The sequence below is a fragment of the Thalassospira lucentensis genome, from assembly GCF_050516545.1.
GTDB lineage: Bacteria > Pseudomonadota > Alphaproteobacteria > Rhodospirillales > Thalassospiraceae > Thalassospira > Thalassospira lucentensis_C.
In genome coordinates this window covers 1,915,001-2,029,755 of sequence record NZ_CP191544.1, presented here as the reverse complement: position 1 = coordinate 2,029,755, position 114,755 = coordinate 1,915,001, and the positions used below count along the sequence as shown (strand labels likewise).

General features: G+C 51.7%; 103 protein-coding genes, 4 tRNA genes, 1 rRNA gene and 2 pseudogenes (1 of these 110 cut by a window edge). 65 read left to right on the top strand and 45 right to left on the bottom strand.

What is annotated here, in order from left to right; all coding sequences use genetic code 11:
* Positions 1–26: 26 nt before the first annotated feature.
* From ACQ0MK_RS09450 to ACQ0MK_RS09435, 4 genes are all read left to right on the top strand, one after another.
* A complete protein-coding gene (locus tag ACQ0MK_RS09450) occupies positions 27–632 on the top strand; it encodes a nucleoside deaminase (protein WP_430475792.1) in 606 nt (201 codons plus the stop codon).
* A gap of 73 nt (positions 633–705) precedes the next feature.
* Positions 706–2,193, top strand: coding sequence for a DNA-3-methyladenine glycosylase 2 family protein (locus tag ACQ0MK_RS09445; RefSeq protein WP_350160337.1), 1,488 nt, complete (start codon positions 706–708; stop codon positions 2,191–2,193).
* 2 nt (positions 2,194–2,195) lie between these two features.
* Entirely contained in the window at positions 2,196–2,717 is a 522-nt protein-coding gene (locus ACQ0MK_RS09440; RefSeq protein WP_430475791.1) for a methylated-DNA--[protein]-cysteine S-methyltransferase, read from the top strand.
* 66 nt (positions 2,718–2,783) lie between these two features.
* Positions 2,784–3,994 (top strand): IS3 family transposase gene (locus ACQ0MK_RS09435; RefSeq protein ID WP_430472884.1). Its coding sequence is split into 2 segments (ribosomal slippage): positions 2,784–3,123 and positions 3,123–3,994, totalling 1,212 coding nucleotides; the frame shifts between segments, so codons are not numbered across the junction.
* Between the two features lie 25 nt (positions 3,995–4,019).
* On the opposite strand, the gene ACQ0MK_RS09430 is transcribed toward ACQ0MK_RS09435, so the two are convergent.
* The 6 genes from ACQ0MK_RS09430 to ACQ0MK_RS09405 form a co-directional block, all read right to left on the bottom strand.
* Positions 4,020–4,550 carry a hypothetical protein gene (locus ACQ0MK_RS09430; RefSeq protein WP_430475790.1) on the bottom strand — a complete coding sequence of 177 codons (531 nt, stop codon included), beginning with the start codon at positions 4,548–4,550 and terminating at the stop codon, positions 4,020–4,022.
* 76 nt (positions 4,551–4,626) lie between these two features.
* Positions 4,627–5,649 carry an alcohol dehydrogenase AdhP gene (adhP, locus tag ACQ0MK_RS09425; RefSeq protein ID WP_430475789.1) on the bottom strand — a complete coding sequence of 341 codons (1,023 nt, stop codon included), beginning with the start codon at positions 5,647–5,649 and terminating at the stop codon, positions 4,627–4,629.
* A 137-nt stretch (positions 5,650–5,786) separates the two neighbouring features.
* A complete protein-coding gene (locus ACQ0MK_RS09420) occupies positions 5,787–6,611 on the bottom strand; it encodes a ferritin-like domain-containing protein (RefSeq protein WP_430475788.1) in 825 nt (274 codons plus the stop codon).
* A gap of 163 nt (positions 6,612–6,774) precedes the next feature.
* Complete coding sequence (locus tag ACQ0MK_RS09415) at positions 6,775–7,545, bottom strand: hypothetical protein (RefSeq protein WP_430475787.1); 771 nt, start codon at positions 7,543–7,545, stop codon at positions 6,775–6,777.
* A gap of 228 nt (positions 7,546–7,773) precedes the next feature.
* A complete protein-coding gene (gene bcp, locus ACQ0MK_RS09410; protein WP_430475786.1) occupies positions 7,774–8,238 on the bottom strand; it encodes a thioredoxin-dependent thiol peroxidase in 465 nt (154 codons plus the stop codon).
* A gap of 131 nt (positions 8,239–8,369) precedes the next feature.
* On the bottom strand, positions 8,370–11,345 hold the full coding sequence (locus tag ACQ0MK_RS09405; RefSeq protein ID WP_430475785.1) for a bifunctional [glutamine synthetase] adenylyltransferase/[glutamine synthetase]-adenylyl-L-tyrosine phosphorylase: 2,976 nt from the start codon (positions 11,343–11,345) through the stop codon (positions 8,370–8,372).
* A gap of 273 nt (positions 11,346–11,618) precedes the next feature.
* Here ACQ0MK_RS09405 and ACQ0MK_RS09400 point away from each other — a divergent pair, with 273 nt between their 5' ends.
* A complete protein-coding gene (locus ACQ0MK_RS09400) occupies positions 11,619–15,203 on the top strand; it encodes an AsmA-like C-terminal domain-containing protein (protein ID WP_430475784.1) in 3,585 nt (1,194 codons plus the stop codon).
* Positions 15,204–15,275: 72 nt separating this feature from the next.
* Here ACQ0MK_RS09400 and tyrS read toward each other — a convergent pair whose 3' ends face one another.
* Complete coding sequence (tyrS, locus tag ACQ0MK_RS09395; RefSeq protein ID WP_430475783.1) at positions 15,276–16,529, bottom strand: tyrosine--tRNA ligase; 1,254 nt, start codon at positions 16,527–16,529, stop codon at positions 15,276–15,278.
* A 188-nt stretch (positions 16,530–16,717) separates the two neighbouring features.
* Between tyrS and ACQ0MK_RS09390 the strand changes: the two genes are divergently transcribed.
* Complete coding sequence (locus tag ACQ0MK_RS09390; RefSeq protein ID WP_430475782.1) at positions 16,718–17,833, top strand: anhydro-N-acetylmuramic acid kinase; 1,116 nt, start codon at positions 16,718–16,720, stop codon at positions 17,831–17,833.
* 53 nt (positions 17,834–17,886) lie between these two features.
* Here ACQ0MK_RS09390 and ACQ0MK_RS09385 read toward each other — a convergent pair whose 3' ends face one another.
* Positions 17,887–18,525 carry an alpha/beta hydrolase gene (locus ACQ0MK_RS09385; protein ID WP_350040778.1) on the bottom strand — a complete coding sequence of 213 codons (639 nt, stop codon included), beginning with the start codon at positions 18,523–18,525 and terminating at the stop codon, positions 17,887–17,889.
* Positions 18,526–18,770: 245 nt separating this feature from the next.
* On the opposite strand from ACQ0MK_RS09385, the gene cysE reads away from it, so the two are divergent.
* The 13 genes from cysE to ACQ0MK_RS09320 all read left to right on the top strand — a co-directional run bounded on the left by cysE (position 18,771) and on the right by ACQ0MK_RS09320 (position 29,215).
* Entirely contained in the window at positions 18,771–19,508 is a 738-nt protein-coding gene (gene cysE, locus ACQ0MK_RS09380; protein WP_350162492.1) for a serine O-acetyltransferase, read from the top strand.
* Positions 19,509–19,598: 90 nt separating this feature from the next.
* Positions 19,599–20,081 (top strand): Rrf2 family transcriptional regulator, encoded by a 483-nt coding sequence (locus tag ACQ0MK_RS09375; protein WP_350040780.1) that lies wholly within the window; start codon positions 19,599–19,601, stop codon positions 20,079–20,081.
* A 49-nt stretch (positions 20,082–20,130) separates the two neighbouring features.
* Positions 20,131–21,258: a cysteine desulfurase family protein gene (locus ACQ0MK_RS09370; protein WP_430475781.1), complete on the top strand. Its 1,128-nt coding sequence runs from the start codon at positions 20,131–20,133 to the stop codon at positions 21,256–21,258.
* Between the two features lie 29 nt (positions 21,259–21,287).
* The gene (locus ACQ0MK_RS09365; protein ID WP_350040782.1) at positions 21,288–22,511 is read left to right on the top strand and encodes an IscS subfamily cysteine desulfurase; all 1,224 of its coding nucleotides are present in this window, start codon (positions 21,288–21,290) and stop codon (positions 22,509–22,511) included.
* Positions 22,512–22,588: 77 nt separating this feature from the next.
* Positions 22,589–22,987 carry a Fe-S cluster assembly scaffold IscU gene (gene iscU, locus ACQ0MK_RS09360; RefSeq protein WP_350040783.1) on the top strand — a complete coding sequence of 133 codons (399 nt, stop codon included), beginning with the start codon at positions 22,589–22,591 and terminating at the stop codon, positions 22,985–22,987.
* 44 nt (positions 22,988–23,031) lie between these two features.
* Positions 23,032–23,373: a HesB/IscA family protein gene (locus ACQ0MK_RS09355; protein ID WP_350040784.1), complete on the top strand. Its 342-nt coding sequence runs from the start codon at positions 23,032–23,034 to the stop codon at positions 23,371–23,373.
* A 145-nt stretch (positions 23,374–23,518) separates the two neighbouring features.
* The gene (gene hscB, locus ACQ0MK_RS09350) at positions 23,519–24,139 is read left to right on the top strand and encodes a Fe-S protein assembly co-chaperone HscB (protein WP_430475780.1); all 621 of its coding nucleotides are present in this window, start codon (positions 23,519–23,521) and stop codon (positions 24,137–24,139) included.
* A 43-nt stretch (positions 24,140–24,182) separates the two neighbouring features.
* Positions 24,183–26,081, top strand: coding sequence for a Fe-S protein assembly chaperone HscA (hscA, locus tag ACQ0MK_RS09345; protein WP_430475779.1), 1,899 nt, complete (start codon positions 24,183–24,185; stop codon positions 26,079–26,081).
* 146 nt (positions 26,082–26,227) lie between these two features.
* Positions 26,228–26,563 carry a ferredoxin family 2Fe-2S iron-sulfur cluster binding protein gene (locus ACQ0MK_RS09340; protein WP_350162496.1) on the top strand — a complete coding sequence of 112 codons (336 nt, stop codon included), beginning with the start codon at positions 26,228–26,230 and terminating at the stop codon, positions 26,561–26,563.
* A 59-nt stretch (positions 26,564–26,622) separates the two neighbouring features.
* Positions 26,623–26,820, top strand: coding sequence for a Fe-S cluster assembly protein IscX (gene iscX / locus ACQ0MK_RS09335; RefSeq protein ID WP_350040724.1), 198 nt, complete (start codon positions 26,623–26,625; stop codon positions 26,818–26,820).
* A gap of 129 nt (positions 26,821–26,949) precedes the next feature.
* Positions 26,950–27,654 carry a thiaminase II gene (gene tenA, locus ACQ0MK_RS09330; protein ID WP_430475778.1) on the top strand — a complete coding sequence of 235 codons (705 nt, stop codon included), beginning with the start codon at positions 26,950–26,952 and terminating at the stop codon, positions 27,652–27,654.
* A gap of 159 nt (positions 27,655–27,813) precedes the next feature.
* Positions 27,814–28,959 (top strand): tRNA 2-thiouridine(34) synthase MnmA, encoded by a 1,146-nt coding sequence (gene mnmA / locus ACQ0MK_RS09325; protein WP_350040726.1) that lies wholly within the window; start codon positions 27,814–27,816, stop codon positions 28,957–28,959.
* Between the two features lie 179 nt (positions 28,960–29,138).
* Positions 29,139–29,215: transfer RNA gene (locus ACQ0MK_RS09320), tRNA-Met, on the top strand.
* Positions 29,216–29,490: 275 nt separating this feature from the next.
* On the opposite strand, the gene ACQ0MK_RS09315 is transcribed toward ACQ0MK_RS09320, so the two are convergent.
* The 7 genes and pseudogenes from ACQ0MK_RS09315 to ACQ0MK_RS09285 all read right to left on the bottom strand — a co-directional run bounded on the left by ACQ0MK_RS09315 (position 29,491) and on the right by ACQ0MK_RS09285 (position 34,409).
* Positions 29,491–30,639: a hypothetical protein gene (locus ACQ0MK_RS09315; protein WP_430475777.1), complete on the bottom strand. Its 1,149-nt coding sequence runs from the start codon at positions 30,637–30,639 to the stop codon at positions 29,491–29,493.
* A 172-nt stretch (positions 30,640–30,811) separates the two neighbouring features.
* Positions 30,812–31,153, bottom strand: coding sequence for an EamA family transporter (locus ACQ0MK_RS09310; RefSeq protein WP_430475776.1), 342 nt, complete (start codon positions 31,151–31,153; stop codon positions 30,812–30,814).
* Between the two features lie 173 nt (positions 31,154–31,326).
* Positions 31,327–31,830 (bottom strand): SRPBCC family protein, encoded by a 504-nt coding sequence (locus tag ACQ0MK_RS09305; protein WP_430475775.1) that lies wholly within the window; start codon positions 31,828–31,830, stop codon positions 31,327–31,329.
* Entirely contained in the window at positions 31,820–32,164 is a 345-nt protein-coding gene (locus ACQ0MK_RS09300; RefSeq protein WP_350040733.1) for an ArsR/SmtB family transcription factor, read from the bottom strand. Before ACQ0MK_RS09300 ends, ACQ0MK_RS09305 begins: the two co-directional genes overlap by 11 nt.
* Positions 32,165–32,291: 127 nt before the next feature.
* A pseudogene (locus ACQ0MK_RS09295) lies at positions 32,292–32,702 on the bottom strand (EamA family transporter); the annotation flags it as partial.
* Between the two features lie 153 nt (positions 32,703–32,855).
* Positions 32,856–33,188 (bottom strand): annotated as a pseudogene (locus ACQ0MK_RS09290) (DMT family transporter); the annotation flags it as partial.
* A 324-nt stretch (positions 33,189–33,512) separates the two neighbouring features.
* On the bottom strand, positions 33,513–34,409 hold the full coding sequence (locus ACQ0MK_RS09285; RefSeq protein WP_430475774.1) for a DMT family transporter: 897 nt from the start codon (positions 34,407–34,409) through the stop codon (positions 33,513–33,515).
* Between the two features lie 250 nt (positions 34,410–34,659).
* Between ACQ0MK_RS09285 and ACQ0MK_RS09280 the strand changes: the two genes are divergently transcribed.
* Complete coding sequence (locus tag ACQ0MK_RS09280; protein ID WP_430475773.1) at positions 34,660–35,655, top strand: AraC family transcriptional regulator; 996 nt, start codon at positions 34,660–34,662, stop codon at positions 35,653–35,655.
* Here ACQ0MK_RS09280 and ACQ0MK_RS09275 read toward each other — a convergent pair.
* Positions 35,594–36,214, bottom strand: coding sequence for a TetR/AcrR family transcriptional regulator (locus ACQ0MK_RS09275; RefSeq protein ID WP_430475772.1), 621 nt, complete (start codon positions 36,212–36,214; stop codon positions 35,594–35,596). The two genes, ACQ0MK_RS09280 and ACQ0MK_RS09275, sit on opposite strands and share 62 nt — an antisense overlap.
* Positions 36,215–36,363: 149 nt before the next feature.
* On the opposite strand from ACQ0MK_RS09275, the gene ACQ0MK_RS09270 reads away from it, so the two are divergent.
* Positions 36,364–38,400 (top strand): FAD-dependent oxidoreductase, encoded by a 2,037-nt coding sequence (locus tag ACQ0MK_RS09270; RefSeq protein ID WP_430475771.1) that lies wholly within the window; start codon positions 36,364–36,366, stop codon positions 38,398–38,400.
* 38 nt (positions 38,401–38,438) lie between these two features.
* Here the strand turns inward: ACQ0MK_RS09270 and ACQ0MK_RS09265 are convergent, their stop codons facing one another.
* Positions 38,439–39,509, bottom strand: a complete 1,071-nt coding sequence (locus ACQ0MK_RS09265; protein WP_430475770.1) for an EAL domain-containing protein — start codon at positions 39,507–39,509, stop codon at positions 38,439–38,441.
* Between the two features lie 609 nt (positions 39,510–40,118).
* On the opposite strand from ACQ0MK_RS09265, the gene ACQ0MK_RS09260 reads away from it, so the two are divergent.
* The 4 genes from ACQ0MK_RS09260 to ACQ0MK_RS09245 all read left to right on the top strand — a co-directional run bounded on the left by ACQ0MK_RS09260 (position 40,119) and on the right by ACQ0MK_RS09245 (position 43,728).
* Entirely contained in the window at positions 40,119–41,099 is a 981-nt protein-coding gene (locus ACQ0MK_RS09260; protein ID WP_430475769.1) for a C4-dicarboxylate TRAP transporter substrate-binding protein, read from the top strand.
* Between the two features lie 86 nt (positions 41,100–41,185).
* Complete coding sequence (locus ACQ0MK_RS09255) at positions 41,186–41,638, top strand: TRAP transporter small permease (RefSeq protein ID WP_430475768.1); 453 nt, start codon at positions 41,186–41,188, stop codon at positions 41,636–41,638.
* Positions 41,638–42,918, top strand: a complete 1,281-nt coding sequence (locus tag ACQ0MK_RS09250) for a TRAP transporter large permease (RefSeq protein ID WP_430475767.1) — start codon at positions 41,638–41,640, stop codon at positions 42,916–42,918. The genes ACQ0MK_RS09255 and ACQ0MK_RS09250 overlap by 1 nt, the downstream gene beginning before the upstream one ends.
* A 93-nt stretch (positions 42,919–43,011) precedes the next feature.
* Entirely contained in the window at positions 43,012–43,728 is a 717-nt protein-coding gene (locus ACQ0MK_RS09245) for a GntR family transcriptional regulator (protein WP_350040743.1), read from the top strand.
* Between the two features lie 122 nt (positions 43,729–43,850).
* Here ACQ0MK_RS09245 and ACQ0MK_RS09240 read toward each other — a convergent pair whose 3' ends face one another.
* Entirely contained in the window at positions 43,851–44,690 is an 840-nt protein-coding gene (locus ACQ0MK_RS09240) for an NAD(P)H-binding protein (protein ID WP_430475766.1), read from the bottom strand.
* A 183-nt stretch (positions 44,691–44,873) separates the two neighbouring features.
* Between ACQ0MK_RS09240 and ACQ0MK_RS09235 the strand changes: the two genes are divergently transcribed.
* From ACQ0MK_RS09235 to ACQ0MK_RS09215, 5 genes are all read left to right on the top strand, one after another.
* Positions 44,874–45,479, top strand: coding sequence for a TetR family transcriptional regulator (locus ACQ0MK_RS09235; protein ID WP_430475765.1), 606 nt, complete (start codon positions 44,874–44,876; stop codon positions 45,477–45,479).
* A 126-nt stretch (positions 45,480–45,605) separates the two neighbouring features.
* On the top strand, positions 45,606–46,436 hold the full coding sequence (locus ACQ0MK_RS09230; protein ID WP_430475764.1) for a helix-turn-helix domain-containing protein: 831 nt from the start codon (positions 45,606–45,608) through the stop codon (positions 46,434–46,436).
* Positions 46,437–46,557: 121 nt separating this feature from the next.
* Positions 46,558–47,454 (top strand): aromatic amino acid exporter YddG, encoded by an 897-nt coding sequence (yddG, locus tag ACQ0MK_RS09225; RefSeq protein WP_430475763.1) that lies wholly within the window; start codon positions 46,558–46,560, stop codon positions 47,452–47,454.
* Positions 47,455–47,693: 239 nt separating this feature from the next.
* Entirely contained in the window at positions 47,694–49,469 is a 1,776-nt protein-coding gene (locus tag ACQ0MK_RS09220; protein ID WP_430475762.1) for a tetratricopeptide repeat-containing sulfotransferase family protein, read from the top strand.
* Between the two features lie 69 nt (positions 49,470–49,538).
* A complete protein-coding gene (locus ACQ0MK_RS09215) occupies positions 49,539–50,513 on the top strand; it encodes an adenosine deaminase (RefSeq protein WP_430475761.1) in 975 nt (324 codons plus the stop codon).
* Positions 50,514–50,587: 74 nt separating this feature from the next.
* Here the strand turns inward: ACQ0MK_RS09215 and ACQ0MK_RS09210 are convergent, their stop codons facing one another.
* The gene (locus tag ACQ0MK_RS09210) at positions 50,588–51,568 is read right to left on the bottom strand and encodes a phytanoyl-CoA dioxygenase family protein (RefSeq protein WP_430475760.1); all 981 of its coding nucleotides are present in this window, start codon (positions 51,566–51,568) and stop codon (positions 50,588–50,590) included.
* A 149-nt stretch (positions 51,569–51,717) separates the two neighbouring features.
* On the opposite strand from ACQ0MK_RS09210, the gene ACQ0MK_RS09205 reads away from it, so the two are divergent.
* On the top strand, positions 51,718–52,653 hold the full coding sequence (locus ACQ0MK_RS09205; protein ID WP_430475759.1) for a helix-turn-helix domain-containing protein: 936 nt from the start codon (positions 51,718–51,720) through the stop codon (positions 52,651–52,653).
* Here ACQ0MK_RS09205 and ACQ0MK_RS09200 read toward each other — a convergent pair.
* The 3 genes from ACQ0MK_RS09200 to ACQ0MK_RS09190 all read right to left on the bottom strand — a co-directional run bounded on the left by ACQ0MK_RS09200 (position 52,650) and on the right by ACQ0MK_RS09190 (position 55,495).
* Complete coding sequence (locus ACQ0MK_RS09200; RefSeq protein ID WP_430475758.1) at positions 52,650–53,597, bottom strand: alpha/beta fold hydrolase; 948 nt, start codon at positions 53,595–53,597, stop codon at positions 52,650–52,652. The two genes, ACQ0MK_RS09205 and ACQ0MK_RS09200, sit on opposite strands and share 4 nt — an antisense overlap.
* A gap of 27 nt (positions 53,598–53,624) precedes the next feature.
* A complete protein-coding gene (locus ACQ0MK_RS09195) occupies positions 53,625–54,932 on the bottom strand; it encodes an alpha/beta hydrolase (RefSeq protein WP_430475757.1) in 1,308 nt (435 codons plus the stop codon).
* Between the two features lie 158 nt (positions 54,933–55,090).
* Positions 55,091–55,495: an OsmC family protein gene (locus ACQ0MK_RS09190; protein ID WP_430475756.1), complete on the bottom strand. Its 405-nt coding sequence runs from the start codon at positions 55,493–55,495 to the stop codon at positions 55,091–55,093.
* A gap of 210 nt (positions 55,496–55,705) precedes the next feature.
* Here ACQ0MK_RS09190 and ACQ0MK_RS09185 point away from each other — a divergent pair, with 210 nt between their 5' ends.
* Both ACQ0MK_RS09185 and ACQ0MK_RS09180 read left to right on the top strand, forming a co-directional pair.
* Positions 55,706–56,047 (top strand): hypothetical protein, encoded by a 342-nt coding sequence (locus ACQ0MK_RS09185; protein ID WP_430475755.1) that lies wholly within the window; start codon positions 55,706–55,708, stop codon positions 56,045–56,047.
* Between the two features lie 52 nt (positions 56,048–56,099).
* The gene (locus tag ACQ0MK_RS09180) at positions 56,100–57,803 is read left to right on the top strand and encodes a diguanylate cyclase domain-containing protein (protein ID WP_430475754.1); all 1,704 of its coding nucleotides are present in this window, start codon (positions 56,100–56,102) and stop codon (positions 57,801–57,803) included.
* A gap of 25 nt (positions 57,804–57,828) precedes the next feature.
* Here ACQ0MK_RS09180 and ACQ0MK_RS09175 read toward each other — a convergent pair whose 3' ends face one another.
* Complete coding sequence (locus tag ACQ0MK_RS09175; RefSeq protein ID WP_430475753.1) at positions 57,829–59,601, bottom strand: tetratricopeptide repeat-containing sulfotransferase family protein; 1,773 nt, start codon at positions 59,599–59,601, stop codon at positions 57,829–57,831.
* A 1-nt stretch (position 59,602) separates the two neighbouring features.
* Here ACQ0MK_RS09175 and ACQ0MK_RS09170 point away from each other — a divergent pair, with 1 nt between their 5' ends.
* Positions 59,603–59,776 carry a hypothetical protein gene (locus ACQ0MK_RS09170; RefSeq protein ID WP_430475752.1) on the top strand — a complete coding sequence of 58 codons (174 nt, stop codon included), beginning with the start codon at positions 59,603–59,605 and terminating at the stop codon, positions 59,774–59,776.
* Between the two features lie 257 nt (positions 59,777–60,033).
* On the opposite strand, the gene glnA is transcribed toward ACQ0MK_RS09170, so the two are convergent.
* Both glnA and ACQ0MK_RS09160 read right to left on the bottom strand, forming a co-directional pair.
* The gene (gene glnA / locus ACQ0MK_RS09165; protein WP_430475751.1) at positions 60,034–61,443 is read right to left on the bottom strand and encodes a type I glutamate--ammonia ligase; all 1,410 of its coding nucleotides are present in this window, start codon (positions 61,441–61,443) and stop codon (positions 60,034–60,036) included.
* Positions 61,444–61,506: 63 nt separating this feature from the next.
* Positions 61,507–61,845, bottom strand: coding sequence for a P-II family nitrogen regulator (locus tag ACQ0MK_RS09160; protein ID WP_007091888.1), 339 nt, complete (start codon positions 61,843–61,845; stop codon positions 61,507–61,509).
* A gap of 515 nt (positions 61,846–62,360) precedes the next feature.
* Between ACQ0MK_RS09160 and ACQ0MK_RS09155 the strand changes: the two genes are divergently transcribed.
* Positions 62,361–63,533 carry an aminotransferase gene (locus tag ACQ0MK_RS09155; RefSeq protein ID WP_430475750.1) on the top strand — a complete coding sequence of 391 codons (1,173 nt, stop codon included), beginning with the start codon at positions 62,361–62,363 and terminating at the stop codon, positions 63,531–63,533.
* 87 nt (positions 63,534–63,620) lie between these two features.
* Here the strand turns inward: ACQ0MK_RS09155 and ACQ0MK_RS09150 are convergent, their stop codons facing one another.
* Positions 63,621–64,829 carry a DNA adenine methylase gene (locus ACQ0MK_RS09150; protein WP_430475749.1) on the bottom strand — a complete coding sequence of 403 codons (1,209 nt, stop codon included), beginning with the start codon at positions 64,827–64,829 and terminating at the stop codon, positions 63,621–63,623.
* A gap of 45 nt (positions 64,830–64,874) precedes the next feature.
* Between ACQ0MK_RS09150 and ACQ0MK_RS09145 the strand changes: the two genes are divergently transcribed.
* Together ACQ0MK_RS09145 and ACQ0MK_RS09140 are read left to right on the top strand one after the other, a co-directional pair.
* A complete protein-coding gene (locus ACQ0MK_RS09145; protein ID WP_430475748.1) occupies positions 64,875–65,183 on the top strand; it encodes a helix-turn-helix domain-containing protein in 309 nt (102 codons plus the stop codon).
* Positions 65,170–65,766, top strand: a complete 597-nt coding sequence (locus ACQ0MK_RS09140) for a BglII/BstYI family type II restriction endonuclease (protein WP_430475747.1) — start codon at positions 65,170–65,172, stop codon at positions 65,764–65,766. The genes ACQ0MK_RS09145 and ACQ0MK_RS09140 overlap by 14 nt, the downstream gene beginning before the upstream one ends.
* Before the next feature lie 126 nt (positions 65,767–65,892).
* Here ACQ0MK_RS09140 and ACQ0MK_RS09135 read toward each other — a convergent pair whose 3' ends face one another.
* Positions 65,893–66,894 (bottom strand): Gfo/Idh/MocA family protein, encoded by a 1,002-nt coding sequence (locus ACQ0MK_RS09135; RefSeq protein WP_430475746.1) that lies wholly within the window; start codon positions 66,892–66,894, stop codon positions 65,893–65,895.
* A 332-nt stretch (positions 66,895–67,226) separates the two neighbouring features.
* Here ACQ0MK_RS09135 and ACQ0MK_RS09130 point away from each other — a divergent pair.
* The 4 genes from ACQ0MK_RS09130 (at position 67,227) to pyrC (ending at position 70,524) form a co-directional block, all read left to right on the top strand.
* Positions 67,227–67,303, top strand: a tRNA-His gene (locus ACQ0MK_RS09130).
* 237 nt (positions 67,304–67,540) lie between these two features.
* Complete coding sequence (locus ACQ0MK_RS09125) at positions 67,541–68,551, top strand: serine hydrolase domain-containing protein (RefSeq protein ID WP_430475745.1); 1,011 nt, start codon at positions 67,541–67,543, stop codon at positions 68,549–68,551.
* A 390-nt stretch (positions 68,552–68,941) separates the two neighbouring features.
* Positions 68,942–69,343, top strand: coding sequence for a hypothetical protein (locus tag ACQ0MK_RS09120; RefSeq protein WP_430475744.1), 402 nt, complete (start codon positions 68,942–68,944; stop codon positions 69,341–69,343).
* Positions 69,344–69,480: 137 nt separating this feature from the next.
* Positions 69,481–70,524, top strand: a complete 1,044-nt coding sequence (gene pyrC, locus ACQ0MK_RS09115) for a dihydroorotase (RefSeq protein WP_430475743.1) — start codon at positions 69,481–69,483, stop codon at positions 70,522–70,524.
* Between the two features lie 185 nt (positions 70,525–70,709).
* On the opposite strand, the gene ACQ0MK_RS09110 is transcribed toward pyrC, so the two are convergent.
* Positions 70,710–71,600, bottom strand: coding sequence for a putative metalloprotease CJM1_0395 family protein (locus tag ACQ0MK_RS09110; RefSeq protein WP_430475742.1), 891 nt, complete (start codon positions 71,598–71,600; stop codon positions 70,710–70,712).
* Between the two features lie 136 nt (positions 71,601–71,736).
* Between ACQ0MK_RS09110 and ACQ0MK_RS09105 the strand changes: the two genes are divergently transcribed.
* Positions 71,737–72,573 (top strand): DUF547 domain-containing protein, encoded by an 837-nt coding sequence (locus tag ACQ0MK_RS09105; protein WP_430475741.1) that lies wholly within the window; start codon positions 71,737–71,739, stop codon positions 72,571–72,573.
* Positions 72,574–72,615: 42 nt separating this feature from the next.
* Here ACQ0MK_RS09105 and ACQ0MK_RS09100 read toward each other — a convergent pair whose 3' ends face one another.
* Both ACQ0MK_RS09100 and ACQ0MK_RS09095 read right to left on the bottom strand, forming a co-directional pair.
* Complete coding sequence (locus ACQ0MK_RS09100) at positions 72,616–73,059, bottom strand: GNAT family N-acetyltransferase (RefSeq protein ID WP_430475740.1); 444 nt, start codon at positions 73,057–73,059, stop codon at positions 72,616–72,618.
* 164 nt (positions 73,060–73,223) lie between these two features.
* Positions 73,224–73,409 carry a hypothetical protein gene (locus ACQ0MK_RS09095; protein WP_430475739.1) on the bottom strand — a complete coding sequence of 62 codons (186 nt, stop codon included), beginning with the start codon at positions 73,407–73,409 and terminating at the stop codon, positions 73,224–73,226.
* Positions 73,410–73,779: 370 nt separating this feature from the next.
* Between ACQ0MK_RS09095 and ACQ0MK_RS09090 the strand changes: the two genes are divergently transcribed.
* From ACQ0MK_RS09090 to ACQ0MK_RS09040, 11 genes are all read left to right on the top strand, one after another.
* Positions 73,780–74,754, top strand: coding sequence for a DMT family transporter (locus tag ACQ0MK_RS09090; RefSeq protein WP_430475738.1), 975 nt, complete (start codon positions 73,780–73,782; stop codon positions 74,752–74,754).
* A gap of 187 nt (positions 74,755–74,941) precedes the next feature.
* Positions 74,942–77,767, top strand: a complete 2,826-nt coding sequence (gyrA, locus tag ACQ0MK_RS09085) for a DNA gyrase subunit A (protein ID WP_430475737.1) — start codon at positions 74,942–74,944, stop codon at positions 77,765–77,767.
* An 11-nt stretch (positions 77,768–77,778) separates the two neighbouring features.
* Complete coding sequence (gene coaD / locus ACQ0MK_RS09080; protein ID WP_350040772.1) at positions 77,779–78,306, top strand: pantetheine-phosphate adenylyltransferase; 528 nt, start codon at positions 77,779–77,781, stop codon at positions 78,304–78,306.
* Between the two features lie 62 nt (positions 78,307–78,368).
* Complete coding sequence (locus tag ACQ0MK_RS09075; RefSeq protein WP_350040773.1) at positions 78,369–78,872, top strand: peptidylprolyl isomerase; 504 nt, start codon at positions 78,369–78,371, stop codon at positions 78,870–78,872.
* A gap of 152 nt (positions 78,873–79,024) precedes the next feature.
* Positions 79,025–79,100, top strand: a tRNA-Lys gene (locus ACQ0MK_RS09070).
* Positions 79,101–79,359: 259 nt separating this feature from the next.
* Positions 79,360–79,435, top strand: a tRNA-Lys gene (locus ACQ0MK_RS09065).
* 292 nt (positions 79,436–79,727) lie between these two features.
* On the top strand, positions 79,728–80,603 hold the full coding sequence (locus tag ACQ0MK_RS09060; protein WP_430475736.1) for a MotA/TolQ/ExbB proton channel family protein: 876 nt from the start codon (positions 79,728–79,730) through the stop codon (positions 80,601–80,603).
* 25 nt (positions 80,604–80,628) lie between these two features.
* Positions 80,629–81,018, top strand: a complete 390-nt coding sequence (locus tag ACQ0MK_RS09055) for an ExbD/TolR family protein (protein WP_430475735.1) — start codon at positions 80,629–80,631, stop codon at positions 81,016–81,018.
* On the top strand, positions 81,015–81,428 hold the full coding sequence (locus ACQ0MK_RS09050; RefSeq protein ID WP_430475734.1) for an ExbD/TolR family protein: 414 nt from the start codon (positions 81,015–81,017) through the stop codon (positions 81,426–81,428). Before ACQ0MK_RS09055 ends, ACQ0MK_RS09050 begins: the two co-directional genes overlap by 4 nt.
* Position 81,429: 1 nt before the next feature.
* Positions 81,430–82,395 (top strand): energy transducer TonB, encoded by a 966-nt coding sequence (locus tag ACQ0MK_RS09045; protein ID WP_430475733.1) that lies wholly within the window; start codon positions 81,430–81,432, stop codon positions 82,393–82,395.
* Between the two features lie 77 nt (positions 82,396–82,472).
* Positions 82,473–82,871 carry a DUF6979 family protein gene (locus tag ACQ0MK_RS09040; protein ID WP_430475732.1) on the top strand — a complete coding sequence of 133 codons (399 nt, stop codon included), beginning with the start codon at positions 82,473–82,475 and terminating at the stop codon, positions 82,869–82,871.
* Positions 82,872–82,941: 70 nt separating this feature from the next.
* Here ACQ0MK_RS09040 and ACQ0MK_RS09035 read toward each other — a convergent pair whose 3' ends face one another.
* The 3 genes from ACQ0MK_RS09035 to ACQ0MK_RS09025 form a co-directional block, all read right to left on the bottom strand.
* Positions 82,942–83,238 (bottom strand): DUF2218 domain-containing protein, encoded by a 297-nt coding sequence (locus ACQ0MK_RS09035; protein ID WP_430475731.1) that lies wholly within the window; start codon positions 83,236–83,238, stop codon positions 82,942–82,944.
* Between the two features lie 43 nt (positions 83,239–83,281).
* Complete coding sequence (locus ACQ0MK_RS09030; protein WP_430475730.1) at positions 83,282–84,427, bottom strand: ABC transporter substrate-binding protein; 1,146 nt, start codon at positions 84,425–84,427, stop codon at positions 83,282–83,284.
* Between the two features lie 98 nt (positions 84,428–84,525).
* Positions 84,526–86,541, bottom strand: coding sequence for a TonB-dependent receptor domain-containing protein (locus ACQ0MK_RS09025; RefSeq protein ID WP_430475729.1), 2,016 nt, complete (start codon positions 86,539–86,541; stop codon positions 84,526–84,528).
* Between the two features lie 333 nt (positions 86,542–86,874).
* Here ACQ0MK_RS09025 and ACQ0MK_RS09020 point away from each other — a divergent pair, with 333 nt between their 5' ends.
* The 4 genes from ACQ0MK_RS09020 to ACQ0MK_RS09005 all read left to right on the top strand — a co-directional run bounded on the left by ACQ0MK_RS09020 (position 86,875) and on the right by ACQ0MK_RS09005 (position 91,035).
* Complete coding sequence (locus ACQ0MK_RS09020; RefSeq protein WP_430475728.1) at positions 86,875–87,735, top strand: helix-turn-helix transcriptional regulator; 861 nt, start codon at positions 86,875–86,877, stop codon at positions 87,733–87,735.
* 171 nt (positions 87,736–87,906) lie between these two features.
* On the top strand, positions 87,907–88,410 hold the full coding sequence (locus ACQ0MK_RS09015) for a hypothetical protein (protein ID WP_430475727.1): 504 nt from the start codon (positions 87,907–87,909) through the stop codon (positions 88,408–88,410).
* A 146-nt stretch (positions 88,411–88,556) separates the two neighbouring features.
* Positions 88,557–89,648 carry a TRAP transporter substrate-binding protein gene (locus ACQ0MK_RS09010; protein WP_430475726.1) on the top strand — a complete coding sequence of 364 codons (1,092 nt, stop codon included), beginning with the start codon at positions 88,557–88,559 and terminating at the stop codon, positions 89,646–89,648.
* Positions 89,649–89,940: 292 nt separating this feature from the next.
* On the top strand, positions 89,941–91,035 hold the full coding sequence (locus ACQ0MK_RS09005; RefSeq protein ID WP_350047371.1) for a TRAP transporter substrate-binding protein: 1,095 nt from the start codon (positions 89,941–89,943) through the stop codon (positions 91,033–91,035).
* Positions 91,036–91,135: 100 nt separating this feature from the next.
* Here ACQ0MK_RS09005 and ACQ0MK_RS09000 read toward each other — a convergent pair whose 3' ends face one another.
* A complete protein-coding gene (locus ACQ0MK_RS09000; protein WP_430475725.1) occupies positions 91,136–91,795 on the bottom strand; it encodes a glutathione S-transferase family protein in 660 nt (219 codons plus the stop codon).
* Positions 91,796–91,903: 108 nt separating this feature from the next.
* Here ACQ0MK_RS09000 and ACQ0MK_RS08995 point away from each other — a divergent pair, with 108 nt between their 5' ends.
* Positions 91,904–92,431: a winged helix-turn-helix transcriptional regulator gene (locus tag ACQ0MK_RS08995; protein ID WP_430475724.1), complete on the top strand. Its 528-nt coding sequence runs from the start codon at positions 91,904–91,906 to the stop codon at positions 92,429–92,431.
* 54 nt (positions 92,432–92,485) lie between these two features.
* Here ACQ0MK_RS08995 and ACQ0MK_RS08990 read toward each other — a convergent pair whose 3' ends face one another.
* Complete coding sequence (locus ACQ0MK_RS08990) at positions 92,486–92,878, bottom strand: hypothetical protein (protein ID WP_430475723.1); 393 nt, start codon at positions 92,876–92,878, stop codon at positions 92,486–92,488.
* 163 nt (positions 92,879–93,041) lie between these two features.
* On the opposite strand from ACQ0MK_RS08990, the gene ACQ0MK_RS08985 reads away from it, so the two are divergent.
* Positions 93,042–97,010 (top strand): NahK/ErcS family hybrid sensor histidine kinase/response regulator, encoded by a 3,969-nt coding sequence (locus ACQ0MK_RS08985; protein WP_430475722.1) that lies wholly within the window; start codon positions 93,042–93,044, stop codon positions 97,008–97,010.
* Positions 97,011–97,038: 28 nt separating this feature from the next.
* Positions 97,039–97,959, top strand: a complete 921-nt coding sequence (locus tag ACQ0MK_RS08980) for a DUF2971 domain-containing protein (protein ID WP_430475721.1) — start codon at positions 97,039–97,041, stop codon at positions 97,957–97,959.
* Between the two features lie 43 nt (positions 97,960–98,002).
* On the opposite strand, the gene ACQ0MK_RS08975 is transcribed toward ACQ0MK_RS08980, so the two are convergent.
* From ACQ0MK_RS08975 to ACQ0MK_RS08950, 6 genes are all read right to left on the bottom strand, one after another.
* Entirely contained in the window at positions 98,003–98,383 is a 381-nt protein-coding gene (locus ACQ0MK_RS08975; RefSeq protein ID WP_430475720.1) for a helix-turn-helix domain-containing protein, read from the bottom strand.
* Between the two features lie 22 nt (positions 98,384–98,405).
* The gene (locus ACQ0MK_RS08970) at positions 98,406–98,708 is read right to left on the bottom strand and encodes a type II toxin-antitoxin system HigB family toxin (protein WP_350047365.1); all 303 of its coding nucleotides are present in this window, start codon (positions 98,706–98,708) and stop codon (positions 98,406–98,408) included.
* Positions 98,709–98,799: 91 nt separating this feature from the next.
* Positions 98,800–99,411, bottom strand: a complete 612-nt coding sequence (locus ACQ0MK_RS08965) for a LysE family translocator (RefSeq protein ID WP_430475719.1) — start codon at positions 99,409–99,411, stop codon at positions 98,800–98,802.
* Positions 99,412–99,492: 81 nt separating this feature from the next.
* Entirely contained in the window at positions 99,493–100,275 is a 783-nt protein-coding gene (locus ACQ0MK_RS08960) for an AraC family transcriptional regulator (RefSeq protein ID WP_430475718.1), read from the bottom strand.
* Positions 100,276–100,401: 126 nt separating this feature from the next.
* Positions 100,402–101,613 carry an AI-2E family transporter gene (locus ACQ0MK_RS08955; protein WP_430475717.1) on the bottom strand — a complete coding sequence of 404 codons (1,212 nt, stop codon included), beginning with the start codon at positions 101,611–101,613 and terminating at the stop codon, positions 100,402–100,404.
* A gap of 231 nt (positions 101,614–101,844) precedes the next feature.
* Positions 101,845–102,651, bottom strand: a complete 807-nt coding sequence (locus ACQ0MK_RS08950; RefSeq protein ID WP_430475716.1) for a YdhR family protein — start codon at positions 102,649–102,651, stop codon at positions 101,845–101,847.
* Between the two features lie 109 nt (positions 102,652–102,760).
* On the opposite strand from ACQ0MK_RS08950, the gene ACQ0MK_RS08945 reads away from it, so the two are divergent.
* Positions 102,761–103,339: a TetR/AcrR family transcriptional regulator gene (locus ACQ0MK_RS08945; protein ID WP_430475715.1), complete on the top strand. Its 579-nt coding sequence runs from the start codon at positions 102,761–102,763 to the stop codon at positions 103,337–103,339.
* Positions 103,340–103,512: 173 nt separating this feature from the next.
* On the opposite strand, the gene ACQ0MK_RS08940 is transcribed toward ACQ0MK_RS08945, so the two are convergent.
* Positions 103,513–104,280, bottom strand: a complete 768-nt coding sequence (locus ACQ0MK_RS08940; protein ID WP_430475714.1) for an outer membrane protein — start codon at positions 104,278–104,280, stop codon at positions 103,513–103,515.
* Positions 104,281–104,450: 170 nt separating this feature from the next.
* Positions 104,451–105,122, bottom strand: coding sequence for a response regulator (locus ACQ0MK_RS08935; RefSeq protein ID WP_430475713.1), 672 nt, complete (start codon positions 105,120–105,122; stop codon positions 104,451–104,453).
* 428 nt (positions 105,123–105,550) lie between these two features.
* On the opposite strand from ACQ0MK_RS08935, the gene pepN reads away from it, so the two are divergent.
* Positions 105,551–108,190 (top strand): aminopeptidase N, encoded by a 2,640-nt coding sequence (gene pepN, locus ACQ0MK_RS08930; RefSeq protein ID WP_430475712.1) that lies wholly within the window; start codon positions 105,551–105,553, stop codon positions 108,188–108,190.
* Positions 108,191–108,284: 94 nt separating this feature from the next.
* On the opposite strand, the gene ACQ0MK_RS08925 is transcribed toward pepN, so the two are convergent.
* A complete protein-coding gene (locus ACQ0MK_RS08925) occupies positions 108,285–110,585 on the bottom strand; it encodes a methyl-accepting chemotaxis protein (protein ID WP_430475711.1) in 2,301 nt (766 codons plus the stop codon).
* Between the two features lie 730 nt (positions 110,586–111,315).
* Between ACQ0MK_RS08925 and ACQ0MK_RS08920 the strand changes: the two genes are divergently transcribed.
* Positions 111,316–112,410 carry an SPOR domain-containing protein gene (locus tag ACQ0MK_RS08920; protein ID WP_430475710.1) on the top strand — a complete coding sequence of 365 codons (1,095 nt, stop codon included), beginning with the start codon at positions 111,316–111,318 and terminating at the stop codon, positions 112,408–112,410.
* A 290-nt stretch (positions 112,411–112,700) separates the two neighbouring features.
* Complete coding sequence (gene upp / locus ACQ0MK_RS08915) at positions 112,701–113,351, top strand: uracil phosphoribosyltransferase (protein WP_350043523.1); 651 nt, start codon at positions 112,701–112,703, stop codon at positions 113,349–113,351.
* Positions 113,352–113,437: 86 nt separating this feature from the next.
* On the opposite strand, the gene ACQ0MK_RS08910 is transcribed toward upp, so the two are convergent.
* Positions 113,438–113,881: a hypothetical protein gene (locus ACQ0MK_RS08910; protein ID WP_350047356.1), complete on the bottom strand. Its 444-nt coding sequence runs from the start codon at positions 113,879–113,881 to the stop codon at positions 113,438–113,440.
* A gap of 802 nt (positions 113,882–114,683) precedes the next feature.
* Here ACQ0MK_RS08910 and ACQ0MK_RS08905 point away from each other — a divergent pair.
* Positions 114,684–114,755: ribosomal RNA gene (locus tag ACQ0MK_RS08905) — 16S ribosomal RNA — on the top strand (it continues 1,428 nt past the right edge of the window).

The following is a 114,755-nucleotide window of genomic DNA, read 5'->3' as shown; positions in this document are numbered from 1 at the left end:
ACTTACCTTCATCAGGGGCCGCCAATATGTCAGAAGCAACTGCTAACCAGAAACTATTGGGCAAATTGTTCTCCGTTTTAGAAGACGATATTTTGCCCAAAACACGGGCTGGGGTTAAAGGTGGCAATAAGCTGTTTGGTGCCGCGATCTTGCGCAAGTCTGATCATTCGCTGGTGATTGCAGAAACCAATAACGAAACCGAAAATCCCCTGTGGCACGGCGAAGTGCATTGCTTAAAGCGGTTTTATGAAATTCCTGCTGATCAGCGCCCAGCAACGTCGGAATTGATTTTCCTGTCGACGCATGAGCCATGCTCGATGTGTCTGTCGGCGATCACCTGGGCCGGGTTTGATAATTTCTATTATTTCTTTTCCTATGAAGATTCGCGCGATGCCTTTGCCATACCCCATGATCTGAAAATCATGGGCGAGGTCTTCACCCTCAAGGACGGCGAATACAACAAATCCAACGCATTCTGGGATAGCCATTCCATGATGGCGATGGTTGGCGAGTTGCCAGAAGGCAATCAGTCGGCATTCCGGGACCGTGCGCGTGCAATATCAGATGAATATGACCGTCTGTCTGATCTGTATCAGGATGGAAAATCTGGCAATGACATTCCGCTGAACTAGGGCAGAAGCCCGCTTTGACGTCTGAGTCCGAATCTGGCGAGTTTTATTTAATCGTTCTGCTAAACTGCCGGACATGGAACAGCTTAATAACGACATATGCTATCAGGCCCTGAAAACCCGGGACCGTCGATTTGACGGGCGGTTTTATACTGCGGTTTTGACCACCGGGATTTTTTGTCGTCCGATATGCCCGGCCGTCACGCCCAAACGCGTGAATGTCGAATTTTATCCCAGCGCAGAATCTGCCATCGCCCACGGGTTTCGCCCGTGCCTGCGATGCCGCCCCGAAGCCGCACCGGGCAGTCCGGCAAGTGCAGGGGTTCATGCAACTGTTGCCCGTGCTGTGCGTTTGATTGATGAAGGCGCTCTTGAAGGTGGCTCCATTGCTGATCTGGCGGATCGGCTTGGGGTGGGCGACCGTCACCTGCGCCGGATATTCAAGGAACATACAGGTGTAACGCCGCAAGAACATGCCAAGGCACGGCGGTTGTTGCGCGCACGTCAGTTGATTGTCGATAGCAACCTGACCATGACAGAAATCGCCGATATCGCAGGGTTTGGCAGTTTACGGCGGTTCAATGATGCGATGAAACTTGCCTATGATCAGGCCCCGACGGCCTTCCGTCGGGGGATTAAACCCAAGATACAAAAGTCATCCAAACCCGATGACCCATTTGCCCCGCGCAACGATGATCTGATTTTACGTCTGCGCGCGCGTCAGCCGTTTGATGCCGAGTACCTTTTGGCATTCTTCCGGGCACGCGCCATTCCGGGGTTGGAGACCGTGCGCGACCGCATCTATGCCCGTGGTTTTCGGATCGGGGGCGGGGTTGGTCTGATGATATGTCATTTCAGTCCGGATCAAAGTGGGGTGGATGTGATCTTGCGCGGTCCTGCCCGTGAAGCTGTGCTTGAGATCGGTGGGCGGGTGCGTCGCCTGTTTGATCTGGACGCGGATGTTCCATCGATCACCGCACAGTTTGCCGATGATATCCTTCTGTCGCCCTTGGTTGAAAAACGCCCCGGCCTTCGTGTGCCGGGATGTTGGGACCGGTTTGAACTGGCAATGCGTGCTGTTCTTGGGCAACAGGTATCGGTTGCTGCGGCCCGAACATTGGCCGGACGGATTGTCGCAAAATTTGGCGAGGCCTTACCAAATGATCTGGTCTCAGAAACCGGCGTTACACACCTGTTTCCAGAACCCGAACGATTGGTGGGACAGGAATTGATGCCCATTGGCCTGACGACACGCCGGGCGCAGACATTAAGCGATGTGATTAACCTGTTTGCTCAGCCTGATTGCGATCAGAAAGCTGGTGAAGATCTGATTTCGGCCATGACCGCGATCAAGGGAATTGGGCCGTGGACGCTTAATTACTTTGGTCTGCGCGGGCTTGGCGACCCGGATGCCTTTCCTGCGGCTGATTTGGGCATCCTCAAGGCATCTGCCATGGGCGGCGGCCCGGATAAGGCCAAGGCACTTGATGATCACTCGGAACGTTGGCGACCATGGCGGGCTTATGCCGCGCAATATCTTTGGTCCGCCCTTGAAGGAGAATGATGATGACCCTGAAAATCAACGTTGTGCGCCATGCAAGTCCGATTGGGAAACTGTCACTTGCCACGATTGATCGAAAACTGGTGCATCTTGATTTCGAAGATAATGACGACCGCCTGAAAAACATTCAGACGCGACGTTTTAAAAAACTTGAATGGATGGAAGGGGGAGAAGTCCCAAAACCCATCACTGCGTGGCTTGATGGCTATTTCGCAGGTGACGTTATGTCACTTCCGATGATGGATATTAATATGATCGGAACCGATTTTCAGAAATCGGTTTGGGATGCATTGATCAAGATCCCCAATGGTAAAAGCGTTTCCTACGCCGGACTTGCCAATGATCTTGGTAATCCAAAGGCCGTGCGGGCGGTCGCACGCGCCAATGCACTTAACCCGGTTTCAATCATCGTACCGTGTCACCGTGTGATTGGATCAAACGGGACATTGACGGGGTATGCCGGTGGGCTTGAGCGCAAGAAATGGCTGCTTGATCACGAAGCAGCGATGCGGATAAAGGCAGCATAGTGCTTGCCGTCCTAATTCAAGTGAATGTCTCGTCCTGAAATACGTTGTCACCTATAGGAGATGACAATGTCGATGTCAGGCATAGAGCGCCGTAAGCGCACACAACGTGATTACAATATGGGCTTTAAGCTGGCTGTTGTAGAACAGGTCGAAAAGGGCGAAATGACCTACAAGCAGGCACAGATGCGGTATGGCATACAGGGCCGTAGTACTGTCCTGAAGTGGTTGCGCAAACATGGTAAGCTTGACTGGTCGACAACGAGGCACAAAGCCATGTCCCCATTGAAAGAAACGCCTGAACAGAAGATCAAGCGCCTTGAAAGGGAGCTTGAAGACGAACGGATCCGCGTCATGGTGATGGATGGCATGATCACCATCATGGATGAGGAATATGGAGCGGGTCTGCGAAAAAAGTACTTATCCGAACTGCGAGAACATTACAGGCGCAAGGGCAAGTCAGTCTGAGCCGGACCTGTCGATGTTTTGGTCTTTCAAGGCAGTCGGTTTACCAGTTGTTGCAACGCCGTTGCCGACGACAGGAACAGCTCGCACCACTTTATGATTGCGTCATGCGCTTGCGCCAGCATATGCCCCGGATTGGCGCACGTAAACTCTATCATTTGCTGCAGGATGACTTGCGTCGTCTTGGCATCAAGATGGGGCGTGACCGTTTGTTTGACTGGCTCAGAGAGCATCGTCTTCTGGTACAGCCACGAAAGAATTACACCAAAACCACCCACAGCAAACACTGGATGAGAAAGCATCCGAACCTGTTGGCAGGGCACAAGCCAAGCCGCCCTGAGCAAGTGTTTGTCAGCGACATCACCTATATCGAGAGTGATGAAGGTGTGCATTATCTGTCACTGGTGACAGACGCCTTCTCGCGCAAGATCATGGGGCATGTGCTGAGCCACAGCATGGCCGCTTCTGAGGTTGTCGGAGCCTTGAAGCAAGCAATCAAAAACCGGATCACCAAAGAGCCGCTGATCCACCATTCTGATCGGGGGCTCCAATATTGTTCAGGCTGTTATCAGGAGGTGTTGAGAAAACATCAAATTACACCGTCAATGACCGATGGCTATGATTGTTATCAGAATGCCTTGGCCGAGCGCATGAACGGTATTCTCAAACAGGAGTTCCTCTTACACCGGTGCAAAACTTTCGAGGATCTCCGTAAACTGGTCAAAGAGGCCGTTGATACTTACAATACCATCCGACCGCACATCTCTCTGGAAATGCAAACTCCAGAAAATGTGCATCAAAAAGCCAGCGGATGATCATCCGCTGGCTCAAGTAAAACCGTCAACGTATTTTAGGACGGCACAGAAAAACTTCTTGTTCAGCATAATTCTTGATGTGTTCGAGTACATCAGGTCCACCGATATGTTCATATTGGAAACGTTCGCCATTTCGGTTGGTCAGGTCAATTTCAATGCCACCAAAAGCATATTTTCGCTGAAAGCGCGTATTTCTAATTTCCCAAGTTGGCTGCGCGATGTCGTGAGCGAAGGCATTTCTTATTTGGTAGATTGCATGCACGCAAGCATCTGCATCGGTTGCAATGTCCTGCGGCAGTCTTAAACCTTGTTCTTCTCGCGCTCTATTGAGTGTTATTGCAGCTGCGCCGAAAGCAATTACGAGGTTATTCTCAAGGGCAACGATCAATTGGTCATCGCTGTCAAATATTTTTTGGGGAAGCACGAAAACCATATTCCCCTCTTGAAACGTTAGGTCTATGTCCAGTTCTTCTCGATTAATCTTTCCAGATAGCCCGTAGTTGTAAAGTTTCCAAGCAAAGGACAAGTTAGAGAAAGCGGTCGGAAGATACTGCATTGCGGTCTCCAAAGAACAAAGTGAGCACAATATTAGTTTGTGCTCACTTGGTGTTCCTTGTCTATGATTCTCGAAATCAGATCGACATCACAATACGACCGTCGATTTTGCCGTCGCGCATACGATCAAAGATCGAATTGATGTTTTCCATCGGTTCGGTCGTGTAATGCGAATGCACTTTGCCGTCGCCTGCAAATTCCAGTGATTCCTGCAAATCAGCACGGGTTCCAACAATGGATCCACGGATGGTTTTGCCACACAGAACCGTGTCAAAAATATCAAGTTCAAACGTTCCGGGTGGCAGGCCGACCAGTGACATGGTGCCACCACGGCCTAGCATGCCAACACCCTGTTTGAACGCCGCATTTGAAACTGCGGTGACCAGAACCCCGTTGGCACCGCCCATCTGTTTTTGGACTTCGGATACCACATCGGTTTCTTTGGCATTAAGCGTCCAGTCGGCACCAAGATTTTTTGCTAGATCAAGTTTTTCTTGTGCGATGTCAACAGCGATAACTTTCATGCCCATGGCCTTGGCATATTGAACAGCCATATGGCCCAGCCCGCCAATGCCGGAAATCACCACAGTTTCACCGGGTTTGCATTCGGTTTCTTTCAGGCCCTTATAAACCGTTACCCCGGCGCACAGAACAGGTGCCGCATTGCCAAATTCAAGCGCTTTGGGCAGGTGGCCGACATAGTTCGGGTCCGCCAGAACATATTCGGCAAAGCCACCATTAACCGAATAGCCGGTATTTATTTGTTCACCGCAAAGGGTTTCCCAACCGGTGATGCAATGATGACAGTGGCCGCATGCGGAATGTAACCATGGCACGCCAACACGATCGCCGACCTTGACCGATTTCACGCCTTCGCCAACTTCGGCAACAAAGCCGACACCTTCATGACCGGGAATAAAAGGTGGATTGGGTTTTACCGGCCAGTCGCCTTCGGCGGCATGAAGGTCCGTGTGACAAACGCCGGATGCCTCAATCTTGACAAGGATTTTACCCGGCGTGACTTTTGGCACGGTGACTTCTTCGATCGACAAAGGTTTGCCGAATTCCCGCACCAAAGCGGCTTTCATAGTGGCAGGCATGATCTGACCTCCTGAAGGAAGAACTAAGGCCCGCTTGGCTGGGGGCCTATCGAATTCACCTAAACAGGATAAGGAGATTTCAAGTTGAAAGCCTTGCTCTGAATCAATCTTAGGTCAGGGATTGCTCATTTTTGACCCTAGCTGTCAAAACCGACGTCTGGAAGCTCAAGCACATAGTCCTGATAATAATCCGGCGGCATTCCGGCTTCATAGCGCGCTTCATCATTGAAGGGCGGCTTTAGCGACCCGCGGAAATGCATGCGCAGCATATCATGCCATGTGGTGTAGTAGGGCAGTTCGCGCTGATCACAGATATATTCGTAATATTTACGACCGGCTGCGACATGGGCGATTTCATCATGGGCGATGATTTTTAGAATACGCGCACTTTCGGTATCGCCGTGTGACAAAAGCCGTTCAATGGTTGGCGGGGTGGCATCAAGGCCGCGGGCCTCAAACACCATTGGGACGACGGCAAGGCGCGGCAAAATGTCATATGCCGTATCCATCGACGTTTGCCACAAACCATCATGGGCAGGCAGATCCCCATAAGCGGCCCCCATTTCACCCAAGCGCTTATTGATCATTTTGAAATGACGGGCTTCGTCATCGGCAACTTGAACCCATGCGTCGTGGAAATGGCGCGGCATGTTTGCTTCGGGAAAGCGCACACATAAATCCCACGCCAGATCGATGGCGTTTAATTCGATATGAGCCAATGCATGCAAAAGCCCGATCCGCCCCTGAACGCTGCCTTTTTTGCGTTTTGGCATTTTGTTGGGGGCGAGAAGTTCCGGCTTTTCCGGACGCCCGGGACGGTCAGGCATATCGGTTGCGCCGACTTCCGTGATCTCGCCATTGCGCCAAAGTGCCGCCATTTCAGCCGTGACGTCGGCCTTTTCGGTGGCATCGGCGGTCAGAAGGGCGCGTTTGGCGGCTTCGGCGAGGGTGAGTCTGGTCATGATCGTCCGGCTGTGGTTGGGGTGCGAATGTAAGTGTCAACACGTTGTTGGCTTTGTCTGACATCTGCTTGGCATCGGGTCAATGGGCAAAGAAAAAGGCGGCCTTGCAATGATCTGCAATGCCGCCCTTTAGGACATTTGCTTGGTCAACGATATGGCGCGATTAGGTGATGTTGAAACGGGCCAATGCTTCTGCCAGATCTTCGCCAAATGCGTTGCCTTTGCGAATGATCGCGGTCCGGCATGGCAAGTCTTGCAGGGACGGATGGTTTGGCGCATCTGATGTCAAAACGGCGGTTGGAATGCCACGTGTCTTTGGCATGGCTTGCAATGCATTTGCCAAATCAACACCGCCCAATTCATCGATGGTTTTAGCAACAATGATGAAATCCGGGCGGGTACGTACCGCAAGTTCAATCGCCTCAAACGAGGTTTGCGTGACCGAACTTCTATAACCGCACGCGGCCAATTCACGTTCAAGAATGGTTGCCAAGGAGCGTTGCGGGATCACTAGCAATGCTTCGACATTGGCTTTTTTTAACCAGTTTGGATCAATGTCCGGTGCGCGTTTGGATGGTAGTTCACGGACGAACTCCGCGGTGTCTGTGCCACCGGCTGTCATGTCGCCACTCAAAAGGCTCTGAATTTTATCGACAAATGCCTGAATGTCGTCAATCGAACCTTCGTTCAGTTCCTTGCAGGTGGTGACATAATCGGCCAGTCGGTGGCTGGTCAGATTGATCAGCGGGGCGGCAACCGATTTTCCCTTATAGCGCAGATTGAAAACTTCGCGCTGGATCGCGGTCAAATGGGCCGGGTCGCTTTTGCCGCGTGCATTTTGCAGATGGACGTCAATTGAATTGATGATGTCATTTGCTTCGTCACGAAAGTCTGCAAGCATCTGATCGTCGAGATCGATAACATTCTTGTTCATTGGATTATCCGCTTTGCCGGCGTGCCGGTGTGTTTTCTCCCAATAGGTGGAAAACGGTTCCACCTAATACTCCCATATCCGGATTTTTATCCTGAGAAACAAGGTAAGGCAACACAATCAATCAGCGGGTGCGTGGCCAGAAAACTGATTTGAAAGGGTTTTCAAGGCACAAAAAAACAAGGCCCGGCAGGAGAATGCCGGGCCTTGTTCGGATAAAAGGGCAGGGTTTTAAAGTGCGCGGACAGCTTCAAGGACTTCGGCAACGTGGCCTTTGACCTTAACTTTGTGCCAGGCTTTCTGGATCACGCCGTTGCCGTCAATGACAAAGGTGCAGCGTTCAATCCCCATGAATTTCCGGCCATACATGCTTTTTTCTTTCCACACACCATAATCTTCGCAGGTGGTGCCATTCTCATCAGATGCGAGAATGAAATTCAGGTCATGTTTGGCCTTAAACTTGTCATGGCGCGCAGCACTGTCTTTTGAAATGCCGATAATCTGGGCGTCAACCGCGCTGAAATCTGGTTCTGCATCCCGGAATTCACAAGATTCGGTCGTGCAGCCAGGTGTCATGTCCTTGGGATAGAAATAGATCACCACCGGTTTGCCCGCCAGATCAGAAAGTTTCACATTACCATCACCATCGGTTGGCAGTTCGAAATCCGGGGCCTTGTCACCTACATCAAGCGTCATGTTCTATCCTTTGTTCGTTCGTTTTGATTTACTACCTAATCCATTGCCGATCCCGACAGAGGCCAAGGGTGCCTGCTCATGAAGATACAAACCCTTATAGGGATGGCAAGGGTGGGTGGATCATTTCGGGTTTATTGTGTTTCTTCTGGTGGCGTAACTTTTTGCGCCGGTTCGGCAATCTCCCGATCGTAGATTTCCTTAATCCGGGTTGCCGTGGTTTCTATCTTGTCCTGTAAACTTGCGAAATCGTCACATTTCCCGGCACTGGCCAACATTTTCTGCAAATCGGTACTCGCACTTTCCGGGGAAAACGGCCCTTCTGTCGTTAGGCGCAGCATGGCCTGCAATGCCAACCAGAACGACCCGGCATTGCCAAGAAACTCGGCTTCTTCGTTATCCAATATTCCTTTGGTGCCAAGGTTCTTAAAAACCTCGCGGGTGGTTGGCGACAGGATATCTGGATGCTTATGGGCGTGGCGCAGTTGCAGATATTGCGCAATGAACTCCAGATCAACCAATCCACCCCGGCGCATTTTGATGGCCCATGGGTGGTTGTCGCCTTTGCCGGCATCCATGCGATTGCGCATATCAAAAACTTCGCGAACCAACTGGTTCGGATCGCGTTCCTTGCACAAAATGGCATTGGTTGTTGCTATTACTTTTTCGCACAAGGCTGTGGGGCCATACACCGGACGTATCCGGGTTAGTGCCATATGCTCCCACGTCCATGCGTCGTTATTCTGGTAGGCTTCAAAACTTTTGAAATGGGTTGCCAGTGGGCCTTTTGCTCCGCTGGGGCGCAGGCGAAGGTCGGTTTCAAACAAAATACCCTCGGCCGTCGGGGCCGACAGAGCATTGATGTAACGCTGACTTAACCGAATGAAATAGTGACCGGGTGACAGCGGTCTTTGACCATCGGATTCATCTGCATGTTCTGCAACATCATAGATGAACACCATATCAAGATCAGACCCGGGGGAAAGTTCCTGACCGCCATGTTTGCCAAGGGCAAAGACAGCCAAACCGCCATCTTCGAACGTGCCATGTTTGTCTGCGAAATCTTCGGCAATGCGCGGGAACAGGGCCCGAATGGCAACGTCCGCGACATCGGCCAAGGCCCGACCAGCCTGATGAGGGGTATGGCGGTTCTGGATGGTTTGAACATCAATCTGGAATTTTTGGTCATTGGCCCAGCGCCGCGCGGTATCCAGCCAATCTTCAACCATGTCTTCACGGGCAAGGCGTGCATCCAGATCAGCCATCATGGCATCGGCATCGGGCAATTCTTCGTGGAACCCTGACATCAAAACAAAATCAAGAACGGCGGCGTTTCGCCCGATATATTTCGCCATTCGTGGGGCGGTACCGGCAATCTGGGCAAGCAGTTCAAGAAGTTCAGGGTGGGCCGTGAAAAGTGAGAAAACCTGAACCCCGGCCGGAAGACCTTTTAGAAACTCGTCAAAGGCACGAAACGCCATATCCGGGTTGGTGGTTTTACCCAATGCATCCAAAAGGGTCGGCATCAATTCGGTCAGGATTTCGCGCGCACGGCGTGAACGTGTGGCGCGGTAGCGGCCATGATGCCATCCCCGTACCGTAACCGAGACGTTTTCAGCATTCACAAACCCCATTTCACGCAAGTTCGCCAATGTGTCCGGGTCATCTTCGGTGCCGGTGAAGACAAGATTGCCTGCGCGTCCGGTAAGCGGGGTGTCATCTTCGAACAATTCGGCATAGTTGTTTTCGACATGGCGCAGATGAAGCAACAAATCGGCCTTGAACCCGTCCAGAGCGTCATAGCCAAGGAATGTCGCAAGGGCAGTCAGGCCTTCATTCGTATCTGGCAGGGTCTGGGTTTGTTGATCATTGATCATTTGCAAACGGTGTTCGACGGTGCGCAAAAATTCATAGGCGTGCAGCATTTCGTCGCGCACTTTTTCAGAAACCTGTCCGAAATCGGTCAAACCGCGCAATGTATCGCAGGTTGCCTTATCGCGAAGGGCAACTTCGCGACCACCCCAGATAAGCTGCTGCGTCTGGGCAAAAAACTCGATCTCGCGAATGCCGCCGCGGCCCAGTTTGATATTGTGGCCGGGAATGTGGATCTTACTGCCGCCCTTATGGGCATTGATCTGGCGTTTGATCGAATGAATGTCTTGAATGGCCAGAAAATCAAGATGTTTGCGCCAGACAAAAGGCCGCAGGATTTCTAAAAACTGATCGCCTGCAATCCGGTCACCACCAACGATGCGGGCCTTGATCATGGCCGCACGTTCCCAGTTTTGGCCAACAGTTTCGTAATATGTTTCCGCGGCCAGCATTGACAAAATGGGCGGCGTGGAGGATGGGTCTGGGCGCAGGCGCAAGTCTGTCCTGAACACATATCCATCACCTGTGCGTTCTTCCATAACGCGGGTGATGTCGCGCACCATACGGACCAGATCCTGTTGAATGCGGTCCGGATCAAGATAGGTGACGACTTCCTGATCATAAAGGAAGATCAGATCAATATCGGATGAATAGTTCAGCTCACCCGCACCCAGTTTGCCCATGCCAATCGAAAATATGCCAGATCCTTCCAACGGGTTTTCCGGATTGGGTAAGTCACATTTGCGAAGACGTGCCATGGCCGAAAGGCAATGGGCCATGGTGAAATCAAGGGTGAGTTCGGCGGTTTCACTGATGGCGGAGGTGATTTTATCAAGCGACCAAGCAAGGCAGATATCAGCAATCGCAATGACCAGTGCAGCCCGACGTTTTGCCCGACGCACGGTGGTCATGGTGGTTGGTTGATCAAGGTTGCGGGCATCGGCACTGATGCGAACCGGGTTCAGGGCATTGGCAAATGCCTGATCAAGGCCGTTATCAAACACATCACAGACCACATCAGGATCGCGAAGACAGAGATTGGTCAGATAGGGGCTGTTGCCAAAAAGAGCTTCCAGGACGGATTTGCTTTGGGCATTGGACGCAATATCGCCAATTTTCGATGCAATGCTTTCAAATGCCGGGCGGTCGCCCAAGGCATGCCAACGTTCCAGCGCATTTACAACATGTTCAAGAACATGCGGTTGGGGCAGTCCTTGCGAAATCCAGGAAAGAGACACTTTTTGCGTTCCTTGTATTGCGAAAAGGTAACGAACCGGGCTATGCACAGATCTGTACCTGATTGCATAATCTCTGTCAGGAGTTTGATGTCCTGATCAACAGAGTGACGTGTAACTGTTTAGCGTTTCTGTGATCAGACAAAAAGCGATTTGATTGATAACAGTCTGGTACATTTAATCATGCTTGTTGTCTGTAAATACTAGACAAGTACACCAGACTGCGCAGATTGTTCATAATGCGGCATATGACACCGACAAGACAGGGTATACAGAGTGCGCCTCGTTAAAACCTTTGCTGGATGGCTGGCGCTGATTTTATCAGCTGTCATTCTGTTTGTTGGCGTATTTGCAGCGGTCACGATTTGGCGGTTGTCGCAAGAACCCGTGTCTTTGCACCGCTTAACCCCCTACATCGTAGATCATTTGAATAAATCGATGGGCGAGAACAAGCTGTCTGTTGGCGATCTTGTTTTGCGCTGGCGCGGTTGGGCGGAAAAATTTGATGTTGGCCTGCGCGACGTTACCATCATTGGTGCCAATGACCGCGAATTGCTTCATATTCCCGAAGCCGATGTTGTGTTTTCCAGTAAGGCACTTTTTGAAGGCGTTCTTGCACTTCGCGAAATGAACCTGATCGGGCCACGTATCCGATTGGAGCGCAGTGCGGATGGCAAAATCGATATTGGCTATGTTGCCGATGAAGCAGCGCTTGATGCAGATGGTCTGTCGGGCATACTGGCATTTGACGAAGAAGATGACACGCCGCCTAATCCGGACGAACTGGTCTATGACAAGGGACGAGGTTCATCGGTAACCATCGAACTCCCGTCAAGCACTGTAGTTGAAACGGCGGTAGTTGCCGATGGCTCTGACGACATAACCCAACCTGATATCAACCAATCAACCGTTTCTGCGCCGTTGGAACAAAACGGCGCTGTTGAGCAATCGGGCAGTGATGTTTTACGCGATGTGATCGCCATCCTGTCTGGCGAACGAACCAATTTTCCTGCAGCAGCCTATTTCGAAAGCTTTGGGGTCGTGAATGCCGATCTGCAGGTGCGCGATGAAAAGCTTGGCGTTGTTTGGGCCGCACCGCAGGCCGATATCCTGCTGTCGAGAAAGCCCTTGGGCATTGGCGCAGAAGCATCCTTGCAGGTCAGTGCCGGGGCATTATCCACCCGCGTCGGTGTGACCGGTGATTACAGTATCCAGACCGGCGAGATCGACCTTGAAGCTGATGTGGGTGAGGTGGAGCTTTCTGATCTGGTCAGTATTTCCGATGTTTTTGAAAATCTTCGCGACGCCTATCTTCCTGTATCAGGGAAGCTTAAGGCAAAATATGACACGGACGGCGAACTGCTTTTTGCGTCGACCGACCTTGTCGTCGGAAGCGGGATCATATCGCTGCCATCTGAAATGCGTGCGACCTACCGTGTTCGGGACGGGAAGATTGTCACAAGTTATGTGCCGGGCCGGTTTAACCTTGATGACGTGGTCTTGAATGTTGGGGATGCCTCGGCAAAGCTGCAGGGCGTTGTGCTTGACCCATTCGGGAAATGGAGCGTCAATCTTGATGCCTTTGCAACGGATGTCCAAACCAACGATCTGAAGCATTTATGGCCTGAATCCCTTGGCGTTGATGCCCGCGACTGGGTTGTCACCAATCTGTCAGAAGGCATTGTGCATCAGGCCAGCATGCGTACGGAACTTCATCAGGATGAAGAAGACGGGATTGCTCTTGATGCGCTGGGTGGTCAAATGACCATGTCGGGCGTGACGGTGCATTATCTTGGCGAAATGCCCGAAGTTCTTGATGCAGCCGGTCGGGCGGAATTTGATGCTGACAGCTTTAAAATCTATGTTGATCGCGGCAATGCTGATGGTTTGACCGTCACCGATGCCAGCATTGAATTTACAAGATTGAACGATCCTGTTCCGGCTGCCGATATTGAAGTTGTCGCCCATGGCAGTGCGCGTAAGGCGCTTGAACTGATTGAAGCAGAACCGCTTGGCTTTGCGACACGTCTGGGCATTGATCCGGCCCAGATTAGCGGCGAGCAAGCAACGCGTGTGCGGCTTTCCTTCCCGTTATTGCGCGCGGTTCGTTTCGAAGATGTCGAAGTCGCTGCCGCATCACGGATTGAAAATGCCAGCATTGCCAACGCATTTCGCGACCTTGATGTAACGGCTGGCACGTTCGAATTACAGGTCAATACAAAGGGGCTGGATTTAAATGGTGTGGCCGCAATCGGCAAAGGGAAGACCAAGATAAATTGGGTTGAAAACTTTGATACCGACGCGGCAATCCGTAGCCACTATACCCTGTCTGGTGATCTTGATCTGGGCGTTCTTCCGACGGTGGAGCTTGATGCATCACCTTATTTGACCGGAATGGCCAAGGGTAAAGTCGATATCAAGGTGAAACCCGATCAGGTCGAACTTGTTGGCGATGTCGATCTTAAGGCGGTGACGATTGCACTTCCGTTTGATGGCGTTGATTATCAAAAGGAACCCGGTCCCGACGCAAAAGCCACGTTTGATCTAGCTGTTCAATATGATGGCGGTGGAACCCTTAAATCCATTTCCGCCAGTGCACCGGAACTTGCGGCAGAAGGCCGGGGAACTTGGCGCGGCGATAACCCGATGGCCGATAAATGGGTCTTTGAAATCGACACTGCGACGTTTCGTGACAACACCGATGTCAGCGGCACTGTTCGTTTGGCGGACGATGACAAGCTGACAGTTGATCTGCGCGGGTCACAATTCGATCTACGCCATTTTGTCGATAAGGACGCCTCGAAACAAACCGATCCGACGCAATCGGCATCTGATCAGACGGAAAACCTCAACCTGATGGTTACGTTGGCTTCTGACAGGTTCCTTTTGAAGGGGGATGAGCCGCTTCTGAGTGATGGCAAAATCACGTTCAGTCAGGACCGCGCCAATCAGGAAATCGAAATCACGGCTCGTCAGCTTATTGCCACCCCGTGGATTGTTTCTGACGATACAGTCGGAAACACGCAACCCAAACAAAAACAAAGCCCCAATAGCGGTGGCATTGGTCAAAGCGCAACACGTTCTGGCGGCACGACGGAAATCTTTTTGAATATTGAACAGATGGTGATGGCCAATGGCGAACTTCTGGGCGATGTCAAAGGATCGATCCATACAGTCGGGCAGGAATGGGATCGTCTTGTTTTGAATGGTTCGTTGGGTGATCGGGCCAATGTGTTTGCCCAGGTAACCCGCGAAGATTTCGTCACGCGCAAGGTCAAACTGACCAGCGAAGATGCCGGAAAATTCCTGCGTGCGGTTGATATGTATGAAAATCTTTTGGGCGGTGTTCTGACGGTCGAAGGAACAGTCGATGACGCTGATGTAGCCCAACCCTTTACCGGGACGGTGAATATTGATGACTTCCGCGTCGTCAATGCCCCGGTTGCAGCCCGGGTTCTTGGCGCTGCATCCTTAACAGGGCTTGGCGACGTTTTGCAGGGCAACGGGATATCATTTGACGAGCTCAATGGTGATTTCACCTATGCCAATGATGTGCTGTCGCTTTCGAAAATATCGGCAAACGGAACGGCAGTCGGAGTGACGGCGAATGGATCGATTGATCTGGCGAAATCCGAAATCCGACTGTCGGGATCAATTGTCCCGATTTACGCGCTGAACTCCGCACTTGGCGTTATTCCGATCCTTGGGGATCTTCTGGTCGGCGAGGAAGGTGGGGGTATCTTCGCCCCGACCTACACGGTTGAAGGCGATCTTGAAAACCCGGACATTTCCGTCAATCCGTTGTCGACATTTGTGCCGGGTGTGTTCCGCAATCTGATTACCGGGGCAGAACCGGGTTAAAGCAAGTAAACAAAAAGCCCCGCAGGCATCTGCTGCGGGGCTTTTGTATTTGGTTCTGTTGCTGAGTAATTATCAGACCGGCTTGATCAGAACGTGGCGCTTCTTGCCTGCCGAAACCTTGATCACGCCATCTGAATTAAGCGCATCTGCGGTGATATTGGCATTTTCATCGCTGACTTTTTCGTCATTGATTTTTGCACCACCACCCTTGATCAGGCGGCGTGCGTCGCCACCCGATTTCGCAAGGTCCGCACGACGGAACAAATCAAAGGCAGGAATACCCGCGTCAAGTTCGGCTCTGGCGACTTCAACTGTCGGAAGGTCGTCAGCCAGAACACCTTCTTCAAAGGTTTTGCGTGCGGTTTCAGCCGCTGTCAGGGCGGCTTCTTTCCCACGGCAAAGGGTGACAGCTTCAAGGGCGAGAACCTTTTTCGCCTCGTTGATGTCTGATCCTTCAAGCTTTTCGTATTCTGCGATCTGTTCGAGCGACATTTCGGTAAACAGACGCATGAATTTGATCACGTCGGCATCTTCGGTGTTGCGCCAGAACTGGTAGTAGTCATAGGACGACAGGCGTTCTTCGTTCAACCAAACAGCACCAGAGGCCGTTTTACCCATCTTCGCACCTGAGGCGGTGGTCATTAGTGGGGTGGTCAGGCCGAACAATGATTTCTCATCAACGCGACGTCCCAATTCAACACCATTAACAATGTTGCCCCACTGATCCGATCCGCCCATCTGCAGGGTGCAGGCGTAATTGCGGTTCAGTTCAACAAAGTCATAGGCCTGCAGGATCATGTAGTTGAATTCAAGGAAGCTCAGCGACTGTTCGCGTTCCAGCCGTAGCTTGACCGAATCAAATGCCAGCATCCGGTTGACCGAGAAATGGCGACCGAAATCACGCAGGAATTCAATATAGTTCAGTTTATCCAGCCAGTCGGCATTGTTGACCATGACCGCATCGGTCGGGCCATCGCCAAATGTCAGGAACTGCTGAAATACTTTTTTGATGCCGGCCATGTTGGCAGCAATGATTTCATCGGTCAAAACCGGGCGGGCATCGTCACGACCAGTCGGGTCGCCAACACGGGTGGTGCCGCCGCCCATCAGGACAATCGGTTTATGGCCGGTTTTCTGCAGCCAGCGCAGCATCATGATCGATACGAGGGATCCGACATGCAAGCTGTCTGCAGTGCAATCATAGCCCACATAGCACACCACCGTATTTTCCGTCGCATAGGTATCAAGACCTTCGAGGTCCGTACATTGGTGGATATAACCGCGGTCATTCATGACGCGGAGAAAATCAGACTTCAGTTCAGTCATGGTTTTTGCGCTATGTTGGTTGTGATAGAAAAATCGAGCCGCCAATAGGTGCGGAGGCGATGATCTAGCACAGAAAACATCCGCTGGGCAACGGATCGGGACGCAGTTCTGGTATCGTCGTAACGATTTCGCCAGAAATTCGATCTAAGCTGCATGCTACAATGACAAAATGCCACGCGGAGTATGAGATGACACAAGGCTGGATCAAGGCAATCGGCATGATGAGCGGCACATCACTTGATGGTGTCGATGCGGCCTTGATTGAAACCGATGGCGTTGACGTTCGCCGTCTTGATCACGCGGTTTTCGTGCCCTATGCCCCGGAATTACGCGAACGGATGCGGGCATGCTTTGGTAATCGCGGTGCGACCAACACCGAACATGTCGTGGCAGATGATCTGACACAGGTCCATGTTGATGCCGTTAACATGCTGCTTGAAAAATCCGGCACTTTGGCGGGCGAAATCGGTGTGATCGGTTTTCATGGTCAGACGGTGTTTCATGAACCGGCATCTGGCCTGACGCGCCAGATCGGAACGCCTGATATGTTGGCTTACAAAACAGGTATTCCGGTGGTGGCCGATTTCCGATTGGCCGATGTTGCGGCAGGCGGCGAAGGCGCGCCACTGGCCCCTGTCTATCATGCCGCGTTGATGAAAAGTGCCGGGGTTGAGCTACCGGTTGCGGTGCTTAACATCGGCGGGGTGTCGAATGTCACCTATATCGATGCCAATGACGAATTGCTTGCCTTTGATTGTGGTCCGGGTAATGCGCGACTTGATGACTGGATGTTGCGCCATACCGGAAACCCGGTGGATTTGAATGGTGCGACGGCGGCATCGGGCAATGGAGACCCGATGGTCGAAGTCAAATTTCTTGAAGACCCGTATTTTGACCGTGTTCCGCCAAAATCCCTTGATCGCGAAGATATGGCTGCGCGCATTGACGGGCTTGTAGGTGACGCAAAGCTGAATGTGTCTGACGGGGCGGCGACATTGGCCAATTGTAGCGTTGCGGCCATTGTTGCCGGTGTGAACCACCTTCCGGCCGCACCGCAAAGCTGGTTCGTTTGTGGTGGTGGCCGCCATAATGACTATGTCATGAAAACGCTAAATACCCGGTTGGGCGTGCCGGTGCGTTCCGTTGATGATCTTGAGTGGGACGGGGATGCGGTCGAAGCGGAATGTTTTGGTTACCTTGCTGTCCGCCATCTGCGTGAGCTACCACTTAGCTTTCCCGGAACGACTGGCGTGTCCGAGCCCTGTTGTGGTGGTAGGCTTTACATACCGAAAAAGGCCGCCTGAACAGGCGGCCTTCGTTCTTCGGTATCTCATAATCGCGTAGTCGTGGCAGGCGGTTACGCGCCGCGCTTATCGAGATATGAAGCAGTGTGTTTGATCACGTCATCTTGCTGTTTGGCAAAATAATGATCGGCATCAGTAATGGTGCACATGTCAACTTCAATGCCTTTCTGGGAATTGAGCTTGTCAGAAAGCTTGTTGACCGATGCAATCGGAATGTTGGTGTCCTGTGATCCGTGGATCAGGATGCCAGAAGACGGGCAGGGTGCCAGGAAGGTGAAGTCATATTCACTGGCCGGGGCTGCAATCGAAATAAACCCGTCAATTTCTGGACGGCGCATCAAAAGCTGCATGCCGATCCAGGATCCGAACGAATAACCGGCAACCCAGGTTGCACGCGCATTGGCGTTATAGGTCTGCATCCAGTCGAGCGCGGATGCGGCATCGGACAGTTCGCCGATTCCCTGATCGTAAACGCCCTGCGAGCGACCAACACCGCGGAAGTTGAAGCGCATGACCGAATATCCGCGACTCTTGAACATATTGAACAAGTTGAAGCACAACTTGTTGTTCATTGTGCCGCCCTGTTGCGGGTTCGGATGGAGGATCAGTGCGATGGGCGAATCGTCAGCGCCGTTATGGTGGTAGCGACCTTCAAGGCGGCCTTCGGGGCCGTTAAAAATGACCTCAGGCATGGATCAGACTGCTCCTGTCCACGAATGGAATGATGTGTGTACCAAAAATATCCGAGTGTTTTTGTAAGTTTTTTCGTGTTTGCGCATAAATTGCTTTGGGCAAATACTTGACCAAGTTACTCGGTTATCCTATATTCCGGCTAACCCGCTGGTGCCGTTTTCACCCGTTCTTACGTTGTGCGTAAGGCCGGGCTTGGGCGTGGCTGCCGGGAATCGAAGGTACTAATTACACAGTGGACCGCCCCATGTTCAAGCTAATTCGTCAGGAAATCGACGCGATGATTGCCCGCGACCCTGCGGCACGCTCCCGTTTGGAGATCGCGCTTTGTTATCCGGCGTTTCACGCAATCATGGGATATCGCGGCACGCACTGGCTTTGGGGGCGCGGTTTTCGTATTACGGCCCGCTTCCTGTCGCAGATCATGCGCTGGTTGACCGGCATTGAAATTCATCCCGGTGCCAAGATCGGCAAGCGGTTCTTTATCGACCATGGCATGGGTGTCGTGATTGGTGAAACCGCCGAGATTGGCGATGACGTCACCTTGTATCAGGGGGTAACCCTTGGCGGGACGTCGCCCAGTGTAAATAGCGAAGGTCAGCGCGGCCTTAAACGTCACCCCACTCTTGAAGACGGTGTGATTGTCGGGTCCGGCGCACAAATCCTTGGCCCGTTCACCGTGCGTAAAAACGCCCGTGTTGGCGGCAATGCGGTTGTGCTGTCCGAAGTGCCGGAAGGCGCTACTGTGGTTGGTATCCCGGCCAGAATCGTTCGCCGCGAGGCCGATGATCGTTTCTGTGCTTATGGTACGCCAATCGGTGATCTGCCTGATCCGGTGGCCCGTGCACTTGAAGAACTTGGCCGTGAAGTCAAAATCCTGCGTGAACAGGTCGGCGTACTTGAAGCCGAAAAAGCAGGAGCTGCCGGGAAATCGGCAGGCGACGTTGCGCCGGATAAACCGCGCATCGTTGCATCATCTAAATAAGGTTGGCGCGCATCGCGCGACAACAATGAACAGCCCGCTGTCAGGTGTGCAAACCAGTATGACCAGGACAGCAAGGCAGGAGGACGTACCGTGAAGCTGAGTACAAAAGGCCGCTATGCCGTCATGGCGATGGTCGATCTCGCTGAAAGCAGTAAGGACCGACCGGTCGCGCTTGCAGATATTGCGGACCGTCAGGAAATTTCGTTGTCTTATCTTGAGCAGCTGTTTGGCAAATTGCGCAAGGGAGGACTGGTTCGCTCCGTGCGCGGTCCCGGTGGTGGATATCTTCTGGCCCGTACGGCCGTTGAAACCCGTGTCGCCGATGTCATTTTGGCTGTCGATGAGCCGATCCGTGCAACCCGCTGTAAATCCGGTTCGCCAAAAGGCTGTAAGGCCAATCAGGGTCGCTGCCAAACCCATGAATTGTGGGAAGAACTTGGCAATCAGATTTACCTTTATCTGGCATCAGTCAGTCTTGCTGATGTGGTGGATCGCAATGTTGCCGGGACGCTGCGCGCATTCCCTGCGAAAACAACGCAAATAGAAGAGCCGTCACAGGTTGCGGCACAGTAAATGCTGCTCTATATCGAGTGCAGATGAGAATAAGGATGAATACAAACTGATGGCCGAACAGGTTTATCTCGACTACAACGCAAGCGCGCCGCTGTGCATCGAAGCACGGCAGGCCATGATCGCTGCGATGGATGTCACAGGTAACCCGTCATCAGTTCACGGAAGTGGCCGTGCAGCCCGCAAGATTGTTGATCATGCACGCCGAACGATTGCCGAACTGGTCGGTGGTGATGCTGAGCGGATCATTTTCACCAGCGGCGGGACCGAGGCAAACAGTCTGGCGCTGAACGGTCTGGAAGATGTCACTGTCTTTACCAGTGCAACTGAACATCCTTCGGTCATCGAAGGACGGGTGGATGCCAAACGTATCCCGGTTGACGGTAATGGCGTGATTGATCTGGCTGCTTTGGAAAAGATGCTTAAAGACGCATCGGAAGCCGGGCAAAAGGTTCTGGTTTCGGTCATGCTGGCCAATAATGAAACCGGTGTGATACAGCCGGTGTCAAAGGTTGGTCTGCTGGCGCGGGAATATGGGGCAAAAGTCCATTGTGACGCCGTACAGGCGCTGGGACGGATGCCGGTGGATATGGGGCGCTTGCTGGTTGATATGGTGTCGGTTTCGGCACATAAGATCGGCGGCCCCAAAGGAACAGGTGCCTTGGCGATTGCGCCCGGTGTGATGCTGGTGCCGCAGATCCGGGGTGGCGGACAGGAAAAATATCGCCGTGGTGGCACGGAAAACGTTCTGGGTATTGCAGGCTTTGCCGCCGCTGCCCGGCGGGCCGAAGCCAAAATGGCGCAGATGGCGACTATCGCAGGAATGCGTGATCGCCTTGAAACAGAATTGGCGTCAGAAGCTCCTGAGCTTTTGATTGCTGGTAAGGGAACGGAGCGACTGGTGAATACAAGTTGCCTGATCTTGCCGGGAATGCCTGGGGAAACTCAGGTTATGGCATTGGATTTGGCAGGTGTTGCAATCAGTTCGGGATCAGCCTGCTCGTCAGGCAAGGTACGTGAAAGCCACGTGCTTAAGGAAATGGGACTTTCCGACACCGGATCGGCCATCAGGGTCAGTCTGGGACTGGAAACGACCGAGGACGATATCGATACGTTTATCCGAGTTTGGAGCCGGATGAGGGGTAATGCAGCGCGTAAGAAAGCGCGTCACGCTGCCTGACAAGAGAGTGAGTGAGGAAGCCTTTAATTATGAACGAGCTTAAAGCAAAGCCGATCTATCTGGACTATCAGGCGACCACGCCGACCGACCAGCGTGTCGTCGATGCGATGCTGCCGTATTTCACCGAGAAATTCGGTAACCCGCATTCGCGTAATCACAGCTTTGGCTGGGAAGCCGAAGATGCGGTTGAAGTCGCGCGTGGACAGGTTGCCAAAATCATTGGTGCCAGTGCCAAGGAAGTCATCTTTACATCAGGTGCGACTGAGTCGAACAACCTTGCACTTAAGGGTGTGATGAAGTTCTACGGCAAAAAGAAGCCGCACATGATCACGATCGTAACCGAGCATAAATGCGTGCTCGACAGTGCCCGTCACCTTGAACAGGAAGGTTACAAAGTGACCTATCTTGGCGTTAAGGAAAACGGCCTGGTCGATCTTGAAGAACTTAAGGCGACGATCACAGATGAAACCGCACTTGTTTCCGTCATGGGCGTAAACAACGAAATCGGTGTGATCCAGCCGCTCAAGGAAATCGGTGCTATCTGCCGTGAACGCAAAGTGTTCTTCCACACAGATTGCGCACAGGCCGTTGGCAAGATTGACCTTGATGTTGAAGACATGAACATTGATCTGATGTCGATTTCCGGCCACAAAATCTATGGTCCGAAAGGCATTGGCGCATTGTTCGTTCGCCGTCGTCCGCGTGTGCGCGTTATCGCCCAGATCACCGGTGGTGGTCAGGAACGTGGCATGCGTTCAGGGACGTTGCCGACCCCGCTGATCGTGGGTCTTGGTAAGGCATGTGATATTCTGTCAAACGAAATGGCAGAAGAAAATGCCCGTATCACCAAACTTCGCGATTACACGTTGCAGAAGTTCCGGGACCGTTTGGCTGACATCTACCTTAACGGGGATGAAGAAGCGCGCGTTTCGGGCAACCTCAATGTTTCCTTTGCCTATGTCGAAGGCGAAAGCCTTCAGATGGACATCAAGAACATTGCGGTTTCGTCCGGTTCTGCTTGTACGTCGGCATCGCTTGAGCCGTCTTACGTGCTGCGTGCGCTGGGTGTTGACGAAGAGCTCGCACACACTTCGCTGCGTATCGGCATTGGCCGTTACACCACGAAGGAAGAACTCGACGAAGCAATTGAGTCAATCAGTGTTGCTGTCGAGCGCCTGCGTGAGATGAGCCCGCTTTGGGAAATGGCCCAGGAAGGCATCGACATCAAGTCGATCGAGTGGGCCGAGCACTAAGAACGACTGACGACGACTTATCGACGTAATTCGTCTCGTGAGAGAGACTTAAAAGACTTTTAGGAAGGATTCCTATCATGGCTTATAGCGAAAAACTGATCGACCATTACGAAAACCCGCGTAACGTTGGTTCGATGGACAAAAATGAATCGTTCGTCGGAACCGGTCTTGTCGGTGCACCGGCCTGTGGCGACGTCATGAAGCTGCAGATCAAAGTGACCCCGGAAGGGATCATTGAAGATGCAAAGTTCAAGACCTTTGGTTGCGGTTCGGCGATTGCGTCGAGCTCGCTGATCACCGAATGGGTTAAAGGCAAGTCGCTTGACGAAGCAGGTGCGATCAAAAACTCGCAGATTGCTGAAGAACTTGCACTTCCGCCGGTTAAAATTCACTGCTCTATCTTGGCAGAAGACGCCATTAAAGCAGCGATCAGCGACTACAAATCCAAAAACGTCGCGGCTGACGCTGCTGAATAAGCAGCGTCACACCCACTTCGTTTTCGGAAATTTGGGAGAATACAATGGCTCTACCGTCACCGATTTCTGTCACACCGGTTGCGCTTGATCACATCAAGGCGCTGCTCGATAGTCGTGGGAAACCTTCGCACGGCATTCGGCTTGGTGTGCGCAGCAAAGGGTGTTCGGGCCTGTCTTACACGCTTGAATACGCTGACGATGCCAGTGGCTTCGAAGAAGTAGTCGAGCTGAATGACGGCGTGAAACTCCTGATCGACCCCAAAGCCATGATGTTCGTTCTTGGAACGGAAATGGATTACGAGGTCAATACGATGGAAGAAGGTTTCGTATTCCGCAATCCCAACGAAAAGGGTCGTTGCGGGTGCGGTGAATCCTTCCACGTCTGATCGGGCCGGGCTTTCCCTGCTTTCTGTTTGGTAATGGCCCCGGTTTAATCGCCGGGGCCATCGCTGAAAAATGGTGGTTTGCGCATTAACGCTGACCGCTTTTCGTCTGATTTGTTTTTGTCTTTAATCCTCGGAAGTGCATAGCGTGAGCAATACAGACCATCCGGCACACAAGGTTTGCTGGTCCTGTAAGGGCCCGGTAGACGCAAGCGCGCTGTTTTGCGATACCTGCAACGCCATTCAGGCACCCGGCCAGCTTGACCATTTCAAACGGTTTGGTCTGGAACCTTCCTTTGTCGTTGATATTGACGCGGTAGAAGCAACCTATCTCAAGCAACAGCAATTGCTTCACCCGGATCGCTTTGCATCAAAATCAGGCCGTGAACAGGCCCTGTCATCCCAACAGGCCGCCAGCCTGAACGAGGCTTTCGAGACGCTTAAAAATCCGGTTTCACGCGCGCATTATATGCTGCGCCTGTCCGGCATCGAACCCGAGGGTGGCGAAGGCCACACTGTCAATGATCCTGAACTTCTGATGGAAGCGATGGAAATGCGCGAAGCGCTTCATGATGCCGCAGACAAAGGCACGATTGATGCGATGATCAAGGATACCCGCAAACAGGCGCGTGCCTGTGAAACGGATCTTGGTGATGCGCTGGCATCCAATGCCTTTGACACCGCCAAAAAATTGACCACCCGTCTGAGATACCTGATGAAAATGACCGAGGAAGCGCGCGCGAAGAAGTCGCGCCTTGCCGCTGCCTGATCATATAGGGGCACACTGCCCTTAAAAATAACGGATAGAATTCATGGCCCTGCTTAAAATCCACGAACCGGGTGAAACACCGCTTCCCCACGAAGACGAGCGCCAGATTGCTGTTGGGATCGACCTTGGGACCACCAACTCGGTTGTTGCGATTTCACGCGAAGAAAAACCCGAAGTCCTGCGCGATAAATCCGGCGGCAATGCGATTGTCCCGTCTGTTGTCTATTACGGCGACGACGCACCCGTTGTTGGTGAAGCCGCACGCGATCATATCAATACCGATGCGAACCGCGTTGTGTCTTCGGTCAAGCGCCTGATGGGCCGTGGCCTTGAAGATGTGAAACGGGTCGCAGGCACGCTTCCCTATGATGTCGAAGTCCCGGAAAAATCCGAAACCGATAATGGCGAACCGATGATGGTGCGCCTGAATGTCGGGAACCGTGTTTTGACCCCGGTTGAAGTATCGGCCGATATTCTGCGCGCTTTGCGTACCCGGGCCGAAGAAAGCCTTGATCAGCCGGTTGAAAAGGCCGTGATTACGGTTCCGGCCTATTTCGATGATGGTGCGCGCACCGCAACCAAGGATGCCGCCAAACTGGCCGGGATCGAAGTCCTGCGTCTGGTCAATGAACCGACGGCGGCGGCTTTGGCCTATGGCCTTGATAACGGGGCAGAGGGGCTTTACGCCGTTTATGACCTTGGCGGTGGGACGTTCGATATCTCGTTGCTGAAAATGCAAAAGGGCGTTTTCCAGGTTAAGGCAACCGGCGGTGATGCTGCGCTTGGTGGCGATGATTTCGATCACGCCATTGCCGAACATCTTCTGGCCGAGCGTAAAGACGGCGGGGCGACCGATGCGCTTGATGCATCTGATGCCAAACGTATTTTGAAAACCGCGCGGAAAGTCAAAGAAGGCCTGACCGATCAGGATGCCGTCGAAATTGCGGTCGATCTTAATAGCGTAAGCACAAACCACACGGTGACCCGTGATGCGTTTGAAGCCATGATCGCGAAACTTGTTGCCCGCACAGCGGCGATTACCGAACAGGTTCTTGATGATGCCGACGTGCTGCCAGAAGACGTCAAAGGCGTTGTTCTGGTCGGTGGGTCAACCCGTGTGCCTGCGGTGCGTAAGGCCGTGGCCGATCTGTTTGAACAAGAACCGCTGTCTGATATCGATCCGGACGAAGTTGTCGCCCTTGGTGCCGCTCTTCAGGCCGAAGCACTTACTGGTGGGTCCGATAACCTTCTTCTGGATGTGACGCCCTTGTCGCTTGGCCTGGAAACCATGGGTGGGATTGTTGAAAAGGTCATTGATCGCAACACCCCGATCCCGGTGAGCAAGGCACAGGAATTCACCACCTATCAGGATGGTCAGTCGGCCATGATGATTCATGTGGTGCAGGGCGAACGTGAAATGGTTGATCAATGCCGATCACTGGCCCGTTTTGCACTGACCGGCATTCCGTCAATGGCAGCAGGGGCGGCGCGCATTCGCGTGCAGTTCAATGTTGATGCCGATGGTTTGCTAACCGTATCGGCCCGCGAAGAAACCACCGGGGTCGAGCAGGAAGTCGCAGTTAAGCCGACCTATGGCATTAACGAAATCGATATGGCCAATATGCTGCGTGAAAGTATGGTTCATGCCCGCGACGATATGATCGTGCGTCTTCTGACCGAAGCACGGGTAGAAGCACGCCGCAACATTCTGGCCGTACGTGCCGCAATGGATGCGGACCGTGCATTGTTAACACCCGAAGATGATAAAAACATTGCCGATGCGATTGCCAAACTTGAAGCAGCAATGGCGGGTGATGACCGTGATGTGGTGAATGAGGCCGCCGAAGCACTTGAAAATGCATCGCGCCCGTTTGCCGAAAGCCGAATGGATAGTCGGATACGTCAGGCGCTTGCCGGACAAAATGTCGACGAAGTGAACTAAAAGCGACCCGGCCTGATTGACAAACCGGCCACTTGCGGCGATTGTCCCGTTCAACCGCCAAAGGTCAGGTCGGACACGGCGTCTTGTCTTAGACAAGGCGTTAAACAGAGATCGAACAAAAAGTATTACCGAGGAGAAAGGCACAGATGCCTAAGATCGTTTTTGTTGAGCCCGATGGCACCGAAAAGGAATTCGACGTAGCCGACGGCCTGTCCGTACTGGAAGCCGCCCATAAAAATGGCGTTGACCTTGAAGGTGCTTGCGAAGGTTCACTGGCTTGCTCGACCTGCCATGTTGTTCTGGACGAAGACTGGTTCGATAAACTTGACGAACCGTCCGAAGATGAAGAAGACATGCTTGATCTTGCATTTGGCCTGACCGAGACATCGCGTCTTGGCTGTCAGATCATCATGAGCGACGAGCTTGATGGCCTGCGCGTTAAGCTGCCCTCGGCGACCCGTAACATGATGGTCGACAAGTAAGTTTGACTTTGTTTTGACCGGGTGGGCACCCGCACGCCCCGGCACCAAAGGAGACTGATATGCGTTGGACAGATGTTAATGACATCGCGATCGAGCTTGAGGAAGCCCATCCTGAAAAGGATAACCTCAACCTTCGTTATACCGATCTGCACAAATGGATTTGTGCGCTTGAAGGTTTCGAAGACGATCCTGCGAAGTCGAATGAAAAGATTCTCGAAGCCATCCAGATGGCTTGGATCGACGAACGCGAAGACTGATTTTATGGGGGCGTTCGCACGCCATGCGACATGCACCCAAATCACGAATACCGGACCAGCCTGCATCATGTGGGCTGGTCCGTTTTTGTTTAAACCAAGATGACCGCAAAAACAGGGCAGGGACCAACCATGGGCCAGACCAAGACATTCACCAATATCATCCCGGCCGACAGCCTGTTTGGCAAATTGCGCGCCCGTGAAAGTGATGCATGGCAAAGCTATGTCTGCCATGATTTCATTACACAGCTTGGCAAAGGAACCCTGCCACAGACATCGTTCAAGCATTACCTTATTCAGGACTATTTGTTTCTGATCCAGTTTGCGCGCGCCTATGCTTTGGCGGTTTATAAGGCCGAAGATCTGCCTGCCATGCGCCAGTTTTCGGCAACCGTGCATGCGATCCTTGATATGGAAATGAGCCTGCATCTTGATTTTTGCAAAGAATGGGGACTTTCCGAGGCCGACATTATCGCCCAGCCCGAAGCACGTGCGTGTGTTGCCTATACCCGCTATGTGCTGGATCGCGGGCTTCAGGGCGATGTGGTTGATCTTCAGGTCGCCTTAATGCCCTGTATGGTTGGCTATGCCGAGATTGCAAACCGCTTGATGGCAAGTTCTGATACTGTGCTTGACGGCAATCCATATCGGGCATGGATTGAAATGTATGCGTCTGATGAATTTCAGGACGTGGCAAAGGCTGAAATTGATCTGTTGGAAAACACAAGTGCCAAGCGCGGTGGACATACCCGGATCGATGGACTGTGCCAAACCTTTGCGATGGCAAGCCGCCTTGAAGCCGATTTCTGGCAGATGGGGCTTGATCTGGCAAAATAGGTGTACGCACACGAAATTCGTGCAATTCGTCGCGTCAGCCCCTATATAAGCCCGAATAAACCGTCACGGGCGGCCTTATGCCGCCCGTTGGCAATTGAGATCGACTAAGATCAACCTCTTGTCGCCGTGGCCTTGACCCGCGGATGGGTGAGAAAGAAAATGAACAGCCTTGGCTTTGATAAAGCCCCCGAAGATACCCGTGTGGTTGTTGCCATGTCGGGTGGGGTCGATAGCTCCGCCGTTGCCGCCCTTCTGAAATCAGAAGGCTATGACGTGGTGGGCATCACTCTTCAGCTTTATGACATGGGTGCAAATGCCCCGACCCGTGCGAAATCCTGCTGTGCCGGGCGCGACATCTATGATGCGCGCAAAGTGGCCGAGGATATCGACATTCCTTATTACGTGCTTGATTACGAATCACGCTTCCGCGAAGAAGTGATCGATGATTTTGCCGACAGCTATATGCGCGGCGAAACCCCGATCCCGTGTGTGAAATGCAATCAGACGGTCAAATTCCGTGATTTGCTGGAAACCTCGCATGATCTTGGCGCGGATTGCATGGCAACCGGCCATTATGTGCAGCGGAAACTGGGTGCAAACGGCCGGGCCGAATTGCACCGTGCGGCTGATCCCAACCGCGATCAAAGCTATTTTCTGTTTACCACCAAACAGGAACAGCTGGATTTCTTGCGCTTCCCGCTCGGCCATTTGATGAGCAAGGCTGAAACCCGTGCCTTGGCCGCAAAATTCGGTCTGGAAGTTGCCGATAAACCTGACAGTCAGGACATCTGCTTTGTCCCGGATGGCAAATATGCCCGTCTGGTCGAACGTCTGCGTCCCGAGGCCGGTGAACCCGGCCAGATCGTTGATGTGGATGGCAATGTCATGGGCGATCACCGTGGGCTGATCCATTACACGGTCGGTCAGCGCCGTGGTTTGAACATTGGTGGTACGGCAGAACCGCTTTATGTCGTCAAACTGGTACCGGAAAAACGTCAGGTCGTTGTTGGTCCGAAGGCCGCCTTGGCCAAGAAGCTGGTCTATGTCAAAGACCTGAACTGGCTTGACGGCGATCATGTCGATGAAAACGGTGTCGAGGTCGAAGTCAAATTGCGTTCGGCCATGCAGCCAACGACCGCAACCGTTTACCCCGAAGCCGCCGGCGAAGCCCGGATCGAGCTTCACGATGCCCAGTTTGGCATCGCGCCGGGGCAGGCCGGTGTGTTCTATCAGGGCGAACGCGTCCTTGGCGGCGGTTGGATCACTCGCGAAGAACTTCTCAGCGGTGCGGCGACTGCCGCCTGATCCGTGATGGATCGCTGATTGATCAACGATTACGGTGGGCGAGGGGCAAAGTTCCTCGCCCATGGGTTTTGTAGATATCTTTTTTGACAAAATCGTCAAAAAGGCGCTTGACGGGGGCGGCTCCCTGACTTAAAAACCGCCTCGTTCCGCACGTCGCAGAACACCACAGAATATCCTGTGGCCGAGTAGCTCAGCTGGTTAGAGCAGCGGAATCATAATCCGCGTGTCGGGGGTTCAAGTCCCTCCTCGGCTACCAATTAAAAAGCCCGTCAGGCAGAAGCCTGGCGGGTTTTTTAATTGGCCCCCTCGGAGAGGGCTTTAACCCCCTGGTTCACGAGAAAGCGAGGCACGCAGCTTTCGAGAGACATCGCCATCGGCGATGGTCCGCCGGGAAAAGCCCAAGGATAACAAGCAGCCCAACCCATAGGCTGGTTTTAACAACGGCTTTCTTCGTTGCAAATTCCATAAGGTCTTCATTGAGGATAACGAACTGGAAAGTGTTAAGTTTTTATCTCTTAGATATGCAGAGCATTATTTTGTCATAGATTTAAGGGCTTCAATATGACTGAGAATCGGAAAATCAGAATCTTTTCCTAAGTAGCCTGTTTGCTCGCTGTTGAAGATAGTCTGAGCTGCTCGTAAAAGTACAGCATCTCTTGTTTTAATGTCATTTGATGCCTCGACGAAAGCTTCAAATGAATCTAATGCATTAGCTTTGTGTAGCGCAATGGTGTGTTGGTGTTTTTCTATCTTGTATTGTCGAGCGCACCAGAGCATTCCTGTTAGTATTATTGCTGTTATAAATATTCGATATATAAATAAATAATATATTTGATATATGTTTTGTGTTTCTGGTGGTAAATTGTTTAAACAATAAATTCCCCATGATATGGCGACAAATATATGTATTATGGTGCATAAAAGCCATGAGTTTGAGCTGTTTTTATTTGATTTAGATGAGTTATGGAAGCTCTTTGAGTATGGTTTTATAGCCTGTAATGCGGAATTTGATTTTACATTTGATAAAATTAAGTCAGCAGACTCTGATTTTTTATTTAGATCTTCTATTAGTTTATCTATTAATTCTTCACATTTAGTTTCTGTCTGTAAAATTATTTTGTCACTGTTGTGATTTATATTTTGAATTTGATTGTTTGCTGTCATAATTAGTGAAGTGAATTCATCACTAGTTTCTTTTACCTTGTCTATATTTTTGGATAAATGTTCTTCAAGTTCCTGAGATTTTTGTTTTATTCTATCTTGTTGCTTGTCGATGTGGAGAAAAATTGTTCCTTCCATGTCTTTTTTCGCGATTAGAAAAGGAATCCATGTGGCAAGTATAGGCGCAGTTCTTTGATAATTTGAATTGAATTCAGAAATTATTGAATTTGCATTTGATTGAAACTCAGCAGATAAGGTGAATTTGGTAATTCTCTCAAGTAACTTTGAAATACTTAAGCTGTAATTATAGATGGCGTTTTTTGTATTGTTTGGTATCAAGCTAATATCCAGCGACATCATTGATTGTGCTGCAAACATGAATGCGTCCAACTGAGGCTTAATATCTAAGAAATTCACCGCGCTGCCCCAGTTTGGGTTTTGAAGAATTTCTGGATCGTAGAGACTAAGAACGCGATCAAAAATCATGTGCAGGTCGGAGTCATTAAAGTCTTCAGTCATAATTAGGTTCACCACTTTTGGTAGAGTAATAGGTGTATAGATAGCTTGTTTTGGGTTTGTGATCCAGCCTGTAGCAACTGATGTAAACTTTAATAAGTTAACTAGACCAACAAAAAGACCAAAAAGAAGAAAAGGGGACAGATTTATTTATCTCTAAGAAAAGGCGACAGCATTATTTTCCCCCACGCAGCCGCCTAACCAACCTTCCATCAATCACCGCCAGCCCAACCCCAATGACACCCATTCCGGCGATATGTTGGGTCAGCAGTGTTTCGCCAAGGAACCCGACGCCCAGCAAAATTGCGCTGACCGGGATCAGGAAGGTGACAAGCAAAAGGTTGCTTGCTCCGGCCCGTTTGAGGATGGCGAAATAAAGGATATAGGCAAGGGCGGTGCTAAGGGCGGCGATTCCGAAAACCGCAAGGATGGTGTCTGTTGATGGGGTTGGCAGTTCCCAAGGTTTATCCATAAAACCGGCCAGCGGGATCAACATCAGGCTAGATGCGCTGGTCATGCCAGCCGCGGTTAAGATCAAAAGGGAAAAGGGGACAGTCCCGTTTTATCCGAACATACGCCTGCCGTAGGAAGCCGACCTGGCCGAAGATATGAAATCCACCAAATATTCTGCGGCAAGAAATGCAAAAAGGACCGGGAAATTCCGGTCCTTTTTGCATTTGGGGTGTTGGCTTAAACCGTCAATTTCACGAGCAACTCGTCAAGCCGTTCAAGGGTTGAGGCCATGCCTGCTTCCATGCCCATATCAATGACCGTTTGCAGGTCTTCGGGCGAGTTATAAGAAACCACTGTTTCGGTAAGCGTGTGGTCGCCCTTGTCGGTAAAGGTCATGTCGGTATGAGCGCGCGGCAGGTCGGGATTGATCACCCCGGTCTCGTCGGTAAATCCGTCATAACCTGTGTAACCGTCAATCGGGGTGATCGTTTCGTAATCCGTGCGGCTCCAGTAATGAGTGCCATTCGGGTCGATCATGGCAAAATGCCAATGCCCGCCTTCGCGGAAATCAAAAGACTTGGTTTTTGTCGTCAGCGGTTTGGGCGCATACCATTGGTCGAGAAGTTCGCTCTTGGTATAGCAATCCCACACCAGTTGCCGTTTGGCGGCGAATTCGCGGCGGATGGTCAGTGTGCTTTTTTGCATGTCGGCGATGAAGTTAAAACGCAGATCAGGTTTCATCGGTTTCTCCCTGAAGAGATGTCAGTAGATTGTCGAGATTGTCAAAGCGGCTCGCCCAGATGGCGCGTTGGTCATCGAACCATTTCTCTGCCGCGGCCAATTTATCGGGATTAAAGGTGCAGGTGCGCACGCGGCCCTGTTTTTGCGAGGCAATCAGTCCTGCCTGTTCCAGCACGCTGATATGCTTCATGAAGGACGGCAGGGCCATGTCGTAGGGCGCTGCCAGTTCCTTTACGGATGCCGGGCCTTTCACCAAATGCTGAACCACCGCCCTACGGGTCGGGTCGGCCAGCGCGTGAAAGATGGTGTCGAGGGGTTCAATATAGTTATCCATGTGGCTAACTATATTCGCGATCAAAAGTTAGATCAATAGCTAAGTGTTTTATCTGCTATTTTATTTCTATGCCCCCGAGGGAGCTGAAACAGGGTTTGGCTGTTGTCTGTGTCGAGGATGGCGCTACTTAACGACGCGCAAGGAGCCGCCCGTCAATCACCGCCAACCCGACCCCGATCACACCCATCCCGGCGATGTGCTGCGGCAACAGCGTTTCACCCAGAAACCCGACCCCAAGCAAGATCGCACTGACCGGGATCAGGAAAGTAACAAGCAAAAGGTTGCTTGCGCCGGCTCGCTTCAGGATCGCGAAATACAGGATATAGGCAAGCGCAGTGCTAAGTGCTGCGATACCAAAGACCGCAAAGATTGTATCGGTGGATGGGATCGGCAGTTCCCAAGGTTTGTCGATAAAACCGGCAAGCGGGATCAGCATTAAACTGGATGCGCTGGTCATGCCCGCAGCGGTCAGGATCGGGTTCATCCCGCCAAAACGTTTGCCAAACACCCCAGTACAGCCATAGCAGAACGTTGCCAGCAAAATGGCGAAGGGGGCAAGGAATGCCAGTGACGATGCGCCATCGAGAGGGCTGGCGTCAGCCGTGCCTGTTCCATGAGAACCGGGCAGGCCAATAATGATCACGACCCCGGCAAAACCGACCAAAACACCGATTGCCTTGCGCAGGTTCAACTTTTCCGTGTCGGTTGCGATATGGGCAATGATGATGGTGAAAAGCGGGGTGGTGGCGTTCAAGATCGCGGCAAGACCGCTGGCGATATGGGTTTGCCCCCAGACAATCAGGGAAAACGGCACCAGATTGTTAAACGCCCCCATGATGATAATCGCCCCCCAGAATTTCGGATCGCGCGGGATCGGAATATGGCGCAGCAATACCACCCACCACAGGATCAGCGATGCAATCGTCACCCGGCACAAAACAAGGGTAAAGGGTGGCAAGTCCGTCAGCGCAATTTCCGTAAAGAAAAATGATCCGCCCCACAGAACCGACAGGATCAAAAGCATAAGCCAGCTTGTGCCATCCATTTTCAGTTCAGGCATTTTAAGATTGGGTTTTAGGGGCATTTGGGGGCTGTCCTTAAGATCACGGCCGGAACGGCGCGTGATGGGGCTGTGCGTGGTGGCGCATTTGCCAACAGACTTGCCGGAATATTCGGTTTCTTCAAGTGCAAAGCGTGGGGGCGTGATTTCGGTGGGCAGCATGGCCTTATCCATCCGTCTGAAATTGGTGACGGACAAAGATTAGGCGAGCAACAAAATCGCTGCTCGCCACTTTCGGACATCAATGTGCTGGTATCAGTAAAGGCTGATTGTAAAGGCGGTGACGGATTAATCCGCCGCAGCCGGTTTGACACTTGGTCGGGCAAATCTCGGCAGCTTGGCGAAAATCGTGATATTGCCAAGCAAGATCATCGCAAGGCCACTTGCCCCGATCGGCGTCCAGACATAGCCTTCCAGAAAAGTCGAAACCGTCAGGGCAACCACCGGGAACAGAACGGTGACATAGGCGGCCCGTCCGGCACCAACGCGGTTGACCAGTGCGAGATAGGCCAAAAACGCAATCACCGATCCGGGAATGGCCAGATAGATCAACCCACCGATATAAAGCGGTTCGGTCGGCATGACCGGGGTTTGTCCGCGCAAACTGGCAAAGATAAACAGCAACACTGTGCCATAGACCATGCCACGTGCAACCGCATCACGGTTGGGAATGCCCATGGCGTGAAGTTTGACCGAAACCATGTTGCCACAGCTAAACACTGCTGTACCGCACAGGGCAAACAACATGCCGGTAATCGCATGGGGATTATGCGACAGGGCATAGATCTGATTGGCAAACAAACAGGAAATCCCGCCAAGTCCAAAGGCCGCGCCAAAGACAAAGCGCATCCCCGGACGGTTGCCATAAAACGCCCAATTGCCCAGCGCGTTAAAAATGGTCGAAGTGGTAAAGATCACCGCGACAATGCCGCTGGCGATATAGGCGGTGGCGGAATACATCAGGATGAAGTTGATGCCAAAAAGGCCGCAGCCCAAAAGAACAATCCACGGATGGGCGCGCCAGGGAACCGGACGCCATTTGCGCGTGATCAGCAAGAACCCGCAAAGAACCGCTGCCGCAAGTGCAAAGCGGTAAAAGATCGACATTTCAACCGGGATCGGCCCGATCTGAAGTTTGATGGCATACCAGGTAAATCCCCAGCAGGCGGTGACAATAAGAAACAAAAGGGCGGTCATTAAATTTAAGGGCTTTCGATAAGGCCCGCAACGTTGGTGGCGCGAGGGCGTGGCGATCAAGTGATGCATGGGGCGTATCTGTTAAGCCCGATTAAGCCACAAAGCAGATGGCAGGGCTTTCACCTTCTTGCGGTGTTTTTCACATTCTTGCGCAAAACAGGGCAGGGCTGCGTTCAATGGGCTTTGCAAGTTTTGCACGCGGTGCGATGATTGGGGTTCGATAAATCAGGAACCATTGATGTTTGACCCGCAATTCGCATCGGCGCCCCAGTCCAAATTTCAACCCAACGGGCGGTATCAGAAATTTGAAGTCTTCAATCAATTGATTGGGGACGCAAATTTGCTGCGCGCGGGGGATTTCGGTGACAGCATTTCGGTCGCCCATTGGCGACGCAAGGCAGATGTCTTAACGCGTTATACCGATCCTGATCACCACACGATTAGTCTGTATGTCAATGGCGGCACGGGCATTCAACGCAAGATCGGCGCAGACCCGTTAACCGGCGGCGGACCGGGACGGTGCTGTTTGATGCCGGCCCATATGACATCTGATTGGGTTGTTCAGGGAGAGGTCGAATTATTTCACCTTTATATTCCCCATGCCGCATGGGAACGTGCGGTGGTCGAGGCCTTTGACATTGAACCGAACGGCGTTGAAGTGCCGGAAAAAACCTTTTTCCTTGATCCATTGATCGAACAAACAGTGCGCAGCGCGATGCTGCCCCTTGATTGGGAAGTACCTGCCGATCGGATGGCAATGTCCAATGCCGGGCAGCTTTTGATGGCGCATATGCTGCGCAGTTATTCAACGCGCCGGGATTTGGGGTTCAAAGTTCGTGGCGGGCTATCCCCGGTAATTAAGCGCCGGGTGTTTGATTATGTTGATGCCAATCTTGATCAGCCGCTAACGATTGAAGAACTTGCTGATATTGCCGATTTATCGGCCTATCACTTTGCCCGGATGTTTCGCAAAACCGTCGGCGAAGCCCCGCATAAATTCGTTCTGCGTCGGCGGATTGAACGAGCGATGAATATGCTGCGTATGGGGGGGGGAGCCGGTTGCCGAGATTGCCGTCGCCACTGGCTTTTCCAGTCAGGCCCATCTGACCACCCGTTTTCGCGCCATGACCGGTGTTACACCGGCAAAATACCGCGAGATCGCCGCGTAGTCGTTATTGTTGATGGCGGGCAAAAAAACGGTCGAGTTCACGTTGTGCCGGTGCTTGACCGGTAAAGACTTCGACATATTCCGGTATGCGTTGCATACGTACCGAAAGTTCTTCGTCAGTCTGCATCGAAATATAGCCAATCTGTACCAGATAGATGGTCCTTGCACGGGTATCCGCCAAACGTTCATTCTGCCCAAACCGAACAAACATTTGTTTTAGCGCATCAAGGCGCAGCTGGTCTGCGGCCTGAATTTCTTTAAGCAATTCCGGTGATCGTACGGACCAGCCCCGAATGGCAAATTCAAACTTGGCGTCAAACAGCTCAGGATTTAACCAACAGTCGGTGACGTTAAGCATCGCCTCGGTCACGGTTTCGGCATAGGCCTCTGACTGTTTGATAAGGTTGCCAGTATTTTTCTCGCGCCATTGCGCAATCAGCGCGTCAAGCAGTTCTTTGCGGTCCTTGAAAAACCAGTAAAAACTTGTCCGTGACAGATTAAGTCGCTTGGCAAGGGGTTGGATTTTGACCCCATCCACACCGGTTTCAAGCAATGCGTCATATGCGGCGTTCAGCCAAACTTTGGGCGAACCGCGCCAGCCACTGTTTTGTAATTGTTCTTCCATGGTTTCAGTCCATAGCAAACTGCAGGGCGGACAACAAGCAATGTACACATGAATGTACTATAAATATACATCAATGAACTTAAAATTGACATTAATGTACATTTATCCATATGGTTGATGGATGAGAGTTCGAAACCGGAGCCCCGCACATGTCTACTGATCCTATTCTTCAGCCCTATCAGCTTAAGCATCTGACCCTGCGTAACCGGATTATTATGACGTCGCATGAACCGGCTTATCCCGAAGATGGCATGCCAAAGGAAAGGTATCGCGCCTATCATGTGGAAAGGGCCAAGGGTGGGGTGGCGATGACGATGACGGCGGGGTCGGCTGCCGTATCAAAGGACAGCCCACCGGTTTTCAATAACCTGCTTGTCTATAAGGACGAGGTTGTGCCGTGGATGAAGGATATGACCGATGCCATTCACGAACATGGTGCGGCAGTCATGATCCAGTTAACCCATCTTGGGCGTCGCACACGGTGGGACAAAGAATTCTGGTTACCGGTTGTATCCCCATCTCATAAGCGAGAAGCATCCCATCGTGCCTTTCCCAAAAAGATGGAAGATTGGGATATTGAGCGGATCATTACGGACTATGCCGACGCGGCCGAACGGATGAAGGCCGGCGGCATGGATGGGATCGAGCTTCAGGCATATGGCCATTTGATGGATCAGTTCTGGTCGCCTTTGACCAATGAACTTGATGAGCCTTATGGGTGCGGGGTTGATAACAGGCTGCAATTTACATTCGACGTCCTTGGTGAAATTCGCAAACGGGTTGGTTCTGAATTCATTGTTGGTGTGCGATATTCGGGGGATGAGTGTCTTGAAGGCGGTCTGACAAAAGAAGATGGTCTTTCGATCTCAAAACGCCTGAAAGACAGCGGCATGATCGATTTTCTCAATCTGGTGCGCGGCCATATTGATACGGATGCCGGTTTGACCGATGTGATCCCGATCCAGGGGATGGCAAATTCGCCGCATCTGGATTTTGCCGGCGAAATTAAGGCTGCGACGGATTTTCCGACATTCCATGGGGCCAAAATCCCCGATGTTGCAACCGCGCGTCATGCGATTGCATCGGGCAAGGTTGATATGGTTGGCATGACCCGTGCGCATATGACAGATCCACACCTTATTCGTAAAATCATTGAAAAGCGCGAAGACGAAATTCGTCCCTGTGTTGGGGCAAACTATTGCCTTGATCGTATCTATCAAGGGGGTGCTGCCTATTGCATCCACAATGCCGCAACCGGGCGTGAACTTGACATGCCCCAGATCATTCCAAAATCGCAAACCCGCAAAAAGGTTGTGATCGTCGGAACCGGCCCTGCTGGTTTGGAAGCTGCCCGCGTTGCAGGCGAACGCGGGCATGATGTTGTGGTCTTTGAAGCCGCAGACAAGCCCGGTGGTCAAATCCGATTAACCGCGCAAAGCGAACGCCGCAAAGAAATGATCAGCATCATCGATTGGCGGATGAGCCAGTGCGCGATGCATGGTGCCACCTTCCATTTCAACACATGGGCAGAGTTTGAAACCGTTCAGGCCGAGAACCCCGATGTCGTGATCATTGCGACCGGTGGCTTGCCAGATACCGAAGTTCTGTCACGCGGCAACGATTTGGTTGTTTCATCATGGGATATCATTTCCGGTGACGTAAAGCCGGGAACGAACGTTCTGGTATTTGATGATGCCGGGGATCATGCAGGGCTTCAGGCCGCAGAGCTTATTGCGCAATCTGGTGCAAAAGTCGAAATCATGACGCCCGATCGATCATTCGCGCCGGAAGTTATGGCGATGAACCTTGTCCCTTATATGCGCTCGATGCAGAAACTTGATGTCACATTTACCGTGACATACCGTTTGGCAGCAGTCGAAAAAGACGGCAATCACTTGATCGCCCATGTCGGAAGCGATTATGGCGGCGTTGCAAAACTGCGCACAGTTGATCAGGTGGTGATCAATCACGGGACCATTCCGCTTGATGATCTTTATTTTGATCTCAAGGCCTTATCATCCAATCACGGCGAGATGTCGCATGATCAGCTTCTTGCCGGTCAGCCGCAGTCGGTTGTGCGTAATGCAGATGGAACGTTCCAGTTATTCCGGATTGGCGATGCGGTATCCGCACGTAATACACATGCGGCGATTTATGATGCGCTAAGGCTCCTGAAGGACGTTTAAGCCGCTTGGGAGTAACTTTTTGGCGGGTTGGCGTTGATTTAGGATTCTGACGAACGATAGGGGCTGCTGGCGGGGCGACCCAGAAGGAAGCCTTGAACGAAATCGACATTATGGTCGATCAGGAAATCCAGTTCTTCCTGTCGTTCAATGCCTTCTGCAATGACTTCGATATCAAGATCTTTCGCCAGTCCGATCAGTTTGCTGACAATCACCTGTTTGTAATTGTCGTGATCAACGTGATCGATCAGTTCACGGTCAATCTTGATAATGTCCGGGCGCAGTTCAGGCAGCAGGTTAAGGGTCGAATACCCAGAACCAACATCGTCCAATGCCACCCGGAAACCTGAAGCACGGTAAGATTCCAAAATAGCGCTCAGATGCGCAGTGCTTCTTACTTTTTCGGTTTCAATGACCTCAAAAACAATCTTGTTCCGGTCAATATTGCATTCTTCGACGACGTCAATCGTTGACCGTAGGCAGGAGTCCGGATCATAGATCGAGCTGGGTGTGAAATTGATAAACAGATTGCCGGTGACGCCAGCCTTCGTTGCGTTTCGAACGTTGGCGGCACGTGCAGCACGGTCAAGCTGAAACAACAAAGTCGCAGATTGGGCGGCCTCAAACAATTGCGCCGGGTTGATAACCGATCCATCGGCGGCCTCGCCGCGGATCAGGCATTCATGTGCGAAAGGAGCGCTTAGATCTTGGGTCGAAAAGATCGGTTGGAAAACAGAATTCAATCGATTGTCGCGCAGCATGCTGCCAAGCCATTCTGCGCCAATTGCAGCACGGATGGCGGAAAGGCTGGAAATTCGGGCAATGTCATCAATTTCAGGCACCTGATCTTCGGCCATGATCAGGGCCTTGGTATCTGCCAGTTCTTCCGGAATCAGGTCCTTTGCAAGCGCATCGATCAGTGCACGGAGGCCGGGTCGGGAATACCGCATTGAAAGAGTTGCGACAGACGCTGATTTTTCAACATCAAGGTCGATTGATTTTGCACCGGCAAGGATTTTACCCGTTGTATGGGCAACGGGCGGCCACAGATACAGGGTCCCCATTTTCGGTGCAATTTCCGGAACCGCGTCACACTTTTCACAATAGCTCACTTGGTTCTCCTTCTTTGCGGTCGTAGGCACGGCGACGTGAACGTTACCAAATCATGTTTGCAACAGGCTACTTTGTATCGGCTGGCGGCGGAATGATAAAATTTTCAGAGTTGAAAGTTTATATTTATCAGTCGCATAGGATTTGTGTAGGGCTGCGAACGTGCAAGAAATGATGACAATGCCAGAGGCAAAGGTCGTTGTATCTTAAACCCTGAAATGCATGCCTGCTTTCTAAACGACATGTAACGACGCAATCCTCAAAACCATCTGCATCAGGTTTGAACCGGACAGTTTTTTCCTTGCTGTTCCGGTTTTGACGCCGTGTAACCCATGCTCCAACGCACCAGCATCGACGGCATTCTCCGAGATGAATCAGGACAGTTAAGTCCGGTCTTTTCCAATTTTTTGGGCGTAAATCGCACGAAAGTGCGCGTGGGTTGAGGTCGTGAATCTCATTCAAGAACGCATGAGTGGCATTAAATAATTGATTTAGATGAATTTTATTTGATTCAGAAACTGATTGACTGAATCGGCAAGAGCTATGTAATGTTTCAAACAAATTAAAATATCAATTAATGGCAAAAGCCAATCCAACGGGAGGACTTCCAAATGAAACAGACTGTCAAAACACTTGGGCTATGTGCCGTGCTTGCCGGGTCAATTGTGACGGCGATGCCGGCATATGCTGAAACCACGCTTCGCATCGGGACGGTTCTGGCACCGCATGATCCGATGGGGCAGGGACTTGAAAAATTCAAACTTGATGTGGAAAAGGCAACCAACGGTGAAGTAATCATCGAGGTGTTCCATAATTCCCAGCTTGGCGACACGACAGAAATGATCGATCAGGCGCGTGCGGGTGCTGCTGTCGGGACCGTGACCGATGTTGCCCGTCTTTCAAGCTTTGTTCCGTCGCTTGCCATCATGTCGGCGCCGTTCCTGTTTGATAATTATGAACAGGCCGACAAATTCGCGCTTTCGGATGACTATCTTGGCTGGGGCGAAGAGCTTCGTGAAAAGTCCGGCCTCGTGATGATTGCATCGAACTGGTATCAGGGCGCGCGTCATGCGCTGACCCAGAAACCGATTTCAAACCCGGATGATCTTTCCGGTGTTCGCATGCGGACAATCGGTGCGCCGGTCTGGATCGAAACCATCCGTGCGATGGGCGCAGAACCGACCCCGATCGCATGGGGTGAAGTTTACAGCGCATTGCAGCTTGGCACGATTGATGGGGCCGAAGCCCAACCAACCGCAATCTGGAATGCCAAACTGTACGAAGTGATCAAGAACGTTACCAAAACCGGCCATATTCAGCTGGTGACGGCGCTTGTTGTTGGCGCAACCGCTTGGGATGAAATTTCCCCCGAAAACCAGAAAATCGTGCGTGACCTAGCGGTTGAGGATGGTCGCTATGCGTCGAACCTGACGATTGGGCTTGGTGACAAGGCGCTTGAAGATGTCGCTGCAAGCGGTGTTGAGGTAAGTGAAGTTGATCTCGCTCCCTTCAAGAAAGCAGTGATGCCAGTATACAAGTTGCTTGATCTCGAAGCTGAAGCCGAGATCGTGAATAAGGTTCTCGGGCGTTAATTCCGACCTTTATTGACTTGCATTCCAAAGTGCGTTGCTGCGCAATCGTGGCAACGCACTTCAAATTTCAAGATGGAATTGAATACATGCTCAAGCGAATTGAGTTTGCTTTTGGCGGAATGCTGCTTGTTACGGTTGTTGTGCTTGTGGCTGTTGCATCCGTTTCAAGGGCAATGGGATCACCGATTATCTGGTCGGTCGAGATGGCTCAGCTGATTTTTGCATGGCTGTGCATGTTGGCAGCAGATATCGCTATGCAGGAAGACCGTCATTTCGGGCTTCAGATCGTGCGGGAAGTTGTTTCGCCGCGTGTTGCTGATGTGATCGAGATTTTCAACATTGTTGTCATCATCGGTTTCCTCGGATTTCTTCTTTATTACGCTTGGGGCAACATGATTTTGATGCATCCGCGACTTGTGGGCGCAGCCCAGATCAATGCTTCCTATATTCACGCCTCGATGGTTGCCGGCCTCCTTTTGATGATGCGCACCATGGTGTCGCAGCTTATCCGACGCATCCGACACAAGGGGGCAAACTGATGTTGATCCTGATCGCGGTTCTATTCACGGTTTTCCTTGTGATCGGTATGCCGGTTGCCTTTGCGCTTGGGCTGGCATCTATTCCGGTCTTTGTTGTCAGTGGTGCTATGCCGCCGACGGTGGTTATTCAAAAAATGGTGACGGCAACACAAAGCTTTCCGCTTTTGGCCGTGCCGTTCTTTATCCTTGCCGGAAACCTGATGAATGTGACGGGCATTACCGTTCGACTGGTTCGGTTTGCCAGATTGCTTACCGGCTGGATGGCCGGTGGATTGGCTCAGGTATCGATTGTTCTGAGTTTCATGATGGGCGGCATTTCCGGGTCGGCGGTTGCCGATGCCTCGATGGAATCACGTCTGCTTGGCCCAAGCATGATCAAACAAGGATACTCAAAGGCGACAACAGCTGCTGTTTTGGCCTTTGGCTCCGTCATCACGGCGACCATTCCGCCAAGCATCGGCTTGATCCTGTTTGGATTTGTCAATGAAGTGTCGATTGGGCGCCTGTTCCTTGCCGGTATTTTACCCGGCATTTTCCTGACACTCGTTCTTATGGGAACGTCCTGGTTTGTAGCGCATAAAAACGGTTGCAAGCCCGACCTGCCGCAAGTTCCCAGTGCCAAGGAACTTTTGTCGAGTTTTTCCGAGAGTGTTTGGGCTCTGGCCTTTCCGGTGATTTTGATCGTAGGGTTCCGCTTTGGCCTGTTTACGGCAACCGAAGCCGGCGCTTTCCTTGTGTTTTATGCGCTGTGTGTAGGGATGTTTGTTTATCGTGAGCTTAATTTTAAAAAGCTCTGCGAGGCAATTTCCAGCTCGATGTCGGATCTGGGCATGGTCATGTTGCTGATTATCATGGCTGCAGTCCTTGGCTATGCGATGACCATCGAACGTGCCCCGCAACAGATCACGGAATTTGTGACAACACTGACAGAAGACCCGGTATTCATCCTGACTTTGGTTGTGGTCGTTCTGGTGGTCAGCGGCATGTTTCTTGAGGGTGCGGCCAACATCTTGTTGGTGACACCGATTGTCATGCCGGTCCTTGTCAATGCCGGTTATGACCCCGTCCATATGGGGATACTGATTGTCACATTGATCAATTTCGGGGGCCTGACGCCGCCGGTTGGCGTGATCATGTTTACGGTCTGCGGCATTCTTGATGTCAAAACCGGGGCTTATACCCGGGCCGCCATCCCGTTCTTTATTGCAATGGTGATATTCTTCATCTTGTTGGCGGCAGCGCCGAGCTTGACGTTGATATTGCCCAATACATTGATGTAATGAGTGAACTTAAGGGTCAGGACCTTTTAAACCACTGCGTTCTGATCCTGAAAATTCAGGCATCCGAAGAAACTGCCAAGGAGACAAATAAAGATGAAAACATCTACAGGTGGGCTGATCGCGGGCTATGACAGCGGCATCAAAGCCAATGCACATGTTCCGGCCTCTGCCTTGGTATATGAAGAAATCAGAAGCCGGATTATATCACTGACACTTCCACCTGAGACGACGCTTGTTCGCGCCGAATTGGCGGACAGTTTTAATGTCAGCCAGTCCCCGGTGCGCGAGGCGATCTTGCGGCTGGAACAAAGCGGGCTGGTTGTTTCCTATCCTCAGTCGCGGACTGTCGTGACAAAGATTGATGTTGATCGCATTCGCGAAGAACATTTTCTTCGCGTTGCTGCGGAATGCGAAGTGGTTAGGCAATTAGCTGAAACCAATGATTCCGGTGCGGTGATCAAGGCGAAAGGCATGGTGAAACTGCAAGAAGCGCTTGTCGGCGATATTGAACAGATCGATCTGTTCAAGCAGCTTGATGAAACCTTTCATGCGGCTCTTTTTAACGGTGTGAACCAATCCAACCTGCATTTGCAAATCACTGCACATAGCGGCCATTTAGCACGGGTTAGAACACTTGATTTGCCGCGCGCTGGCAAGATGGTTTCGGTCCTTGAAGAACACAAGGCAATTATCGAAGCCATTCAATCAGGCGATGGCACGGCCGCGAGTGCGGAAATGCGTCAGCACCTTTCCGGAACAATGCGGCGCTTACCTCAGATTATTGAAGAAAACAGGGCTTTGTTTACCTGATCATTGTTCGGAATTAAGACAGATCGACGCCGCCAACGAACTGATTGGTGCAAGCATTTAAGCGATCAGTTAAGGCAAGAAGATTAGAGGCGTGCTGCAAAAATGCTGCACGCCTCAGCGTATCAGGCGGTTTTAGCAACATTCCACAGACCGGTTCGCGCAACATCTTGGGCATAGTTGCGCAGGCTGTTTGGTTTGCGTCCTAGAATCTGTTCGACATCTGTGGTCGGGGCACTATTCCGTCCATCGAGAACTTCGGAAAACAGATAGCGGATTAATCCCCGAAAATCTTCTGGTACGCCATCACTGGCCATCCCGGCATCAAGTTCATCAAGTGTGATCGGAATGAAATCGATCTTGCGGTTGGTGGCGTCGCTCAGGATGGATGTGACCTCGGCAAAGGTCAGGGCATCTGGCCCGGAAAGCTCATATGTCTTGCCGATATGCTTTGAATCCAGCAGGCAGGCAACTGCGCAATCGGCAATATCATCGGTATCAATGAAGGGTTCGGGGACATCGCCAGCGGGCAGGGCAAGGGTTCCTTGCTGGATATAGGGCAGGAACATGTCTTCGCTGAAATTCTGGAAGAACCAGTTGCCCCTAAGGACAGTGGCATCCGCGCCAGAATGACGCAGGGCATCTTCGGCACGGTGGGCTGCTGCTTCTCCGCGGCCTGAAAGCATCACAATCCGTTTGGCCCCATGCGAGATCGCCTTTTTTGCAAAGGCAGAGATGATTTCATCGGATCCCGGAACCGCAAGGTCCGGCTGAAACGTTGCGTAAATCGCATCAATATCGCGCAACGCATCATCCCAGTTTTCGGGTTTCGTCCAGTCAAACGCAGGTGTTGTGCTGCGCGAAACAGCGCGAACGTCATGGCCTTGGGATCGCAGTTTATCGGCGACGCGTTTGCCGGTTTTTGCGGTGGCACCAAGGACGAGAAAACGGGTTTTGGTTTGCATGGTTTTGTCTCCTGAAACGAATATGTATAATGTGAGTAATCCTCATATTTGCTAAATGTGATAAATCCTCGTATTCTATGCGTCAAGAGAGTTTTTCTATCGTAAGCTTGTGAGCAGCTGCATTGGGCGGTCGTGACTGCACGTGAAAAATGGTGTAAGTATTTGTCGGATAACGCGAAAAAAATGAGGCGTGCACCAACGCAAAAAAGAAGCCGCGATCGGGTGGAAAACATCCTTAAAGCGGCATGCGAGCTGATTTCAGCAAGCGGAAGTGACACAATGAAGATGGGGGAACTCGCAGAAAAGGCGGGAGTCTCTATCGGATCGCTCTATCAATATTTCCCTGACAAGGCATCGATCATTCATGCATTGGCAGAACGCTATAATGAAGAATCACAGCACTGCCTCGACGAGGCATTGGCTGATGTGACAACGCAAAGTGGTCTGATTGCTGCTTTTGATCAGCTGATTGATACCTATTACGACCTGTTTCTGGCCGAGCCGGTGATTTGCGACATCTGGACGGGAACGCAGGCTGACAAAACCTTGCGTGACATGGAACTTGAAGTCAGCCGGGCAAACGCACAGTCACTGGTGCGCACAATTCTTCGGCTACGCGACAATGATGGGGATGGCGCGACTTTTGCCGCCCGCTGCCTTTTAATCATGTATACGGGCGAGGCGACTATGCGCCTTGCGATATCCGTACCGGCATCTGAAGGGCGCGAAATCATCAGCAGCTATAAACGCATGATGGGACGCGAACTGTCTGAAATGCTGCAGGTTTAACCAAATACGATACCTGGCTGTTCTGTTTTTCTGTTTTGGGTGATTAAGCCCTGATCTTATATTGTTTGCTGATGGGCTGGCCTGGATCGTTTGGTTTTGCCCAATTTGTGTTGTTCAGAGGATGAAATGCACTACAACCTGCGACACTATCGGGCCGAAGCGGAAAGTCATAGTCACGCCGATTTTCACCAGATCATCATTTCAGATGTCGGGAAGCTCGAACTTGAAGTCGAGGGGCGCGCAGGCGAAGTCAGTGGTCGACGCATGGCGTTTGTCGAAGCAGGACGATCACACGCATTTCGCGCCGAAGGATTGAACCGCTTCCTTGTTCTTGATGTGAATATTAATCTGGCCCACAAAACCGGGATCGAGGCACTTTGGCAAAGTCGGGGTCGTGCATCTGCCTACCTTGAACTTCAAAATGGCGCTCAGGGCAGTTTGCCGGGCTTGCTGGACGGGCGCTGGTTTAGACCGGACGCGTCCGAATTCGCCGGTAACGGGATGCCCTTAACCAACACAATTGACGATTCGGGTTTGGTGGATCAGATACGCTTCATTCTTGGTCATAGTCGGCAGGCCGTCGGAACCGAGAAGGATACAGGATCGAATATTCCCACCCGCTTGATCCGCGTGATGGACTGGGTGGAAACCAGACTGACCGAAGACATTACAATATCTGATATGGCCCGTATTGCAGCCCAGTCGGAAAGCAGTCTTTTCGCCGCATTCCAGCGTTATCTTGGGACAAGCCCCATGCGCTGGCTCACAGCCAAGAGACTGCAGATGGCCTGGTTTCTTTTGCAAGATTGCCAAATCCAGCTTTCAATTGGTGATCTTGCCAATGCAGTGGGATTTTCTGATCAGAGTGCTTTTTCACGTGCCTTTTCCCGGCAATTTGGGCAAACGCCTGTTGCCGTTCGACGAGATGCACGTAAATTGCCTGAGGCTGAAATCTAACAGCCATATTAAGGTGGCTTGTGGAAAAGAGCCTGTCTGAAAACGATTTTCGGAGCTTGGGCAAAGACAGTCTCGACCGTCTCCTGCATTTTTGCACTTTGCAATAAAGGGCATATGCAAGATGACGGATGTCACGGGCGAGAACCAAAAACAAAGTGCAACAGTCATCGGCGCAATTGCGGTGGTTCTTTGGTCTCTTTTAGCACTTTTGACCACAGAAGTTTCGACCATCCCGCCTTTTCAGTTGGTAAGCCTGTGCTTTTCCATCGCAAGTATTTTTAGCTGCATCTGGATCATCGTGCGCGGCGGAAGCCTTCTAAACGCGTTGCGCCAACCCTTAGGGGCATGGGTCCTGGGTGTGTTTGGGTTGTTTGGCTACCACTTCTTCTATTTTGTGGCCTTGGCCAATGCACCTGCTGTTGAAGCGAGTTTGATCGCGTATTTGTGGCCGCTTTTTATCGTTCTTTTTTCGGCCCTTCTGCCCGGAGAACGATTGCGATGGTACCATGTTCTGGGCGGAACCATTGGCCTTTGCGGTGCAGTCCTGCTTGTCAGTAAAGGACGCAGTCTGTCGTTTGATCCGACATTTTCTTTGGGATATGGAGCCGCGGTTATTTGTTCGGTTTTGTGGTCAGGGTATTCGGTGTTGAACCGGCGATATCGCCATGTCCCGGTCAATGCGGTTTGCGGGTTTTGTGCCGGTGCGGCCATTCTTGGTTTCATGACGCATTGGATGACAGAAATCTGGGTGTCGCCAGACATTGTGCAGTGGTTCGCAATCCTGGGTCTTGGGTTGGGGCCCGTTGGTGCTGCGTTCTTTGTTTGGGATTTTGGCACCAAACATGGTGATATTCAGATACTGGGCGTGACTGCCTATGGGGCGCCGTTACTCAGCACTTGTCTATTGATCGGATTTGGCAAAGCACTGGCGACGACGTCGGTGATTGTCGGTTGTGTCTTGATCATTGGGGGTGCTGTTCTAGCATCCAGAGAACTTTTGTTCAGAAAGACCCCATAACTTGGCACTGAAATCATGATGGTCATTTAGTGAACCTTGTTCAGTAGGGGGTGATTATGGTTCTTGGGAGAAGCAATCATTAGTAGAATTATCCGTTGAAGATGCAGCTTGGTCACAATTTCGTGATTTTGGTGCTGTAGTGAGATATTTGTGCTGTGCGATGGGTTTTAAGTGACTTATAGTCGTCTAGTTTCTGGGGAGGGGCGTGAGTTTAAAAATACGCATCTAGGGACGGATGAATGACGCAGTCAAAACCTGACATTGCACGGGACTTGAAACAGGCAATGTCGGCCGCCGAATTTGATACAGCGGCCAGAATTGGTGCACGGATTCTCAAAATCCACCCCAAACGAACCGATATTCAAATTATGACTGCGGTCAGCGAGCTGCAGAGTAAATCCCCTGCAAATGCGGGTCAGCGTCTTCGGAAGTTATTTCGTAATATTGCATTAGACGATCCGCTGTTTGGCGCAATTTATCAGAATTTAGTGCAATATTGCTATATTACTAATGACTTTAATTCAGCCGAACTGGCAATAGAGCAACGTCTTCGTGCTGCGTCGCAAAATGATCTGCTTTCTTACATGCTTGGAAACCTTATTTTCCAACGTGAATTGGTTAAAAGTCCGGGACGTTGCATTGCGCCCAAACTTTCCCGTGCGGTCGAAGCCCTTAGTGCCATTCCGCAGAACAGTCCCCGGTTTATCGATGCCCAAAAACTGCTGGCGCGGGTTCATTTGCATCAAGAGAAATATGACTTGGCGTTTGAATTACTTGAAAAATTTGTCGCACGTCATCCGCAAAATATCGACATGCGGATGTTTTTGGCATCCAGCTATGCCGCTGCAGCAGAAGTCGAAAAATCCGTTTCAATCAGTTTATCAATTATTGCTGATCAGCCTGATTATGGCGCGCAGCCTTATATAATTGTTGCCTTCCTGCGCCCGCAAGCGATGCCGGAAACCGCAGCAGATTTCCTTGATGCCATTCTTGAGAAAACCGGCATAACGCTTAAGGACGCTTATAACGCTGCGTTCGCACGCGCCAAAATCGAAGAAGCCCAAGGAAATATGAAAGAGGCATTCGATTATTATCAAAAGGGACATGCGGCCAACCGCAAGGCACGTCCGATTGATATAGCACAAGAGATAGATGAATTGGCGGGTTTGGCGTCCATAGCCAGAGATGCAGACGCGACCCGTGATCAAGTTCCTGCTGTCGATATTTCTGAAAATGTCAGCGGACCAAAGCCAATCTTTATCGTTGGTATGCCGCGGTCGGGCACGACTTTGAGCGAACGTATTCTGGGCGTGCATCCTGATGTGCATGCTGCGGGCGAAATCGGTGATTTTGCCAAGGCCGTAACGGACGTTGTCGGGGCGGGTAAAATATCGGACCAATTGGTCCGCATGGATGCAAAAGCAGCACGGGCAATCAGAAAACAATATCTTGATGCGTTGAAAGATTATGCGCCGGACAAGCGGTTCGTCACCAATAAGACGCCAGCGAATTTTGTCCGTGTGGAAATGATCAGACGGGTGTTTCCAGATGCGCCGATCTTACATACCCATCGTCATCCGTTGGCGACCTGTTTGTCGATATATACAACCCCGTTTGCCATTCCGATGCGGTTTGCCGATGATCTTGGCGAGCTTGCCGATTACTACCAAGCCTATGTTCAGTTGATGGATACGTTTTTTGAAACGGATCACAACGGCATGCTTTATGATCTGTCTTATGAAGATCTGGTGGCAGACCCGGAAGCCGTCGCAAAAGATTATCTCGCCCATTGTGGCTTGGATTGGCACCCGGAATGTCTTGAGTTTTACCGTGCGGACAAGGCTGCCGCGACGGCAAGCATGATCCAGGTTCGGCGCCCGATTTTCAAAGATTCTCTTGGAAAATGGCAACGGTTCGAACCCTATATCGGCCCACTGGCCAAGCTTGCCGAGAACAGTGAAAACACCAAAGTAAAATCGGCACAGAAATCATCACGAAAAGCGGTTGCTGCGTGACCTTATGGGGGCTTCGGGTTAGAAGGTATTTCTATATACAAAAAGATACCCAAAGAACCGGAGCGCCCAATGACCCAGACCCTTCCCAAGGCAGAGCTGCATTTGCATCTTGAAGGTGCGATGACACCCGCATTGGTTCGTGCCTTTGCCAAACGCAATGGTCTGACATTGTCAGATGACATTTATGACGATCAGGACCGGTATATCTGGGGCGATTTTCCCGAGTTTCTCAAAAGTTTTGATAAGGCCAGTGCCGCGATCCGGACCAAACAGGATTATTCTGACCTCACCCATTTCTATCTGACAGAACAGGCCAAGGTAGGCACATTATATGTCGAACTGTTTTGTTCGCCGACCCATGCGCTCGATTGCGGTCTGTCCTATGACGATCACCTTGAAGCCGTGGTCGATGGGATTGATCGCGCTCACAAAGAAACGGGTATCATTGGTCGGATCATCATGACCTGTGTTCGTCATGTTGGCGGGGATGTTGCCGTGAAGGTGGCCGAGGAAACGGCTGCCTGTGCGCATCCCTATATCGTTGGTTTCGGAATGGGCGGGAATGAAAGCATGTTCTCGCAGGAAACCTTCTACCCGGCATTTAAACTTGCCGCAGATGCCGGACTGGGTTGCACCACCCATGCGGGCGAAGTGCAGGGTCCGCAAAGCGTATGGGATGCGATTGATAAATTGCCTGTGACCCGTATCGGCCATGGAGTGCGTTCCATCGAAGACCCGAAATTGGTCGAAACATTGGCAAAGCGCGGCATCGTCTTGGAAGTGTGTCCGGGCTCAAACATCGCCTTGTCTGTTTATCCCGATTACGCATCACATCCATTGCGCAAATTCTATGATTCAGGTGTAAAGGTCACGCTCGGTTCAGACGATCCGCCGTTCTTCTTTACCAGCCTTGCCGATGAATATCAGCGTGCGCAGGATGTGTTTGGCTTTAGCGATGCTGAACTAATTGATGTGACCCGCACTGCGATTAATGCAGCCTTTGTTGATGATGCGACCAAGGCTGACTTGCTTGCCAAGCTCTAATCCCGATAGTCCTTGTACCAATGAAAAAGCGCCCTTTGATCGGGCGCTTTTTTGTATCTTAAGGCAGCTATGGCTTACCAAGCAGTTTTACCCAGCAACTTTTCACCAAGCGGGGTGAGTTCAGCACGCTTATATCGGATTTGTTCCCAATTGCGCGGATCACCGGGGAAAGCATGACCACGTGCGGGCAGGCGTTCGGACCAGCTTTTAACCCGCCAATCAACAAGTTCCTGTTCTTCGGGCGTTGCCGGCGCCATCGAGATGTATTGCGCAATGCGCGACTGATCTGATCGGTTTGCGCGAATGCCGTGGGCCAGCAGGCTGTTGAAAATCACAAGGTCGCCTGCCTTCATCGCAATACGTTTGGGCGCGTAGGGGACGTTTTCAATATCCGGGCGGAACGGATCGCGATCGATGGGGGCTGTTTTGCGCCATTCTGCGAAATTGGCAAATAAATCCGGCACACATTGAAAGCCGCCCATGTCATCGGTGGTATCAACAAGCGACAACACACCCTGCACATTGATCGGCAAAGGATCCTTGGTGGTATCAGCATCCCAGTGAATAAATCCATCAAAGGCCCGTTTGCCCGTGTTCGGGGTATTCAGGTTCGCACGGTCAATAGACACCCAAAGGTCCGTTCGATCCCAGATATCAACAAACGCATCATAAACCCGTTGCGTCTGTCGGTTATCCCAAAGCGTTTGATGGTTATAAATCTCGACCATGCCGGAATTGTTCAATTCCTTCATCGCATGATCGCGCATTTGCGGGCGGTTCCAGCTTTCCGGGTCGTTTGGGTCCATCTCGGTGAATTCCCAAAGAAGATCAACCGTCGCGCGGACTTGTTCGACCGGAACAGCATTTGGCACAACGACATAGCCATAGTTCTGCCAATGGGCAAAATCGTCCTCTGATAAAACGCGAAGCGGCAAAGTTTTTTTCAGATCGCGAAGCTGTTCGCCTTGAACTTCCTTGACCGACGCATTGCCGGGACGGTCGGCATTGGGGGTGTTGGCGGCGTTGGACATTGGCGCTGTTGCTAACATTGACATGCTGTTTCTCCCGGATGGTTGGTCTTTTTTCACTGGATGAATTCTAAACAGCAGGGACGTGTGATGCCCACTGACAGGACGGACAAAGAATGATACTATTTGGCCAAAATAGATAAAAAATTGTACCGTACAGGCATGGTTGATCTCTGATGAAGCTGTTGTTTGAACATGTCCGAATTGCCGAAGACCGATCATGGAAGGGGCTTTATCGCAATCTGCAAGCGATCCCATTTGAATGGCATTTTCACCCTGAATATGAACTGACCCTGACACTTGGAAGCCATGGGCAGCGCTATGTTGGTGACCATATTGGCAACTACGGGGATGATGACCTTGTGTTGCTGGGGCCAAATTTGCCCCACACGTGGCATTCTTCGAATGCCACGCCACCATCGGCCAGTCATGGTGGATTGCGTGCGCACGAAGCTGCCCTTCAGGTGAAAGGGCGGCGCAAAGGACATCAGGCGTTTGTTTTCTGGTTTACAGCAGACTGGATCACCGCAGTCTGCAAAACCATGCCGGAACTTGCAGGCCTTGATAAAGCACTTCGCCTCGCACGTCGCGGGGTACAGTTCGACCCGCAAACAGGGCGCAAGGTTGCGGCCTTTGCTCTGCAATTTGATCAAGGCGACCCGGCAGATCAGCTTTTACTTCTGATCGAAGTTTTGCGTACCTTGCTGGATGCACGGCAGCTTACACCCTTGGCATCTGATCGCTTTGATGCGGCCCTTCCGGATCATGATGATGCCAGCCGGTTGGGCAAGGTGCTTGATCTGCTGCATGGCAGTTATCTGGAACCGGTCAGCAGTGCCGTGATCGCACAAAATGCAGGTATGAGCGAACGCACATTACGCCGGTTTTTTCAGCGCCATATGGGATCAAACATTCAGGATTATGTGATGGGCTTGCGATTGGGGCGGGCTGCCAGTTTGTTACTATCATCTGACATGCCAATCTATCGGGTGGCGGAAGAATCTGGTTTTCAAAACCTGTCGCACTTTAACCGTCAATTCCGACGCCACCGTGGTATTGCGCCAAGCATTTTCCGCAAAAGGCGTTTCGAAGCTATGCCAGATGTGGCCTAAGTTCTGACGTTTGGAGATGTTGTAGAAAATTCATCATCAGGGTGATGAAGGGTCATATGTGCATCAAACAGGGCCCAGAATTGGGCGCGAAACATATCTTGTTCCTGCAAGATTTCATGGCGAGCTTCTGGGATTTCAGTGATGGAGATGTTGGGAAGTCCACCAAAAATTTCTTCGGTTATCTGGTTTGAAACAACCAGATCATTACCGGCAAGGACCATCGTAATCGGGGGCAAGGTATCGGCAACGCTGGCTAGTTTGGTCGCGGTTGATGCTTGTGCCTGAAAACAGGCATCAAGCCATCCGGCCGACGTGCCCCCTATGACCAAAGATGGATCATTTCTGAGAAAAGTACGGTTACGCTCATATCGGATGGGGTCGGAGGTCAACAGGTTTTCGGGGGCAAAATCCTTAAGCGGACTATGGGAACTTTGCCCCGGCAGATACTGCTTATCAAACCCATAGCGGCACAGACCGCTAGATAAAAACTGTGCGGCAACTGATAACCAATCAGGCCCACCCAACCCGAAAAACGGCGCAATCATTACGGCACTTTTCCAAAGATCAGCTTGACCAAGCATCATGCCCATTGCGATCAGTCCACCGGTTGAATGGGTAAGAACCAAGTCGCAGACTATGCCGTGTTTGTGTTCGATGTGATTCATGACGTGTCGGGCATCGGTGGCGTAATGGGCCAGATCGCGGACATAGCCCATATTTGGGTCAGGGGCCTCTCGTGATGATCCACCTTGGCCGCGAAAATCAAACGTCACACAGCCCCAACCACGCGCACCAAGATCGGACGCCGTTTCCTCATACCGTTCGATAAATTCACCGCGCCCTTGCAGGATCAGCACATAGCCGCGTGGGACTTCAGATGTGCTGATGCCATAGCGCAGAGAAATGCGATCAGGTGCGGTGAAGCGATCAATAGAAAACATCATGGGCGTAACTGTTATTGGGACCGAACATTATTTTGCATGCATGTCCGCAGTAATGCCAAGCGATGCGACAATAAAGGTAGACATCTTTTCGATCATGGCCGGGAAATCAGGATTAAAGGTACCACGTCGCAAAGTTCCCGGTGTCGCCGATGCAATCAGGTTACGTTCGCCGTAAACGACATTCTCGCCAGCTTCGCAGGCTTGATGTTGCTGTTCGTCATCATAATGACCGCAATCATAAACCGCCCCGTTTACGCCATAAACCGTGTTGTCGGGGTGCATGGTAATGGCGGTATGGGCATGGTTGATCGTGCGCATTTCGTCGTTGGCCGAACTGACAATATCGATATCGTCGCATTTGGGATGGTCATCAAGCGCATTGTTTTCGCCCTGATACCAGATCAGGTGCTTGATCGGCGCGTCAACCTTTTCACAAAAGAAATCAACAGCTGCAAGTGGATCGACGGTTTGGTCATCAGAGCTGATCACGAGGAAGACCGGAATATCAAAATTCTTGATCGATCCATCGCGATAAGGTTCGGTCAGAAGGTGAAACTCACCCGCCGCATTCATTGCCATAGATCCATATTTTCCCGGATCATTGTTTTTGCTTTGACCTACCCATTTTTTGACATGCCGGACATAGGGCGTAAGCCACGCTTGGTCGCTTTTTGCAGCCAATCCGGGCGATAACATGATCATGCCATTGATGCGCTTATCTTGTTTTCGGGCATCGAAATCGCGACCAATCAGCGTTGCTCCCGTGGAGTAACCGATGGGGATAATGTGCTCGATGTCAGCACCAAACGCGTCAACGCCGTAACGCACCGTGTCCAACCAGTCTTCTAAACGTACATCGATCAAATCACCCGGGACCGTGCCATGCCCGGGCAACAAGACGCCGTGAAACGTTGCACAGGGAAAACGATTGCGCAGATGGTCGCGGACGTCACTTAACCAGAACGGACTATCTGTCAGGCCATGGATCATAAGAAACCCGACCTTTTCACCATGGGCAAGACCACGGCCTGTTGCGTCACAGGAAATCTTATCTGGTGTGATCGCGAAGGGGGCACGCATATCAACGACTTGATCGATATTGTACTCGCCAAAGGGGTTTTCTTCTTGTGCGAACCGCTTTGATGACAAGGCATCGTGCAGTTGACTGCGGGTGGACGTAACGTAGTCAGAGAACGACATGTCGCCCGACGGCGCTTTGATGGCATTGCCAGACGGGCTGTCTTGCGGGTCTTCCTTTGAGCAACCTGTAATCGCCAATGCGGCACCAACAATAAGGGAAGTCAGGCTGGCCCGTATCGTTCTTTGATTGCTCATCTGGAATGGCTCCGTGTCGTTAAGTTTGTTGAACGTCTTATAGCATGTTTCTTTTATCGGGTTTCGATGTTACCGCGTGCATCCGTTTGGTGCGAGAAACAAAAAAAGTGGTCTGAATTCAGACCACTTTCGGGGCTTGGGATCGATAGGCATTAAGCCTATTCAATGATTTCCCAGCTGTGGGTTACTTCTGCTGCCTTTGAAAGCATGATAGAGGCTGAGCAATATTTCTCAGCCGAAAGTTCAACCGCACGGCCAAGCTTGGTCTCGTTCAGGTTTTCACCCTTTACCTTGAAATGCAGGTGAATTTTGTTGAAGACCTTAGGATCGGTTTCCGCACGTTCGGCTTTGACTTCGGTTTCAACATCAAGGACGTTTTCACGACCTTTTTTCAGAATGTGGACAACGTCAATTGATGAACATCCAGCAAGACCAAGAAGCAGCATTTCCATCGGGCTTGGGCCAAAACCGTTATCTTTGTCGCCATCCATGACAACACCGTGGCCCGTGCCGCTGGTTCCTGTGAATGTAAGGTTCTCAAGCCACTTTACGCGTGCTTCCATGATTGAATTCCTGTGTTTTAAAACGGATGTTCCATCCTCTAGCGCGGTTAAGGCGTGCCTGCAAGGCGTGATCATGGATACCTAAGAGCAGGGCTTTAGAAGACAGAGCAGATTGATGTAATCTTAAGTATAAACTGTTATAACTGTTTTTATCTTCTAGGATGATACTATCATAAGAATTCAGACCCTTATGGCGTAGGAGCATTGGTCATGACGCAGGATCCCACCCGCAGCAAAAGCCGTTTTATGATGGGCATGGAGCATGTTCTCCGTGAAATCAATCACGAGATTATAAGTCCGGCAATCCCCGATATGTCGGTGGAAAATGCGGTACCATTGATGATTACTGTGGCAAGGCTGCGTGCTGATTACCTGAAATATGCTTTTAAGCTTACAGCGGATCGTTCGGATCAACATCCGACAGAAGACGAGTTGGCCAAGTTGAAACACTTACGTGAATGCTATCAGGAACTGTTGGCTGCTGCTCGGGAACTCGAACATTGTATTGACCGTGGCTATATCGATCTTCCGATACCTCCGGCAAAACGCTGAGTTTCCTGAGCGATTGTTTTCGTGCCCATATGATCATGTAGGGCACTGAAAAGTGACCATAAATGTGGAGCCTGAACACTTTAGCGGGTTTGGTAAGTTGGCATTAAGTTCTGGCATAAAGGCAACTGCATCTCTTTCACGTGACGGCATCATTCTGATCGAAAAGAATGGGCTGGTCATTGTGCACGCCAATCCGGCGGCAGAAGCCATTTTTGCACATGGTGTCTCGACCTTGCGCGCGGGTACTGAGGTAAAGCAGTTTTTGGCTTTCCTTGCCAAGAATGCTGAATTTTCCAATGGTGATGCCAAGGGTGCTGTTCGTGAAACACTCGAATATGTTTCAGGTAAAAAGGGCAAAGCGGACTTAACGGACTTTGCCTTGGGAAAACGCAAATTTACCTGGCGTCGGCATGACGGGCCGGACGGGGCGGTGGCCCTTGTTGTCCGCGATATTGGCAAGGCCGAAGAACTCGCCCGGTCATTGGCAGACCATAAAACCTTTATCCAGCATATGATCGAAGTTCTGCCGACCCCGGTTTACCTTAAGAACCTAGACGGTGTGATTAACCGTTGTAACGCGGCCTTTGCCGAACTGATCGGGTCAAGTCCGGATCAGGTAATTGGTAAAAACCTTGCTGAAGTTGCCGATAGGTCTCTTGTCGATATGATTACCAGCAAGGAGAAAACGCTTTCCGACACATTTGATAATGCGCGTGATGAAATCAGTTTTGCGGTTGGCGATATTGTTCGAACGGTGATGTTTGCCGCAGCACGGCTTAAAGGTCCAAGTGGGGCGATTGTTGGCACGATCGGGTCGCTTGTGGATATTACGTCGCTTAAGAACGCACAGGCCGAAATTGCTGCCGCCACAGAACGCCTGACGGGGTTGCTCGAACATGCGCCGGTCGGGGTGGCCATTTCCAATCGCGCCGACGGGAAGTTCAGTTTCTATAACCAAACCTTTGCCCGGCTTGTAAAGCTTGGTGAGGATGATGAAAATACCGATGCGGTGTTACTGTCTGATCGCTATCGGGCGCAAAGCTTAAGTGACATGGATATGTTGGGTGAGCTAAGCGACGTTGAGTTGCGTATTCGCCGGCCGAGTATGAGCGAAGCGATCTGGGTCAAAACCAACATTGAACCGATGGATTTCGAAGGCGAACCATCGGTTTTATGGTGGATCAGCGACATCACCAAGGAAAAGCAGGCTGCCCGTGAATTGCAAAACAAAGCCAATAATGACGAATTGACCGGCTTGGCCAACCGTGCGCGGTTCTTGCAAAAAATGACGCAGTCCGAACTTGTTCTGCGCGGGACGGTGGCACCTGCAGCACTGTTTATAGTTGACCTCGACCGGTTGCGCGAACTGAACAACAAGCAGGGCCATAGTGCCGGTGATGCCGTTTTGATTGAAACCGCCAAACGTTTGAAACGTGCGGCACGCCGGGCAGAGGAAATATCGCGTCTTGGGGGCGATCAGTTTGGCTTGCTGTTTATCAACAAGGGCGATGAAAACTATATGATCGAGACGGCCAATGCTATTCTCAAGGAAATGGAACACCCCATTTCGTTGGAAATTGGTGCTGAAGCAACCGTGACATGCTCATTGGGTGTTGTGGTCTTTGATGCCGGGCTCAGTGATATGAACGAACAACTCCGCCGCGCCGACAAAGCCATGCGCGCAGCCAAAGAAGCCGGATCGGGGCAGTATCGCCTGTATGCTCGCGACATCGAACCGGACCTTGATCAGGACTGATTGCAGGTTAAATCAGCCCCAAGGATCAGCTGACCTTACGCCGTTCAATGTTCAAATGCTCACCGGATTTATCTAACCCAAGTGTTTCACGCAGTGGACCCAGATGGTCGATATATGGTTCCCAGCCTTTTAGGCTGCTACGATAGATCGGCTTTCTGACCTCAAGCGCACTATGGGTGCGGATTTGGCGTTCTGTTTTGTGGAAACTAAGACACGCGTCATTCCATGGAAGGCCGATAAACGCGATCAAACGGCGCGCTTCGACGTCAAGGTTTTCAACAATATCTTCATAATCGACCTCAATAAAACGGTCAGCTGGAAGCACATCACGCCAGTGATCCATAAAACGTTCGTAAGTGTTGTAGTAATGCCCAAGATCGCGCTGGTCATAGGCAAAGTTCTGAACTCCACCAAAACGACGGTTATAGATCGAAAAACATGACGCCATCGGGTGTCGGCGGCAATGAATGATCCGCGTGTTGGGCAACATCAAGGCCAGAAGCCCGACACGGGTAAAGTTTGAAGGTAGTTTATCTACGATACGCTGTGCTTCTGTGTGATCACCATTTGCAGTTTGAATGCGGCGAATACACCCAATGGTCTCGGTGCGATAGGCTTGGCCCAGAATGCGGATAAAATCATCGTCATATTTCATGACGTCTTGTCGGTCTGAGCCGTTTTTGACCTTATGCTCAATCAAGGCGTGGTGATGGTGGGGCATGGCATCAAGCTCACCCGCTCCAAAGACCTCAGGGTGGGAACTTAAAATCTGTTCAGTCAGGGTCGTGCCGGAGCGGGGCATGCCAACAATGAATATGTGCTGGGCGTTCTCGTCGCCGTTGCTGATAGGCTCTAGATGGGCAAAGCGTTCTTTGGGAAAGCAATCCCGGACATGGTCGAGCGTGTTTTCAATCGCGCTCTGCGAATAAGTGATGGTCTGACGTTTGACGAAATTTGCTTCGTGAATAGCTTTCATCGCGGCATCTGGGTTCTTGCGCTGCATCTCGACTTTGCCGATTGAAAACAGCAACATTTCCTGTGTGCTAGGGGACATTTTCTGGTACTCGCCAGATTGATAAATGTCGCAAATTGCCGACCATGCCGGGTGGGTTTCGGACACTTTCCTGATAAGGGTCAGGCAATACCATGCCCGAATGTTTGCAGGTTCAATTTTTAGAACGGATTCAAACAGCGCACAGGCGTCGTCAACATTGCCCAGTTCCTTGTGACATTCGCCGATGCTGATCTTGATGTCGCTGATTGCTTGTTGATTACGATCATTCTGCGCATATTGCAGCGCCTTGCCAAAATGGTTCATGGCCGATTGAATATCATCAAGCGACATCAGGGTAGCACCCATCGCACTCCATGACGTCCAATCGGTTGGGCTCAGCGCAATTGCGCGTTTAAGATGGGGAATGGCACTACGGGCGCCCATGCCGCGTGTTTGAAGAATGCCAAGCTGCAAGTGGGCTTTTCCATCGACCGGAAACCGTTGCACTGCCGCGTATAAAACTGTTTTGGCTTGTTGCTCATAACCTGCATTGCCCAGAATGGCAGCCAGATCGGTGAAATAGACGGGCTTTGGATCAGGAGTGTTGCAAGCATTTTCCAAGCTTTTGACGGCTTCGGCAATTTGACCGTTTTCGTTATAGATTAGGCCATTGATTTGGTGCAGGTCCCCATGATCAGGATATTCGCTCATCAACTTGGTGCAAAGTTTGCGAGCAGATCGGCGATTGCCAGATGACCATTGTTTGCGGATTTCAACCATGCCAGCATCAAGCTTGTGCGGCACAATGTCAGCAGTCCCCGTCTTGCTAAATCCTGTCGCAGGCGGAATCCTTGATGGATGCCGAGTTGTTGGAATTACTTTTGCGTTTGAGGTTGAGCGGGGCTGGTCATCCATCATTGCCGACATCCTGTTTATCCGTGATGCGGGCGAAGGTGAAATCTTCTCCCGTCACGAATAAACACGGATCATCAGGCAAAAACTGGCGTCTGATTTGTTGATTGTAAGGCAGGTCTCGCGCGTGCAGCACATGATATGGCTGCTTTTGAGCAAGCCAGTGACATTCGGGCAGGTATGAGAGAAGCGAGGGGGTGCGAGAATACTTGGGGCATCAAATGACTAGGGCCTGACAGGCTATGTTTGAAACCCCAAAGAAAAAAACGCCCGGTCGTGATGACCGGGCGTTTTCTGATCGCGTATTCCTTTCGGGTGAAAGGATTAACCGCTGTAATACATGTCGAATTCGACCGGGTGCGGCGACTGTTCGAAACGAATGACTTCTTCCATTTTCAGGGAGATATATGCATCGATCAGGTCGTCGGTCATGACGTCACCTTTCTTCAGGAACTCACGGTCAGCGCTGAGGCTGTCGAGTGCTTCATGAAGCGAGCGGCAAACGGTCGGGACATCTTTGAGCTCTTCCGCAGGAAGGTCATAGAGGTTTTTGTCCATTGCTTCGCCCGGGTGGATCTTGTTCTCGATACCGTCAAGGCCAGCCATCAGCATGGCAGAGAATGCCAGATACGGGTTGGCCAGTGCATCCGGGAAGCGGATCTCAACACGCTTGCCTTTAGGCGAAGCAGTGTAAGGGATACGGCAAGATGCAGAACGGTTACGAGCAGAATAAGCCAGCAAAACCGGTGCTTCAAAGCCCGGGACCAGACGCTTGTAAGAGTTGGTCGTCGGGTTGGTGAAAGCGTTCAATGCTTTCGCGTGCTTGATGATGCCGCCGATATAGTAAAGCGCTGTGTCAGACAGGTCCGCATAGCTGTTACCTGCGAACAGCGGTTTGCCTTCGTGCCAGATCGACTGGTGCACGTGCATGCCAGAACCGTTGTCACCAAATACCGGCTTCGGCATAAAGGTTGCGGTTTTGCCATACTGATGTGCAACCATGTGGATGCAATATTTGTAGATCTGAACGGCATCGGCATGTTCGATCAGGGTGCCAAAAGCGATACCCAGTTCGTGCTGCGACGGCGCAACTTCATGGTGGTGCTTTTCGCAACGCACACCCATTTCGTTGATGTAGTTAACCATTTCCGCACGGATGTCGTTTGCCGAGTCAACAGGCTGTACCGGGAAGTAACCACCTTTTGGACCCGGACGGTGACCGCGGTTGCCGCCTTCGAATTCGGTGCCGGTATTGTACGGACCTTCTTCGGAATCAAGGGCATAGGCCATGCTTTCGCCAGCCGTCGTCCAGCGAACGTCGTCAAACATGAAGAATTCTGGTTCTGCACCGAAATATGCGGTGTCGCCGATACCAGCGGATTTCATGTAAGCAAGTGCACGTTTCGCGGTCGAACGCGGGCAACGTTCGTAACCCTGGCCAGTTGCCGGTTCGATAACGTCGCAAACGATGATCAGGGTTGGCTGTGCGGTGAACGGATCAACAACAGCGGTTGATGTATCCGGCATCAGGATCATGTCAGATTCGTTGATGTCTTTCCAACCGGCGATCGACGAACCGTCGAACATGATGCCGTCAACAAAGACGTCTTCGTCGATCGTGCAGATATCCTGCGCGGTGTGCTGCCATTTACCTTTGGAATCGGTAAAGCGCAGATCGACAAACTGAATGCCTTTTTCTTTGATCAGATTAAGTACAGAAGCAGCGTCAGACATGATGCAACCCTTTAAAACTCATTATTTAGTGACCGTACGATGTTCAATAACGGGCAAGACCGATCAGATCGCGTCGTTGCCACGTTCACCGGTACGAATACGGATCGCGTCCTCGAGTGAGGAAACGAAAATTTTACCATCCCCGATACGACCGGTATGAGCGGCTTGCTGGATTGCCTCAATCGCACGCTCGACAAGCGTGTCCTCGACAACGATTTCCAGCTTTACCTTCGGCAGAAAGTCCACAACATATTCGGCGCCGCGATACAGCTCCGTGTGACCTTTCTGACGTCCGAAACCTTTGGCTTCGGTGACAGTAATCCCTTTGAGGCCGATCTCTTGAAGGGCCTCTTTTACCTCGTCAAGCTTGAATGGCTTGATGATGGCTTCGATCTTTTTCATTAAGCGCCCTCTGCTTTTTGCGAGAGTTGCGTAGAACTCGGAAAGCATAATGCTTCGCGCAATGACTATTGCACGGACCATGCCAATTCAGGTCCGCCACGGCATTCTAAGGATTCTTGCCGTGAAAACCCAGCAAAACCCATAGTATTTTTAATATTTTATTGAGTGCGAGTGACTTAGTTTTAGGCAGGCTGTTCAAAAAATATGCAAACGTATGCGCCGTAAGCGATATAGATGTATGCAGCGTGACCAAGATCGCAGAATGCTTGCCAAGGAAAAGCAGTCATGCGACAGAATTTGTCGCGACAGGACCCTGTTTGCTATGCATATTTGCCAAATCATCGGTGTATCGACATATCGATGAGAAGACTCGCAGATTTGATATAACGACCATGGCTTTTGGGTCGTGCTGCATATGTGTGAAGTGCGATTGGGCTTAAAATCAGGATCAGACAGGAACCGGGCGCCACCATCCGGGGCTTGTCGGTAATTGAATGTAATATAAAGGACGCCTCATGACCGAATTCGTCGGCAATCCTCTTTTCGCTTCGGGCGGGATCACGATCTTTGAAGTGATGAACGAACTGGCCCAGAAACATCAGGCCATCAATCTGGGGCAGGGCGCACCAGATACCGACGGCCCGGCCGACATTCGCGAAGCGGCGGCCCGCGCAACGATGGAGCTGTCCAATCAGTATCCCCCGCTTGCCGGTGTTCCCGAATTACTGCAAGCCGTTGCCGACCATAACAAACGGTTTTACGGCATTGATGTTGATCCCAAAACAGAAGTGCTGGTGGCTGTCGGCGCGACCGAAGGATTGGCCGATGTCATCCTTGGTCTGGTTGCGCCGGGTGATGAAGTCATCCTGATCGAACCGCTTTATGACAGCTATCTTCCGATCGTAAAGCTGGCCGGGGGAATTCCCAAGCTGGTCCGCGTTACCCCGCCAAAATGGGACTTGCCACGCGAAGAATTGGCCGCAGCCTTCTCGGAAAAAAGCAAACTGATCCTGATCAACTCGCCGCAAAACCCGTGTTCAAAGGTTTATGGCGACGAAGAACTGCAATTCATTGCCGATTTGTGCATCAAGCATGACGTGATTGCGCTGTGTGACGAAGTTTATGAACATCTTGTCTTTGATGGCCGCACGCACAAACCGCTGATGACGTTTCCGGGCATGCATGACCGTACCGTGCGCATTGGATCGGCCGGTAAGACCTTTTCACTGACCGGCTGGAAAATCGGATATGTCACCGCCTGTGCCAGATTGATGGAGCCAATCAAAAAGGCGCATCAGTTCTTGGTCTTCACCGTGCCACCGGGATTGCAGCATGGTGTGGCCTATGGTCTGAACAAGGACGACGAATATTTCGAAAACTTCACGGCCGAAATGCAGGCCAAGCGTGATTTCCTGATGAAGGGGCTCAAGGAAGTCGGATTTGATGTGCTTGATTCACAAGGCACTTATTTCATCAGCTGCGATTTCCGCCCGCTTGGCTATGATTGTGACGATGTCGAATTCTGTCAGATCATGATCAAAGAAGCCGGTGTCGTCGCGATCCCTGTTTCCGCCTTCTATCAGGGCGAAGACGGCGGTGTGCGCTATTTCGTTCGCTTCTGCTTCTGTAAGGAAGAGGCAAAAATGGCCGAAGCCATTGAACGCATGAAAAAGGCCTTTGCGAAATAAGCAGCGCTCTAATGTTTTGCAATACAATGAAGGCGCGAGCATTCTGCTCGCTCCTTCGCTTTCGAACTTAAACTTAATAGCTTTAGCTTATCGGTTTTTCAGTAAGATCAAGCATTCTTTTACCTCCCTTTGGCGATCGTTCTTCCGGCCCAGCGTCATGTGCATGTGGTCAGTTGTTAGTAGTTGAAGCTTGTGATCTGGAAATATTTTTGACCCAATAATTGCGACTTCTTCGATACTAATCATGCCCGTGTTGCTGTAGCTCAATACCAAATTAGAACAACTTGATCTGACGCCTTTGAATAAATCTTCGAAGGATTTTTTAACTTTGGTTTTTATGCAAAATGGAGATTGGTGTCGATTATCGCGATATCGGCCCTTTACGACCTTATCGCCTTTGATCTGTAGTTCTGGGTAATCGTACAAAACTAGCGTTTCAAGGGCGTGATAAAACCTACTGTAGTGGACAAAACAATAGGGTGGGTCAGCGTAAACGGTTCCGCCTTTGTGATTTCTTAAACATCCTTTGAAATCCAACTGAGTGGATTTATGAGATAACTTTGATGGTGCTGTGGGTACAAAGTTCAGAAGGTCGTTGTACTTTTTTGTGAAATAATCAGCGACCGACCGTCTGCGGTAAATCAGGATGTCTCTCAATGATGAGTTCGTCTTCGCATCTCGGTATTGAGCATAATGGCCTGTGCCTTGGCTGGCATAAGCCATCGCATACATCAGTGCTGATAATATAATTGAGAAGTGACCTGTCTTGCGGTGTTTTTCTGCTATGCCACGAATAGCATCAATCCACATGCATTGTTCTAGACTCCACCAAGTCCCGGAGTAATTTTTAGTAAATAGGTGCCATTCGGCGCTAAATTCAATGTCAATTATGCGTTTTTGCTGGTCCTCAAGGCTTTGGAAGGTTTTTAGGTCTAAGTCTTTGTCAAAGCTGACCAATATGGGAACTTTTTGTTCAAGTGCTCTGACAGTGTCCGCAGCTTGATTTATGATGGATTCAGCTGAAGGTGTGCCTTCAGTTTTGTAAGCTCGGTTATAGGTATCAGCAAGAATGCTTGAGTATGCTTGGATGTCGTTCGAATGAACAGTACACTGCTGACCTATGGCGCCTGCGAGTGAAGCGCTTCCGGCAAAAAGGTCCAGGATCGAGCCATCCTCATGTACTTCATTGATTCCTTTAATGACGAAATCCATGATTTTTGATTTTGAGCCCATATACTTTATGAGGCTAGGGTAATTCGCCTCAATTATTGGTTTTGTTTTCGGGATAAAATTCATTTAGGCCTCGCAAACTAAATCCCAAATCGGGATATTGTCGATCATATGCTAAATGTCTCCAAAGGTCAAATGGGAGGTGTGCCAATGGTTTCAAACCCTTGGGGGGCCCAAAACGTAATTCTACAAGAGCTACTTACATTAGCGAGGTCTGATGCTCAGCTGACTCAAAAGCAGTTGGCGTCACTGCTGGATAAGCCTCAGAGCTACGTTTCTAAGTATGAGAGCGGGGAGCGGCGTCTAACATTGCCTGAGATAAGAAAGGTAGTAATCGCCTGCGGTACAGATCTGAGTTCCTTTGTGTTCTTATATGAAAAAGAACTCAGTCTGGTTGAGGGGAATAATGAGCATAAATAGATATTTTAACGCCGACTTTAGACGAAAATTTCATATCAGAGAGTGGCGGCATGCAATTGCTATTTTAAGATATGAGTTCGAGGAAGAGTTTAATGATGTTCTAGGTGTTCTTTCCCGCTTTGAGTTGAGGAAGAGTAACATTGTTGCTGGAGGCGGAGCGAAATCAAATGTTTCAGGTTATATCGATAATGAGCTGTATAGCTTGGGGTGGAAAGAAAAGCAGTTTGAAACAATCATAACTATTGATGGTGAAGCTCACGAAACACCAACCCATAAAATTGACTGTGTTAAAGGTCGTATTGCTCTCGATATTGAATGGAATAATAAAACTGAGTTCTATGACAGGGATTTAAATAACTTCCGCCTTCTTCATTCCCTTGGAGCTATCAGTGTCGGAATTATTGTAACTAGACACAGTGAGCTGCAAAACGACGTTTTCAAACCTTTGGGAATTGGCGGTAAGTATGGTGCATCTACAACTCACTATAATAAGTTAGTCCCGAAGATTGAGGGTGGAGGGGCTGGAGGTTGTCCGGTTCTAGTTTTTGCCGTTCAGGCGGGGGCCTTTGTTGAAGACGATTAAATAAGTTTTATTTTGAAATAAATTTAGGATTTATGAGAATATTTCGAATAGAATCGGAAAACAAAGAAAGGCCGCTAGCATTTGTTAGCGGCCTTTCTTTGTTTGACTAGACTTTGCTATGTTCTGCTAGTGATTGACCATTTCCCAGCTGCCGGTTTTCGAGGACCGGGCAAGTGCATCCAAAATCTGCATGTTGGAAATCGCGTCTTCAATCGGATAATCAACCGGGCTTTCGCCCTTAAAGATCGCGGTCGCAGATTCCCCCTGCAGGGTATAGTGATTGCAGACCGGGAATTTGATTTCGCGCGCGTCATCAAAGCCGGGCTGTTTTTGCCCTGCGACGCGAATGATTGCCGGATTTTCCGGCGCCGGGTTAAACGGCATCAGAATTTCGATCCGGCCCTCGGAACCCAGAATATGAACCCGCTGAACAGCAGCAGACTGCGTGCCACAAACGAAGCTTGCCTGAAGGCCCGAACCAAAATCAAGCATGCCTGAGACAAGGCGATCCGTGCCAAATTTCGGATCCTTATCCATCAAGGATACAACGCGCACAGGTTCTTTGCCGGTGACAAAGCGCGGGCCAACGATGCAGTAACAGCCGATATCAAGCAATCCGCCGCCGCCAATGTCCTTTTTGTTCCGCACATTGTTCGGATCCGCATTGAAATAGGTAAAGATGCTTTGCACAGCCGTCAGGGTGCCAATCTGACCGCTTTCAACGATTTTGCGGGCTTCAAGCCATTGCGGGTGATGGCGGACCATAAAGGCCTCGATCACTTGTTTGCCGCTTTTGTCGCGGGCTTCGATCAGGCGTTTGGCATCTTCGGTATCCAGTCCAATCGGCTTCTCGCACAGGACATGCTTGCCTGCTTCAAGCGCCTTGATCGTCCATTCAACATGAAGATGGTTGGGAAGGGGATTGTAAACCGCCTCGATAGACGGGTCAGCCAGGAGCTCCTCGTAGGAGCCATAGGCACGCGGAATACGCAAATTTTCGGCGACCTCGCGGGTCTTTTCAAGATCGCGTCCAGCAATCGCCAGAATTTCCAGCTGATCGCTTTCCTGCATGGCCGGGATAACTTTCTCCGTGCCGATCTTGGCGGTGCTGATAATGCCCCACTTCATTCCGATACTCCGTCTGTTTTTCTAATTCGTGGCCCATACTTATTAATACAGGCAGTCTCAATGATCGGTCCGCCAATGGGTTTGCCCCAAAGGATCATCATCAGGATGTGTCATTGAATTGAATTAATTAAGCCATATGACGCCACATGCAAGATGTTCGGACGGGTAGGTTGGAGCAATTGTGATACAAATCAATCATGGTTTGCGCATGGCAATATCCAAAGACCGCAAAAATCGGCGCTTTATGCTTTGTGGATGGAATCAGCGGAAAAAAGTGAAAATATGCGCTTGACGTTGGGGGCCTCGGGCCATATAAACCGCGCCACACGATGGCGGGTGTAGCTCAGTCGGTTAGAGCGCCAGTTTGTGGCACTGGAGGCCGTGGGTTCAATCCCCATCACTCGCCCCATTGTGAAAAGGTCAGGCAGAAATGCCTGACCTTTTTCGTTTTTGGTCACAAAACGCTGCTACACGGTCTTGTCCGATTTTGGTTTGATGTCACATTGTTGACTAAATAATTCCAAATAAGGGATTTGTCTTCCGGGCCGGTTAACTCGAAAGTTGTGCGTCGCAGCCCGTGGTGATGTGGATTGCGAATATTTTGAGCACGCACGCATATGATCCCAAACCTCTAGGATTGATGGATATGCCCAGCGATAGACCACTTCCGATGCTGACCCGCCGTGCCTTTTCGGCAACCTTTCTGGGCGGGGTGGCAGTACCCTTTGTGGGCCGGGCCTTCGCACAAACGCCGTCCGACATCCGTTCGCGTGTCGTGAACATGTCCCAGCTTCATGCAATCCTGGTACAACGCGGTGACGAGATCATCGTCGCCGAAGCGCCGCGCGGGCCGGGATTGGATCGGGTTGCCAACATCAAGTCCTGCTCGAAAAGCATCATCGGTCTGCTGACGGGTAATGCAATCGCGAAAGGGGCGATCCCGTCGGTCAAGGCCACCATCGGCGAAATAGCACCATCTATCATCCCGTCGAATGCCACCCCCGGTGTAGAAAATCTGACCATCGAAGATCTGGTGACGCTCCGCGCCGGGCTTGAGGGTACATCAGGGCGCAACTACGGCGCTTGGGTCACTTCCGACAATTGGGTTTCCTTTGCACTGCGCCGCCCCATGGTCGCCACGCCCGGCGGTCGTATGATCTATTCCACCGGCACCACGCATATCCTTGGTGCTGTGCTTGCAGTCGCGACAGGAAAAAGCTTGCTCGCGCAGGCGCGCGCGGTCCTTGGTCAGCCGCTCGGCATTGAAATTCCGGCGTGGACACAGGATCCGCAAGGCTATTATTTCGGCGGGAACGAGATGGCGATGACGCCGCGCGCGATGTTGCGCATTGCGGCCCTCATGCGGGACCAAGGCCGGTTCGATGGTGACCAGATCATTCCCGCCGACTGGATCGGCCAATCAACCCAAGCCCGCACCCGATCACCTTATTCGGGTCTTGATTATGGCTATGGCTGGTTCCTCAGCCGCAGCGGCTTCATTATCGCACGCGGCTATGGCGGTCAGATCATCGCGGCACATCCAGAAAAGGATCTGGCGGTGGTCATCACCTCTGATCCGACGTCGCCCGCACGATCAGGCGGATATTTCGGGCAACTGATGGACCTGCTTGAGGGTCCTTTGCTTTCGTTGGCTTGACAACAGCGACAAAGAGGATGGAAACGGGGGCGGGTAGGATGGATGCAGAAAAATAAATCTGTCCCCTTTTTCTTTTCCCCTAGTTGGTTTGCCGTGACGTGGCGCAGCGTGCTCCTTCAAAGGTTCATGTCTTGCGGGAGTATGTTGCAGGGCACCAATCTTGGGTATATGTTTTCATGGTAATATTCGCGTGAAAACTGCTGATGGGCTGGAGCAATGAGAACAATTTTTCTTAGATGCGTGTTGTGTGTTGTTGCCATTTTGGCCTTCCAGCATGTGGTTCAAGCTAGAGAAATGTGTAATTCCAGTTATCCAGCTTTTAGTGATCGTATGCCCTGCTTCGCTGACACAATAAGTTGGGTGGAGTTTTATCATTCTGGCGACCACCAAATGCTATTTGAGAAGCACAAAGAGGATTTTGAGCGATTTACCCGAATGCGCTTAAGAAATGATTTGTCAGAGTTTGATCAAGAGGTTCTTAAATTCGACGATGCCCTTAGGACTCTAAATTACCCGTCAAACGATACTAAGCGCAGAGCGAGGATTACGTGCTCTGTATGGTTGGTTGGAGGGGATTATCCCGTTGCAAGGCACGTGGAATGCGAAATGACAGGATATGGACCTTATGAAGGCCTTGATATGGACATCTCGCAGGCTGTTTTAGGATTTGGTTCTGCAAACGATATTGTTGAGAACACTAAGGAAGCCATTAGAATGATCATTGGTGAGATCGCTTCTAGGTTCTACGAAGTAAAGCACCTCTCTGAACCAGTGATGCCGAAAGTTGATTGACATAGGAAGTTTTCATCTTGCGGATCGCTGCCTCATCCTAACAGCATATGAATTTCGAATTCTCAATTCCTAACCAATCTGTTAGGTAACGCTGCATATTTCCCAAACGGGTTCATTGCTTGCCAGGAGATCGCCCTATGTCGACCAATCGCATTACCCTTCGCCGTCCTGATGACTGGCATTTGCATCTGCGTGATGGCGATATGCTTAAAGGTGTGATTGGCGAAACCTCGGCGCATTTTGCCCGTGCAATCATCATGCCCAATCTGGTGCCGCCGGTTGTCAAAACCGATGATGCGGTTGCCTATCGCGACCGGATTACCGCCGCCATCCCATCAGGCCATGATTTCACTCCGCTGATGACGTTGTATCTGACCGAGGGCAGCAATCCCGATGATATCGAGGAAGGCTATAAGGCCGGTGTGATCACCGCACTCAAGCTCTATCCCGCCGGGGCAACGACCAATTCCGATAGTGGTGTGCGTGATTTTGACAAGGCGATGCCCGCATTGGAACGCATGGCAGAACTTGGCATTCCGTTATGTGTTCACGGTGAAGTCACCGATGCGGACATTGATATTTTTGACCGTGAAGCGGTGTTTATCGACCGGGTTCTTGATCCATTGCGCAAACGCTTGCCGGAATTGCGCGTGATCATGGAACACATCACAACCGAAGACGGCGTTGAATATGTCAAAGCCAATGACAAGAATTTGGGGGCGACCATCACGACCCACCATCTGATCATTAACCGCAATGCCATTCTGGTCGGCGGCATTCACCCGCATTTCTATTGCCTGCCGGTGGCCAAGCGTGAAAAGCACCGTCTTGCCCTGCGCGCCGCGGCAACGTCGGGCGATACGCGGTTCTTCCTTGGCACGGATTCAGCCCCCCATACCGATGATCGCAAAGAAAGCCCGTGTGGCTGTGCCGGTATCTTTACCGCCAACAACACCGTGCAGCTTTTGGCCCATGTGTTTGAGCAAGAAGGTGCGCTTGATAAGCTTGAAGGCTTTGCTTCGATCAACGGGCCGCAATTTTATGGCTTGCCGTTAAATGGCGATATGATCACGTTGGAAAAGCGCGCCGAACCCGCCACATTCGCCGAGAAAATCGAAACCGGCGAAGGTCCGGTGACGGTGTTTAATCCGGGTTTTGACATTTTCTGGCATTACGCCTGATCATTTTCGTGACTATTCATACAAAAAGCGGCTCCTTGATGGGCCGCTTTTTTAGTGGTGCCGTCATTCCGGCCGAAGCACCGCGTAGGGCCGGAATCTCGATATTTTTAGTGTCTTGGGCACAAGCAACAGAGTCCCGCCGTCGCGGGAATGACCGGTCTGTCGTGTTTTGGCGGTAATAGGGCTTAACCGCTGAGATCAATCTTGCTGGGTGCGGCATTAAGGCCAAGCACCATGCGGTAACTTTCCGCTGCCGCACTGGCCTGCAATGCCAGCATGGTCGAAATGTTCCGCGATGCCCCCTTGGCAACATTGAAATCCGCCGCCGAGCTTCCCGGCACCGATGCCGCGCGTGATATCGCGGCCTGATTGGCAATCGCGGCAACGCCTTCTAGGCCCAGAATCGGCCGGATGCTGACCTTGCCGCCCGTGGCATAAAGCCGCCCGTCGGGACCCGCACTATAGCTGTAGCTGATCATACCGGCATTGGCACCGGCAAGGGCCTGATGGCTTTCTTCTTCGGTGCGGACAATGGCATCACGGGCACGCAGTTCCTGAACGATTTCGCGTTCATTCGCTGTCAGAATCGCGGGGTTGGCGGTCGGTTGGCGTGCACTTTCCGGGGTTTCTTCACGTTCTTGCTGCTGACGCTGGGTCGGGCTGCGATTGTCTATGTCATCAGATGCGCCTTGGCCGTCAATGTCGCGCGGGTCAAGTTGCTGAATGATCGTGACCACGGACGCCGCCCGGTTGACCGGGGCTGGTTGCGGTGGCGGGGAGGGGGCTTGTTGCGCGGCTGCTTGGCCCGTGTCGTTAGATCCGCTCGATCCACTATTCGTGCTTGCACCATCTGATCTTGCCGATGGTTGTGCGGGCGGCAATGGGGGGGATGCATTGCTTGCAAGTGGGACAAGGGCAACCGCAGCAGGCAATGCTTGCGGCGCAGACATACCCGTTCCGCCCGACCCATTGGTCGGCGGTTGGCTCCCGGAGCCGGGCAGGGCGCGCGTGGCAATGATTTGGCCAAGTTGCCCACCGCTGCCGGGGATGACCTGTATTGCACCTGCCTGTATCATGAAGGTGATTATAACCCAGCTTAAGGTTAAAAGTATAGAAGACCCGTGGCTGTGATCACGCCGGTTTGATGAGGCGGTGTGGCGGTGTGGCAGGTATCACTGTCGTATCTGTCACCGATTGGATGGTTTCCCGATTATGCGTTTGTTGCTGTGTGTTGTGTTTTTGGCGTTTTTTCCTGCAATCAGCCATGCGGCACCTGATGCCGATTTATGGCCAGATTGGCAGGCCCATGACGCGCAAAGTACCGACGTGATTGATCATTCTGCATGGCAGGCGGTGCTGGATCTTTACCTGACGGTGGTGGAACCCGGTGTCACCAGTTTTGACTACGCAGCGGCCAAGGCAGAACAAGGTTCGGGTGAAGGTGCGGTGAGCACCTATATCGCAAACATGGTTGATCTGCCGATAGATCAGTTCAACCGCGATCAGCAGTTGGCCTATTGGATCAATCTTTATAATGCGCTGACGGTGAAGGTGGTTCTGGATCATTATCCGGTGACCTCTATCCGCGATATCGATATTTCGCCGGGGCTTTTTTCATCTGGTCCATGGGGCAAGAAACTGATCACGGTGGAGAACAGAACGCTTAGCCTGGATGACATCGAACACCGCATCCTGCGCCCGATCTGGAACGATCCGCGCATTCATTATGCGGTCAATTGTGCCTCGGTCGGCTGTCCTGCATTGGCGGCGGACGCCTATCAGGCCGATAGGATGAACGATCAGCTTGATCAGGCTGCAACGGATTTCATCAATCATCCCCGCGCCATACGCCCCGACGGGGAAGGCGGCTTTGTCTTATCAAGTCTGTATGATTGGTATCGCGATGATTTCGGCAAACGGGATGCGGATTTCAGGGCGCATCTGTTGCGCTTTGCCGGGCCAAAATTGACCGGGATGCTTGGCAATGTAAGGGAATTTGACATTACCGGGTATGAATATGACTGGGCATTAAACGACACCCGGCCATGACACCCCAAAGCAGGTGCATGGCCGTGGAATCAAATGTCGGGCTTAAAGCATCTTGCGATATTGAACGAAGCCGGGCCGATCCGCGATACGGTCATAGAGTTTGATCGCCGTTGCGTTATCTTCTTGGGTTAGCCAGTAAACACGCGCCGCAGATGCGCCTTTGGCATGATCATAGACATGCTCAATCAGCTTGCGTCCGGCACCCGTGCCGCGCACATCGGGCGCAACAAACAAATCCTGCAGATAACAATAATCACCGATCGTCCAGCAGGACGGGTGATAAATCCAGTGCACCATGCCGATCGCCTTTCCGTCCTGCCAGGCAAGGGCGGCGTGAAGGGGTTCTTGTGGGTCAAGAAAGCGCTGCCATGTGGTTTCGCTGACCTCAATCGGGATGTCGGCTTTATAGAATGCCTGATACCCGTGCCAAAGCGGCAACCAAACATCATGATCTGTGGGTGTGATGGGGCGAATTTCAAAGCTCATGACAGGTCCTTTTAGGCTGGGTTATTTTGGCGGCGCAGGCAATGTTGCCCGCGTTTTTTCCAACCTAAAAGCACTAGTAGTCCGGGGTAAGGCCCAATTACAGGAAACAGCAGGGGCCAATCCGCTTTTATCAACCCTGCGCAAGGGCGGAGTGGCAAATACAATCAGGCGGCCTGATTGCGCCAATGGGTGCGTTCTGGATCGCTGTTGTCAGAACGATTTTGCGTTGCCTGTGCAATCGTGTGACGAACGTCACTGGCAGAAATGCCATCATAGCGCATTAATGTCTGCACGATCGGATCGGCAAGCATGTCTTCAACCGTCAATTCCTGATCCACGTAACTCATCATCTCGTATCCTGGTCTTTTATTTGTTGTGCGTAATGTAGTGCTATTGCAAATCATTCGCAACTATAAACTTGTCCAGATTGTACTTTTTTCCACTTCCATAACGTCGGCGCATTGATCTGCCTTAAGGGCAGGGTGCGGACGCTCTGCGTGCGGCTTTGTCCTTTGCGTGTTTTGGTGTCGTGTTGCGGGCTGTTGTGTTGTTACTTAAAGCCGATTGTTCCGTTGAGGATTCTGAACCCTGATATATGTTTCAATATGGCCGTGGGATGGTATTTTCTTGATTAATTTCTGACGGGCCTCTAACGCTGTGAACTGGTTTGATCACGGGTGTGATAAAGCCCAACAACTATGGCAAAAATAGGCTGGGAAGATGACACGTCCGGGAATTCGTGAATATGCATTGCTGCTGATTTTGGCATTGATGTGGGGAAGTTCGTTCACCTTCATCAAGATCAGTGTGCATGCCTATTCCCCGTTGGTGGTTGCCGCCGGGCGGTTGACATTTGCTGCCCTTGTCTTGTGGTGCTTTGCCCTTATTCGCAAATCCGACATGCCAAAAGGCAGGCGCGCATGGGTTTCGACCTTTTTGGTCGCGCTGGTTGGCAATGCCATTCCATTCTTTTTGATCAGTTACGGCGAAACCCGCGTTGATGCCGGGTTGGCCGCAATCCTGATGTCGACCGTCCCGTTGACCACGGTGGTGCTGGCCCACTTCTTTACCCATGACGAGAAACTTAGCCTTGGCAAAGTCATCGGTGTGGTTCTGGGCACCATCGGGGTGATTGTTCTGGTCGGGCCGGAAACGCTTTCGGGGCTGGGTGGGGAATTCCTGTTCCAGCTTGCCATTCTGGTGGCGGCTGTTGGCTATGCGATTTCGTCGCTGGTGGCGCGGAATTTACGCGATCAGCCGCGTATTGGATCGACCGCCGTGATCCTGACCTTTGCAGCCGCGATGTTGATCCCCTTTACCCTGATCCTTGATCAGCCCTGGACAATGGATTGGGATTTGGAAGGTGCACTTGCGATCTTGTATCTTGGGATGTTCCCGACCGGGATTGCGATGTTTCTGATCTTGCAATTGATTGCGATCGCAGGGGCCAGTTTCTTGGTGTTTAACAACTATCTGGTGCCGGCCGTCGGGGTCGTGATCAGTTTTATCGTTTTGGGCGAAGTCCCCCAGCCAAATGCACTGGTCGCACTGGCGGTTATTCTGGCCGGAATCGCCGCATCGCAAATGCGGTTTACGCGTAAATCGGTTGCATTGGATGCCAGCGGGGCAAAAAACGATCCGGTTGCGCCGGTGATGGAAGTGCCCGAAGACGAAAAAAACAAGTCTCACCAGTAAGAAAAGCCCAAATACGGTGCAAAATTCAAACTTTCTTGCCCAATGCGGAAGGATGGGATTTGTCAATATTGTTTGTGCGAGACAAACCTGATACTTTCCGCCTTTCTGGTCCGGCATGTAGTTGAAAAATGGTGCATGTCACGCCGATTGAATTATTTCTAATCAAGCGTTTAAGAGGTCACGGCCTTTGTCCACCAAAGAGACCAATCCTGAAAACCGCGATGTTTTCCCGGTTTCCATAGAACAAGAAATGCGCCGCAGCTACCTTGATTACGCGATGAGCGTGATTGTTAGCCGTGCGCTGCCCGACGTCCGAGATGGTTTGAAACCCGTGCATCGTCGTATTTTGTACGCCATGCACGAAAACGGGTTTGAATATAACAAACCGTTCCGTAAATCGGCCCGTGTGGTCGGGGACGTGATGGGTAAATATCACCCGCATGGCGACAGCGCGATTTACGACGCGATGGTCCGTATGGCGCAGAGTTTCTCCATGCGCCTGCAACTGATTGACGGGCAGGGTAACTTCGGTTCCATGGATGGCGATAAAGCCGCCGCCATGCGTTACACCGAAGCGCGCATGGCAAAGTCCGCGCATTTCCTGCTTGATGATATCGATAAAGACACCATCGATTTCCGCGATAACTATGACGAAACCACCCGCGAACCATCTGTTTTGCCAGCACGTTTTCCAAACATGCTGGTCAATGGTGCCGGGGGTATCGCTGTTGGTATGGCGACCAATATTCCGCCGCATAACCTTGGCGAAGTTATCGATGGCTGCATGGCCTATGTCGATGACCCCGATATCACCGTTGAAGGTCTGATGGAATTCGTCCATGGACCGGATTTCCCGACAGGTGCCCTTATTCTGGGTCGTTCGGGTATCCATTCGGCGTTTAAAACCGGTCGTGGTTCGGTTGTCATGCGCGCACGCACCCATGTCGAAGAAGTCCGTGCGAAACGTGATGCGATCATTGTCACCGAAGTTCCCTTCCAGGTGAACAAGGCGACCTTGATGGAAAAGATCGCCGATCTGGTCCGCGACAAAAAACTCGAAGGTATCTCTGATCTTCGTGATGAGTCGGACCGTAACGGCGTTCGCATGGTGATCGAACTTAAACGCGATGCCAATTCCGACGTTGTTCTCAATCAGCTGTTCCGCTTTACAGCCCTTCAGACCTCGTTTGGTGTGAATATGCTGGCCCTGAACCGGGGTAAGCCGGAACTGATGAACCTGAAAGACATCATTCAGGCCTTTGTCGAGTTCCGCGAAGAAGTCATTACCCGCCGTACCATCCATCTTCTGAAAAAGGCACGTGATCGTGCCCACGTCGTGGTTGGTCTTGGTATTGCGGTGGCCAATATTGATGAAGTCATCAAATTGATCCGCGCTGCTGCTGATCCGACGATTGCACGTGAACAGTTGATGGCGCGCGATTGGGCGGCTGGCGATATAGTGCCGCTGATCGAACTGATTGCCGATCCCTTGCAAGTGGGCTCGACCGATGGGCAGTATCGCCTGTCCGAAGCCCAGGCGCGTGCGATCCTTGAACTGCGTCTGCATCGCCTCACGGGTCTCGAACGCGATAAAATCGCGGGCGAATTGACCGAACTGGGCGAGAAGATCAAAGACTTCCTTGATATCCTTGCATCGCGTGAGCGTAAGTTGACGATCCTCAAGGACGAGCTGACAGAAATGCGCAACGAGTTCGCTAACGAACGCCGTAGCGAAATTCTTGAAGCTGAATTCGAACATGACATCGAAGACCTGATTGCCCGTGAAGAGATGGTGGTTACCGTGTCGCACACTGGCTATATTCAACGTGTTCCGCTGTCGACCTATCGCGCACAGCGTCGCGGTGGGAAAGGCCGTTCGGGCATGGCGACCCGTGACGAAGATTTCGTCACAAAGCTGTTTGTTGCCAATACCCACACTCCGGTTCTGTTCTTCAGTTCCGAAGGCATGGTCTACAAGATGAAAGTCTGGCGTTTGCCAATGGGAACCCCGCAATCTCGCGGTAAGGCCCTTGTGAACATGCTGCCACTTTCTGAAGGTGAGATTATCACAACGGTTCTGCCGCTTCCGGACGAAGAAGAATGGCCGAACCTGCACGTGATGTTCACCACCTCGACCGGGAATGTCCGTCGTAACAGTCTTGCTGATTTCGTGAATGTGAAATCAAACGGCAAGATCGCCATGAAACTTGAAGAAGATCGTGGTGACAAACTGATTGCGGTTCATACCTGTACCGATGATGACGACATCTTGCTGACAACCCGCAAGGGTAAATGCATTCGTTTCCGTGTAACCGATGTCCGCGTGTTTACTGGCCGTAATTCGGTCGGTGTACGTGGTATCCGTCTGGCGGACGAAGACGAAGTCATCGCAATGTCGGTTCTGTTTGGTAACCATGTTTCGATGGAAGAACGTGGTGAATATCTTTCGATTACCGGCAAACTGCGCCGCGAAGAAATCACCACGGATAACTTGCCGCTAGAACTTCTAAGCGAAGAACGTTATCAGGAAATCATTGACGGCGATCAGATGATCCTGTCGGTGACTGAAAACGGCTATGGCAAGCGGACCTCGGCCTATGAATACCGCGTGACCGGCCGTGGTGGTCAGGGCTTTGCCAATATCGAGATGTCTGAACGTAATGGTAATGTTGCCGCATCCTTCGTTATTGAAGAAGGCGACGAACTGATGATGGTCACCAATGGTGGCAAAGTCATCCGTATGCCAACACATGATATCCGTATCGCCGGTCGTAAGACCCAGGGTGTGACACTGTTCCGTACTGCCGAAGACGAAGAAGTCGTCGCAGTCGAACGCCTGTCCAACCTTGGTGGTGACGAAGAAGGCGATGGTGAAGGCGAAGATGGTGTGATTGACGGTGCTGAAGGCAGTGTCGAGACCACTGATGAAAACGCAACCGATGCCGCACAGACAAGTGCCGACGAAACCGGTGACGAAGCACTGGAATCTGATGGCGATACTCGCGACGAATAATTGGATGTTCTATGACTGAAATGTCTTCTACTGTATCGCGCATCGGGATTTATCCGGGGACTTTTGATCCGGTAACCCAGGGGCATATGGATATTATTCGTCGTGCGACCCGCATAGTGGATCAGCTTATTGTCGGCGTTGCGATCAACGCCGGCAAAGGCCCCATGTTCGGTGTCGAAGAACGCTGTGCATTGGTCGAAGGGGCCCTTAAGGGGGCTGGTGGCGAAATTGCTGCCCGCACCTCGGTAAAGCCATTTTCTTCGCTTTTGATGCAGTTTGCGCAGGAAAACGGATCAAGTACGATTATCCGTGGTCTTCGGGCAGTTTCTGACTTTGAATATGAATTCCAGATGGCTGGCATGAATGCCCGGCTGTCCCCGGAAGTTGAAACCGTCTTTTTGATGGCTTCGGAAAAGCAGCAGTTTGTCTCTTCGCGCTTCGTCAAAGAAATCGCCCGGTTGGGCGGTAACGTTACTGAATTTGTGCCAGCCAACGTGCTTAAGCGATTGCACGAAAAGCTGGCGGAAGAAAAGGAATAACGCAGGCCATGCGTCTTATTCGTCTTTTATCACTATTTGCTCTCGTACTAGGATTTATCACCATGTCCACTGGAAACGACGCTGTCGCTCAGGATCTGGAAAACACGCTTTATCTTGATCTGAAAGATGGCCGCGTTGTGATTCAGCTTCGCCCGGATCTTGCGCCGAATCATGTTGCCCGCATCAAGGAACTGACCCGCGAGGGGTTCTATGATGGCCTGAAATTCCATCGCGTGATCGATGGTTTCATGGCACAGACCGGTGACCCGAAAGGCAATGGGACTGGCGGTTCAGGTCAGAAACTTGACGCTGAATTCTCTAAAGAACATCACGGTCGTGGCGCTGTTTCAATGGCCCGTTCGGCCAGCCCGAACAGCGCAGACTCGCAGTTCTTCATCTGCCTTGACGAGGCACCGCACCTTGATGGTCAATACACCATCTGGGGTCAGGTGACCGAAGGCATGGAATATGTCGATATGATCAAAAAGGGTGCGCCGTGGGCCAATGGCTCCGTCGCCGACCCGGATCAGATCGTTAAAATGCAGGTTGCGGCAGACGCCCAGTAATCGCCTTTTTCGATCCATTGCAACCGAAAGCCGTCCCTTTATGGGGCGGCTTTCGCGTTTTAGGGGCTGAAACGCTAAAAAGAGGAAAAATATGGAAATGAGGTGTTGACCAGCGCCGCCTCTGCCATTAAAACGCGCTTCACCAACGTTGAGGGCCCGTAGCTCAGTTGGTAGAGCAACTGACTTTTAATCAGTTGGCCACAGGTTCGAATCCTGTCGGGCTCACCATTTCAAAACCCCTGGAACTTAGATGTTTCGGGGGTTTTGCATATCTGCATTTCCTTTCGTTAATCATCATATGATCGTCCCGTCTTGGCTGCCTTGTTTCGGGTGGCCCCGCCGATATCCATGGGCACTTTTTTTGATCGGGCGAAGTCCGGGTTTTCAACGCTTTTTGGTCGGATTTATTGCGGATGTGGACTTTCCCTTAAAAAGGGGGGTTGACCGATGACGCCAGTCCCATTAAAACGCCGCTCACCAACGTTGAGGGCCCGTAGCTCAGTTGGTAGAGCAACTGACTTTTAATCAGTTGGCCACAGGTTCGAATCCTGTCGGGCTCACCATTTCAAAACCCCTGGAACTTAAATGTTTCGGGGGTTTTGCATATCCGGCTTTTGCACCTTCGTTTCACCTGTCTTTCGATCCGTGATCAGGCGCAAAGCCGTTTTCCCAAAACCTTGTTCAGTTGATACCTCGGCATCCCGCGCAAAGCGGGACAGGCATGCACGAAAAAGCTGTGTCATTTCGCACTTGCGATTGCATCGCAATTCTATTTGTTGTAAGGAATGCAAATCAGTTTCAAATGCATCGGAGCAGGACGTCCGGTGCGGATCGTCTGTTTGATCGGAAAGTTAAATGCCTGAACCTGTAAATCCGTTGGCCGCATCCGGGGGTGCGCAAAGCCTGATCCCATCCGATGGCGCAACTGCACCTGATGCATCTGCGACAGGAACCCTGTCTGCGGACGGGACGATCATGGTTGATCCAGATACCGGTCTTCCGATGGATACCGTCGCAATGACCCAGACCAGTTCCTTTGGCGATGCGTTTGGCGGTCTGCCTGTTCTTGAACAGGTCGATCGTGCCGGTATTGTCGGCTGGGTTCTGGCGGCCATGGCCCTGATCGGGTTGATCCTGTTCTTCTATAAACTGGTCGGCTTCCTGCGCCGTGGCGTTTTTGCCGACGGATTTGTCAAAGATGTAGAACGCCATCTGTCAGCAGGCAATGAAGCAAAGGCTGCTGATGTGATGTCGCGTCGCCGTCATCCTGCGGCCCGTATCGGTCTTTCGGGCATGTCGCTGTCCGTGACATCTGCCGATCAACGCGAAGCCGCATCAGATCTGATCGCCGCACGTGCGCGCAAAGAAATTGACGGATTGAATGGCGGACTTCGCATTATGTCGGCGATTGCCGTGCTAAGCCCGCTTTTGGGATTGCTCGGCACTGTTATGGGTATGATCGAAGCCTTCCAGAAAATGGAAGGTGCCGGAAGCCGTATTGATCCGTCGGTATTGTCGGGCGGTATTTGGCTGGCGCTTTTGACCACGGCGATTGGTTTGGTCGTCGCGATCCCGGCAACTGCCTTCCATATGTGGATGCAGGGCGTTATCAGCCGTGCAGCAGCCGTTATGGAAGATGTTTGCACCATGGTGGTCAATCGTGTGGAGCTGTCCCACAGGGCTGATTTAGGGGCATCCAACGTCGCTGAACTGCGTCACGCTGCCGAGTAGAAACCCATCCGCCGGAATATGCCTTATGCAATTGCGCGAACGTAATCGCGGTTCAACACCGATGATCGGTCTGACCCCGCTGATTGATGTTGTTTTCATTCTGCTGATTTTCTTCATGCTGGCATCAAGCTTTCTCGATTGGAAAGGCTTTGAGATGTCGGTCAGCATTACCGATGGCAAATCAACCAGCCAAAGCGATATCCGCCCGATCACGATCAATGTCGATGCCAATGGTGGATTGTCGATCAACAGCGAAGCTGTGTCGCTATCCGGCTTGGTTCCGGCCATAAAGCGCGATCATGATGGATCACCGGTTCGCTTGCGCCCGGTCAATGGTGCGAACCTGCAACATCTGATTGATGTGATGGATGCGTTGGGGCGTGGTGGTGTGACCGATGTGGAGTTCGTTGAATGAAGCGTCGCATTGTCATTTCCGAAGACGGACCGGTTCAGGAGCCAATGCTGCCCCTGATCAATATCGTCTTCCTGCTTTTGATCTTTTTCATGATTGCCGGCAGCCTGCAAAAGCTAGGTCCTTTTGAAGTCAACCCGCCTGCAAGTCAGGCGGCCGCCGCGGATCCTGAAAACACAATTGTCTTGTGGCTCAGCCAAGGGGCCGAGATCGGGATTAATGATCAAAAGGGCGGTCTTGAAAGACTGTCTTCGATGTTGCCCGAAGACTATATCGGTCGCCCTGTTGAAATCCGTGCTGACCGTGCGACCGAGGGGGCCAAAGTCGTCGCCGTGCTGAAACGGTTGCAGGAACTCGGTGTGGATAAGGTCCAGTTGATGACGGCGATGGAACCGGGTCAGGAACAGCAGTAATATGTCAAAGCGTCTTGATCTTTTGATTGCTACCGGCCTTACGGGCATTGTCCTGACGGGGGGCATTGTGCTTGCCATGCCTGAACCGCAACCCTCGGGTTGGGGCGGGGCCGGTTCTGTTCAAAGTATCAGTATCTCGCTTGGTGCAGGAAGTGCACTCAGCGGTGAAGCTGAAATCGATGAACAAAGTGCGGATTCAGTCGACAGCAAGGCTGCTGAAGAACCGGTAGAAGTCACCGAGCCCGATCCTGAACCTGAACCCGTTCCAGTCCCGGTCGTTGAACCGGAACCGGTTGTCGAGCCTGAGCCAGAAGAAATCGCCGAACCGGAGCCCGAGCCAGAACCCGTCGTCGGGCCGGAACCCGAGATCGTCGAAGTCGAACCCGAACCTGTTCCCGAACCGGTCGTCAAAGAAATTGTCGAACCTGTGCCTGAGCCGGAACCGGTTGTGGTTGCGGAATTGGCCGAAGTCCTTCCGGTGCGCATGAAACCAAAGCCACCGGTGAAACAGGTTGAAACTGCCGAAGTGGTCGAGGCCGTCAAAAAGGCGCCAGAACCGGTCACACAGGCAACCGGTTTGACGAATTCAACCAAATCCGAAGGCACGGTTGGCGAAGTCGCCAAAAGTCAGGCGGCAAGTGCCTCGAACGGATCTGGCGGTGTTGCAGCCAGCAAGGCCGCAATGGTTGATTATCAATCCTCGGTCCTGCAGATGCTTAACCGCTACCGCGAATACCCTGATCGGGCCAAACGTCGCGGGATTGAAGGCCAGAACAGCATCTATGTCGTGATTGAACGCGACGGAACGGTCAAGGTGTTCAAGATGCTGTCATCAAGTGGTTCGAAGCTGCTAGATCGTGAAACCCAACGGATGATTGAACGGGTACAAAAGTTCCCGCCATTCCCCGATACCATGACCGAAGACAGCATCACACTGACCATCCCGGTGGTTTATAACCTGCGCTAAATTTTCAAAACCTCTTACTGGCCACTAGTATAATTTAAGAGTTTAGGTGTAACCTTCCTTAGTGCAGTGTAAGGGGGATGGTTATGGATAGTGTCTATGGTGCGACCGCTGTAGATGCCGCGCGCGCTTGTCGAAATGATCAGAACTTACCCCCACTAATCGCGTGGGAAAAGGCCATCGTCGCACACACTTCAAGCAAAAGTTCACGTGAGAAAAGCTGCCCTAAAGCTGCTTTCATTGGTCTGTGTTCTGGTGGGTTTATAAAGGGTATTCTACCGTGGGCAGATGCTCCTATCTCACTCAATGGTCAGTATGCTAGCCAAGCGGCAACGACCTTGATGGCATTAGGCAATCATTCGGTTCCTAGTCCACAGGAGTTATGGCATCAGGTTGTGGGAACGCATAAGGCGTCTAACAGCCAAATGCATGTCGTGCTTGCTCTGCACTCAGCTGGATTGCTTGGCAGCCCCTTGTGATCGAAACGACGAGGTTGCGATAACTTTAGTCGAAATGAAATACTGAACAATTCACGATTTTTGAAAATTCTTACGACACTTCTCCATCCTCCCATTGGTAATCAAGCGGGGCTTCGCGCCAGGCGAACTTGTCGAGATGGATGACAATAATTCCCTTCATCGCCTCAATCCCTTCAAGTTTGTGCGATTGCCCGGCAAAGACCAATGCGCTGTCTTCTGCGGTGATGGTGCAGGGACCCATCGGAAAGGCGACGTCGCCCTTGGTATCGGATAAATCAACCTCAACCTTATGGGCAAAATGCTTGCAGAGTTGGACAAGATACTTGGCAGCCTTGTCGGTTTTGACCGATCCCTTGGTGGTAAACATCTTATGATCTCTCTTGAGTAGAATTTATGGCGTCGCGCACGGTTTATTGCGACGGTGCGTCGTTCAGACCGACCCAATAGACACCATCAAGGTCGATTGCCTGAAACTGTTCGAAAAACGTTGCCAGTTCGGCATCTGGTTCGAGGTCGGCATAGATGTCGGGATGCAGCCACTTGGCCATGGCCTGCAGGGCAAAGACATTGATAGGATTGTTATAAATGTGATGCCAGACGGAATAGACCTGCTTGTCCTTAACCGCCGTTAGGAGCGGCAGACCGGTACGTTCCATGCTGTGTGCCAAGGAAGAACGTGCCTGATCGGCACTGGTGTTTGCGCCAAGGACAATGCGTTTTGCGTTGGTTTCCGCATCCAGCCCGGCTGATCCGATGGCTGTGGTGATATAAATGTCGGGGTCGGTGACGATCACCTGTTCGACGGATACCTGACTGATGATGCCGGGGATGGTATCGGCAAAGATGTTCTCGCCACCGGCGAGCGTGACGAACTTGCCGATCATTTCGTTGCCCATGGCTTCGCAGCAGTTTTCAACAAGGCCGACGCGGCTTTCAAGGAAGACACTGGGTTTGTCGGTGATCTGTGCTGTGCGGGAGGTCACCTTTGAAAGATTTTCCTCATAGAATTTCACAAAGGCTTCCGCCTGTTCTTCCTTACCCATCAGCTTGCCAAGAAGGCGGATGCTTTTGGGCGTGTTTTCAAACGGTTTGGCCCGGAAATCGATCATCACCACCGGAATATCTGCTGCCCCCATAACAGACAGGACCTCGTGGCTGGTGGAACCTGGGCCATGGCCGCCCGACATGCCGAAAATCGCAACATCCGGTTCAACCGTAATCGCCTTTTCGACAGAAAATGTTTCCTCGTTTCGGCGGCCAACCAGCGGGATATCATCAATTTCGGGGAATTTATCGCGATATTGCGCAAACGAGGCCGGGTCGAGCGATTTGAATTCGCCCATCATACCTGCAACCCAGCGCACCGGATTTTCAGGATCAAGAATGCCGATAGATGGCAAGAAACGCCCTTCGCCCAAAATCATATGTTTGACAGGAACTTCAAGGGTGACTTCGCGCCCGGCAATATCGGTAAGTGTGATGGTTTCACCAGCTTGTGCCGCACTGGTACACATGACGGTCGCGGCGAGTAAGCCCAAGAAACGGTTTAATTTCATCTCGAATGATCCTGTTGTGGTTTAGGCAGGCAGTTTTGGTTAAAACGCCGAAATGAGCGGCACAAAATGCCACTCATCACGGATTGAAAGTTTGGTGATCAGAATGAAACCTTCGCTGAGACAAGGAAGGTCCGGCCCGGCTCGTGATAGGGTTCAATCGCACTGCTGTCATAGCCCGGAGTTGTGCGGGCGACGTAATCGCGGTCAAATATATTCAGAACATCAACGCGCAGGGTCACAGAACGTGACAGGGCCTCTGGGGTCCATTCACCGTACATATTTGCAACGAAATAGGTATCAAGTTTTTCGTTGCCGTTCTTTTCCGGATCATCGTTGGACAATGCCAGTTCTGAATTCGCGCCGACCTGAACGCCCAGTTCTTCAAAACGGTGGCCAAGTTCAAAATTAACCATGTCACCGATCAGAACGCCCTGATAGGACGCATCGTTACTAAGTGGGACACTACCGTTTCGTTCAACATCGGTGTGGCTATAGGCAACACGGGCGAAACCAGGGCCATAATTCCAGGTCGTCGACAGGTTATAGCCACGGGTATCAAGTTCGCTTGTGGTATTACGTGTGGTGTATTCCAGCGAGTGAGAACCATTGATCTTGTTGTAGAACAGGCTGCCGTCGAAGGATAACTGACCAATATCGTAACGCGCACCGCCTTTGTAATTGTGGGACCGGGATGGCTTGAATCCGGTATAATCCCACATGCCTGAATAGTTATAAATTGCCGTTTCCCCGATCGGCAGGCCACCAAATGACGTTCCGATACCAGTATAAACCATCAGGTCATCCGTCAGGTCATATTCGGTGTTGGCGTTGCCGCTTAGGCCAAACTCGCTGAAATCCGATCCGTCGATGCCTTCAAACCATTGCTGGTCACCACGTCCGCCAACCGAAACACGCCAACGATCCGTCAGCGACAAACGCGCTTGGGTGAAGAGGCCGATATTCGTTGATGTTTCCGTGAACCGCCCTGCAAGACCGCCTGTACGGGCCGTGTCACCGCCGCCGGTTGCTTCATCGTGATAGAAATCAACACCGGTTGTGATGTTGCCCATGCCGATATCAAAGGTATTGGCGGCTTTACCGTTAAGTGTTTCAATTTCGGCTTCAAGATGGGTGTTGCCATTTAGCGCCGGAATGTCGAGATGGGTCTTGCTGTAATTCAGGCTAAGGTCCGGCGCCAACATGTCCGATGGTTGCTCGTCAACATAACTGACACCAAGCGAAGTATCTTTGTATGAAATCCATTGTGGGTCAGACCCATTGGTTAAGGAACCAAAATTTGGACGAGCAGGGCGGACACCTTCATCTTCAAGGTGGCTGGCAAATGCTTCAAACCGACCGCCATCATTTCCGGTAAAGGCAAATTCCCCCATGCCGTTTTCGCTGCCATCGGCTGTGCCAGCGGCTTCGTTGCCGTCACCATCCTCATAGTTGCCCTGATTGCTGTTCTGAACATAGGCCAGTGCTTCAAAGCCTTCATGCTGACCTGCAAGCGTTAACCATTCGGTGAAGCCTTGCGTGTTGCTGTTGTACTGGATTTTTGCCCAGCCACCGAACGGATCATTTTCGCCAAGGATGTCGCGGGCATCTTTAGTTTCATATGATATGGAACCGCCAAGTGCATTTGGGCCTGCATCTGCCGGGGCAATCCCCGCCTCGACGCCGACTGATTTCAGCATGCCCGGATCAATGATCGCCGTGCCAATATGGTGAAAGCTGGAATCAACCTGCCGCGTGCCGTCGACCTGCACATTGAGTTTGGTGTTCTCAATGCCCTGAACATAAACCTTTTGCGCAATTGCGGTCGGTCCGCCAACTTGAACAGACGGCTCATTGGCAAACACATCTTTGATGGTTTGCGGGTTGGCGCGGTCCAGATCATCCTGATCAATTTCCACACCACCTGGAAGACTTGGTCCTGACTGTACGGATGCGGTGACCTCGACAGGTGGGAGCACGTTCTCGGACGCATCGGTCTGGTTGTCTTGGGCAAAGGCAGCAACAGGCAAAACGGTTAAAGCAACACCGGCAAGCAGGGTGGAGCGAAACAGCCCCCCGAACCGGGGAGATGTATCTTGCGAGTGTAACTGAGCCATGTTCATTCCCTATCAAATAGATTGCAAATGCGAATGATTGTGAATATTATTATCTGGAGCGTGAAGGCAACAGGAATGATGTTTGCCAAATCGCCGGACATGTTTGCGAAATCGTCAAACGTGTTTGTGCAACAGGCGCTTTTTACCCGTTGCGCAATTGTTTAATGCTTCTTCATAACGTCGGAACGGCAGGAGAGATTTGTGGTGATAGCAGCGCAGCGGCCCATAACACGGCGTGATTCTATTACCAGGAGCGAATTGGAAGAATTTGGCTCGCGTGTCAAAGGTATGGGTGGCCCCTTGGCAGGGCGCGGGCCGCTTATAAGCGGCCGAATGTCATTCAGTGATACCCTGTCATACCTTGACATTCACACATCCGACACGATGGAGATGAAGGACGCGGTTGCCGATTATGAGGTCGGGGCTGCGGTCAAGGTTGCCATTGTTCTAAAGGGGCGTGTTCAGGCGGAGTTCGATGGCGTCCCGGTCGATCTCGACGCGCGCGACCATCCGGTTGGCTTTATCTGGGCCGTGTCACAGCCATCTACCGTGCGCCGTTACATCCAAAAAGGAAGCGAAATCAGCAAAGTTATGATTTCGGCGCGTTTAGACTGGGTTGTGGAGAAATTGCGCAAATCACCGTCGCGCTATCGTGACATTGTCGATTTCTTTCAATCGGGTATTTCCGTACGCACTTGGCAACCGTCGCGGCGGATACTGGCGCTGACGAATCAACTGATCTATCCGCACACAGACGACCCGCTGCTTCGGGATCTTTATTCTGAAAGCCGTGGTCTTGAGATTTTTGCCGAAGCACTTGGTGCTTTGCAGGCGGAAACGATCACGGAGAATACCCAGAAAGAACCAGATCCGATTGATCAGTATTTTAAAGCACAGGAAATTCGTGGATTTATCATTGATCATATTCTTGATGATTTGAACCTGACCACTCTGTCGCTGTCTTTAGGGATGAGTGTTGCCAATCTACAGCGTATTTTCAAAAACGCTTATGGTACGACAATTAAGGATTTCATCCGCGAAACCCGTCTTGTCACTGCGCGGGATGCCATGGAAAAAGATGGTCTGACGATTGGACAGGCCGCTTGGCTGGCGGGTTATTCAAGCCCAGCCAATTTTGCCACGGCCTTTAAACGTGTATTTGGTATGTCCCCGTCCGACTCTCGTGATCGTTAGGGTTAGATACCTTCACCATATTATATGACTTAATTGGATCGTCCTTAACTGATCGGCTTCGCCGTCAGCCGATGTATTTGCCATTCTAGTTCGGTTCTTTAGCGAATTTTTCTCAAAACCCGTTTGGGCGCGTCTTTCTTCTATCAATGTTTTGATGGAATGGAGAACGTGATGCCAATCAATGCAGGACAATTAAGATCACTGGTCGTCAAACCCGTGCTTGCGGCACTGGATCTGGCGGCCCCAGACGTTGCCGAAAACCTGATCATGGGGACAGCGGCCCATGAAAGTCATCTCGGGGACTATATTGAACAGGTCGGCGGTGGCCCGGCCATGGGCATTTTCCAGATGGAACCCGCCACCCTTAATGATTGCTATGTGAACTATCTTGATTATCCCGGCCGTGCAGCACTGAAGGCCAAAGTAGATGGTTTTTTGGCCGCTCAGCCAGCTTTGGTTGATGGAAGCCCTGATAAGGCCGCACAATTGGCAACCAATCTGGCCTATGCGACCGCATTATGCCGAATTCGCTATTACCGTGCCCCGGCTGCGATGCCAACGGATGCAAATGATATCAACGGGCTCGCCGCCTACTGGAAGCAGTATTATAACACGCCATTGGGGGCCGGAACGGTCGAACAGTTCGTCGCGGACTACAATCGCTATCTTGGCTAAGGCCAACATGCCGTAACGTCGGGGAAATATTTTTTCCCCGATATGGCAAAAACAGTGGAAACAGACCGGCCTTTTCGCCAAAATCCCCCTCCGCAGGGCGTGGTTGCGCAAAAAACCACCAAACCAGAAAAATATAGGGGATCCCAATGAAGCGTCGTCAGTTCCTTAAAAGTGCCGGTCTCGGGGCTGGTGCGGTTGCCGCATCTGTCGCAGCACCGGCCATCGTTTCAGCCCAGGAAAGCCTGAATTGGCGCATGGTGATGCCCTGGCCTAAGGGCACACCGGGTCTTGGTACCAATGCGGAAAAGTTCGCTGCCATGGTCAAGGAAATGTCGGCGGGCCGTTTGAACATCTCTGTTTTTGGGGCTGGCGAAATCGTCCCGCCGTTTGAATGCATGGATGCGGTCGAACAGGGCGTGGTCGAAATGGCGCACGGCACCCCGTATTACTGGCAGGGTAAAAACCCGGCTCTGAACTTCTTCTCGACCATTCCGTTCGGTCTGACCGCCTGGGAACTTTCAAGCTGGCTGCGTTTCGGCGATGGGCAGAAGCTGTGGGAAGAAGCCTATTCCGAATTTAACGTTGTTCCGTTCTATGCTGGTAACTCTGGCATGCAGGCCGGTGGTTGGTTCAACAAGGAAATCAATTCGCTTGATGACCTTCAGGGCCTTAAAATGCGCTATGCCGGTTTGGGTGGCGAAGCCATGCGTCGTGCTGGTGCCAACGCAACCATGATCCCACCGGGGGAAATCCTGCCAGCTATGCAGTCTGGTGCAATTGACGCCGCTGAATGGGTTGGCCCGTGGAACGATTTGGCATTTGGCCTGTATCAGGTTGCCAAATACTACTACACCCCGGCTTTCCACGAACCTGGACCGGGTCTTGAGATCTTTGTTTCCAAGGAAAAGTTTGATTCCCTGACCCCTGATCTGCAGGCGATCATTCGCTTTGCCGCACAGGCGATTGCTGAAAACACCCTTGCTGACTTCACCTTTAATAACCTTCAGTCTTATCAGCCGCTGATCGACAAGGGCGTTGAAGTCCGTCAGTTCCCTGATGAAGTCATCATGGCACTGGCCGAACATTCCAAAGCAGCCGTTGATGAAATTGCTGCGGCGAATGATCTGTCGGGTCGAATTGCTGCAAGCTATCTGGATCTGGTCAAGAAGGCTGCGCGTTATGGCAAGGAATTTGAAGCAACCGGCCTTCTGCACCGTGCAAAGGTTTGGGGTTTCTAAGAAAAACCATTCCAACGGATCGATATGCCGGACCTGATGGGTTCGGTTGATGAAAAGGGACTGCCGTCGGGCGGTCCCTTTTTGCGTTGCATCCGGTGATCTTGCGGTAACCCACGGGTGAATGTTTGGCGGTGAAATGTCGATGTTATGCAGGCTGCGCGATGCAGCGTCCCGCAAACATGAATTGTTGCCTGCGCCAAAAAACGTAACTTTGATCTCAAAGTTGGTTACGAAATTACCATCGTGACTTTTTAACGCAAAAATTTACCAATATCGAATTGGAAGCCCCACAATGAAACGTCGTCAATTTTTAAGCGGTGCCACCGTTGCCGCTGGCGCATTTGCGGCCACGACCGCTGCGCCATCCATCGTTAAGGCCGATGAAACCATCAATTGGCGCATGGTTATGCCATGGCCAAAAGGCACACCGGGTCTTGGTGCCAATGGGGAACTGTTTGCGCAGCGTGTGAACAAAATGTCGGGTGGTCGTCTCAAAATCACCGTCTATGGTGCAGGTGAGCTGGTTCCGGCCCTTGAATGCATGGATGCGGTCGAACAGGGTGTTGCCGATCTGGCCCATGCCACCCCGTATTACTGGTTTGGTAAAGACCCGGCTGTATCGTTCTTTACCACCATTCCGTTCGGTCTGATGGCGTGGGAATTGTCGGGTTGGCTGCGTTTTGGCGGTGGTCAGGAACTTTGGGACGAACTGTATGCCCAGTTCAACGTCAAACCGTTCCTGGCAGGCAATACCGGCCTTCAGGCCGGTGGCTGGTTCAACAAGGAAATCAATTCGGTTGAAGACCTTCAGGGCCTGAAAGTTCGTTATGCCGGTATCGGTGGCGAAGCCATGCGCCGTCTGGGGGCGACCCCGTCGCTTCTGGCAGCAGCCGACATTCTGCCAAGCTTGCAGTCAGGTGCGATTGATGCGGCTGAGTGGGTTGGTCCGTGGAATGATTATGCATTCGGTCTGGCATCGGTTGCCAAATATTACTACACCCCGGCATTTGCCGAACCGGGTTCAGGCATCGAAGTCTTTATCAACAAGGACAAACTGGCGGAACTGCCAGAAGACCTGCAGGAAATCGTTGCCGTTGCCGCACAGGCCAATGTTGATCAGACGCTTGCAGATTTCACATTCAACAATGTGCAGTCCTATCAGGCGATCCTGAACAAAGGGACCGAGATCCGTCACTTCAACGATGATCTGATCACGGCCTTTGCCGGTGCCGCCAAAGAAGCCGTCGAAGAAATTGCCGGTAAAAACGATCTGAATGGTCGTATTTATGCATCCCTGATGGACTTTGCCAAAAAGGCAGCCCCATACGGCAAGGAATTCGAAGCAACCGCGCTGAACCAGCGTGCAAACGTGTTTGCCAATTCATAATCCTGATCGGGATTGCGCATTGCACCAGTGACAAAGGCCGGCACGTTTGCGTGTCGGCCTTTGTTTTTTTTGGGGGATGGTTCGCGCATTTGGATTGGCCCTAATCCATATGGGCCACCTCAAGCGGGAAAAGATGGCGATAGGGCCGGGCTTCTTCGATGCACCGCGCAAAGGACGGGCGTTCCATCAGCCGGTCGCGATAGGCATGAAGATGGCTGTATTTACGATCAATCGGGTGGGTCCAATGTGCATAGAAAAGCGCAGGACCTGCTGCACAATCGGCCAGAGTGAAATCATCGCCCGCAGCCCAGTGCCGTGATGCCATTTTGTCGTTCAACCAGCCATATGACGTTTCAAGAAGCTCAATCGCCTTATTCACCCCGTATGGGTCGCGGTTCTGCTGTTCGCGGAGAACGTCGAAGACAACCGTCATTTGCGGTGTCGAAACATAGTTGTCAAAGAACCGGTCCATGAACCGGGTTTCAAGCGCAATCTCGGGATCCTGCGGGATAAGGTGATGACCGGAATTATAGCGCACGTCGATATATTCAATAATGATCGTGCTTTCCACCAATGTCCGGCCATCATCAATGATCGCCGGCATGCGCTTAAGGCGCCAGACATCTTCAAACTCGGCCAGGATTTCCGGGTTTTCAAAGTCAATGGCGCGCAGCGTGTAATCGACGCCATGTTCATAGAATGCCACCAGCGCCTTTTGACAATAGGCGGAAAAGCGATGGCCATAGAATGTGATGGGCATTTAAGCCTCCCGACGTTTCTTGTATAAACCAATTGCGGTTTGCAACCGGTTGTATTCTGACAAAACTGATCCTAATTTGCAATCAGAACTTAAAAAGGAACGCAAGACATGGATCAGCACCGTTCGGGATGCCCGATTAATCTGACATTGGAAGTATTGGGGGATCGATGGAGCCTGATCGTCATTCGCGATGTCATGTTTGGCAATCGCCGTCATTTTCGTGAATTGTTGGGAAATTCCGAAGAAGGCATTGCCTCAAACATTCTTTCCGCACGCCTCAAACGCCTTGTCGCCGAAGGGCTTTTGTCCAAAAACCCGGATCCAAGCCACGCGCAGAAATCGATCTATAGTTTGACCGGCCCCGCGATTGAACTGGTGCCAATTCTTGTGCAAATGGGCGCATGGGGCCGTCGTCACACACCGGTATCAAAAGAACTGTCGATCCGGGCCCAATTACTTGAAGAAGGCGGACGGGCCATGTGGCAGGGCTTTATGGATGAACTACGCCACATCCACCTTGGCGCGCCCGCACCCAAGGTATCGGTTTTGAGTGCGTTGCACGATGCTTATCTGCGCGTGGTTGCAGAGGAAGCCGCCAATCATCAGACAAAAGAAAAGGGTGCCAAGGCACCCTGATCACTAAACCCGTTTCGGGATTTTATCGCATGTTTACGGCTGTTTACTGCGCGCTTAATGCACAGTCGGTGCATTGGGCGTGGCTGGCAGATCAAAGGTGAATTTGTCCTGATCTTTAAGCTCTTCATTCGCGGGCCGCTTGACCAGTTCTGCTGCGAGAACCAGGGACGTTTCAATCGTCCATTTAAGTTGTTCGACCGCAGCTTCATTCCCGGCATTTAACGCCTCGGGCAGGATGCGTTCTTGTAAGAACTTGGCAACCCCGGCAAAGGCGCGCGCAGCACTTTCGCAGTTGGCCCGTTCGACCATGAACCGCCCGGACTGCTCAATCGCGTCCGAAATACCGGCCAGATGGCCCATCATGACGCGGATTTCGCGGTCATCCGTTTCGGTTTTCTTGGCGACAAATCGCAAAATACCGGCGTAAAAGCCGTAATCAGAAGGCATTGGAACCACGCTTCCCTTAGGTTTTAATTTAGGGTCCTGACCCAAAATTGGATTTGCGTCGTTTTAGACAATATGTCCGCCGTGGTATAGTCCCCGATAACAGATAATTGTAACCGCCTGATTTGGCGGCTAGAATAAAGCTTATAGACAGGGCTATACGCGAATGCTTCAGGGCGGACTGATCTTTATTGTTGCGATGGCCTATATCGGTCTGTTGTTCGCCATTGCCCATTATGGCGACAAATATGCCGAAAAATGGCGTGGATCAAAGCTTAAGCCAACAATCTATGCCCTTTCGATGGCGGTCTATTGCACAAGCTGGACGTTCTTTGGCTCAGTCGGGACGGCTGCCACACGCGGCTGGGCGTTCCTGCCGATTTATATTGGTCCGATTTTGGTGATGATTGTCGGTTTTGGCGTCATGACCAAAATCGCCCGCGTCTGCCATCAGCAAAACATCACCTCAATTGCCGATTTTCTGGGCTCGCGCTATGGCAAAAGCCAAAGTCTGGCCGCCCTTGTTGCCCTGATCGCGGTTGTCGGGGTGCTGGCTTATATCTCGCTTCAGCTCAAAGCCGTGTCACTGTCCTTTGACGTTCTGATTGGCGAGTTGGGCGAACAGGTTGTCCGCCATTCTGCAGAACATTTTTCCAAGGATACCGCATTTTATGTCACGATCCTGATGGCGGTTTTCGCCATTCTGTTCGGGGTGCGTTATATCCATGCGTCCGAACATCATGATGGCCTGATCCTTGCCGTTGCGTTTGAAAGCCTGGTCAAACTCGCCGCCCTTTTGCTTGTCGGGTTCTTTGTCGTCTATGGCATGTTTGACGGCTTTGCCGATATCAACAAGCGTGCGCTTGCTGATCCGATGGTCCGGCAATTGTTCATTCCCGATACATGGCTGACATCGCATTTCTTTATCGCAACCTTGCTTGCGGCTTTTGCCATATTCTGCCTGCCGCGCCAGTTCCATGTCACCTTTGTTGAAAATGACGACAGCCGTAATCTGGTCAGTGCGCGCTGGCTGTTCCCGGCTTATCTGATTGCAATCAATATCTTTGTTGTGCCGATTGCCATTGCCGGTCTGTTCATGTTTGGCGATGATCCGACGGTCAACCCCGATACATTTGTTCTGACCTTGCCGCTTTTGGGTGGGCAGAACTGGTTGGCGGTTGTGGCGTTTGTTGGCGGGCTTTCGGCCAGTACCGGGATGGTGATTGTGTCCTGTGTCGCGGTCTCGACCATGGTCTGTAACGATCTGGTCATGCCGCTTTTGCTGCGGTCGGAAAAGCTGCAAAAACGCATGTCGGGCGATGTCAGCCAGGTTTTGCTCAAAGTCCGCCGTGCCGCCATCATTGTGCTGCTGTTTCTCGCCTACGGGTTTTATCGGTTTCTGTCGGAAAAATATGCGCTGGCCGATATCGGCATGCTGTCCTTTGCTGCCATGGCGCAATTTGGTCCGGCGGTTCTGGCCGCGATCTATCTTAAAAACATCAATCGCACCGGGGTTCGGCTTGGCCTGACATCCGGGTTTGCCTTGTGGGTTTATACCCTTCTGCTACCGGCATTTGTTCAGGGCGAATTGCTTCCGGCCTCCATCCTTACCGACGGGCCGTTTGGCATTGCCATTTTGCGCCCGCAGGCCTTGCTTGGTGTCGGGATTGAAGACACGCTGACCCACGGGGTGGTCTGGTCGCTTGGTATGAACTTTATCTTGATGTTTGTCGGGTCTGCCGTGGGTGTGCAAGGTGTCACCCAGCGCCGTCAGGCACAGGTCTTTGTCGATGTCTGGCGCAAAAACACCAAGGTCAGAAGTGACATGTGGCCGGGCCGCGTCACCCTTGGTGATCTTGAAGATCTGGCCGCGCGGTTCCTTGGCAAACATTGGGCGCAGCGTGCCTTTCGCAATTACCTGCAAGCCCGCGAAAACCCGACCAAGCGATCCGATCTGGCCGATGTCGATGCCGCGAACTTTACCGAACATCTGTTGTCCGGCGCTGTCGGGGCGGCATCATCGCGCGTGGTGATGGCATTGTTGTTACCCGACAAGGCCGTGTCGCGCCGCGATGCGATGGAACTTCTCGACGAAGCATCCGAGGCGATCAAGTTCAACCGCGATCTTTTGCTCAATACCCTTGAAAACATTTCGCAAGGGGTCGGGGTGTTTGATCAAAACTTGCGCCTTGCGACCTGGAACCATCGGTTTATTGATCTGCTTGGCGTTGCCACAAGCGACATTCAGGTGACATTGCCGCTGTCTGATCTGGTGCAAATATGCCGGATCAATGGCACGCGCGCGGTCAATATTGATATCTTGCTGGGCCGCAATACCGCCCCCCAAATGCGCCGCTTGCCCCATACCTATGAGCGCAAAAGATCAGACGGCATGGTGCTTGAAATTCGTACCAACCCCATGCCCGATGGCGGGTTTGTTGCCACCATTGCCGATATTACTGCGCGTGTGCGCACCGAAGAAGCCCTTCGCGAAAGCGAACGCAACATTCGGATTTACACCGATAATATTCCGGTGATGATCGCCTATGCCGATAAAAATCAGCGCCTTCGCTTTACCAACCGTCCTTATGAAAAGATGTTTGGCCTGAGAAGGGTCGAGGCCCACGGCATGGCCGTGCGCGAAGCTGTGGGCGAGGAACGCTTTGTCCATCTCGCGCCGATGATTGATCTGGTGCTTAAGGGATATCGTCAAAGCTTTGAAATTGAATTCCCGGCGATCACGCGCAATCGCAATGATGAACGCGGTGTGCTTGGTGTGCGCGAAGGCCGCTATGCCGAAGGCACCTATATCCCGCACTTTGATGAAACCGGCGAAGTACTGGGTTATTTCTGCATTTATCACGACATTACCGAACGTAAAACCGCCGAACAGGCGCTGAAAGAAGCCAATGAAGGCCTTGAAGCCCGCGTGACGGAACGAACCCATGCGCTGGAAGTCCTGAACTCCGAACTATCAATTGCCAAGGAACAGGCCGAAACCGCGAATGATACCAAAACCCGTTTCTTTGCTGCGGCCAGCCACGATTTGTTGCAACCGCTTAATGCTGCACGCCTGTTCACCGTCGCCCTTGGCGGCAAACACGGTTTGGCCGAAGACGTGATGGATCTGGTCGGCAAGGTTGATCTGTCGCTTAAGGGCGTCGAAGAACTCCTGAACGAGCTGTTGGACATCTGCAAACTTGATGCCGGTGCGATGCAGCCCACCATTCGTGATTTTGCCATCAATGATGTGCTGGGCGCGCTTGAAACCGAATTTGGCCCGATTGCCGAAAATGCCAATCTTAGTTTCAAGGTCCATAAGCGCGATCTGTGGGTTCATAGTGATTCGCGCTTGTTGCGCCGTATCCTGCAAAACTTCATTTCCAATGCGATGCGCTATACCCGAACGGGCGGGGCGGTGGTCGGCTGCCGTGTGCGCGGCGACAAGCTTAATATCGAAGTCTGGGATAGCGGGCCGGGCATTCCCGAAGACAAACTGAAAATCATCTTCCGCGAATTCCATCGCCTGGAAGGCCCGGAAACCACCGATGTAAAGGGGCTCGGCCTTGGCCTTGCCATCGTTGATCGTCTGGGTAAATCGCTTGGCCATCCGGTCACGGTTCGATCGCGCCCCGGTCGCGGCACGGTCTTTTCCGTCGAAGTCCCGCTTGGCATTGCCGATACGCAAAGCACGCTGAAACCCAAACGCCGTATGGCGGGCGAGTTGGGCGGATTACGGGTGCTGTGCATTGATAACGAACCGACCATCCTTGATGGCATGCGCGCCATGCTTGATAACTGGGGATGTGTCGTGGCAACCGCACAATCGGGCACATTCGCCGAAAACCTTCTGACCAAGCCCGAAGAAGGAAAATCGCCGTTTTCCCCGGACATCATCCTTGCCGATTACCACCTTGATTCCGGCCGAACCGGCCTTGAAGTCCTGTCGCGCCTGCGCGATGTTCACGCCGTTAACGTGCCGGGCGTCATCATCACCGCCGACCGCTCCACCGAAACCGCTGATTTGATCCGCGAGCAAGGGTTCTCGTTGCTGAACAAGCCTCTGCGACCTGCGAAACTGCGGGCGCTGATGACGCGGGCTCTTAATCGTCTTGGCTCAGATGCAGCGGAGTGATTTGAGGAACTAAATTGGAGATCGACATTTGGAAGATTTAGATGCCGAATGGGATAAGGTTCCATCATATTGGAATAACAAGAGGGTTCACTTCTTTAAGTACATTTCTTCCGACACAGCGAAGATTGTGCTGCAGAATCGAACTTTGAGGTGGTCATGCCCAGAGTTACTTGACGATGCATTGGAAATGAAGTTTCAGGTTTTTGCGGAGGAGCAGTACGATAAACTAAAGGAAAAATATCTGGATCGTCTTTGGCTGCTTTATAACTCAGGCAACGATGTCGTTCCGGACAACCGGCTTGGTGAAATTCTCCAAATTTACCGCGATCGTGTTTCTATAACGAGGGACGAGTTGCATCGCGAGTTGGGTGAGGAATTTGACGAGACAATGAATCTCTGTCGGAAGCATGAGGAATTATTCTCTCGCGAGATAACGAGAATGCTCAAGCGAACAAAAGTACTTTGCCTTACTATCAGACCGGATAACAATTTGATGTGGGCGCTTTATGCTCAAGGGCATTCGGGCATAGTCTTGCGCTTCAGGTCCTCTCCAGATGTGGATAGTGTGTTTGGTACCGCTATGCCTGTCTTTTATAGCGAGCAAGTGCCGGTGCTATATTCTGAGGATACGTTGATTGATGTTCTTACTGGCTTAAGACGTATTGCCGCGAAAGACATCTTTCGGCGGATCGTAACCACTAAGTCTAGTGATTGGGAGTATCAGCAGGAGTGGAGAATTGATGGAGGATTTGGCCGGGAACCTGATGCCAAATTTGAGGACTTCCAGTTTAGCCCTTATGAACTGGATGGTGTCATCTTTGGATCTAAATTTCCTGCAGAAAATCAAAAGAAGATACGTGACTTATGTGAGCATTATCCATGCGTGAAGTTCTTCAAAGCAGTCATAAGTGATAAAGAGTTCGGAATACGAATTGATTCACTTGAATGATTCGTAGGGGACCGAAAAAAGGGGACAGATTTATTTTCTATCCTTACGCACTCTCCCGAACCGACTGAATCAGTATATCCGCCGGAATATTCCACACCTCATTCAGCTTTCTGATTTGTGTCAGAGACAAGCTGGCCTTGTGATTAAGGAATTCTGAGGCGCGTGAACGACTGCCAAGCAGTTTACCGAGTTCGGCACGTTCCAGCCCATTTTGCTCCATATAAAACAGCACGGCTTCAACCGCATCCGGTGCAGAAATCGGGAATTGCTGTGCTTCATACTGATCAATCAGGATGCCAAGAATTTCGAGTTGATCGGCCTCTGCTGTGCCGGGTCTTGCATCCCAAAGACGTTCGATAAGCTCCATGGCTTCGGCATGGTCGGCTTCGGTCTTGATGGGTTTCAGTACATGGGTCGTTTGCATTTCTTTGCTCCTGCCAAAGTCGCTAAAACTTATCGACGGATTTGGCATCAATCTTGTCGTAATCGGCATGGGTGCCGACGAATTTGATCCAGGCGATCTGGACATCAAACCGGAACGCGACAATGAGCCGATAGTCATTGCCATGTATCTTGAACCTGATCCGCTCGGCATTGATGCTTTTGGCGGTGCCAAAGACATTCAAAACATCTTGATGGTTCTGCCATTGCGCTTTTCGGGTTCGATCAAACCATGCCTTGAGCGGTTGTTCGGTTTCGGGATGCTTTGACCAGAATTCAACAAGCACCTTGCGGGCAATGATACGCATTGATTTCCCTAATACTGTGGTGCTTGGGTCTTCAATTGTTTTGGACTATATCATGTTCCAAAAAATGGAACAATATCGTTTTACCAGGCTATCATTTTGTGAGTGCTAGTTTGGCGCCCATCGCAATAAAAGCCCCGGCAAAACCCTTGCCCAACCATCGCATCACATTCGGGCGCTCGATAATGCGGTGTCGAAGGGCTGCAGCAAAACACCCGTAGACGGCAAACACCCCAAACGTCATCCCCATAAAGATCAAACCAAGCACCGTCATTTCCCCGGTTGTGTCGGGCGGGTTAGCGCTAACAAATTGCGGCAGGAAGGCGAGGAAGAACAGGGATAGTTTGGGATTAAGCAGGTTGAGCAAAATCCCGTCGCGGAGGGTTTTAAGGATGCCGGTCGGGGTGCCATTGGCCGTGACTTTCATCGCGCCTGTGCCATGCCACATCCCCCACGCCATATAAAGCAGCCACGCTACGCCGAGATAGCGCACGGCCTCAAACGCGATGGCACTGGTGTGGAGAAGCGCGCTTAGGCCAAGGATGCTGGCGGCCATATGCGGGACAATGCCAAGCGTGCAGCCAAGGGCGGCCCATATGCTGGCTTTGCGTCCGCGTCCCAACCCAATGGCAAGGGTATAGATAACCCCGGTTCCGGGCAGGGCGACGACGATGAGCGAGGTTAGAAGATAATCAAAAGTGATCATGTCCGGTACGTTCAGTTGCGTGCTGTTGCTCGAAACATACGTGGCAGGAGCAGCGCATTCTTGAACGGAATTGCAGGATGTTTAGCAGGTCCTGATGGCCTTGGCATAGCGGCCCGGAGTGATGCCAAAGGCGCGGACAAAGTGACGGTTAAGGTGGCTTTGATCGGCAAAGCCTGCGTCTTGCGCAATATCGGCAAGACGCGCACCGCCCTTGATCATGGCGCGTGCAAGATCAATGCGCCGCTGGATCAGATAGGCATGCGGGGTAAGGCCCGTTGCACGGGTGAAATCACGCAGGGTTTGAAAACGGCTTAATCCCGCCACGGCGGCAAGATCATGAAGGCCGTGTGCAATGCTCGGGCAATCATCGATCAATGATTTGGCGCGTTTGATCCGGGCATGGGCAACGGATTTGCCTGTGTCGTGGTTTGATCCGTGCGCGCCTGCACCCGCGTTGATTTGCGCGTGATGAAGCACCAAAAACAGCATTTCTTCACGCCGCAAGCGCGCAGCATTTTCACTGCCCTTGGCAATGGCATCAAACAGCGTGATGAAGCAGTTGCGCACCGGCGAGCTGTCAATCACCGGATTGGTGAATTCATAGTGCGTATGCGCACCATTGGTCATATCCGATGTCAGATCGGCAATCAGGGTTGGCTCGAAATACAGCATGTTCCAACCGCGCGGATCGTCACCAATCGGATGACCATCATGTACTTCACGGGGATTGACCGTAATGATGTTGCCAGCCCCGGCTTCGACCATGCCGCGCCCGGATGCGGATTTTTGCGCACCCGAATGCATATAGCCAATCCCGAACGCCTCGTGGGTGTGTTTGGCAAAGGAATGGCGTGTCTGGGCCATGATGGCCTCCACACCCGCACAATCATGGGAAATGATTTCGATCTGATCCGACATGCGTCAAAGGTGGCAGCGTTGTGCGGGTTTGGCAATGGGGTGTGATGGCAACTATCGCGCGGACTGTGAATATCAAGACTGCCGTTTGGGCCGGGTCAGTACGTTTTTGCCATTGCCATGCACATGCGGGCCCAACAATTCACGCAAACCGCCAAGTCCTTCAACATGATTGGCAATAACCCGGGTGACGATCAAAAGCGGCACGGCAACCAGAATGCCAACCACGCCCCACATCCATCCCCAGAACGCGACGGCAAGAACAATCGCGATGGAATTGATCCGGATGCGATTGCCGACAAGGGCAGGGGTAATGATCTGACCTTCAAGCACGGTACAGGCAAGATAGACCGCCGGGGCCATAAGGGCCTGGCTGGTGGTTTGCATGGATACAAGGGCAACAATACCCACAATGGCAATCCCGGTTAAAGCGCCAAGGATCGGCACATAATTCAGGACGGCGGCGGCAATCCCCCACAAAAACGGATTGGGCATGCCAAGGGCGGCCATCGAAATGCCGACCACCAGTCCCAGAACAATATTGATCGCCGATATGGTCGCAAGATAGCGCGATACTTCGCGTTCGACGTCATGGGCAATCCGAATCCCCTTACGCCGGTCGCCAAAGGTCGGAAGGGCACGAACCAGCTTTTCATAGACCAGATCACCAGCCGAAAGGATAAACAGCAACAAAACAAGCACCATCGCGATCCCGGTCAGCATACCGGGCGCACCTTCGGCAGCCTGACTGATCAGGTTGGGTTCGGTCACGACCACTTTCTGCACATCTTCATTGCCATTGTTTTGATCGGTCGCCTCGCTCACTTTTTGCTGCGCATCGCGAAGCTTATCAAGCGGTTCACTTAAATCGGCAAGCCGCAGACGCAACTGTTGTTCGATTTGCGGGGCTTGATCTATCCACCCCGAAACCGGGCCGCTTAACCCGTAAATACCGGCAATCACGGATGCGCTCAGTGTGAGCACAATGGTAATCGCCGTGAGACTACGCGGAATGTGAAACCGCGAAAGCGTGCGTACGAGTGGGGAGAAAACAAGTGAAAGCAAAAACGCCATAATCACCGGCAGCAAAAGGCTTTGCGCCACATAAAAACAGCCAAGGGTTAAAATCCCAAAGGTTCCAATCACCGATATCGTGCGCGCCCGGCGATAGACCAACGCGCGTGAGCTGGCCGTCGCACTGCGCGAACGTTCAAGCTCGGTTTCTGGGCTGTCTTCTGGCTGCACACCCGCCACGTCTGTGGCCTCTGGCGCGATTGGGTCGCTCATGCAATTTGCTTTCGGTTTACGCTGCCGGGCAAGATTGCACGGCAAAGGACATTCTGTCTTTAACGTGGGGGATGCGGGGATGTTCCGCAGTTGACGCGCATGGAAATTAAGCTGAACAATGCGGACACATTACCAAAAACAGCAAGCGCCAAATGCCCAAGGCGCACCATCGATAAGATGATGCGCCTTGGTTGGTAAGTTCAAAGCTTGGATCAAGCGAGTATCAGGGGATCACGCATAAAACGGTGATGCCATATCAAGACTGGCGGCTTCGGTTATTGCGGCGTCAAAGACGCGGGTATAGAAGGCGGCGTTAAGCGCCTTTGCCTCGCCCGGGAAGTAATCAATGGCAAAGCGCGTGGCATTTTCAATCGTATCAAAGGCATAAAAACCGCCCGGTGTTCCGGTATGTAGGCCACTAAGCCAGGTTTTCGACAGCAAACCCGGTTGCTGTTTCAAAACCGGGTTAAAATCACGCCACGGACCATTATCAAATGGCAAAACATGAAGCTGCACCTCGGTATAGACATAGGCCCCCGGTTTTGCTTTCGGGGTCGCACCGTAATGCACCGAATTCATATCGACACTGGCTTCTTGTGTCGCAACCGCATCAAACACGCGGGTGGTCTGGGCAACGCCGAAATTGCGGGCTTCGGACGGGAAATACCCCGTCACGAATGCTTGCGCATTTTCAACCGTGTCAAAGGCATAAATACCGCCGGCCGAATTGTTGCCGACACCCGAAAGCCAGGTTTTGTTAAGGAACCCGGGCTGCTTTTTGATCGTATCATTGATCGCCTGCCAAGGAACTTGGTCGAACGGGGCGGAAATTTGCAGTTCGGTATAGACAAAAGCGTTCTGTGACATGGGGGTGGTTCCTGTTTGTGATGCGGATGCGTGGTGCAAAATCGATGGTGCGATAAAAGCAGATCCGGCCAGTGCGATGCCGGTGGTGGCACGTTTCAAGAATGTCCGTCGGTCCGGATGGACGACGGTGGCGGCGGGCAGCGTTTGGTTTTGGTTGGGATCGATTGTCATGTGTGTGATCCAGGAAGTTAAAAATATAACGTACGTTATATAAATGAATGATCGACAATTTGTGTCCTGTCAATTAAAAATATAACGGTCGATATATTTTGAGGATCCCATGGTCAAAAATCAGACGCGCAAGGAAGAAACCCGCCGGAACATTCTTGATGCTGCAAGCCGCGGTTTTCGGGCAAACGGCTTTGCCGGTGTCGGGGTAGACGGGATTGCCAAGGCGGCAAATGCAACATCCGGTGCGTTCTATGCCCATTTCGGGTCAAAGGATGGTGCGTTTCGGGCCGCCCTTGATCTTGGCTTGGATGAAGTCATTGATGGCGTGCCGCGTTTTCAGCGCGATTATGGCGATGGCTGGACCGATGCCTTTATCGACTATTATCTGGGCCGGGCCCATCGCGATGATGTGGCGTGCGGCTGTGCCATGACCAGCCTGTCACCCGAAATTGCCCGCGCCGATGATGAAACCCGCACTTTATATGATCGGAAAATGCAAACAATCGCCTCCCTGATTGCCAAGGGACTAAGCCAGTTCCCCAAGGATCAGCAACTTGCCAAGGCATGGGCATTTTTGGGGATCTTGATTGGCGGGCTTACGATGGCGCGCGCCATGCAGCACGATGACGCGGTAAATGGCGTATCAAACGCGATTAAAACCGCGGCGGCGGATTTGCTTAAGGCTTAAGGGCTGCCGATTGGATGAGATGATCAAAGACACGTTCACGATATGCATATAACGGTTGAACGTTCGGGAAGTTCAACCGTTATATGCCGGCTGGGTGAGAATCTGACGTACTCGAAAACAAAAACGGCGCCCATTTGGACGCCGTTCCGATTTGATTATCCGTCGTCAAATAATCAGAAACGCTTGATCAATGCAAAGCGGATATTGTGTGACATGAAATCAGCGTCATAGTCGAAATCCGGATTGCTTCCGGTGTTAAGATACCCAGAGCCATCTACAATGCCTGGATAATAGCTGAACAGATAGTCGCCGCGCAGGACCCAACCGTCATCAAGCTGATATCCTGCACCAATGCTGGACGACAGGCCGAGTACGGTCTTTGTGTCGCTGAATGACAGGCTTTCTGCATTGTCACGGAACTTATGGGTTGTTTTAAACCGGCTTATGGACGGCCCAAAAGACGCATGGAACAGATAGTTATCAACTGCGTAGCCAATCTTTGGACGCAGGCTAAATGAAAAGTCGCTTTCGACTTTCAATTCGCTGCTAAACGCATTGGCGTTGGTGTTGTAAATACCATTGATTGCTTCCGTTTCGGAAAAGGACATGAGGCCGAAATCGCCTTCAAAACCGTACACGATATTGCCCGATTGGAAGTCGTAACCAAAAAGGGCGGCAGCGGTGACATCTAGGTCTTCAATATCTTGATTCAGGAGCGGGTTAAGCTGACCTGGATCGCTGCCAGTATTATCATCCACGAAATAATCGTTTACCAGCGCACGAGAATCAGGCATTGCCGCGCTATATGCGCCACCAAGTGCAAACCCGCCATACATTCCCTGCCAATTTGCAGTTTCATCGGCGAAAGCAACAGCTGTGAAAGATGTGCTGCTGATAGCAGCCGTGAAAATGGCGGTGAGTATCGCTGTAGAACTACGCACTTACATTCCTCCTGAATTGGCGTTTTAGCTAGCTTCGACGCAGATAAGCATTTGATGTATAAGTATACTTATACATCAGTAGTGATCAAAGCAAGTCAGTAGTTGAGAAGTTATCAGGGGAAAACTGCGCAGAAGTGCAGAAGATATGATTCACCGAGGGAGGGGGCGAGTTACGTCTCGATTGCGGGTTCCTGAAGCTGCAATTCGCGGGCGATGATCACGGCCTGTGTACGGCTGTGGACTGAAAGCTTACGCAAGATGGCAGAAACGTGGGCCTTTACCGTTGCTTCGGTGACATCAAGCTCATAAGCAATCTGCTTGTTCAGCTTGCCTTCGGTCAGCATGTTCAAAACGCGAAGCTGCTGCGGGGTAAGCTGGCCGATTTTTTCAGCCAACCCGGTGGCGACATCATCGGCCGGGCCATTTTCCATGGCTTCGCGGGCCCAATCAGGCATCCACATGCCACCATCCAGAACGGTTTTAACCGCAAGCCCGATCTGATCAACCGGGGCGGATTTTGGCACGAATGCCGATGCGCCATATTCAATCGACCGGCGGACAACCGGCATTTCCTGACTGGCCGATACAATCGATACCGGAAGGTCGGGATAAGACGCACGCAGGGTAAATAACCCGGTAAAACCGTTCATGCCCGGCATATGCAGATCAAGCAGGACAAGGTCAATTTCGCCTTTATGGGCTTCGATCTGCTCGACGGCTTCGAACAGGCTTCCGGCCTCATAGACTGTCACGTTATCCAGTTCTGTAGATAATGCCTGCTTAAGCGCGCCACGAACAAGTGGATGGTCATCAGCGATCAGAATCTGGAACGTTTCGGACATTGGCGATTTCCCCCTGGAAGTTATGTTCCCTGACAGGTCGCAATTATTCTATCCCGATCAATCGGAACTCACAAATTTTTAAGGTGAGAAATGTTGGGATAATTTGTTTTATCTCGGATGCGACCCGAATTGCGTCCGACTGCACAGTGCTATATTTGTTTTGGAAACTGGCAGAAGGAGTGAGGGAAACCAAAGATCACTCTCGCCCCACGAAATGTGAAACTTCGGCCCCCCTCGCGCCACCGTTTGGGAGTATGCCCACTAAAATCGGCGGCGTAAACTCCGCATTTGAGGAAAAATGAAATTTATCCTATCAGTTAAATGAATGACCGAAATTCAGTTCTGACAAACGACACTGCGCTGCAATATTGGCGATTTTATACAATCCGTTCCAAAACCGCGCAGCCCAAGGGAAAAAGGACTTAGCAATGTCTGAACAGCCGAACGTGATTCACCGTAAAGACTATAAAGAACCTGACTTTTTTGTAGAAAAGGTCGAGTTGATTTTTGATCTTGAACGGGATGTCACAAACGTCAAATCACGGCTTTTTATGGCTGCGAATCCTAAATCCGGGACGGGAAAGGGCGACGAAGTTTTCCTTCATGGCGAAGACATGAAACTTCTTTCCGTGTCATTGAACGATACCCGTCTGGCATCAAGTGATTTTAGCGTTGATCAGGAAGGTTTGCGGTTTCGCGCACCGGGTGAAACATTCATCGCCGAAATCGAAAACCAGATATCGCCCGCCGACAATACCCGGCTTGAAGGTCTGTATGTGTCGCAAAGCGCGTTCTGCACCCAGTGCGAAGCAGAAGGTTTCCGGCGCATCACCTATTTCCAGGACCGCCCGGACGTCATGGCGACCTATCGCGTTACGATCAATGCGGATAAGGCAAGCTGCCCTGTCTTGTTGTCAAACGGCAACCTGGTTGACAGTGGCGATCTTGACGGCGGGCGTCACTTTGCTGTGTGGGAAGATCCGTTCCCCAAGCCATCCTATCTGTTTGCGCTGGTGGCAGGTGATCTTGCTGTTGTCGAAGACAGCTTTAAAACCATGTCGGGCCGCGATGTTGCGCTGCGTATTTTTGTCGAACATGGCAATGAAGACCGCTGCGGTTACGCGATGGATAGCCTGATCCGGTCGATGAAATGGGATGAAGAGGTCTATGGTCTGGAATATGACCTTGATCTGTTCAATATCGTTGCCGTGTCGGACTTCAATATGGGCGCGATGGAAAACAAAAGCCTGAATGTGTTTAATGCCAAATTTGTGTTGGCCAGGCCCGATACCGCGACCGACACGGATTATGAGCGTATCGAATCCATTGTTGCGCATGAATATTTCCACAACTGGTCGGGCAACCGGGTGACCTGTCGCGACTGGTTCCAGCTGTCGCTGAAAGAAGGGCTGACCGTTTTCCGCGATCAGGAATTTTCCGCTGATCAGCGCTCCCGCCCGGTTCAGCGGATTAAAGATGTTGCTGCTTTGCGTGCGGCGCAATTCCCCGAAGATGGCGGGCCGCTGGCCCATCCGGTACGCCCGGACAGCTATATGGAAATCAACAATTTCTATACCGCCACGGTCTATGAAAAGGGTGCCGAGCTGATCCGGATGATGCATACGCTGCTCGGTCCGGATGGCTATCGTAAGGGGATTGATCTTTATTTCGATCGCCATGACGGGCAGGCCGTGACCTGTGATGACTTTGCCAAGGCCATGGAAGACGCCAATGACATGGATTTCACCCAGCTCAAACTTTGGTATGCACAGGCAGGCACGCCAAAACTGACCTGGCAGGGAACCTATGACGCCGATGCCAACCAGTTCCGTCTGACCGTGTCGCAGAAAACCGATCCGACGCCGGGGCAGCCCGATAAACATGCCCTTCATATGCCGATTTCAGTCGGGCTTTTGGGCGCGGATGGTTCTGATCTGGTCGCCGAAACGGTCGAGTTGACCAAAGATTCTCAGGAATTCGTCTTTGACGGTGTGTCGGAAAAACCGGTTGTGTCATTTAACCGTGGTTTTTCCGCCCCGGTGAACATCATGACCGACCAGCCTGATGACGAACTGCTGTTTCTGATGGGGAATGATGCGGACGCCTTTAACCGTTGGGAAGCCGGGCAGAAATATGCAACGCGTCTGATGCTGGCCGCCATTGCCACATGGGAAGAAAACAACGGTGATGCGGATATGGCCCTTGATGGCTTGGGCGAAAGTGCCGATGCCTTCATCGCTGCCATGCGGGCAACGCTTTTGAACAACGATCTGGATAAGGCGTTCCGTGCCGATGCCCTTGTTCTGCCGGGTGAAGAATTCCTCTCTGAACAGCGTAAACCCGCCAACCCCGAAGCCATCCATCAGGTGCGCACCGCCTTGCGCAAGCGCATCGGGCTTGGTTTGGTCGATGATTTCGCCAATACCTATCATCAGAACGCGTCAAACGCGGCCTTTACCCCCGATGCGCTGTCTGCGGGCCAACGTGCACTACGTGCAACCGCCCTTGGCTATCTGGTGGCAACGGGTATGGGCCAATATGCCGACCTGGCAGCAGAGCAATATAAATCTTCGGATAACATGACCGATCAGATGGCGGCTTTGTCGGTGCTTAATCATCTTGATCATGCTGGTCGCGAAGAAGCCCTGGCTGATTTCGAAGAACGCTTTGCCAAGGACGGTGTTGTTTTTGATAAATGGTTTGCCCTGCAGGCGATGTCATCACGTGATGATACCTTGGCACGGGTCAAAGATTTGATGAGCCATCCGGCCTTTACCATGCGCAATCCCAATAAAGTCCGATCCCTGATCGGGGCCTTTGCCATGGGCAATCCGCGTCATTTCCATGCCAGGGATGGATCGGGCTATGCGTTCTATACCGATCGTCTGATCGAACTTGATGACATCAACCCGCAGGTCGCAGCACGCCTGTGCGCGCCGCTTGGCAAATGGGCGAAATATGATAAGGGCCGTGCAAAAATGATGAAGGCAGAACTGGACCGTATTCTGGCCAAGCCTGAAATCTCGCGCGACTTGTATGAAATCGCCTCGAAATCTGCGGCAAGTTGATCTCAAAAACCAGCGTGTAGAGGGCTTGAAAGTCAAAGGGCGGCATCATATCGATGCCGCCCTTTGTGTATTCAGATTGTTGTGATCGGCTTGATCAGGTCAATTTCATGCGGTCGCTGAACTCCCGCATGCGATTTGAAAGATTCCGCGCCATCTCCGAAAGCTGGTGGCTGGCCGTGTTCAGGTCATGGGCATTACGCCCGGTTCCCTGCGCACCGTCATTCACGAACCGGATCATTTGGTCCATGGATCCGGCACCTTCTGCAATACGCTGAACATTTTCGGAAATCTCGCTGGTCGCACGACGCTGTTCATCCACCGACTGGGTGATGGTCGACTGAATGTCATTAACCTGATGAATAACGTCACCGACCGTGCTGATCGAATGGGCGGCTTTCTGCACTTCTTGCTGAATAGCTGCAGTCAGATCGCCAATCTGGCCCGTCGCACTTGCCGTTTGATCGGCAAGCGATTTGACCTCGTTGGCAACCACGGCAAAGCCTTTGCCAAGTGGTCCGGCACGTTCGGCTTCAATTGTCGCGTTAAGGGACAGAAGCTTGGTGCGATGCGCAATGTCGTTGATCAGATCAATGATCGACCCGATCTCGGAGCTTGCCTTTTCAAGCGATCCGATATTGCGCTGACTTTCTTCGGCCTCCATTTGTGCCCGTCCGGTCACACTTGATGCCTCGGATGCCTGACGGTTGATCTCGGCGATCGAGGATGAAAGTTCTTCGACCGCGGTGGCAACGTTCTGGGTGTTTGACGCGGCTTCTCGCGAAACATCCAGCGCACTGCCAGAATGCTCGGCTGTACTTTCCGACTGTCCTGTCAATTCACTGGCAAGGCTCAGCAGACCTTCGGATTGCTCGGTGACTGATTGCGCCACACGGGCAACCTCGACCATCATTTCAGATACGGCAATGCGGCTTTCTTCGCGTTCAGTGACCGCATTCCATGCCAACATGGTGCCCAGTAAAACATTGTCCTTGTCGCGTACCGGGGCTGCCAGAATATCAAGGTAATCCCGGTCGGTCTGGATGACGTCGCTAAAGGGCAGGTTGGCCGGATTGGCAAGCTTTGCCTGGAAATCCGCCCCAAGTTTCAGGAAGTCTTCTGATACCGAACCGACTGTTCCGCCGACATATTCCTGCGCACTGGCATTAAGGTAACTCAACTTGCCATCGGGCGAGATCAGTGCGGTCATGGTCGGGGTGTTTTCAACCATGTTTTGCAAGATCAAGGCCTGACGCACGGATTCACGAAGCGCGATCAGGGCCTTTTTCATTTCCCCGATTTCATCATTGCCAACCTTTGGCAGATTGACATTGGTGTCGCCTTGGGAAATCGATGTCATGGCACGGGCAAAACCCCGCAGGTTTCTAAACACCGTGCTGCGCAACAGAACCCAACCAGCAATCCAGACGGCAATCAACACGCCAACCAGAATTTCAATTGAAAGGGTTCTCAGACTATCTGTCTGGTCATAGAAATCCGAAATGTCACGGTCAAATCGTGCTTCGGCCCAGACACCACCCCGTCCATCGCTGATGGTGACATCAACGGCAGCACGATGGGTTCCCGCAGCAGGTGTTTTGGGCGCATCGGTTACGGATGTGCCCGCATCGGCTTGGCCTTCGGCACTTTCATCGGGCTCAGAAACTGCAACGCCGCCTTCTTCGGCAGCACCATCTTCCAGGCTTTCAAAAAGAACAGCACCGGAATTATCAAGGATCTGGAAGTTGCCCCCCAAAACCTTACCAATGCCTGCCAGGGTTGGCAGCGGATCGGTAATGATTTCCAGAAAACCAACAGCACGAAACCCGCCAACGGGCAGGACCAAGCTAAAGACCGGACGACCATCCGGGGTCGACCACATAAAGCTTGCCGGTTTGCGGGCTTCGCCCTTGTCGCGGCCCATCAAATAGGCCTTGATTTCCGGATCGTCTGTAATGCTTGAACCCAGATTGGCTTGGGATGTGGCAAGTTGATTGAATTCCTGATCATAGGCAACGGCCTCGATCAGGTTGAGATCCCCCTGAACCACTTCACGCGCATTCGACAGAATGTCGAGTTCGGCCTTCATGCGCGTCTGGTCATTTTCCTGATAACTTTTAACCAGACTGCCAAGCCGCGACCATTCATTGGCAATCGGGGTGATTTTATCGCCATAGTCGGTCGCAACCCGCGATCCGACAAAGAAATTAACCGTTCCGCTGACGGAATTGTTCAGTGTTTCAACGGCAAAGTTCCGATAGGTGTCTCCCGTCCAAAGAAGCATCCATGTAACCGCACCTGAAACCAGTAACCCCGTTACAAGCAAAATCCGCCGTAACGTCAGAAGGCTGGCAGCGCCTTCCGAAATAGCCGTCTTTGCGGCTTTGTCTCCCGTCATATGTATCACTCCAGAGCAAACCGTTTTTTTGTTTATCAGTTGTCTCGGCGCTGCGCTCCCGCACACCTCTACTTCTCAAGAGTAGTTTCCTTGATCCAAACAGAGCTTAATTCGGAAAACAATCTTTTAGTTGCGGAATTCGTCCAAAACCTGCGGGAAATGCAGAAAATAATCGTGTGTCTTGCTCGTGCAGTTCTTGCTTAAGTAGCAAGGTTTGGGCGGGGTTGACGGGCAGTGGGTTGAAGTTAACTGAAAAAATTATGCGAATGTGTGTGATAATCGTTTGCAATTGCAATTTTGATGCTCTATGACTGTCCTTGTCAAACGCAGACGGCAACGTCGTTTGCGACCGGTCTTCAGGCTGACATGGCGTGCCTGTTGACCATTTATCTTCGGGACTCTCTCTCCCCGAAGGTCGATCTCTCTCACTCGAGGGGACTGGTATCCGGTTTATTGTGCGGGACAATGCCGGAAAACATACCAGTCCCCCTTTTTTTATCCCGATCCTCCCAATGACGATCCCACTAACCCCAAACTGCTTTATCTTGCCGTGATGCTGCCTTGTGTCCGGGCAGGTTCTTCTTCGGCGGCAATTTTGCGGGCTGTCACAGGGTACCGGGGCGATTATTGCTGCCGGTCGTCTTGACACATTGTTCCTGATTGAATGGCTTTAGCGTTTTATAAACGTGCTGGCGGTTACAAAATGACAATAGCAATGATGTCGTGAAGGATGGTCAAGTTCATGGTTGGCGAAGACCAAACCAATAAACCCGATCTAACAGCGTCTCCAGATCAGGCTTCTGAACCGGAAGCCCCGCAAAAGGACGCACCGCTGCCTGCCTTTATATATGGGCGCGACGGGCATGATGGTTCGGGGCGCGGTGGCCCGAATTCACGGGATCGGCAAAACTTTAATGCACGGATAGCTGATATGGATCGTAAAACCCTTCTTGGCCTGGTAACGGGCGCAGGCATGCTTGGGCTGGTATTGTTCTTTGCCGGGATGTTGGTGGGAGCAGGCCTGTTTATGGATTCCAATGATGCGTCGCCAAGTGCATCACAGGAAAAGGCCCCGGTTGAAATGTTGGCAACCGCACCGGAAGAACCGGTTGCGATGACCGAACCGATGCCACAAGCAGACGCGCCAAAACCTGAAATGGGCATCAGCGACACCAGCACCGACCCGGTTGGCGATCTGATTGCCCAGCGCAGTGCCGCTCTTGGCGATGATGCGGTCGAGGCGGCTGAAGATACTGCTGCGGAAACGGCTGATGAGCCCGCCGAAGGTGCCAGCGAAATGGCAGCACCCGATGGCAACACCGATAAACCGGCGATCTCTGCACCGGAAATTCGCGATACTTCAAATGCAGCTGCAGCACCGGACGCACCGGCAGTCGACGAACCTGCCACGGCGGAGCCTTCTGAGGTGGCAGAATTAACGGAGGCTCCCGAAGCGGACGAGCCAAAGGCGGCTGAGCCCGAGAAGACCGAAACAGTGGCAAAAGCTGTCGAAGCACCCAAACCGTCGGCGGCTGAAACCGTTACGGACAGCACGTCTTCGGCCGATACTCCGTTTTCTGTTCAGGTCGGCGCCTTCAAGGTCCATGAAAATGCCAGCCAGCGGGCCGAAGAATTGCGCAAAAAAGGCCTTCAGGTTGCTGTCGTGATCCGGGGTCCTGAAGACGAAACAGCTTGGTATTATGTCCGTATCGGAAAATACGCCACCTCGGAACAGGCCCGCGATGGTGCTGCCAAGATTAAAAAAGACCACGCCCTTGATGGCTTTACCGTTCGCGCAGAACCCAATGACCGCGAAGTGAACTGATTGCAGCTCTTTGCACTTTGGTGTGTGAGGGAACGATCTGAATATATGACCTAGGACGGGGCGGTGCAGGGATGCGCTGCCCCGTTTTGCTTTGCGACGGTGCGGTTCGGGGTTGATGCTGTCGGTGGAATTGTCGATTTTACCGTCATCGGGTTTGTTTTTGCGCCCGCTTTACGGCATTCTACTTGCCATCACTCGGCAAAGGCTTTAGGCGGTAGGCCCTATACGCAAATTACAGGCAGTCTCAGGATCCTGATGGCTGTCACGCAAGACAGGATGGCTGGCAAAACATGAGCACGCACGCGGATTTCCCCAATCTCCATATTCTTGATCACCCGCTGATTCAGCATAAGCTGAGCCACATGCGCAAAGTCGATACATCGACCAAAACCTTCCGCCAGTTGCTCAAGGAAATTGCGCTTTTGATGGGCTATGAGATCACCCGTGAGCTCCCCGTCAGCTATGAAGACATTCAGACCCCGATCTGTGCGATGAAGGCACCGATGATTCAGGGCCGTAAACTTGCTGTTGTGCCAATCCTGCGTGCGGGTTCTGGCATGGCCGATGGCCTGATTGAATTGATGCCATCCGCCCGTATCGGTCACATCGGTCTGTATCGCGACCCGGAAACCCATATGCCGGTTGAATATCTGGTGAAACTGCCGGAAGTCGAAGGCCGGACCTTCATCCTTGTCGACCCGATGCTGGCAACCGGGAATTCGGCGGTGGCTGCCATCGATACGCTCAATAAATATGGCGTTGCGGATAAGGATATCCGCTTCATGGCGCTGGTTGCTGCCCCGGAAGGTGTCAAAGTCTTCCAGGATGCGCACCCGGATGTTCCGATTTACACCGCGGGTCTCGATGAGAAGCTTAATGAAAAAGCCTACATCGTTCCGGGCTTGGGCGATGCCGGTGATCGACTATTTGGCACGCGCTAAACAGCTCGTTACTGCGTAATCTGGTCATGAAAAAGGGTGCCATTTGGCACCCTTTTGTTTTTTGCGTTTTGACGGGATGATCGGGATCAGCCTTTTGGCGATACCGTCACATCGACAACGGATCCGGCGAACGAGCCGCCACTCAGCTTGATGGTGGCAACGCGATTTTCCCGGTCATAAACCATGACGGAAATATCGGCACGCACGACAGTCACCTTGCTCCAGCCAAAGTTTGGCATTTCGCGTTCGTAAAAATCATACATCTGCGCCTGTGAGCCACCGGAATTCAGCACAAGCCGTCCATGCCATGCATCGGACGCACCGAAGATAATGCTTCTATCCATATCGAGTGACGAATTGGATGGCATTGGAATATCGGTAAACTGTGTAAAGGCCGGAGCCGGCTGACCACCTTTGCCATCGCCATTAGGAGAACCTGTATTGCCCACCAGGTTCGTCCCCGAACACCCGGCAAGTGAAAGTCCCGCAATTGCAGCAGCACATATAAGATATTGTCGCAGTCTCATCATCTTCCTTCGGTCCCCTGATGCCCATTGTAATACGGGGGCATGGATATCTCGCCCTATCATCGGGCGATAATGTAAAGGAAAGGTTCACATATTCGCTTTTGCACCATTTTGTTGCCCACGCCAAGTACCTATGAAGGGCAGATGAATAAAGAGTCTGGAGGATACATATATAATAAGTCCGCATCGATCATGCGGCATTGCACCAAGCCATCGGTCTGAGCCTACAGACTTGGCTCTGTCGGGGCGCTCGCTGATCTCAGATTATCCCATATTCGGGGGCAGGGGCCGAATCACTTGCACCTTATCGAGATTAATTACGTGTGATCTGGCTGGCCTGAATTCCCTAATCCCCTGCGATCCGCCCGGTTTTTCAACCAAGGGTCCGGCATTTGCAGAAGTCAGGGTGTTGTGGTTGGATGGGGCAAAATGGTTAGGTTATTGAAAATCAACGAATTTTGTAAAAAACGGGATTAAATGCACTTTTTTCGGAAAAAGGTATTTACAGGTTTGGATTAGGGCCCTATAACCCGCCTCCACCGACGGGGTGCGGCGCTGCGATGTGGCGACGCGGACTTGAGGTTCCGGAGCTACGGTTTCGGTAGAGTTCTTTGACATTGTTGATCAGTAGGAAGGGATGCGCGGGCAGCGTTATGGCGCAAAAGTCTGTGCATCCTGGAGACGACGGACCTTTTGGTTAAGATTGAGGCTTTGGCTTTGATTGAGATTGATTGGTTTGTGGTAACCACCAAATGAATGTGCAGACGTTAATTTTTAGAGTTTGTCTATGAGACAAGCTTGGATTGAACATGAGAGTTTGATCCTGGCTCAGAACGAACGCTGGCGGCAGGCCTAACACATGCAAGTCGGACGAGAA

Excerpts from the sequence above, each read along its gene's own strand:
- ACQ0MK_RS09110 (WP_430475742.1), bottom strand. The coding sequence starts at position 71,600 with ATGATACAGGCAGGTGCAATACAGGTCATCCCCGGCAGCGGTGGGCAA.
- ACQ0MK_RS09355 (WP_350040784.1), top strand. The coding sequence starts at position 23,032 with ATGGCTCTACCGTCACCGATTTCTGTCACACCGGTTGCGCTTGATCAC.
- glnA (WP_430475751.1), bottom strand. The coding sequence starts at position 61,443 with ATGTCTGACGCTGCTTCTGTACTTAATCTGATCAAAGAAAAAGGCATT.
- ACQ0MK_RS09095 (WP_430475739.1), bottom strand. The coding sequence starts at position 73,409 with ATGATGAGTTACGTGGATCAGGAATTGACGGTTGAAGACATGCTTGCC.
- ACQ0MK_RS08950 (WP_430475716.1), bottom strand. The coding sequence starts at position 102,651 with ATGACAATCGATCCCAACCAAAACCAAACGCTGCCCGCCGCCACCGTC.
- ACQ0MK_RS09300 (WP_350040733.1), bottom strand. The coding sequence starts at position 32,164 with ATGGATAACTATATTGAACCCCTCGACACCATCTTTCACGCGCTGGCC.
- yddG (WP_430475763.1), top strand. The coding sequence starts at position 46,558 with ATGACGGATGTCACGGGCGAGAACCAAAAACAAAGTGCAACAGTCATC.
- ACQ0MK_RS09450 (WP_430475792.1), top strand. The coding sequence starts at position 27 with ATGTCAGAAGCAACTGCTAACCAGAAACTATTGGGCAAATTGTTCTCC.
- ACQ0MK_RS08990 (WP_430475723.1), bottom strand. The coding sequence starts at position 92,878 with ATGCCTTCTGATTACGGCTTTTACGCCGGTATTTTGCGATTTGTCGCC.
- ACQ0MK_RS09280 (WP_430475773.1), top strand. The coding sequence starts at position 34,660 with ATGTTTGACCCGCAATTCGCATCGGCGCCCCAGTCCAAATTTCAACCC.
- ACQ0MK_RS09230 (WP_430475764.1), top strand. The coding sequence starts at position 45,606 with ATGCACTACAACCTGCGACACTATCGGGCCGAAGCGGAAAGTCATAGT.
- ACQ0MK_RS09145 (WP_430475748.1), top strand. The coding sequence starts at position 64,875 with ATGCTAAATGTCTCCAAAGGTCAAATGGGAGGTGTGCCAATGGTTTCA.
- ACQ0MK_RS09185 (WP_430475755.1), top strand. The coding sequence starts at position 55,706 with ATGACGCAGGATCCCACCCGCAGCAAAAGCCGTTTTATGATGGGCATG.
- ACQ0MK_RS08960 (WP_430475718.1), bottom strand. The coding sequence starts at position 100,275 with ATGGCCCAGACACGCCATTCCTTTGCCAAACACACCCACGAGGCGTTC.
- ACQ0MK_RS08965 (WP_430475719.1), bottom strand. The coding sequence starts at position 99,411 with ATGATCACTTTTGATTATCTTCTAACCTCGCTCATCGTCGTCGCCCTG.
- coaD (WP_350040772.1), top strand. The coding sequence starts at position 77,779 with ATGACTGAAATGTCTTCTACTGTATCGCGCATCGGGATTTATCCGGGG.
- ACQ0MK_RS09045 (WP_430475733.1), top strand. The coding sequence starts at position 81,430 with ATGTCAAAGCGTCTTGATCTTTTGATTGCTACCGGCCTTACGGGCATT.
- ACQ0MK_RS09385 (WP_350040778.1), bottom strand. The coding sequence starts at position 18,525 with ATGCCTGAGGTCATTTTTAACGGCCCCGAAGGCCGCCTTGAAGGTCGC.
- cysE (WP_350162492.1), top strand. The coding sequence starts at position 18,771 with ATGTTCAAGCTAATTCGTCAGGAAATCGACGCGATGATTGCCCGCGAC.
- ACQ0MK_RS09025 (WP_430475729.1), bottom strand. The coding sequence starts at position 86,541 with ATGGCTCAGTTACACTCGCAAGATACATCTCCCCGGTTCGGGGGGCTG.
- ACQ0MK_RS09430 (WP_430475790.1), bottom strand. The coding sequence starts at position 4,550 with ATGCAGTATCTTCCGACCGCTTTCTCTAACTTGTCCTTTGCTTGGAAA.
- ACQ0MK_RS09105 (WP_430475741.1), top strand. The coding sequence starts at position 71,737 with ATGCGTTTGTTGCTGTGTGTTGTGTTTTTGGCGTTTTTTCCTGCAATC.
- iscX (WP_350040724.1), top strand. The coding sequence starts at position 26,623 with ATGCGTTGGACAGATGTTAATGACATCGCGATCGAGCTTGAGGAAGCC.
- ACQ0MK_RS09245 (WP_350040743.1), top strand. The coding sequence starts at position 43,012 with ATGAAAACATCTACAGGTGGGCTGATCGCGGGCTATGACAGCGGCATC.
- ACQ0MK_RS08955 (WP_430475717.1), bottom strand. The coding sequence starts at position 101,613 with ATGAGCGACCCAATCGCGCCAGAGGCCACAGACGTGGCGGGTGTGCAG.
- ACQ0MK_RS09055 (WP_430475735.1), top strand. The coding sequence starts at position 80,629 with ATGCAATTGCGCGAACGTAATCGCGGTTCAACACCGATGATCGGTCTG.
- ACQ0MK_RS08945 (WP_430475715.1), top strand. The coding sequence starts at position 102,761 with ATGGTCAAAAATCAGACGCGCAAGGAAGAAACCCGCCGGAACATTCTT.
- ACQ0MK_RS09160 (WP_007091888.1), bottom strand. The coding sequence starts at position 61,845 with ATGAAAAAGATCGAAGCCATCATCAAGCCATTCAAGCTTGACGAGGTA.
- ACQ0MK_RS09030 (WP_430475730.1), bottom strand. The coding sequence starts at position 84,427 with ATGAAATTAAACCGTTTCTTGGGCTTACTCGCCGCGACCGTCATGTGT.
- ACQ0MK_RS09205 (WP_430475759.1), top strand. The coding sequence starts at position 51,718 with ATGAAGCTGTTGTTTGAACATGTCCGAATTGCCGAAGACCGATCATGG.
- ACQ0MK_RS09240 (WP_430475766.1), bottom strand. The coding sequence starts at position 44,690 with ATGCAAACCAAAACCCGTTTTCTCGTCCTTGGTGCCACCGCAAAAACC.
- tyrS (WP_430475783.1), bottom strand. The coding sequence starts at position 16,529 with ATGACTGAACTGAAGTCTGATTTTCTCCGCGTCATGAATGACCGCGGT.
- ACQ0MK_RS09100 (WP_430475740.1), bottom strand. The coding sequence starts at position 73,059 with ATGAGCTTTGAAATTCGCCCCATCACACCCACAGATCATGATGTTTGG.
- ACQ0MK_RS09210 (WP_430475760.1), bottom strand. The coding sequence starts at position 51,568 with ATGTCAATGTTAGCAACAGCGCCAATGTCCAACGCCGCCAACACCCCC.
- ACQ0MK_RS09190 (WP_430475756.1), bottom strand. The coding sequence starts at position 55,495 with ATGGAAGCACGCGTAAAGTGGCTTGAGAACCTTACATTCACAGGAACC.
- ACQ0MK_RS09150 (WP_430475749.1), bottom strand. The coding sequence starts at position 64,829 with ATGAATTTTATCCCGAAAACAAAACCAATAATTGAGGCGAATTACCCT.
- tenA (WP_430475778.1), top strand. The coding sequence starts at position 26,950 with ATGGGCCAGACCAAGACATTCACCAATATCATCCCGGCCGACAGCCTG.
- ACQ0MK_RS09215 (WP_430475761.1), top strand. The coding sequence starts at position 49,539 with ATGACCCAGACCCTTCCCAAGGCAGAGCTGCATTTGCATCTTGAAGGT.
- ACQ0MK_RS08925 (WP_430475711.1), bottom strand. The coding sequence starts at position 110,585 with ATGACGGGAGACAAAGCCGCAAAGACGGCTATTTCGGAAGGCGCTGCC.
- hscA (WP_430475779.1), top strand. The coding sequence starts at position 24,183 with ATGGCCCTGCTTAAAATCCACGAACCGGGTGAAACACCGCTTCCCCAC.
- ACQ0MK_RS09140 (WP_430475747.1), top strand. The coding sequence starts at position 65,170 with ATGAGCATAAATAGATATTTTAACGCCGACTTTAGACGAAAATTTCAT.
- ACQ0MK_RS09125 (WP_430475745.1), top strand. The coding sequence starts at position 67,541 with ATGCCCAGCGATAGACCACTTCCGATGCTGACCCGCCGTGCCTTTTCG.
- ACQ0MK_RS09370 (WP_430475781.1), top strand. The coding sequence starts at position 20,131 with ATGGCCGAACAGGTTTATCTCGACTACAACGCAAGCGCGCCGCTGTGC.
- ACQ0MK_RS08995 (WP_430475724.1), top strand. The coding sequence starts at position 91,904 with ATGGATCAGCACCGTTCGGGATGCCCGATTAATCTGACATTGGAAGTA.
- ACQ0MK_RS09155 (WP_430475750.1), top strand. The coding sequence starts at position 62,361 with ATGACCGAATTCGTCGGCAATCCTCTTTTCGCTTCGGGCGGGATCACG.
- ACQ0MK_RS08985 (WP_430475722.1), top strand. The coding sequence starts at position 93,042 with ATGCTTCAGGGCGGACTGATCTTTATTGTTGCGATGGCCTATATCGGT.
- ACQ0MK_RS09135 (WP_430475746.1), bottom strand. The coding sequence starts at position 66,894 with ATGAAGTGGGGCATTATCAGCACCGCCAAGATCGGCACGGAGAAAGTT.
- ACQ0MK_RS09075 (WP_350040773.1), top strand. The coding sequence starts at position 78,369 with ATGTCCACTGGAAACGACGCTGTCGCTCAGGATCTGGAAAACACGCTT.
- ACQ0MK_RS08970 (WP_350047365.1), bottom strand. The coding sequence starts at position 98,708 with ATGCGTATCATTGCCCGCAAGGTGCTTGTTGAATTCTGGTCAAAGCAT.
- bcp (WP_430475786.1), bottom strand. The coding sequence starts at position 8,238 with ATGACGCTTGATGTAGGTGACAAGGCCCCGGATTTCGAACTGCCAACC.
- ACQ0MK_RS09195 (WP_430475757.1), bottom strand. The coding sequence starts at position 54,932 with ATGAGCAATCAAAGAACGATACGGGCCAGCCTGACTTCCCTTATTGTT.
- ACQ0MK_RS08910 (WP_350047356.1), bottom strand. The coding sequence starts at position 113,881 with ATGATGAGACTGCGACAATATCTTATATGTGCTGCTGCAATTGCGGGA.
- ACQ0MK_RS09060 (WP_430475736.1), top strand. The coding sequence starts at position 79,728 with ATGCCTGAACCTGTAAATCCGTTGGCCGCATCCGGGGGTGCGCAAAGC.
- ACQ0MK_RS09445 (WP_350160337.1), top strand. The coding sequence starts at position 706 with ATGGAACAGCTTAATAACGACATATGCTATCAGGCCCTGAAAACCCGG.
- ACQ0MK_RS09120 (WP_430475744.1), top strand. The coding sequence starts at position 68,942 with ATGCTATTTGAGAAGCACAAAGAGGATTTTGAGCGATTTACCCGAATG.
- ACQ0MK_RS09235 (WP_430475765.1), top strand. The coding sequence starts at position 44,874 with ATGAGGCGTGCACCAACGCAAAAAAGAAGCCGCGATCGGGTGGAAAAC.
- ACQ0MK_RS09200 (WP_430475758.1), bottom strand. The coding sequence starts at position 53,597 with ATGATGTTTTCTATTGATCGCTTCACCGCACCTGATCGCATTTCTCTG.
- ACQ0MK_RS09040 (WP_430475732.1), top strand. The coding sequence starts at position 82,473 with ATGGTTATGGATAGTGTCTATGGTGCGACCGCTGTAGATGCCGCGCGC.
- ACQ0MK_RS08975 (WP_430475720.1), bottom strand. The coding sequence starts at position 98,383 with ATGCAAACGACCCATGTACTGAAACCCATCAAGACCGAAGCCGACCAT.
- ACQ0MK_RS09015 (WP_430475727.1), top strand. The coding sequence starts at position 87,907 with ATGCCAATCAATGCAGGACAATTAAGATCACTGGTCGTCAAACCCGTG.
- mnmA (WP_350040726.1), top strand. The coding sequence starts at position 27,814 with ATGAACAGCCTTGGCTTTGATAAAGCCCCCGAAGATACCCGTGTGGTT.
- ACQ0MK_RS09035 (WP_430475731.1), bottom strand. The coding sequence starts at position 83,238 with ATGTTTACCACCAAGGGATCGGTCAAAACCGACAAGGCTGCCAAGTAT.
- ACQ0MK_RS09275 (WP_430475772.1), bottom strand. The coding sequence starts at position 36,214 with ATGGAAGAACAATTACAAAACAGTGGCTGGCGCGGTTCGCCCAAAGTT.
- pyrC (WP_430475743.1), top strand. The coding sequence starts at position 69,481 with ATGTCGACCAATCGCATTACCCTTCGCCGTCCTGATGACTGGCATTTG.
- ACQ0MK_RS09340 (WP_350162496.1), top strand. The coding sequence starts at position 26,228 with ATGCCTAAGATCGTTTTTGTTGAGCCCGATGGCACCGAAAAGGAATTC.
- ACQ0MK_RS09365 (WP_350040782.1), top strand. The coding sequence starts at position 21,288 with ATGAACGAGCTTAAAGCAAAGCCGATCTATCTGGACTATCAGGCGACC.
- ACQ0MK_RS09305 (WP_430475775.1), bottom strand. The coding sequence starts at position 31,830 with ATGAAACCTGATCTGCGTTTTAACTTCATCGCCGACATGCAAAAAAGC.
- ACQ0MK_RS09010 (WP_430475726.1), top strand. The coding sequence starts at position 88,557 with ATGAAGCGTCGTCAGTTCCTTAAAAGTGCCGGTCTCGGGGCTGGTGCG.
- ACQ0MK_RS08920 (WP_430475710.1), top strand. The coding sequence starts at position 111,316 with ATGGTCAAGTTCATGGTTGGCGAAGACCAAACCAATAAACCCGATCTA.
- ACQ0MK_RS09020 (WP_430475728.1), top strand. The coding sequence starts at position 86,875 with ATGTCATTCAGTGATACCCTGTCATACCTTGACATTCACACATCCGAC.
- ACQ0MK_RS09050 (WP_430475734.1), top strand. The coding sequence starts at position 81,015 with ATGAAGCGTCGCATTGTCATTTCCGAAGACGGACCGGTTCAGGAGCCA.
- ACQ0MK_RS09390 (WP_430475782.1), top strand. The coding sequence starts at position 16,718 with ATGACACAAGGCTGGATCAAGGCAATCGGCATGATGAGCGGCACATCA.
- ACQ0MK_RS09310 (WP_430475776.1), bottom strand. The coding sequence starts at position 31,153 with ATGACCAGCGCATCTAGCCTGATGTTGATCCCGCTGGCCGGTTTTATG.
- ACQ0MK_RS09315 (WP_430475777.1), bottom strand. The coding sequence starts at position 30,639 with ATGACTGAAGACTTTAATGACTCCGACCTGCACATGATTTTTGATCGC.
- ACQ0MK_RS09005 (WP_350047371.1), top strand. The coding sequence starts at position 89,941 with ATGAAACGTCGTCAATTTTTAAGCGGTGCCACCGTTGCCGCTGGCGCA.
- adhP (WP_430475789.1), bottom strand. The coding sequence starts at position 5,649 with ATGCCTGCCACTATGAAAGCCGCTTTGGTGCGGGAATTCGGCAAACCT.
- ACQ0MK_RS09270 (WP_430475771.1), top strand. The coding sequence starts at position 36,364 with ATGTCTACTGATCCTATTCTTCAGCCCTATCAGCTTAAGCATCTGACC.
- ACQ0MK_RS09000 (WP_430475725.1), bottom strand. The coding sequence starts at position 91,795 with ATGCCCATCACATTCTATGGCCATCGCTTTTCCGCCTATTGTCAAAAG.
- ACQ0MK_RS09420 (WP_430475788.1), bottom strand. The coding sequence starts at position 6,611 with ATGACCAGACTCACCCTCGCCGAAGCCGCCAAACGCGCCCTTCTGACC.
- upp (WP_350043523.1), top strand. The coding sequence starts at position 112,701 with ATGAGCACGCACGCGGATTTCCCCAATCTCCATATTCTTGATCACCCG.
- iscU (WP_350040783.1), top strand. The coding sequence starts at position 22,589 with ATGGCTTATAGCGAAAAACTGATCGACCATTACGAAAACCCGCGTAAC.
- ACQ0MK_RS09255 (WP_430475768.1), top strand. The coding sequence starts at position 41,186 with ATGCTCAAGCGAATTGAGTTTGCTTTTGGCGGAATGCTGCTTGTTACG.
- ACQ0MK_RS09250 (WP_430475767.1), top strand. The coding sequence starts at position 41,638 with ATGTTGATCCTGATCGCGGTTCTATTCACGGTTTTCCTTGTGATCGGT.
- ACQ0MK_RS09260 (WP_430475769.1), top strand. The coding sequence starts at position 40,119 with ATGAAACAGACTGTCAAAACACTTGGGCTATGTGCCGTGCTTGCCGGG.
- ACQ0MK_RS09440 (WP_430475791.1), top strand. The coding sequence starts at position 2,196 with ATGACCCTGAAAATCAACGTTGTGCGCCATGCAAGTCCGATTGGGAAA.
- ACQ0MK_RS09090 (WP_430475738.1), top strand. The coding sequence starts at position 73,780 with ATGACACGTCCGGGAATTCGTGAATATGCATTGCTGCTGATTTTGGCA.
- ACQ0MK_RS09170 (WP_430475752.1), top strand. The coding sequence starts at position 59,603 with ATGTCAGCAGTCCCCGTCTTGCTAAATCCTGTCGCAGGCGGAATCCTT.
- ACQ0MK_RS09220 (WP_430475762.1), top strand. The coding sequence starts at position 47,694 with ATGACGCAGTCAAAACCTGACATTGCACGGGACTTGAAACAGGCAATG.
- ACQ0MK_RS09415 (WP_430475787.1), bottom strand. The coding sequence starts at position 7,545 with ATGAACAAGAATGTTATCGATCTCGACGATCAGATGCTTGCAGACTTT.
- ACQ0MK_RS08935 (WP_430475713.1), bottom strand. The coding sequence starts at position 105,122 with ATGTCCGAAACGTTCCAGATTCTGATCGCTGATGACCATCCACTTGTT.
- pepN (WP_430475712.1), top strand. The coding sequence starts at position 105,551 with ATGTCTGAACAGCCGAACGTGATTCACCGTAAAGACTATAAAGAACCT.